The organism is Hyphomicrobiales bacterium (assembly GCA_002869065.1).
In the GTDB taxonomy this organism is placed as follows: Bacteria; Pseudomonadota; Alphaproteobacteria; order Rhizobiales; family Rhodobiaceae; genus Rhodobium.
On the sequence record PKTR01000001.1, the window covers coordinates 1 to 114015 of the forward strand.

The 114015-nt window shown below is 63.9% G+C and carries 115 protein-coding genes and 2 pseudogenes (1 of these 117 only partly in view); 81 read left to right on the forward strand and 36 right to left on the reverse strand.

The features are described 5' to 3' along the window. Positions 1-639 precede the first annotated feature (639 nt). The 10 genes from C0606_00005 to C0606_00050 all read left to right on the forward strand — a co-directional run bounded on the left by C0606_00005 (position 640) and on the right by C0606_00050 (position 12585). Positions 640-1827: a hypothetical protein gene (locus C0606_00005; GenBank protein PLX38972.1), complete on the forward strand. Its 1188-nt coding sequence runs from the start codon at positions 640-642 to the stop codon at positions 1825-1827. A gap of 11 nt (positions 1828-1838) precedes the next feature. Further along, positions 1839-3170 carry a hypothetical protein gene (locus C0606_00010; GenBank protein ID PLX38973.1) on the forward strand — a complete coding sequence of 444 codons (1332 nt, stop codon included), beginning with the start codon at positions 1839-1841 and terminating at the stop codon, positions 3168-3170. 181 nt (positions 3171-3351) lie between these two features. Then, entirely contained in the window at positions 3352-4077 is a 726-nt protein-coding gene (locus C0606_00015) for a DUF1956 domain-containing protein (protein ID PLX38974.1), read from the forward strand. Next, the gene (locus C0606_00020) at positions 4070-5023 is read left to right on the forward strand and encodes an HlyD family secretion protein (protein ID PLX38975.1); all 954 of its coding nucleotides are present in this window, start codon (positions 4070-4072) and stop codon (positions 5021-5023) included. The genes C0606_00015 and C0606_00020 overlap by 8 nt, the downstream gene beginning before the upstream one ends. Continuing rightward, positions 5020-5937, forward strand: coding sequence for a multidrug ABC transporter ATP-binding protein (locus tag C0606_00025; GenBank protein ID PLX38976.1), 918 nt, complete (start codon positions 5020-5022; stop codon positions 5935-5937). The genes C0606_00020 and C0606_00025 overlap by 4 nt, the downstream gene beginning before the upstream one ends. Further along, a complete protein-coding gene (locus C0606_00030; protein PLX38977.1) occupies positions 5934-7070 on the forward strand; it encodes a mannose-1-phosphate guanyltransferase in 1137 nt (378 codons plus the stop codon). The genes C0606_00025 and C0606_00030 overlap by 4 nt, the downstream gene beginning before the upstream one ends. Positions 7071-7232: 162 nt before the next feature. Continuing rightward, positions 7233-8723: a xanthine dehydrogenase small subunit gene (gene xdhA, locus C0606_00035; protein PLX38978.1), complete on the forward strand. Its 1491-nt coding sequence runs from the start codon at positions 7233-7235 to the stop codon at positions 8721-8723. Then, positions 8716-11061 carry a xanthine dehydrogenase molybdopterin binding subunit gene (xdhB, locus tag C0606_00040; protein PLX38979.1) on the forward strand — a complete coding sequence of 782 codons (2346 nt, stop codon included), beginning with the start codon at positions 8716-8718 and terminating at the stop codon, positions 11059-11061. The genes xdhA and xdhB overlap by 8 nt, the downstream gene beginning before the upstream one ends. After that, positions 11061-12065, forward strand: coding sequence for a xanthine dehydrogenase accessory protein XdhC (gene xdhC / locus C0606_00045; GenBank protein ID PLX38980.1), 1005 nt, complete (start codon positions 11061-11063; stop codon positions 12063-12065). Before xdhB ends, xdhC begins: the two co-directional genes overlap by 1 nt. 67 nt (positions 12066-12132) lie before the next feature. Continuing rightward, complete coding sequence (locus C0606_00050; GenBank protein ID PLX39619.1) at positions 12133-12585, forward strand: tRNA-specific adenosine deaminase; 453 nt, start codon at positions 12133-12135, stop codon at positions 12583-12585. A 25-nt stretch (positions 12586-12610) separates the two neighbouring features. On the opposite strand, the gene C0606_00055 is transcribed toward C0606_00050, so the two are convergent. From C0606_00055 to C0606_00085, 7 genes are all read right to left on the reverse strand, one after another. Further along, on the reverse strand, positions 12611-13072 hold the full coding sequence (locus tag C0606_00055; protein ID PLX38981.1) for a hypothetical protein: 462 nt from the start codon (positions 13070-13072) through the stop codon (positions 12611-12613). A 26-nt stretch (positions 13073-13098) separates the two neighbouring features. Next, positions 13099-14304, reverse strand: a complete 1206-nt coding sequence (locus tag C0606_00060) for a multidrug ABC transporter substrate-binding protein (protein PLX38982.1) — start codon at positions 14302-14304, stop codon at positions 13099-13101. Then, complete coding sequence (locus tag C0606_00065; GenBank protein PLX39620.1) at positions 14294-15040, reverse strand: macrolide ABC transporter ATP-binding protein; 747 nt, start codon at positions 15038-15040, stop codon at positions 14294-14296. Before C0606_00065 ends, C0606_00060 begins: the two co-directional genes overlap by 11 nt. A gap of 5 nt (positions 15041-15045) precedes the next feature. Continuing rightward, a complete protein-coding gene (locus C0606_00070; GenBank protein PLX38983.1) occupies positions 15046-16329 on the reverse strand; it encodes an efflux RND transporter periplasmic adaptor subunit in 1284 nt (427 codons plus the stop codon). A 289-nt stretch (positions 16330-16618) separates the two neighbouring features. Then, the gene (locus C0606_00075) at positions 16619-17848 is read right to left on the reverse strand and encodes a secretion protein HlyD (GenBank protein PLX38984.1); all 1230 of its coding nucleotides are present in this window, start codon (positions 17846-17848) and stop codon (positions 16619-16621) included. A gap of 5 nt (positions 17849-17853) precedes the next feature. Then, positions 17854-20217 (reverse strand): peptide ABC transporter permease, encoded by a 2364-nt coding sequence (locus tag C0606_00080; GenBank protein PLX38985.1) that lies wholly within the window; start codon positions 20215-20217, stop codon positions 17854-17856. A 4-nt stretch (positions 20218-20221) separates the two neighbouring features. Further along, positions 20222-20929, reverse strand: a complete 708-nt coding sequence (locus tag C0606_00085; protein PLX38986.1) for an ABC transporter — start codon at positions 20927-20929, stop codon at positions 20222-20224. Positions 20930-21204: 275 nt separating this feature from the next. On the opposite strand from C0606_00085, the gene C0606_00090 reads away from it, so the two are divergent. The 19 genes from C0606_00090 (at position 21205) to C0606_00180 (ending at position 37939) form a co-directional block, all read left to right on the forward strand. Further along, the gene (locus C0606_00090; GenBank protein ID PLX39621.1) at positions 21205-21588 is read left to right on the forward strand and encodes a hypothetical protein; all 384 of its coding nucleotides are present in this window, start codon (positions 21205-21207) and stop codon (positions 21586-21588) included. 406 nt (positions 21589-21994) lie between these two features. Continuing rightward, positions 21995-22441, forward strand: a complete 447-nt coding sequence (locus C0606_00095) for a cation transporter (GenBank protein ID PLX39622.1) — start codon at positions 21995-21997, stop codon at positions 22439-22441. Next, complete coding sequence (locus tag C0606_00100) at positions 22438-22713, forward strand: cation:proton antiporter (GenBank protein ID PLX38987.1); 276 nt, start codon at positions 22438-22440, stop codon at positions 22711-22713. Before C0606_00095 ends, C0606_00100 begins: the two co-directional genes overlap by 4 nt. Next, a complete protein-coding gene (locus C0606_00105) occupies positions 22713-23045 on the forward strand; it encodes a Na+/H+ antiporter subunit G (protein PLX38988.1) in 333 nt (110 codons plus the stop codon). Before C0606_00100 ends, C0606_00105 begins: the two co-directional genes overlap by 1 nt. A gap of 29 nt (positions 23046-23074) precedes the next feature. Next, positions 23075-23302, forward strand: coding sequence for an NADH-quinone oxidoreductase subunit B (locus C0606_00110; protein PLX39623.1), 228 nt, complete (start codon positions 23075-23077; stop codon positions 23300-23302). A 3-nt stretch (positions 23303-23305) separates the two neighbouring features. Then, positions 23306-24004 carry a sodium:proton antiporter gene (locus tag C0606_00115; GenBank protein ID PLX38989.1) on the forward strand — a complete coding sequence of 233 codons (699 nt, stop codon included), beginning with the start codon at positions 23306-23308 and terminating at the stop codon, positions 24002-24004. After that, positions 24001-24492 carry a Na+/H+ antiporter subunit C gene (locus C0606_00120; GenBank protein PLX38990.1) on the forward strand — a complete coding sequence of 164 codons (492 nt, stop codon included), beginning with the start codon at positions 24001-24003 and terminating at the stop codon, positions 24490-24492. Before C0606_00115 ends, C0606_00120 begins: the two co-directional genes overlap by 4 nt. After that, a complete protein-coding gene (locus tag C0606_00125) occupies positions 24489-25946 on the forward strand; it encodes an NADH-quinone oxidoreductase subunit J (protein PLX38991.1) in 1458 nt (485 codons plus the stop codon). The genes C0606_00120 and C0606_00125 overlap by 4 nt, the downstream gene beginning before the upstream one ends. Before the next feature lie 4 nt (positions 25947-25950). Then, complete coding sequence (locus C0606_00130) at positions 25951-27831, forward strand: NADH dehydrogenase subunit (protein ID PLX38992.1); 1881 nt, start codon at positions 25951-25953, stop codon at positions 27829-27831. Positions 27832-27845: 14 nt separating this feature from the next. After that, on the forward strand, positions 27846-28745 hold the full coding sequence (locus tag C0606_00135; GenBank protein ID PLX38993.1) for a formate hydrogenlyase subunit 4: 900 nt from the start codon (positions 27846-27848) through the stop codon (positions 28743-28745). A gap of 12 nt (positions 28746-28757) precedes the next feature. Further along, entirely contained in the window at positions 28758-29507 is a 750-nt protein-coding gene (locus tag C0606_00140; GenBank protein PLX38994.1) for an NADH-quinone oxidoreductase, read from the forward strand. 17 nt (positions 29508-29524) lie between these two features. Beyond that, the gene (locus C0606_00145; GenBank protein PLX39624.1) at positions 29525-30043 is read left to right on the forward strand and encodes an NADH-quinone oxidoreductase subunit C; all 519 of its coding nucleotides are present in this window, start codon (positions 29525-29527) and stop codon (positions 30041-30043) included. Next, positions 30043-31185, forward strand: a complete 1143-nt coding sequence (locus tag C0606_00150; GenBank protein ID PLX38995.1) for an NADH-quinone oxidoreductase subunit NuoD — start codon at positions 30043-30045, stop codon at positions 31183-31185. The genes C0606_00145 and C0606_00150 overlap by 1 nt, the downstream gene beginning before the upstream one ends. Before the next feature lie 12 nt (positions 31186-31197). After that, positions 31198-33030 (forward strand): oxidoreductase, encoded by a 1833-nt coding sequence (locus C0606_00155; protein ID PLX38996.1) that lies wholly within the window; start codon positions 31198-31200, stop codon positions 33028-33030. Then, complete coding sequence (locus C0606_00160; GenBank protein PLX38997.1) at positions 33030-33542, forward strand: rubrerythrin; 513 nt, start codon at positions 33030-33032, stop codon at positions 33540-33542. Before C0606_00155 ends, C0606_00160 begins: the two co-directional genes overlap by 1 nt. Before the next feature lie 470 nt (positions 33543-34012). Next, complete coding sequence (locus C0606_00165; protein PLX38998.1) at positions 34013-34789, forward strand: GntR family transcriptional regulator; 777 nt, start codon at positions 34013-34015, stop codon at positions 34787-34789. Positions 34790-34844: 55 nt separating this feature from the next. Continuing rightward, positions 34845-35879 carry a C4-dicarboxylate ABC transporter gene (locus C0606_00170; protein PLX38999.1) on the forward strand — a complete coding sequence of 345 codons (1035 nt, stop codon included), beginning with the start codon at positions 34845-34847 and terminating at the stop codon, positions 35877-35879. A gap of 222 nt (positions 35880-36101) precedes the next feature. Further along, the gene (locus tag C0606_00175) at positions 36102-36614 is read left to right on the forward strand and encodes a TRAP transporter small permease (protein ID PLX39625.1); all 513 of its coding nucleotides are present in this window, start codon (positions 36102-36104) and stop codon (positions 36612-36614) included. Positions 36615-36616: 2 nt separating this feature from the next. Beyond that, positions 36617-37939: a C4-dicarboxylate ABC transporter permease gene (locus tag C0606_00180; protein ID PLX39000.1), complete on the forward strand. Its 1323-nt coding sequence runs from the start codon at positions 36617-36619 to the stop codon at positions 37937-37939. Between the two features lie 105 nt (positions 37940-38044). On the opposite strand, the gene C0606_00185 is transcribed toward C0606_00180, so the two are convergent. Continuing rightward, a complete protein-coding gene (locus tag C0606_00185) occupies positions 38045-39259 on the reverse strand; it encodes a lytic murein transglycosylase (GenBank protein PLX39001.1) in 1215 nt (404 codons plus the stop codon). A 192-nt stretch (positions 39260-39451) separates the two neighbouring features. Between C0606_00185 and C0606_00190 the strand changes: the two genes are divergently transcribed. Together C0606_00190 and C0606_00195 are read left to right on the forward strand one after the other, a co-directional pair. Next, the gene (locus tag C0606_00190) at positions 39452-40402 is read left to right on the forward strand and encodes an ornithine cyclodeaminase (GenBank protein PLX39002.1); all 951 of its coding nucleotides are present in this window, start codon (positions 39452-39454) and stop codon (positions 40400-40402) included. A gap of 11 nt (positions 40403-40413) precedes the next feature. Further along, positions 40414-41184, forward strand: a complete 771-nt coding sequence (locus C0606_00195; protein PLX39003.1) for a hydroxypyruvate isomerase — start codon at positions 40414-40416, stop codon at positions 41182-41184. 3 nt (positions 41185-41187) lie between these two features. On the opposite strand, the gene C0606_00200 is transcribed toward C0606_00195, so the two are convergent. The 3 genes from C0606_00200 to C0606_00210 all read right to left on the reverse strand — a co-directional run bounded on the left by C0606_00200 (position 41188) and on the right by C0606_00210 (position 43958). Continuing rightward, complete coding sequence (locus C0606_00200; GenBank protein PLX39004.1) at positions 41188-42126, reverse strand: hydroxyacid dehydrogenase; 939 nt, start codon at positions 42124-42126, stop codon at positions 41188-41190. Between the two features lie 39 nt (positions 42127-42165). Beyond that, positions 42166-42609, reverse strand: a complete 444-nt coding sequence (locus C0606_00205) for a hypothetical protein (protein ID PLX39005.1) — start codon at positions 42607-42609, stop codon at positions 42166-42168. Between the two features lie 89 nt (positions 42610-42698). Next, on the reverse strand, positions 42699-43958 hold the full coding sequence (locus C0606_00210) for a hypothetical protein (GenBank protein ID PLX39006.1): 1260 nt from the start codon (positions 43956-43958) through the stop codon (positions 42699-42701). 249 nt (positions 43959-44207) lie between these two features. On the opposite strand from C0606_00210, the gene C0606_00215 reads away from it, so the two are divergent. Continuing rightward, the gene (locus C0606_00215; protein PLX39007.1) at positions 44208-45269 is read left to right on the forward strand and encodes an asparaginase; all 1062 of its coding nucleotides are present in this window, start codon (positions 44208-44210) and stop codon (positions 45267-45269) included. Positions 45270-45298: 29 nt separating this feature from the next. Here C0606_00215 and C0606_00220 read toward each other — a convergent pair whose 3' ends face one another. The 4 genes from C0606_00220 to C0606_00235 all read right to left on the reverse strand — a co-directional run bounded on the left by C0606_00220 (position 45299) and on the right by C0606_00235 (position 48909). Continuing rightward, complete coding sequence (locus tag C0606_00220; GenBank protein ID PLX39008.1) at positions 45299-46663, reverse strand: TIGR03808 family TAT-translocated repetitive protein; 1365 nt, start codon at positions 46661-46663, stop codon at positions 45299-45301. Positions 46664-46761: 98 nt separating this feature from the next. Next, a complete protein-coding gene (locus C0606_00225) occupies positions 46762-47766 on the reverse strand; it encodes a methylmalonyl Co-A mutase-associated GTPase MeaB (protein ID PLX39009.1) in 1005 nt (334 codons plus the stop codon). Positions 47767-47865: 99 nt separating this feature from the next. Then, positions 47866-48510, reverse strand: a complete 645-nt coding sequence (locus C0606_00230; GenBank protein PLX39010.1) for a DUF1131 domain-containing protein — start codon at positions 48508-48510, stop codon at positions 47866-47868. A 78-nt stretch (positions 48511-48588) separates the two neighbouring features. Next, entirely contained in the window at positions 48589-48909 is a 321-nt protein-coding gene (locus C0606_00235) for a hypothetical protein (protein PLX39011.1), read from the reverse strand. Between the two features lie 204 nt (positions 48910-49113). On the opposite strand from C0606_00235, the gene C0606_00240 reads away from it, so the two are divergent. Then, a complete protein-coding gene (locus C0606_00240; GenBank protein ID PLX39012.1) occupies positions 49114-49548 on the forward strand; it encodes a hypothetical protein in 435 nt (144 codons plus the stop codon). Between the two features lie 86 nt (positions 49549-49634). Here the strand turns inward: C0606_00240 and C0606_00245 are convergent, their stop codons facing one another. From C0606_00245 to C0606_00265, 5 genes are all read right to left on the reverse strand, one after another. Further along, positions 49635-51128 (reverse strand): chemotaxis protein, encoded by a 1494-nt coding sequence (locus tag C0606_00245; GenBank protein PLX39013.1) that lies wholly within the window; start codon positions 51126-51128, stop codon positions 49635-49637. Positions 51129-51421: 293 nt separating this feature from the next. After that, positions 51422-53590 (reverse strand): methylmalonyl-CoA mutase, encoded by a 2169-nt coding sequence (locus C0606_00250; GenBank protein PLX39014.1) that lies wholly within the window; start codon positions 53588-53590, stop codon positions 51422-51424. Positions 53591-53622: 32 nt separating this feature from the next. Continuing rightward, positions 53623-55464, reverse strand: coding sequence for a methylmalonyl-CoA mutase (locus C0606_00255; GenBank protein ID PLX39015.1), 1842 nt, complete (start codon positions 55462-55464; stop codon positions 53623-53625). 301 nt (positions 55465-55765) lie between these two features. Continuing rightward, on the reverse strand, positions 55766-56176 hold the full coding sequence (locus C0606_00260) for a DUF4332 domain-containing protein (GenBank protein ID PLX39016.1): 411 nt from the start codon (positions 56174-56176) through the stop codon (positions 55766-55768). Positions 56177-56263: 87 nt separating this feature from the next. Then, complete coding sequence (locus C0606_00265) at positions 56264-56656, reverse strand: hypothetical protein (protein PLX39017.1); 393 nt, start codon at positions 56654-56656, stop codon at positions 56264-56266. A 220-nt stretch (positions 56657-56876) separates the two neighbouring features. Here C0606_00265 and C0606_00270 point away from each other — a divergent pair, with 220 nt between their 5' ends. Both C0606_00270 and C0606_00275 read left to right on the forward strand, forming a co-directional pair. Next, the gene (locus C0606_00270) at positions 56877-58400 is read left to right on the forward strand and encodes an ATP-binding protein (GenBank protein ID PLX39018.1); all 1524 of its coding nucleotides are present in this window, start codon (positions 56877-56879) and stop codon (positions 58398-58400) included. An 85-nt stretch (positions 58401-58485) separates the two neighbouring features. Then, positions 58486-59871, forward strand: coding sequence for a hypothetical protein (locus C0606_00275; protein PLX39019.1), 1386 nt, complete (start codon positions 58486-58488; stop codon positions 59869-59871). Between the two features lie 80 nt (positions 59872-59951). Here C0606_00275 and C0606_00280 read toward each other — a convergent pair whose 3' ends face one another. The 3 genes from C0606_00280 to C0606_00290 all read right to left on the reverse strand — a co-directional run bounded on the left by C0606_00280 (position 59952) and on the right by C0606_00290 (position 61921). Further along, on the reverse strand, positions 59952-60311 hold the full coding sequence (locus tag C0606_00280) for a hypothetical protein (protein PLX39020.1): 360 nt from the start codon (positions 60309-60311) through the stop codon (positions 59952-59954). A gap of 303 nt (positions 60312-60614) precedes the next feature. After that, complete coding sequence (locus C0606_00285; protein PLX39021.1) at positions 60615-61277, reverse strand: haloacid dehalogenase type II; 663 nt, start codon at positions 61275-61277, stop codon at positions 60615-60617. 203 nt (positions 61278-61480) lie between these two features. After that, positions 61481-61921: a glyoxalase gene (locus C0606_00290; protein ID PLX39022.1), complete on the reverse strand. Its 441-nt coding sequence runs from the start codon at positions 61919-61921 to the stop codon at positions 61481-61483. 169 nt (positions 61922-62090) lie between these two features. Between C0606_00290 and C0606_00295 the strand changes: the two genes are divergently transcribed. From C0606_00295 to C0606_00305, 3 genes are all read left to right on the forward strand, one after another. Continuing rightward, entirely contained in the window at positions 62091-62945 is an 855-nt protein-coding gene (locus C0606_00295; GenBank protein ID PLX39023.1) for a branched chain amino acid aminotransferase, read from the forward strand. 235 nt (positions 62946-63180) lie between these two features. After that, positions 63181-63777 (forward strand): superoxide dismutase, encoded by a 597-nt coding sequence (locus tag C0606_00300; protein ID PLX39024.1) that lies wholly within the window; start codon positions 63181-63183, stop codon positions 63775-63777. Positions 63778-63868: 91 nt separating this feature from the next. Further along, positions 63869-64630 carry a hypothetical protein gene (locus tag C0606_00305; GenBank protein PLX39025.1) on the forward strand — a complete coding sequence of 254 codons (762 nt, stop codon included), beginning with the start codon at positions 63869-63871 and terminating at the stop codon, positions 64628-64630. A 33-nt stretch (positions 64631-64663) separates the two neighbouring features. Here C0606_00305 and C0606_00310 read toward each other — a convergent pair whose 3' ends face one another. Together C0606_00310 and C0606_00315 are read right to left on the reverse strand one after the other, a co-directional pair. After that, positions 64664-65020, reverse strand: a complete 357-nt coding sequence (locus C0606_00310) for a hypothetical protein (GenBank protein PLX39026.1) — start codon at positions 65018-65020, stop codon at positions 64664-64666. 91 nt (positions 65021-65111) lie between these two features. Continuing rightward, the gene (locus C0606_00315) at positions 65112-65405 is read right to left on the reverse strand and encodes a hypothetical protein (protein ID PLX39027.1); all 294 of its coding nucleotides are present in this window, start codon (positions 65403-65405) and stop codon (positions 65112-65114) included. Positions 65406-65527: 122 nt separating this feature from the next. On the opposite strand from C0606_00315, the pseudogene C0606_00320 reads away from it, so the two are divergent. Then, positions 65528-66229 (forward strand): annotated as a pseudogene (locus C0606_00320) (Crp/Fnr family transcriptional regulator). Between the two features lie 137 nt (positions 66230-66366). Then, entirely contained in the window at positions 66367-66573 is a 207-nt protein-coding gene (locus tag C0606_00325) for a DUF2892 domain-containing protein (GenBank protein ID PLX39028.1), read from the forward strand. A 107-nt stretch (positions 66574-66680) separates the two neighbouring features. Here C0606_00325 and C0606_00330 read toward each other — a convergent pair whose 3' ends face one another. The 4 genes from C0606_00330 to C0606_00345 form a co-directional block, all read right to left on the reverse strand. Further along, a complete protein-coding gene (locus C0606_00330; protein ID PLX39029.1) occupies positions 66681-68153 on the reverse strand; it encodes a cation:proton antiporter in 1473 nt (490 codons plus the stop codon). Positions 68154-68286: 133 nt separating this feature from the next. Next, positions 68287-69060, reverse strand: a complete 774-nt coding sequence (locus C0606_00335; GenBank protein ID PLX39030.1) for a hypothetical protein — start codon at positions 69058-69060, stop codon at positions 68287-68289. Between the two features lie 74 nt (positions 69061-69134). Next, entirely contained in the window at positions 69135-69482 is a 348-nt protein-coding gene (locus C0606_00340; protein PLX39031.1) for a hypothetical protein, read from the reverse strand. Positions 69483-69677: 195 nt separating this feature from the next. Beyond that, positions 69678-71753 carry a S9 family peptidase gene (locus C0606_00345; GenBank protein PLX39032.1) on the reverse strand — a complete coding sequence of 692 codons (2076 nt, stop codon included), beginning with the start codon at positions 71751-71753 and terminating at the stop codon, positions 69678-69680. A gap of 278 nt (positions 71754-72031) precedes the next feature. Here C0606_00345 and C0606_00350 point away from each other — a divergent pair, with 278 nt between their 5' ends. The 8 genes from C0606_00350 to C0606_00385 all read left to right on the forward strand — a co-directional run bounded on the left by C0606_00350 (position 72032) and on the right by C0606_00385 (position 78731). Continuing rightward, on the forward strand, positions 72032-74431 hold the full coding sequence (locus C0606_00350) for a Na(+)/H(+) antiporter subunit A (GenBank protein ID PLX39033.1): 2400 nt from the start codon (positions 72032-72034) through the stop codon (positions 74429-74431). Continuing rightward, positions 74428-74847, forward strand: a complete 420-nt coding sequence (locus C0606_00355; protein ID PLX39034.1) for a Na(+)/H(+) antiporter subunit B — start codon at positions 74428-74430, stop codon at positions 74845-74847. Before C0606_00350 ends, C0606_00355 begins: the two co-directional genes overlap by 4 nt. After that, complete coding sequence (locus C0606_00360; GenBank protein PLX39035.1) at positions 74847-75224, forward strand: cation:proton antiporter; 378 nt, start codon at positions 74847-74849, stop codon at positions 75222-75224. Before C0606_00355 ends, C0606_00360 begins: the two co-directional genes overlap by 1 nt. A 2-nt stretch (positions 75225-75226) precedes the next feature. Beyond that, positions 75227-76813, forward strand: a complete 1587-nt coding sequence (locus C0606_00365) for a Na+/H+ antiporter subunit D (GenBank protein ID PLX39036.1) — start codon at positions 75227-75229, stop codon at positions 76811-76813. Then, positions 76810-77286, forward strand: a complete 477-nt coding sequence (locus C0606_00370) for a Na+/H+ antiporter subunit E (GenBank protein PLX39037.1) — start codon at positions 76810-76812, stop codon at positions 77284-77286. The genes C0606_00365 and C0606_00370 overlap by 4 nt, the downstream gene beginning before the upstream one ends. Then, complete coding sequence (locus C0606_00375) at positions 77283-77612, forward strand: cation:proton antiporter (GenBank protein ID PLX39038.1); 330 nt, start codon at positions 77283-77285, stop codon at positions 77610-77612. The genes C0606_00370 and C0606_00375 overlap by 4 nt, the downstream gene beginning before the upstream one ends. Continuing rightward, positions 77612-77956, forward strand: a complete 345-nt coding sequence (locus C0606_00380; GenBank protein PLX39039.1) for a Na+/H+ antiporter subunit G — start codon at positions 77612-77614, stop codon at positions 77954-77956. The genes C0606_00375 and C0606_00380 overlap by 1 nt, the downstream gene beginning before the upstream one ends. Before the next feature lie 358 nt (positions 77957-78314). Continuing rightward, the gene (locus C0606_00385) at positions 78315-78731 is read left to right on the forward strand and encodes a MucR family transcriptional regulator (GenBank protein PLX39040.1); all 417 of its coding nucleotides are present in this window, start codon (positions 78315-78317) and stop codon (positions 78729-78731) included. A 163-nt stretch (positions 78732-78894) separates the two neighbouring features. Here the strand turns inward: C0606_00385 and C0606_00390 are convergent, their stop codons facing one another. Next, a complete protein-coding gene (locus C0606_00390; protein PLX39626.1) occupies positions 78895-79098 on the reverse strand; it encodes a hypothetical protein in 204 nt (67 codons plus the stop codon). A gap of 670 nt (positions 79099-79768) precedes the next feature. On the opposite strand from C0606_00390, the gene C0606_00395 reads away from it, so the two are divergent. Beyond that, positions 79769-80125, forward strand: a complete 357-nt coding sequence (locus C0606_00395) for a hypothetical protein (GenBank protein ID PLX39041.1) — start codon at positions 79769-79771, stop codon at positions 80123-80125. After that, positions 80122-81012, forward strand: coding sequence for a hypothetical protein (locus C0606_00400; GenBank protein ID PLX39042.1), 891 nt, complete (start codon positions 80122-80124; stop codon positions 81010-81012). The genes C0606_00395 and C0606_00400 overlap by 4 nt, the downstream gene beginning before the upstream one ends. Before the next feature lie 19 nt (positions 81013-81031). Here the strand turns inward: C0606_00400 and C0606_00405 are convergent, their stop codons facing one another. Both C0606_00405 and C0606_00410 read right to left on the reverse strand, forming a co-directional pair. Further along, positions 81032-81451 carry a cysteine desulfuration protein SufE gene (locus C0606_00405; protein PLX39043.1) on the reverse strand — a complete coding sequence of 140 codons (420 nt, stop codon included), beginning with the start codon at positions 81449-81451 and terminating at the stop codon, positions 81032-81034. Positions 81452-81732: 281 nt separating this feature from the next. Beyond that, positions 81733-82083: a hypothetical protein gene (locus tag C0606_00410; protein PLX39044.1), complete on the reverse strand. Its 351-nt coding sequence runs from the start codon at positions 82081-82083 to the stop codon at positions 81733-81735. Between the two features lie 496 nt (positions 82084-82579). Here C0606_00410 and C0606_00415 point away from each other — a divergent pair, with 496 nt between their 5' ends. Genes C0606_00415 through C0606_00425 form a run of 3 tightly spaced genes read left to right on the forward strand, consistent with a single transcriptional unit; the run spans position 82580 to position 85467 of the window. Continuing rightward, positions 82580-84376: a PAS domain-containing sensor histidine kinase gene (locus tag C0606_00415; GenBank protein ID PLX39045.1), complete on the forward strand. Its 1797-nt coding sequence runs from the start codon at positions 82580-82582 to the stop codon at positions 84374-84376. Between the two features lie 4 nt (positions 84377-84380). Beyond that, entirely contained in the window at positions 84381-85109 is a 729-nt protein-coding gene (locus tag C0606_00420) for a peptidoglycan-binding protein (protein PLX39046.1), read from the forward strand. Positions 85110-85131: 22 nt separating this feature from the next. Further along, positions 85132-85467, forward strand: coding sequence for a DUF1491 domain-containing protein (locus tag C0606_00425; protein PLX39627.1), 336 nt, complete (start codon positions 85132-85134; stop codon positions 85465-85467). A gap of 14 nt (positions 85468-85481) precedes the next feature. Here C0606_00425 and C0606_00430 read toward each other — a convergent pair whose 3' ends face one another. Then, positions 85482-86747: a hypothetical protein gene (locus tag C0606_00430; protein PLX39047.1), complete on the reverse strand. Its 1266-nt coding sequence runs from the start codon at positions 86745-86747 to the stop codon at positions 85482-85484. 326 nt (positions 86748-87073) lie between these two features. Between C0606_00430 and C0606_00435 the strand changes: the two genes are divergently transcribed. After that, positions 87074-87952 (forward strand): hypothetical protein, encoded by an 879-nt coding sequence (locus tag C0606_00435; protein PLX39048.1) that lies wholly within the window; start codon positions 87074-87076, stop codon positions 87950-87952. A 39-nt stretch (positions 87953-87991) separates the two neighbouring features. Here the strand turns inward: C0606_00435 and C0606_00440 are convergent, their stop codons facing one another. The 3 genes from C0606_00440 to C0606_00450 are packed head-to-tail and all read right to left on the reverse strand — an operon-like array spanning position 87992 to position 91319. Further along, entirely contained in the window at positions 87992-88543 is a 552-nt protein-coding gene (locus C0606_00440; GenBank protein ID PLX39049.1) for a hypothetical protein, read from the reverse strand. Then, positions 88540-89115, reverse strand: coding sequence for a hypothetical protein (locus C0606_00445; GenBank protein PLX39050.1), 576 nt, complete (start codon positions 89113-89115; stop codon positions 88540-88542). Before C0606_00445 ends, C0606_00440 begins: the two co-directional genes overlap by 4 nt. Positions 89116-89117: 2 nt before the next feature. Further along, entirely contained in the window at positions 89118-91319 is a 2202-nt protein-coding gene (locus tag C0606_00450) for a penicillin-binding protein (GenBank protein ID PLX39051.1), read from the reverse strand. A gap of 128 nt (positions 91320-91447) precedes the next feature. Here C0606_00450 and C0606_00455 point away from each other — a divergent pair, with 128 nt between their 5' ends. The 27 genes and pseudogenes from C0606_00455 to ccmI all read left to right on the forward strand — a co-directional run. Beyond that, positions 91448-91918 carry a YcgN family cysteine cluster protein gene (locus C0606_00455; GenBank protein PLX39052.1) on the forward strand — a complete coding sequence of 157 codons (471 nt, stop codon included), beginning with the start codon at positions 91448-91450 and terminating at the stop codon, positions 91916-91918. A gap of 228 nt (positions 91919-92146) precedes the next feature. After that, a complete protein-coding gene (locus C0606_00460; protein ID PLX39053.1) occupies positions 92147-92677 on the forward strand; it encodes a hypothetical protein in 531 nt (176 codons plus the stop codon). A 43-nt stretch (positions 92678-92720) separates the two neighbouring features. Next, positions 92721-93965 (forward strand): ATP-binding protein, encoded by a 1245-nt coding sequence (locus C0606_00465; protein PLX39054.1) that lies wholly within the window; start codon positions 92721-92723, stop codon positions 93963-93965. Positions 93966-94019: 54 nt separating this feature from the next. After that, positions 94020-95234, forward strand: coding sequence for a phage portal protein (locus C0606_00470; protein PLX39055.1), 1215 nt, complete (start codon positions 94020-94022; stop codon positions 95232-95234). 8 nt (positions 95235-95242) lie between these two features. Then, positions 95243-95431 carry a hypothetical protein gene (locus C0606_00475; GenBank protein ID PLX39056.1) on the forward strand — a complete coding sequence of 63 codons (189 nt, stop codon included), beginning with the start codon at positions 95243-95245 and terminating at the stop codon, positions 95429-95431. A gap of 215 nt (positions 95432-95646) precedes the next feature. Next, positions 95647-96339: pseudogene (locus C0606_00480) on the forward strand (HK97 family phage prohead protease). A gap of 4 nt (positions 96340-96343) precedes the next feature. Next, on the forward strand, positions 96344-97603 hold the full coding sequence (locus tag C0606_00485; GenBank protein PLX39057.1) for a phage major capsid protein: 1260 nt from the start codon (positions 96344-96346) through the stop codon (positions 97601-97603). Between the two features lie 149 nt (positions 97604-97752). Beyond that, entirely contained in the window at positions 97753-98328 is a 576-nt protein-coding gene (locus tag C0606_00490; protein PLX39058.1) for a hypothetical protein, read from the forward strand. 14 nt (positions 98329-98342) lie between these two features. After that, positions 98343-98657: a head-tail adaptor protein gene (locus C0606_00495; protein PLX39628.1), complete on the forward strand. Its 315-nt coding sequence runs from the start codon at positions 98343-98345 to the stop codon at positions 98655-98657. Next, a complete protein-coding gene (locus tag C0606_00500; GenBank protein ID PLX39059.1) occupies positions 98654-99064 on the forward strand; it encodes a DUF3168 domain-containing protein in 411 nt (136 codons plus the stop codon). Before C0606_00495 ends, C0606_00500 begins: the two co-directional genes overlap by 4 nt. A gap of 31 nt (positions 99065-99095) precedes the next feature. Further along, positions 99096-99509 (forward strand): phage major tail protein, TP901-1 family, encoded by a 414-nt coding sequence (locus tag C0606_00505; protein PLX39060.1) that lies wholly within the window; start codon positions 99096-99098, stop codon positions 99507-99509. Between the two features lie 2 nt (positions 99510-99511). Next, positions 99512-99868: a transfer Agent gene (locus C0606_00510; GenBank protein PLX39061.1), complete on the forward strand. Its 357-nt coding sequence runs from the start codon at positions 99512-99514 to the stop codon at positions 99866-99868. Positions 99869-99903: 35 nt separating this feature from the next. Further along, complete coding sequence (locus C0606_00515; GenBank protein ID PLX39062.1) at positions 99904-100119, forward strand: phage tail assembly chaperone; 216 nt, start codon at positions 99904-99906, stop codon at positions 100117-100119. Then, entirely contained in the window at positions 100103-100726 is a 624-nt protein-coding gene (locus C0606_00520) for a phage tail protein (protein PLX39063.1), read from the forward strand. The genes C0606_00515 and C0606_00520 overlap by 17 nt, the downstream gene beginning before the upstream one ends. A gap of 213 nt (positions 100727-100939) precedes the next feature. Then, positions 100940-101590: a TIGR02217 family protein gene (locus tag C0606_00525; protein ID PLX39064.1), complete on the forward strand. Its 651-nt coding sequence runs from the start codon at positions 100940-100942 to the stop codon at positions 101588-101590. Beyond that, positions 101587-102471 (forward strand): beta tubulin, encoded by an 885-nt coding sequence (locus C0606_00530; protein ID PLX39065.1) that lies wholly within the window; start codon positions 101587-101589, stop codon positions 102469-102471. The genes C0606_00525 and C0606_00530 overlap by 4 nt, the downstream gene beginning before the upstream one ends. Next, a complete protein-coding gene (locus C0606_00535; GenBank protein PLX39066.1) occupies positions 102468-102908 on the forward strand; it encodes a peptidase P60 in 441 nt (146 codons plus the stop codon). The genes C0606_00530 and C0606_00535 overlap by 4 nt, the downstream gene beginning before the upstream one ends. Next, positions 102908-106801 (forward strand): hypothetical protein, encoded by a 3894-nt coding sequence (locus tag C0606_00540; GenBank protein PLX39067.1) that lies wholly within the window; start codon positions 102908-102910, stop codon positions 106799-106801. Before C0606_00535 ends, C0606_00540 begins: the two co-directional genes overlap by 1 nt. Next, the gene (locus C0606_00545) at positions 106794-108221 is read left to right on the forward strand and encodes a hypothetical protein (protein ID PLX39068.1); all 1428 of its coding nucleotides are present in this window, start codon (positions 106794-106796) and stop codon (positions 108219-108221) included. The genes C0606_00540 and C0606_00545 overlap by 8 nt, the downstream gene beginning before the upstream one ends. 2 nt (positions 108222-108223) lie before the next feature. Continuing rightward, on the forward strand, positions 108224-108403 hold the full coding sequence (locus tag C0606_00550; GenBank protein PLX39069.1) for a hypothetical protein: 180 nt from the start codon (positions 108224-108226) through the stop codon (positions 108401-108403). A gap of 124 nt (positions 108404-108527) precedes the next feature. Further along, on the forward strand, positions 108528-108734 hold the full coding sequence (locus C0606_00555; protein PLX39070.1) for a hypothetical protein: 207 nt from the start codon (positions 108528-108530) through the stop codon (positions 108732-108734). 176 nt (positions 108735-108910) lie between these two features. Further along, entirely contained in the window at positions 108911-109219 is a 309-nt protein-coding gene (locus C0606_00560; GenBank protein ID PLX39071.1) for a hypothetical protein, read from the forward strand. A gap of 45 nt (positions 109220-109264) precedes the next feature. Next, positions 109265-109936, forward strand: coding sequence for a DNA-binding response regulator (locus C0606_00565; GenBank protein ID PLX39072.1), 672 nt, complete (start codon positions 109265-109267; stop codon positions 109934-109936). A 73-nt stretch (positions 109937-110009) separates the two neighbouring features. Next, the gene (locus C0606_00570; protein PLX39073.1) at positions 110010-111392 is read left to right on the forward strand and encodes a histidine kinase; all 1383 of its coding nucleotides are present in this window, start codon (positions 110010-110012) and stop codon (positions 111390-111392) included. 142 nt (positions 111393-111534) lie between these two features. Then, a complete protein-coding gene (locus C0606_00575) occupies positions 111535-112002 on the forward strand; it encodes a hypothetical protein (GenBank protein ID PLX39629.1) in 468 nt (155 codons plus the stop codon). Positions 112003-112252: 250 nt separating this feature from the next. Then, entirely contained in the window at positions 112253-113644 is a 1392-nt protein-coding gene (locus C0606_00580) for a hypothetical protein (GenBank protein ID PLX39074.1), read from the forward strand. A gap of 252 nt (positions 113645-113896) precedes the next feature. After that, positions 113897-114015: the 5' end (the start) of a c-type cytochrome biogenesis protein CcmI gene (ccmI, locus tag C0606_00585; GenBank protein PLX39075.1), read on the forward strand. The gene runs 1063 nt beyond the window's last position; the window shows 119 of its 1182 coding nt (coding positions 1-119); it begins with the start codon at positions 113897-113899; the stop codon falls past the right edge of the window.

Sequence of the window (114015 nt, forward strand, 5' to 3'; positions counted from 1 at the left end):
ACGCACCGTCGTCGCGGTTCGCCGGTCCACACGTCGCGTGCCACGCACCGTCGTCGCGGTTCGCCGGTCCATTCGTCGCGTGCCACGCACCGTCGTCGCGGTTCGCCGGTCCACTCGTCGCGTGCAACGCACCGTCGTCGTGGTTCGCCGACCCATACGTCGCGTGCAAGCCACAGGCGTAGCGGTTCTGGACACCACACGTCGCGTGCCAGCCACCGTCGTGCTGGCTCGGCCAATCGGCACAGCTCACGTGCGAGCCACCGCCGTACCGGCTCGGCCAATCGGCACAGCTCGCGTGCGAGCCATCGCCGTACCGGCTCGGCCAATCGGCACAGCTCACGCGCGAGCCACCGTCGTACCGGCTCGGCCAACCGGCACCGCCCGCGTGCGAGCCACAACCGGACCGGATCTGGTTCCAGCAACCAGCAGATCCACCGGCCGAACACGCACCGGTAGCGTGCCAGTCATCGCCGCCGTGGTTCGAATAGCTGATCCGGCGGCGAGCTAACAACGCCGGGCCGGGGGTTTCCCCGGCCCGGTTCCTTTTCAGTGACATCCCTCCCACGGAACCGGCTCGATGCCGGACGAGTCTGCCTCGCGAACCTCTCGGTTCGGGGCAGCGAACTGCAAGTGGCTATCATGCGCGCAAAGAACATGAGCAAGAGGAATTCGGGTTTTGCAGCCAACGGCCGGGGCGCTGTCGCAGTACAGGCGGTGATAACTGGCCTGGCGCTGGCGACAGTCTGGTCGATGCCGGCCGTTGCGTCCGACACCGGCTCAGCCGCGCCGGCACTGCATACCAACCAGGCCTATGTGGAAGAGGTCACCGCGCGCTCCGAGCTGGACATCACCAACACCGATGCGGTTTTCGACTACGCGTTTGCCCAGTTGCCCGATGTGGTGAAAGTCTATCCGACGGAAAACTATTACTATTTCCGCTTCGCCCATAACGGCGTGATCTTCTCGGGCAATTTCCGCTTCGATACGACAGTGCCGAAGGTCGATCGGGTCTATTTTGCCTATTTCGAGACCTTCACGGACTGGCGCCGCGACGAGATCGACCAGTTCAAGGGTTTTTCCGACGCCGACGGCGTCAAGGTCGAGAAGCTGGCGCCGCTGGTCTATTCCGTCACCTCGAAAGGCAAGACCGTCCGCTTCGAGCTGAACGACCTCACGAACGTCAAGCCACCCGAGGGTGTGCTGAACGATGACGAGCGCTATCTCGGTCCGGTGTTCGATGAATCCGGCGTGCAGTTCTATCTGGTCTACAATGCGGGTATCAAAAACTTCCTCTACGTGCTGAACGAGCAGCAGCCCATTCCCGATGAGCTCTACGCCCTTGAGGGATCGGACCGTACGCTGGTCGGCCGGCGGACTGGCTTCGCCTTCTACAAGGACGACAAGCGCGAGCGGAAGATCCTCGTCGGCGTTCACTCTCACAACGTTGAGACGAACACCTATCTCGATGGTCCGTTCGACCAGCTGCCGGACAATTTCATCGTCGGTGATGAGTTGAAGGAAGCCATTCTCGAGGCGGATCCGAGCTACGCCGGCCAGATCGATCGGTTCGGCGTTCTGCCGGGGGGCGAGGAACGCTTCCTCATCGCTCCCTATATGTCCTTCACCTACCAGGACGACCTCCTGGCCGTGCCGCATTGTACTTCCGATCCGCAAGTGCCGGCGTCGGACTACTACAACTGTTTCATCTTCGGCATGGACAACGCGGACGAGGGCTATTCGGACGACAGCGCCATGGAGGGCGTTCCGGCAGACGACGCCGGCGAAGAGCAATCCGACGCGAAAGCGCCGGCCGGAGGCACGCAGTGAGTCGGCGGGCAATGACGGCGGTCGGCTGGCCGAAGCGTTCCGTGCGCGTGCTCGCGCTTGTTGCCGCGATAGCCGGTTTCGGGTCGGTTCCGGCATCGGCCGGGTCCGATCCGTCGTTCGTGACCAACCAGGCCTATGTCGAGGAAGTCACCCGCGACACCGAGCTTGCCGTCGACGATATCGATGCCATGTTCGCCTACGTTCTCACCAACCTCGCGCCTGAGGTCTTCGTCTATCCGACTGAGAATTATCACTATTTCAGTTTCGTGCATGACGGCACGGACTATACCGGCAACGTCCGCCTGTCGGTTGTCGACCGCGACGAGGGTTTCGTCCACTTCAATTTCTACAAGACCTTCACGCGCTGGCGCCGCGATCTCGACTATCGCTACAAGCGCTACGGCCCCGATGACGGGGTCAAGATCGTCAAGAAGGGCGATTTTGTCTACTCGGTCACCTTTCGGGACATCGAGCGGACCTTCCATCTCAACGACAAGCTCGCGCGGGAAATGCCGGAAGGACTGCTGGGGGCGGAGGAAAGCTATATCGGGCCGATTTTCGACGAATCCGGTATCCGCTTCTTCCTCGTCTATGACCGTCCGGCCAAGCTGTTCCATTACATCCTCGACGAGACCGATCCCGTTGCCGACGAGCTCTACAGGTCCGAGTACACCGACGATATCCTGATCGGCCGGCGCACGGGTTTTGCCTTCTACGAGGACAAGAATGTCGACCGCCGCATCCTGATCGGCGTGTTCGAGGAAAATTCCAACACCAACAGCTATCTCGACGGCCCGTTCGATCAGCTCCCCGACAACTACGTCCAGGGCGAGGCTCTGCGCGACGCGCTGATCGACATGGATCCGACCATGAAGGGCGAGATCGATCGGTTCGGATTCTGGAGCAACGATGCCCGCTTCATGATCGGCCCCTACCTCTATTACAAGGAAGAGGCCGATCTGCTGGTCTTCGACGACTGCGCCCGCAGCGAAGAGATGCAGGGCGAGTTCTACTACCGCTGCTTTTATGTCGAACAGCCCGATGAGGGCGCCGACGCCGCCGAAGTTGCGGAAGGCGAGGGGACAGGAGACGACAAGGCCACACCCGAGGCCGCCGAAAAAGCCGCAGCCCCAACGGCACCTGCCGAAGCCGACGCGGCAAAGCCTGAGCCGGAAGCAGAGGGCGTAGCCGAACCGGCAGACGATGCGGTTGACACGCCCGCTCCCACGTCCGACGAGGCAGGCACTCCCGATGACTCTGCCAAGTCCGATGCAGCCAGTAAGTCGGATGAAACCAGCGCGGCTCGGCAGACGAAACCGGAGCCGGCCGCACAGCCTCAATAGGCGGCGGAACGCCCTGCGGCGCCACCTCAGAAACTCCGCAATCAAGTCCGCAACAGCAGCGCCAGAAATTCCCCTGAAAAATTCAATCAATCGATTGATTATATCGTAATTCGGCGTATTGTTCCGATCTGTGCCGTGAACGGCTCGCCGGCCATGGCATCAGTCTGGGGCGCGACGCGCGATGAACGAAGACACCAAGCCGAACAGTAAAGACGTTGAGCCGCGGAGCCTTCGCCGGGGCGAAAAGGCCGGTGCCGCTGCCGCGACCCGTCTGGCATTGCTCGAAGCCGCGCTGACGCTGTTCGGCAGCAAAGGGTACGACGCCACCACGACGCGCGAGATCGCCGCTGCGGCCGGCGCGAACATCGCCTCGATTGCCTACCATTTCGGCGGCAAGGAAGGCCTTCGCCAGGCCTGCGTCGAGTTCATCATGACCACGATGATGCAGGCATCGGGCATGGCGCTCGCCACCGAAAACGTTGAGGGATTTGCCCGCCTCGGTGCTGACGAGGCTCGCGAGCGCCTGATCGCCACCGCCGAACGCTTCGCCGTCTTTCTCCTCGACAATCCCAAGGCGGGTCTCATCGTCCGCTTCATGTCGCGTGAGATCATGGCGCCGTCCGCCGCGCTCGACACAATCTACGCCCGCTTTCTGGGGCCGGCGCACACGAGGGTCTGCGCGTTGTGGGCCGCGGCGACCGGAATGGACGCGGAGTCGGAAGAAACCCGCCTGCTTGTTTTCTCGCTCATCGGACAGGCGGTCTATTTCCGTATCGCCCGTGAAGTGATCATGAGGCGGATGGCGTGGGAGACGATCGGCACCCGCGAGGTCGCGCTCTCCACGAAGGTCCTCCTCGATAATCTGAACACCATGCTCGACAGCCACACGGGAGCCCGTGATGCTTGAATTTCTTTGTGCCGTGCCTTTGGTTGCAGGTCTTTTGTCGGAATGTACGCCTGCCCCGCTGAGTGTCGGTTATGTCGAGGGCGAATACGTCCTGTTGGCGCCGCTCGAAGTCGCCGAGGTGCGGCAGGTCCTGGTGCGCCGTGGCGATCGCGTCGAGGAAGGCGTGCCGTTGGTCAACGTCGAGGACGACGATGCCCGTATCGCCGTCGACAATGCCGCAGCTGCCCTGCGCCAGGCGAAAGCCAATCTCGCTAACCTGAAAGAAGGCAAGCGGCCCGAGGAAATCCGCGTGCTCGAGGCGACGCTGCACTCGGCCGAGGCGCAATCGCAGGAGGCCGAACGGGTTTTCAAGCGCCAGAATGACCTCCTGAAGCGCGGCATCGTGTCGACAGCCAGCTTTGACGAGGCCAAGACCGCCCTCGATATCGCCCGCGCCAAGGTCGATGAGTTGAAGGCCAATCTCACCGTCGCCCGTCTGCCCGCCCGTGAGAATGAGATTGTCGCATCCGAAAAGCAGGTCGAGCAGGCTGCCGCCGCCCTGGAGCGGGCTGAGTGGCTGTTGCAGAAGCGCGTGCTGAAGGCGCCCGCCAAGGGCGAGATCAGCGATGTCATCCGACGTGTCGGCGAGGTCGCCGGCCCGTCGGCGCCGGTGCTGTCATTCCTGCCGGACGGGGCGGTCAAGCTGAAGGTCTACATTCCGCAGACAGCGCTCTCCAGCGTCACGGTCGACAGCGTGCTGAGCGTGCGGTGCGACGGCTGCGACGCCGGGCTGAAGGCGCGCGTAAGCTATGTCGCCCGCTCGCCGGAATTCACCCCGCCGGTGATCTACTCGCTGCAGAACCGGCAGAAGCTCGTCTATCTGGTCGAGGCCCGCCCGCTCGACGGAGCGACCGCGCTGAAGCCCGGCCAGATCGTCGATGTTGAACTGGATGGCATGGACCAATGACAGCGATTGCCGTCGAAGGCCTGACCAAGCGCTATGGCGACCGCACCGTTGTCGACAATGTGACGATGACGGTCGAACGCGGCAGCATCGTCGGCTTCCTCGGTCCCAACGGCTCCGGCAAGACGACGACGATCCGTATGATCTGCGGCCTGCTGACGCCCGATGCCGGCAGCGGTACGGTGCTCGGTCTCGACCTCAATCGCGAAAGCCTGAAGATCAAGAACAAGGTCGGCTACATGACGCAGCGGTTCTCGTTCTACGAGGACCTGACGATTGCCGAGAACCTAACTTTCGTCGCTCGCCTGTATCGCCTGAAAAAGCCCGGCCGGCATGTCGACGAAACGCTGGAGACGCTCGGTCTCACATCGCGCCGCAATCAGCTCGCGGGCACCCTGTCGGGCGGCTGGAAACAGCGTCTGGCGCTGGCCGCCTGCATCATGCACAAACCCGACCTCCTGCTGCTCGACGAACCGACCGCCGGCGTCGACCCTAAGGCACGACGCGATTTCTGGGACGAAATCCATGTGCTGGCCGCAGGCGGCATGACGGTGCTCGTCTCGACCCACTACATGGATGAGGCCGAACGCTGTCACCGGGTCAACTACATCTCCTACGGCAAGCTGATCGCGTCAGGCACGGTTGCCGATGTCGTCAAGCAATCGGGGCTCATCACCTACGTTGTCAGCGGTTCCGATATTGCCGACGTGGCGAAACGGCTCCGCGCCGAGCCGGGCGTTGATCAGGTCGCCCCCTTCGGCGCCGAACTGCACGTCGTCGGTACCGAGCGCGATGCGCTCGAGCGCGCATTGGCACCGCTGCGCGATACGCCGGAGATCGAGATCGAGCAAGGCGAGACCACACTGGAGGACGTGTTCATCCAGTTCATGGGCGACGCCAAGGATAACATGTCATGAGCCGGTTCTTTTCCATCACGCGCCTGATTGCCCTGCTGCAAAAGGAGTTCATCCAGATGCGGCGTGACCGCATCACCTTCGCGATGATGCTCGGCGTGCCGCTGATCCAGCTCCTGCTGTTCGGCTTCGCCATCAACAATGATCCCAAGGGCCTGCCATCGGCGCTCGTGGTGACCAGTTCCGATCACTACAGCCGCGCCATCGTCTCCGCGCTCGAACTGACTGGCTACTATCGCTTCAAACACGTCACCGAGAGCGCGGCGGAAGCCGAGGAACTGCTGGCCGGTGGCAAGGTTGCCTTCGTCGTAACGATCCCCTCCGATTTCGGAACCCGTGTCGACCGCAAGGACAATCCGACCATTCTCGTCGAGGCCGACGCCACCGACCCGGCGGCGGCAAGCGGAGCGATATCGACGCTCGGCACCGTGGCCGCCGAAGCACTCTTGCGCGAGCGCGGCCTGACCGAGGCTGCCAAGCTCGAAAAAGCCGGCGAACTCAACATCATCGTCCAGCGTCGTTACAATCCCGAGGGCATCTCGCAATACAACATCGTGCCCGGCCTGCTCGGCGTCATCCTGCAGATGACCATGGTGATGATGACGTCGATGGCGCTGACCCGCGAAACCGAGCGCGGCACCATGGAGAACCTTCTCGCCATGCCGGCGACGCCGTTCGAGATCATGGTCGGCAAGATCGTGCCCTATCTTGCGGTCGGCGCGGTGCAGGTTGCGGTCGTTCTGTTGGCGGCAAAGCTCCTGTTTTCGGTGCCTTTCGTTGGCTCGATGTCGCTGCTCCTGTTCGCCATTCTTGTCTTCGTGCTGTCGCTGGTTCTGCTCGGCTACACGATCTCGACCTTTGCCCGCACACAGATGCAGGCGATGCAGCTCACCTTCTTCTTCTTCCTGCCGTCGCTGATGCTTTCCGGCTTCATGTTCCCGTTCCGCGGCATGCCGGACTGGGCGCAGATCCTCGGCGAGATCTTTCCGCTTACCCACTTCCTGCGCGTTATTCGCGCGGTGATGCTGAAAGGGGCGGAATGGCCCGCCGTGGCGGCTGAAACCTCGGCCTTGTTCCTGTTCGTCTTGATCTACGCCGGCCTCGCGCTCGTCCGCTTCCGCCGCACGCTCGACTAAATCCTCAGCATGCCAAAATAGAGGGCATTGCCACGGTCGCGGCCGTCGTGTGAGAGTACGAATCTCCCATGTCGGACGGCACTGGGCCTGACGTGGTGCGCTGCCGAATGCGCCGATCGTGGCCTGACCGTCCGACGCCAAGAAACAGAACGAGGGTGCTTGATGGAACAGGCCGGGCACGCGCGCACGCGCGACAGGGTGCGGATCATGATTGGCTGGGAGCCGCGGGAGTTTCCGCTCGGTGACCCGAACCGTACGCTGCTTCAGCTCCTGCGCGAGGATTTCGGCCTTGCCGGCACCAAGGAAGGCTGTGCCGAGGGCGACTGCGGCGCCTGCACCGTCCTCGTTGGCCGGCTCGACGGCGACACGGTCCGTTATCGCGCCGTCAACGCCTGCATTGTCTTTCCCGGAACGCTCGATGGCTGCCAGGTGCTGACGGTGGAACACGTCGCGCTTGACGGGCTGCACCCGGCACAGGCCGCGATGGTCGCCGAGGGTGGCTCGCAATGCGGGTTCTGCACGCCCGGTTTTGTGATGTCGCTTGTCGGTATGCACTTGAACGAAACCGGCACCGAGCGGCGCGCCATCGACGATGCGCTCGCCGGCAATCTCTGTCGTTGCACCGGCTACGGTCCGATTGTCGCCGCCGCCCGCCGCATGGCCGGCGAACCGGCCGGCGCGGCCTGGGAAAAGGCGCTCCTGGCCGCCGAGGCGCAGTTGAAGGCCTGGGCCGCCGATGACAGCGCGCTGATTTGCGAGAGCGCCAGCGGTTTCTTCGCTGCCCCGCGCAGCCGTGCTGATCTCGCCGCCTTGATGGCCGAGCACCCCGACGCGACGCTGATCGCCGGCGCGACCGATGCCGGCCTGTGGGTGACCAAGCAGGGGCGCAAACTCAACAAGCAGATCCATGTCGGATCGGTCACCGAGCTCCACGCCATCACCGATACCGCCGACCAGCTCGAAATCGGCGCTGCCGCGACATATGCGGAAGCCGAAGCCGTTCTCGTCGAAGCGATCCCCGGGCTCGCCGGCGTACTGCGCCGCATCGGCTCGACCCAGGTGCGCAACTCCGGCACCATCGGCGGCAATATTGCCAACGGCTCGCCGATCGGCGACACGCCGCCCGCGCTGATCGCGCTCGGCGCGACGCTGGTGCTGCAAAGCGCTGCCGGCACCCGCGAAATCCCGCTGCAATCCTTCTTCATCGAATATGGCCGACAGGACCGCCAGCCGGGCGAGTTCGTCGCGTCGGTGCGGATCCCGAAGCCGATCCCGGAAAGCTTCCGCTGCTACAAGATCTCCAAGCGCTTCGATCAGGATATCAGTGCCGTGCTCGGCGCCTTCGCCGTCGAAATCGTGGGCGGCACGGTCAAGAGCGCCCGCATCGCCTTCGGCGGCATGGCCGGAACGCCGATGCGCACGACGCACGCAGAGGACGTGCTAACCGGCGCGCCGTGGTCTGCGGCGAGCATCGAGGCCACGATGGCGGCTCTGGCCGAGGATTTCACGCCGATGACCGACATGCGCGCGAGCGCCGCTTACCGCATGGCCGTCGCCCGCAATCTGTTGAAACGCTACTATCTCGATATCAGCGGGGAGGGGCCGGTCGCCGACCTTTCAGAGCGCATGGATGGGGAGGTGGCCCATGTCTGAGACCGGCATTACCAAGGCGCCGAGCGTGCCCGAAAAGATCGTTGGCGGCGTCGCCGAGGCGATGCTGCACGACAGCGCCGTCAAGCACGTCACCGGCCAGGCGATCTATATCGACGATATCCCGGTTCCGGCCGGCAGCCTGCATCTGGTCACCGGCGAGGCGGAGATCGCCCGCGGGCGCGTCGTCTCGATGGACCTCGATGCGGTACGCGCCGCCCCTGGCGTTGTTCTTGTCCTGACGGCGGCCGATATCCCCGGCCACAACGATGTCAGCCCGACCCATTCCGACGACGATCCGGTCCTGTCGGAAGGGGAGATCACCTTTCACGGCCAGCCGTTGTTCGCCGTTGCCGCGACCAGCGAAGCGGCGGCTCGTGCCGCGACGAAGCTCGCCCGGATCACGGTTGAGGAAGAGTCGCCGGTGATCACCATCGCCGATGCTCGCAAGGCCGGCGAGAAGGTCAGCCCGGACTATGCTTTCGGCACAGGCGATGTCGATGCCGCGCTCGCTGCCGCGCCGCGCCGCCTGTCCGGCTCGATGGAAATCGGCGGGCAGGAGCATTTCTATCTCGAAGGCCACATCTCGCTCGTCGTGCCGATGGAGGATGGCGACGTCGTGGTCCATTGCTCGACCCAGCACCCGTCCGAGGTTCAGCACAATGTCGCCAACGTGCTCGGCCGCCCGGCGAGCGCCGTCACGGTCGAGGTGCGCCGCATGGGTGGCGGCTTCGGCGGCAAGGAAAGCCAGGCGACGCAATGGGCCGCGCTTGCCGCGATCGCCGCGATCCGCACCGGAAAGCCGGTGAAATGCCGCCTCGACCGCGATGACGACATGCGATTGACAGGCAAGCGGCACGACTTCGTTGCCGACTGGGAGGTCGGCTTCGACGACAGCGGCCGCATCCTTGCGCTCGACGCGATGCTCGCCGCCCGCTGCGGCGTGTCGAAGGACCTGTCGGACGCCATCGTCGACCGCGCGATGTTCCACATCGACAACACCTATCACCTGCCGGCGTCGCGCATCCGCACCGAACGGCTGCGCACCAACACGGTGTCGGCGACGGCGTTTCGCGGATTTGGCGGTCCGCAGGGCATGCTGGTCGGCGAGCGCATCGTCGAGGCGGTGGCACGCGCCTGCGGCCTCGATCCGCTTGACGTGCGGCAGAAGAATTTCTACGGCGCCGGGACCGGCGCGGAAACGCCTTACGGCCAGAAGGTCGAGGATTTCGTCGCCGACCAGCTTGTCACCGAACTGGCCGAAAGCGCCAGATACCGCGAGCGCCGCGCCGAAATCGAGCGCTTCAACGCGTCGAGCCCGGTGCTCAAGCGCGGCATCGCGCTGACCCCGATCAAGTTCGGCATTTCCTTCACCACGAGCTTCCTCAATCAGGCCGGCGCGCTGGTGCACGTCTATCGCGATGGCAGCATCATGCTGAACCACGGCGGCACCGAGATGGGGCAGGGCCTGTTCATGAAGGTCGCCCAGGTGGTCGCCAACGTGTTCCAGGTCGACGTGGGTACGGTCAAGATCACCGCCACCTCGACCGCCAAGGTGCCGAACACCTCGGCGACCGCGGCCTCGTCGGGCTCCGACCTAAACGGCATGGCGGCGTTCAATGCGGCGACCGCGATCAGGGAACGCCTCGTCGCCTTCCTCGCCGAGACATACAAGGTCGGCGCCGACGACATCGAGTCCCTTCCGAACCACGTCCGCGTCGGCAATACGGTGAAGACCTTCGCCGAAGCCGTCAACGAGGCCTATCTCGGCCGCATCCACCTGTCGTCGGCCGGCTATTATCGCACGCCGAAGATCGGCTTCGACCGCGCCAGCGGCAAGGGCCATCCCTTCTACTATTTCGCCTATGGCGCGGCGCTGTCCGAGGTCGCCATCGACACGCTGACCGGCGAAAGCCGGGTACTCGCCGTCGACATCCTTCACGACGTCGGCGCCTCGCTCAATCCGGCGCTCGATATCGGTCAGATTGAGGGCGGTTTCATCCAGGGCATGGGCTGGCTGACGGCGGAAGAACTGTGGTGGGACGACAAGGGCCGGCTGCGCACCCACGCGCCGTCGACCTACAAGGTGCCGACCTGCGGCGACCGGCCGGAGCATCTCTCCGTGCGCCTGTGGGAGAAGGGGCGCAATGTCGAGCCGACCATCTACCGTTCGAAAGCCGTCGGCGAACCGCCGCTGATGCTGGCGATCTCGGTGCATGCGGCGATCACCGATGCGCTGGCGAGCCTCGCGCCGGACGGCGAGTTACCCGCGCTCGATGCACCGGCGACGCCCGAACGCATCCTGATGATGGCTGAAAAACTGAAGGCGAACGCGGGCTGATGGCCCCGTCGGCCGCCAATGCTGCAACCGGCTCGGCCGGGCTCGGTCCGGTCGACTGGATCGGGCTTGCGCGTGATGCTGCCGCCAACGGCCGGCGCGCGGTGCTGGCGCTGATCGTCGATGCGGCGGGGTCCGCCCCGCGCGGCGAGGGGACATGGCTGCTGGTTGACGCCGATACCACTTACGGCACGCTCGGCGGTGGCGAACTGGAGCGCATCGCGACGCTCGAGGCCCGCGCCATGATCGCTGGTGAGCGTCCATGGACACGCGGCCTGTCCCGCCGTGCGCTCGGTCCCGATCTTGGCCAGTGCTGCGGCGGTGCGGTCGTCTATCTCGCCGAGCCGATCGATTCCACGTCAATGACGTGGCTCGATCCGTTGATGCACAGCATGGCCGACGCCGGCGACGCAGCGATCCGCTTCGCTCTCTCGGACGCGGGCGTTCCGCCGACAATTCTGGATACGGCGGCTCCAGCCCAAACCCGCATCAAGAAGGGCCAGACGCCGGACGAGATCACGCTCGCGCTGCACGATCCGCGCCCGCATCTGGTGATCTGCGGTGCCGGCCATGTCGGACGTACACTCGCAGCCTTCGCGACCTCGTTGCCGCTCAGAACCCACGTCGTTGATGACCGGCCCGAGGCGCTGGCGCTGATCGAGCCCAGTGCCAATTTGACCCCCGTTCTGGCAGACGACCCTGCTGCCTATGTCGCCGGGCTCGCCACGGTCGATGCGGCATTCGTCATGAGCTACAGCCACGACCTCGATTTCGCGCTGGTGCGCGCGCTGATCGCCCGTGCCGATACCCGCTATGTCGGCATGATAGGGTCGGCCTCGAAGGCGGCGCGGGCGTTGAAGCAACTGGATGCCGCCGGTCTCGGCGAACGGGCGCGAGGGCGCTTCGTTTCGCCGATCGGCGCGGAGGGCCCGCCCGGCAAGGAGCCGGGTATCATCGCGCTCGGCGCGCTGTCGGAAGTATTGAGGATCTTGCGGCCTGACGGTTGAAGCCCGCACCCCTGGATCGGAAAAGGACGGAACGGACATGACGAGCGACCAAGACAAGAATCGTTTCATGCAGGAAGCCGTGCGCCTGTCGCAGGAGATGATGGAAGACGGCAAGGGTGGTCCCTTTGGCGCCATCATCGTCAAGGACGGCAAGATCATCGGCCGCGGTTCGAATCAGGTCACCTCGACCAACGATCCGACCGCGCATGCCGAAGTCGTCGCCATCCGAGAAGCCTGCCGGCACGAGAGCTCTTTCAGTCTTGAGGGCGCGGAAATCTATACGAGCTGCGAACCCTGTCCGATGTGCCTGTCGGCGATTTACTGGGCGCGGCTCGACGCGGTCTATTTCGCCAACAACCGCCACGAGGCGGCGGCCATCGGCTTCGACGACGCGCACATCTACAGCGAGATCGCCAAGGAACTCGACCGCCGAGAAATTCCGATGGTCAATCTCGACCTGCCGGAAGCCAAAGAGGCCTTCCAGGCGTGGGCCGAGAAAGACGACAAGACGCCGTACTGATCAGTCAGTCGGTAGGTCGACCGGATTACGGGCAGACGCCGCCGAAACGGCCGAGATAGCGCCCGGACACCCAGCCTTGCGGTGAGGGCTGCCCCCAATAGGGATCCTGGCAGACGCCGCTCATGCAGGTGACATGGTACCAGTTGCCGCGCCGGTCGAAGACCGAAACCAGATCGCCGTTGTAGAGCTCGCCGATCTGACGATACTTGGAACTCGGGCCATTGCGCACGGCAAGGAAGCCCGTTCCCGCATAGTGATCGTAGAAATCGAGCGAGCGCACCCCGACGACCCGCGCCTCGCAGTCGCCGGCGGTGGCGGGCGTGAGCATGGCAGCGCTGGCGGCAGCGGCTGCCGCGGCAATTGAAATGATCGTTTTCCAGGACATGGTCGCCTCCTTGAAAAGGCGTTGCGTATCACGGAGGCAATCATATCCGGTTCGCCGGAGCGGGCCATGACGTGCGTCACACAATGGTGTGATGCGGTTCATCGAGGGACTGTCGGGGGTGTTGGCGTCTATTCGTGGCGCAGCGCGTCGATCGGGTTCATGCGCGCCGCCCGCCGTGCCGGGAAATAGCCGAACACGACGCCGATGAAGGCGGAAAATCCGAACGAGGCGACGACGATCGAATAGTCGACCACATAGGGGATCTTGAGCACTAGCGAGGCGACATAGGCAAGCCCAAGCCCCAGACTGATGCCGATCAGGCCGCCGAGCAGCGACAGCACAACGGCCTCGATGAGGAACTGGAACAGCACCTGGTTTTCCAGTGCGCCGATGGCGAGCCGAATGCCGATTTCGCGGGTCCGCTCCGTCACTGAAACGAGCATGATGTTCATGATGCCGATGCCGCCGACCAGGAGGCTGACGGCGGCGACCGCGCCGAGCAGCCCCGTCATCAGCGATGTGGTGCCGGTCATCGTCTCGGCGAGCTGCTTGGTGTCGCGGACGGTGAAATTGTCGTCCATGCCCGTGCCGATCTTGCGTCGTTCGCGCAACAGCCGTTCGGTGTCGGCCTGCAGCGCCGCGGTCTCGGTATCGTCTTCGGCGGAAATGAGAATGCGCGCGACGTCGCTGTTGCCGGTGATGCGCCGCTGCAGGGTGCGGAGCGGCATCAACACGATGTCGTCCTGGTCGGTGCCGAAGCTCGATTGGCCCTTGGCTTCCAGGAGGCCGATGATCTCGCACGAGACGTTGCCGACGCGGAAACGCTCGCCGATCGGATCGATGCCGCCGAACAGCTCCTCGCGGATCGTGTCGCCGATGATGCAGACGGCGCGCCCGCTACGCAGTTCGCCATCGAGGAATTGCCGGCCGGCAGTCAGCGACCAGGCCTGTGTGATCAGATAGTCGTTGTCGGTCCCCGACACGGTGGTCTTGTGGCTCTCCGAGCCGAAGACGACGGTCGATGAGGATTGGGCAAGGCCCGTCACCGCTTTCACGCCGGTCAACTGCTCGCGCATGATATCGACATCGCGCGAGTTGAACGACGGTGCGCTGGTTGCCGCGCGTCCCGGACCGCCCTGACCGGGATGTACGAACAACAGGTTCGAGCCGAGCCGGCCGATCTGGTCCTGGACCTTCACCGTGGTGCCGTTGCCGATGGTGACCATCGCAATGACCGCGCCGACGCCGATGACGATGCCGAGGATGGTCAGGAATGAGCGCAGCGCGTTGCGCCGGATCGCCTGCAGGGCGAGCTTCAGCGTTTCATACAGCATCGGCGTGCCTCGCATTCTGCTCGTCGCTGGCGATCTTGCCGTCGACGAAGCGAATGATCCGCTTGGCGTGTTCGGCAATGTCCATTTCGTGGGTCACCATGGCGATGGTGATGCCCTGATCGCGGTTGAGGCTCGTCAGCAACTCAATGATTTCGCTGCTGGTGCGTGTGTCGAGGTTGCCGGTCGGTTCGTCGGCGAGAAGAACGGCCGGTTCGGTGACGATGGCGCGCGCGATCGCGACCCGTTGCTGCTGACCGCCCGAGAGCTCGGCGGAGGTGTGGTGCTCGCGGCCCTCAAGGTCGACCTTGGCAAGCGCCTGCATGGCCAGTTGGCGGCGCTCGCGGCCACCCATGCCGCGATAGATGAGGGGTAATTCGACATTCTCCACCGCCGAGGTGCGTGACAGGAGGTTGAAGCCCTGGAACACGAAGCCGAGGAAGTGCCGCCGCAGCAGGGCCCGTTCGTCATGGCCGAGCGCTCCGGCCGAAATGCCGGAAAAAAGGTATTCCCCGGACGTCGGCACGTCGAGGCAGCCGATGATGTTCATAGCCGTCGACTTGCCGGAGCCTGACGGCCCCATGATGGCGACGAACTCGCCCTGTTCGATGATCAGATCGACGCCGGCGAGCGCGTGCACGGCAGCCTCGCCCGAGCCATAGGTCTTTCTGACATCCTTCAGCTGGATCAGCGGTGCGGAACCGCCTCCGTCGCTGGATATGTCGGCGTCGTTCGACATGACGGTCACTTCTTGGCGGTTCGCTGGCTGGTGATGACGCGGTCGCCTTCGGTCAGTTCGCCGCCGACGATTTCGGTGCGCCGTCCGTCGGATGCGCCGACCTCGACCGGCACTGATTCCGGCGCCCCATCACGCAGCACCCAGACTTTGCGCCCGGTTCCATCCGGTTCGGTCTCCTGCTTGCTGGCGCGGCGGAAGCGCGGTGGCCCGGGAAGCATGCGTTCTAGGAAACTGCGGGTGTCCTTCTCCTCGGCAACGGGCGGCGCGTAGCGCAATGCCGTGTTGGGAACGAGAAGGGCGTTCTCGACTTCCTTGACCCGGATTTCGGCCGTTGCCGTCATGCCCGGGCGCAGCAGCAGTGCGGAATTGTCGATGTCGAGGATCGCCTTGTAGGTGACGACGCTCTGCACGACCTCGGAGGCGAAGTAGATCTCGCGGATCTCTGCCGGGAAACGCTGGTCGGGATAGGCATCGACATAAAAGGTGGCCTTCTGGCCGACGGACACCCGGCCGACATCGGCCTCGTCCACGTCGACCTGCAGTTCCATCTTGGTCAGGTCTTCGGCGATCGAGAACAGCACCGGGGCCGACAGCGACGCGGCGATGGTCTGGCCCGGGTCGACGCTGCGTTCGAGGATCACGCCCTTGATCGGCGAATAGATCTTCGACTTGGCCAGATTGGTCTCGTCGAGTTCGAGGCTGGCTTTTGCGATCCCGACATCGGCTTCAGCACTTTTAACCGCGACCACGGCGCGCTCATAGGCGGCCTTGGCGGTGTCGAGATCCTGCTCCGTTCCGACCTTGCGTTCGCTCAATCCCCGTTTACGCGCGTATTCCCGTTCTTTCTCGATGAGCGTGACCTTGGCGTCCGCGACTTTTGCTTCGGCGGCGGCGAGCTTCGCGCGTGAACTGTCGACGGAGGCCTGCAGCTTTTCCGTCGTCAGTTCAGCGAGCAGTTCACCCTGGGCGACGACCGAGTTGTAGTCGACATGCACCGCCTTCACCGTGCCCGACAATTCGCTTGAGACGTCCACCTGGTTGGTCGGTTCGACCGAGCCGGTCGCGGTCACCAACACCGTCATGTTTCCGCTTGTCACCGGGCTGGTGACATAAGTGACCGCACTTTCCTTGCCGCTGTACATCCAGTAGGCGGCGCCGGCGCCGCCCAGGACGATCAGGATCAGCAGCCAGCGCAGGATCCGGCGGAATATCCCGCGACCGGGCTTGCCGCCGCTCGGCAGCACCGCTTCGATCTCGGATTTCAAAGCGTCAGTGTTTTCTGCAGTCATCGTGGTTGCCGATCTGTGCACGGACCGAATGGTCATCTGGCGGGCGCGGACCTGGCTGGCGGATCGTCCACCAAGCTGAAAATGGGCAATGGAAGTTTGCCACATTCACAACCCGTCTGGTGGACCGATTCATTTCCTCGGCCCTTACATAGAGATAGGCGTGGGAGGACGCCTTCACCAGCGACATATTATCCCGCCAAAGCGCCCAGCCGAATTAAATTTATGTAATGCTTTCAAATGTATTCACGTGTTTCTGGCGTTCGCGGAAACCCGCGACGCCGTCGGGCGGCTAACGTGCCGCACCGTTCGATGGCTCGCCGTCACGAATTTCGACTTCCTTGCCCGATGCGATCTGGTCGTTCGGGTGCAGGATCACCGTGTCGCCTTCGGCAAGCCCGTCGACGACTTGCGCGACGGTCAGGTTCCGCTCGCCAAGTGTCACCGTACGCTGAACCGCCTTGCCATCCTCGACCCGGAACACCGCCCAGTCCGTTCCGTCCCGGAACAGCGCCGCAAGCGGTACCGTCACGGCGTCCGGCTGTTCCCAGACGACAATGTGCACGACCACCCGATAGCTGTGGCCGAGCGTGCCCCATTCCTCACGCGGGGTGACGATGTCGAGCACGGTCTTGACCCGCTGTTCCTCGATACCGAGTGCCGAAACCTTGGTGAAGCCGGCCGGCTCGATCCGCTTCACGCGTGCCTCGATATCGCTGTCGCCGCCCCAGCCGTCGATGCGGGCCACGGCGCCGACCTTCACCCGCACCGCGTCTCGCGACAGCAGGTCGACGACGACTTCCAGATTGCCCGGGTCCCCGATCTCGAGAAGCTGTGTGCCGGCCTGCACGACCTGCTCGCTTTCGACGTTGATCGACAGCACTCGCCCGTCGACCGGCGCCGAGACCTGAACGCAGCAGGCCGCCGAGCGCGTGTTGGTATCGCCCGGCTGGATCAGCTTGGCCTTGGCGCTCTCCAGCTCGCTCTTGCGCACATCGAGTGTCGCGCGGGCACTTGCCAGTGTCGCCTCGGCGGTCTCCACGTCGAGCCGGGCCTTTTCCAGCGCGCGTGCCGAAATCGTTTCGCGGGAAGCAAGCTCGCGGGCGCGGATCAGGTCGGAACGGGCGAATGCGAGATTGGCCTGCGCCTGCTGCACATTGGCGTCGGCGAGCTTGACCGCGGCATCGGCGGCGTTGATCGCGGCCTGTGCCATGCGCTCGGAGCGGGCGTCGAGGAAGGTCGGGTCGGTTGGTTCGAGCACCGCGACCAGCGTCTCATTCGCCTTGACCGTATCGCCGACCGTGCGCGGCGAGCGCATCACCTTGCCGGTGATCGGCGCGGAGACCGAATAGACGTCGCGGATGCGGGTCACGCCCTCGTCCTCGACCACCACCGTCATCGCCGCGCGCGAAATGGTGGCCACGTCGACGGCGACCGGACGCGGCCATAGTGCCCACGTCGTGGCAGCGGCGATGGCCGCGAACAGGAGCAGCGTCAGAAGTCTGCGCCACAGGGTTTTCATGCCGGTTACTCCCGTGTCTTCAGCACTTCGATCAGGTCGAGCCGGTCGATGCGCCGGCGCACCACCAGCGCCGAGATGACGCCGGTCGCCAGTACCACCAGGCTGGAGAGCGCATAGGTGGGTGCGTCGAGGACGAATGGAATGCGGTACAGCTCGCTCTCGAAACTGGTCACCATCGCATAGGCAAACAGGTAGCCAAGCAACCAGCCGAGAGGTTGTGCAACCACCACCAGAATCGCCAGTTCGGTGAGAAGGATGGCCGAAACCTCCGCCCGGGTGAAGCCGAGCACCCTGAGGCTGGCCAGTTCGCGCCCGCGCTCCGACAGCGAAATGCGGGCCGAATTGTAGACGACGCCGAATGCGATGATCGCGGCGAGCATCACATAGACCGAGACCATGATGTGGATGTTCTCGCCGATGATGTCGCGGAACTTCTGCGTCGAGACCTTCAACAGCGCGATGAAATTCGCGGCCGGGATCTCCTTGATCTCGCGGAAGAGGGCGTCTTCCTCGGCGCTGTCGTAACTCAGATGAACGCCGGAGATCAGTGCGCCCTCACGCATCATGCGGTTGAGCGTCTCGATCGAGGCATAGGCGTTGAGACCGAAATAGCTCTGGATGATCGCCGTCACCGGCGCTTCGACCGTGCGGCGGGCGCCTTCCATCAGCTCGATCTCGACGATGTCGCCGACCTGCACCTCGAGCAATTTCGCCAGCATGTCGGATACGGTGATCCCGGTTTCCGGCATCGCGACCGGACGCAACTCGGTATCGAGCACGCGGCTGAGCTGTGCGTCAGGCGCCTTGCCGAGAATGCCGACACGGCGCTCGTGGTGGCGGTGGCGGATCTTCACCGAGACCGAGCGATAGGGCTCCGCCGTCAGCACGCCGGGCAGTCGCACCACCTCGTTGAGCGCCGAGATCCGCTTGGCCTCGCCGAAGTTGATCGAGGCGTCCTGCCGCTCGGCGCGATAGAAGGAGACGTCGATCATGAATTCGACCGACGGCAGCGACCAAAGCGAAGCAACGAGCACCGAGGTGCCAAGCGCGATGCCGAGCGTCGCCGAGGCCGTGCGCACCGGGTTGTGCCGCAAGTGACGCAGGATCATGATCGTGACATTGGACGGTGACAACGCGCCCGCGAGCCGACCGCCAAAGAACTGCCGGTAGCGCATCGGGGCAGGGGGCTGCATGGCAACCGCTGGCGGCAGCTTGACAACACCCCACACCGCCTTCACTGCGCCCAGCGTCGCCGCGGCCAGCGTAACACCGGCTGCCAGCACATAATTGGCGGGATCCTTGATGAAAATGAGGAACGGGAAGCGGTAGAAGTCGCCATAGAGCTTGGTCAGGCCGATGCCCAGCCAGGTGCCGCCGATCGCGCCGATGATAATGCCGACGATGGTGATCGCCGTGACGAATTGCAGATAGTGGAGGGCGACGGTCCAGTCGGAATAGCCGAGCGCCTTCAAGAGGCCAATCTGCTCGCGTTCGAGCGCGACGAGCCGGCTCAACGTCATGTTGACCAGAAACGCGGCGACCAGCAGGAAAATCGGCGGCAGGGTCTGCGCCATTGCCTTCAACTGGGTCAGTTCGGCGTCGAGAAAGGCGTGGCTGATCTGGTCCTTGCGACCATAGGCGCCGCTGCCGCCATAGCGCACCAGCAGACTGTCGAGTCGGTCGATGACATCCTGTTCCGACGCGTTGCGCAACAGCTTGACCGAGACGCTGGAAAACGCGCCGTCAAGATCGTAGGCGGCCGCGAGCGCCTTTTCCGACATCCAGATGATCGCGTAGCGGCTGTCGTCGGGCACCAGATCGCCGGGGCCGAGCGCGTAGATGAATTCCGGCGACAGCGCGATGCCGACCACCCGCAACTCGCGCTTGGCACCGTTCAGGATTGCGTGGAAGCGCGAGCCGAGCACGAACTTCTGGGCGTCGGCGAACGCCTCGTTGACGACCACTTCGTGGTCGTCGCCGGCGATCGGCAGCCGTCCCTTGCGCATGAACGCCGTGTTGAGTTTCTGCGGCCCGATGTCGGGCAGTGAAACGAACATGCCCGACGCGGGTTCGCGCATGCCCTCGATGTCGAGGAGGGCGATCTTCTTGATGCGGGTCTCGACGGTCGCCACCCCCGGCAGATCGGCGATAGTCGGCTCAAGCAGTTTCGGCGCCCGGGTCACCGAGGCGAAGACGTCGGCAAAGCGGTTCTGATCGTAATAGGCCGCGCGGGTTTCCATCAACGACTGCTGCGCGCCGAGTGCCAGGATCAATGTCGCGACGCCAGCCGCGATCACGAGCGCAATCGCCAGCGCCTGCGGCCACAGCCGCACCAGATCCCGCAACACCTTTGTCGTCAGCGCACCCATGTCGCTACCACTGAATTTCGAGCGGATCGACCCGCGTTTCGTTTTCCTCGCTTGCCAGAATGCGCCCGTCGCCGAACCGCACCACGCGGTGTGCGATGTCGCGGATCGCCGCGTTATGGGTAATGACGAGCGTCGTCGCGCCGGTCTCGGCGTTGACCTCGGTCAGCGCCTTCAGGATCAGCACGCCGGTCTTGGAATCGAGCGAGCCGGTCGGCTCGTCGCACAACAGAACTTCGGGCTTCTTGGCGATGGCGCGGGCAATCGCCACGCGCTGCTGTTCGCCGCCGGACAATTGCGCGGGAAAGTGATCGAGCCGCTCTTCGAGCCCGACAAGAGCGAGCGCGTCCTCGGCCTTCATCGGCGTGCGGGCGATTTCGGTCACCAGCGCCACGTTCTCGCGCGCCGTCAGGCTCGGCACCAGATTGAAGAACTGGAACACGAAGCCGACATGGTCGCGCCGATAGAGCGTCATCTCCCGCTCGCCGTAGGACGTCAGATCGTGGTCCTTGAACCACGCAGACCCGGCGGTCGGCCGATCAAGCCCGCCGATGATGTTCAGGAAGGTCGACTTGCCCGAGCCCGACGGGCCGAGAAGAACCACGAACTCGGCCGCATCGGCGGTAAAATCCACGCCGCGCAGGGCATGAACCTCGACCTCGCCGGTCTTGTAGACCTTCGTCAGTCCTTCGGTGAGGAATACGGGCGACGGCATGTGACACCTCGTCTGGCGGGTGTTCATTGCGGGACGCGGCCGACGGTACGCGGGAAAAGGCTGAAGAGGAAGTGTCCGGTCAAAAAACCACCGGCATGTGTTAAATGCCGGCCGATTGCCCCGCCCTTGGCTCGGCTTTGTTTCTTCAGATATAATTACGCACCGCGTCCAATGAAAGAACTGCGGACCGGAAACCGGGCACGACACGGCCGAAAATGACGAGAATCAAAAGCACGATCCGGCGCCTTTCCGTTGCAGCGCTCATTGTTTTTGGAATGCTGGTGCCGACAGCGGCGCTTGCTGGCGTTCGCGCTGTCATCGATCTTTCCGAGCAGGAAATGACGGTCTATGTGAACGGTTGGCCCCGCCACACCTGGCCGGTTTCGACCGGGCGGCCCGGCTATCCGACGCCGACGGGATCGTTCCAGCCGATTCGCCTCGAGCGCAAATGGTTCTCGCGTAAGTACGACTGGGCGCCGATGCCCCATTCGGTGTTCTTCCGCGGCGGTTACGCCATTCACGGAACGACCGAAATCCGCCGACTCGGTCACCGCGCCTCACATGGCTGCGTGCGCCTGCATCCCGACAATGCGGCTACGCTTTTCGGTCTGATCGAGCGTTATGGCAAAGCGAATTCGCGCATTGTAATAAGCCGTTAGCCGTCGCGCGCAAATTTGATTTGCAGCGCTGGAGCGGCTGCATAGCATTCGGATTATCCCGTGTGCAAAGGGCTGGGATTCGTCGTCGAAAGCTCGGTTCGGGAGGGTTGGCCAACCGGCCCGTACGTGTTTTTGCGGCGCACAATACATTCGTATTTCAGGAAATGATGGTCTATACTTTCGTATCACCGTCAAACGGCGCGGACCAAGACGCGCCTCATCGCAAACAAGACCGAAGTCGAGAGCCGGGCAAACGGCCCGACGCTGTGGGCAAGGGGGCATCATGACGGATTCTGCTGCGACCGGCGCAGGGCGCCCGTTGCAAGAACGTCCTGCCGGGTCCGGCAAGGACGGCTTTTCCTTTCAGCGATTTGTATTGACCTGGGGCGGTCTCTTCATTGTCTGGATGATGCTGGTTGCCAGCTTCGACGCCGTCGAGATCGCGACCGGCATCGTCGTCGCCGGTTTCGTCGCGGCGCTGTCTGTCGGACATCTCGCGCTGCTTGACGACATCATCCTGACGCCGCTGCTGCCGTTCCATCTGGCACGTTACTTCCTGCTGTTCTTCCGCGAGCTGATCCGGGCAAACCTCGATGTCGCCGCCCGCGTCGTGGCGCCCAGCGTCGACATCACGCCGGAGATCGTCGAGGTGCACACCGAGCTGCACTCCGATCTCGGCAAGTTGTGGCTCGCCAACAGCATCACGCTGACGCCGGGCACGCTGACCATCGACATCGAGGACCAGACCCTCAAGGTGCACTGGATCGACGTCAGCGCCGGTACGGATACGGCCGTGGCGACGCGCGAAATCGCCGCCAGGTTCGAAGCCGCTCTGAAGGAGTTCCTGAAATGAGCGCCGACGTCAGTTTCCTTCAGGTCATTGCCTTCGTGCTGGTCGCCGCCGGCGTGCTGCTCGGCATGCTGCGGCTCGTGCTCGGCCCCACACTGCCTGACCGGGTGGTCGCCGCCGACACGATGGCCGTCATCACAACCGCCGCGCTCGCCTGGGTCGCATTGTGGACCGGCAGCAGCCTTTATCTCGATATCGCTCTAGTCTATGGCGCGCTCGCCTTCATCGGCGTTGTCGCAATCGCCCGGGCGATCGAACGCAAGGAGGGCGAATGATGGAAGCCCTTGGCTCAATCGCCGCCATCGTCGGCGACATCTTTTTGGTCATCGGCGCGGTATTTCTGTTCCTCAGCGCGCTTGGCCTCGTGCGCATGCCTGACGTCTTCAACCGCATCCAGGCCGGCACCAAGGCCGCGACGCTCGGCACCGTCGCGCTGCTTGTCGGTATCGGCTTCCACCATCCCGAATGGTGGTCGAAGCTGGTTCTGATCGCGATGTTCGTGCTGGTGACCTCGCCGGTCGGTTCCTCGACCATCGCCCGCGCAGCCCTCACCGTTCACGTGCCCTTCTGGCACCGCAAGGACAGCGGAAAGGAGACGTCACAGTGATCGTCGCCGTTCATATCGCCGTCATCGTCATGCTGATCGCCGCCGTCGCGGTGGTCGTATTGCGTTCCTATCTCGCCGCCGTCGTCGCCCTGTCGGTCGTCTCGCTTGCCCTGTCGGTGATCTTCGCGCTGTTGCGCGCGCCCGATGTTGCGCTGGCCGAAGCCGCCGTCGGCGCCGGCCTCACCGGCCTTTTGATGGCGCTTGCCGCCCGTCGCGTCGGCCTGTGGCCGAAAGACGACGAAAGCAAGGAGGGCTGAGCCATGCACGGACACGCCCGCGCCGTCACCACGGTCATCTTCCTCGTAGGTATCGGTATCCTTCTCTACGCCATCATGCAGGCGGTTCCGCTCGGCCAGGCGCCGATGCAGGTCGGCCAGGCGATCGCCGCGCGCGCCGCGGAAGAAACCGGCGCCGCCAACATCGTCGCCGCCATCCTGCTCGGCTATCGCGGCTTCGACACGCTCGGCGAAGTGACGATCTTGTTCGTCGCCGCAACCGCCGCCGGTCTTGTGCTCTCGGGCGCCGGTGCCGGTGAGGCGCAGACGCGGCCCTCGGGCTACATCCTGCGCGTCGCCGCCTACATGCTGTTTCCCTTCCTGCTGATGCTTGGCGCCTACATCATCCTGCACGGCCATCTGACGCCGGGCGGTGGTTTCCAGGGCGGCGCGATCCTAGCCGCGGCCTTCTTCGTGCCGTTGCTCGCCAATCCGGCAAGCCCGCTGAACCACACCGTCGCGATGGTGGTCGAAGGTTTCGCCGGCGCGGCCTTCGTCCTCATCGGCATCGTCAGCCTCGGCTGGGGCGAGGCGTTCCTGACGCCGTTCCTCGGTCACGGCACGCTCGGCTCGCTGGCCTCCGCCGGCAGCCTGCCGCTTCTCTACCTCGCAATCGGCCTCAAGGTCGGGTCGGAACTTGCCGGCCTGATCGACCGGGTCGCCGGAAATGGAGCGGTGCAATGACCGGTCTTTTCCCCTCTGACGGCGAACTGCTGCAAATCGCGCTCTATGGCGGCGCGGTCGGCCTGCTGCTGGTCGGCCTCTACGGCATGGTCGCCGAACGCAACCTGATGCGCATCCTGCTCGGGCTGGCGCTGGTCGAAGCCGGCGTCAACATGTTCCTCGTCGCGGTCGGTTTCCGCGCCGAAGCCGTCGCGCCGATCCTGACCGGCGAAACCTCCGGTCCGATGGTCGACCCGCTGCCGCAGGCGCTGGTGCTCACCGCCATCGTCATCGGCGTCGGCGTGCTCGCCTTCGGCCTCGCGCTCGCCATCAAGGCCAAGGCCGTCTGCAACACGCTCGATGTGCAGGAAATGGCTGCAATCATCGCCAAGGACACAGACGACGTGCCGGTGCCGCCGGACTTGTCGCCGGCCAAGCACCCGGTCGAGCCGACCGCACCGGTTCCGGTCGCGGGCCGCACCGTCGCATCCGAGGGAGGCGCGTCATGAGCTTCGGTCCAAACGGCATCGCGCTGGCGATCGCCATCCCGCTTCTCGCTGCCTTCCTGCTGCCGATCGTTGCCCGCCTCGGCGAGGCTGCCGGCCGCATCTGGGGTCTTGCCGCGACCCTCGTCGCGCTCATCATCGCGCTCGGCATTTACGGCGATGCAAGCACTGCGCCGCAGGTCACCGCGCTCGGCGGTTTCGCACCGCCGCTCGGCATCGTGCTTTATGCCGACACGCTGGCGTCCATCTTCCTCGTCGCGCTTGTCATCGGCGTGCTGATGTTCTGGCCGCGCGGTGCGGCCGCCGGAACCCGCGCCTATACGCTGATGCTCGTCCTGCTCGCCGGTGGCAGCGGTCTGGTGCTGTCCGGCGATCTGTTCAACATCTACGTCTTCTACGAGATCGTCGCGGTTGCCTCCTACGGCCTCGTCGCCAGCGGCAATTCGCGGGCCAGCATCGCTGCGGCCGCCCGCTACGTGATCCTCAGCGCAGCCGGTTCGGCGATGGCGCTGCTTGGCATTGCGCTTGTCTATGCCGCAGCCGGCACGCTCAACCTTGCCGACCTTGCGACGCTGTCGAGCGAACGCCTGAGCGGTCCGCTCGGTTTGTCGGCCTTCCTGCTGATCGTCATCGGCTTTGGCGTCAAGGCGGAGCTGTTCCCGGTCAACTCCTGGGTGCCGGAGGTCTACGCGTCCGCCCCGGTGCCGGTGACCGCGCTGCTTGCCGGCGTCGTCTCCAAGCTCGCGATGATCGTCATTCTGCGCCTGCTGGTGCTCGTCTTCAACACGCCCGAGGCGCTCAGCCTCTTGCTGGTGCTCGGTGTGCTCGGCGTCATCGCCGGCGAACTCGCCGCCTATCGCAGCGGCGACCTGAAGCGGGTGTTCGCCTATTCCTCGATCGCCCAGCTCGGGCTGGTCGCGATCGCCTTCTCGATCCCCGGAGAGGCCGGCGTTGTGGCCGGACTTGCGCTTGCTCTTCATCACCTCGTGGTCAAGCCGGCCTTTTTCGCGCTCACGGTGCGCTGGGCGGGACCGATTGCCGGTCTTGCCGGTGCCATCAAGGCCTCGCCGCTCGCCGCCGCCATCTTCTTCCTGATGGCGCTGTCGATCATCGGCGTGCCGCCGCTGCCCGGCTTCTGGGCCAAGTACCTGCTGATCGGCGGCGCCATTGCCACCGGTAGCGCGGCCTACGGTCTGGCTATCGCGGTGGTGCTGATCGCCACCGTGATCGAGGCGGCCTATCTGTTCCGCATCGCGCTGGTTCTCTATCGCAAGCCGGCCGAGACGGTCGCGCCGCGCTTCAAATTCGCCGAACTGGCGCCCGGTCTTCTGCTCGGCGCCGTGGTGATCATCGCGGCTGTCGCCGTGATCCCGCTCGGCGATGGTCTGATGGCCGCGGCGAATGAGGCGGCCGATGCCAGCCTCTACGTCACGCGCACTCTCGGCGGAGGACAATGACGCCATGAGCCTTCTCGACATCCTCCTCGTATTCATGGCGATTTCGACGGTCGTCCTCTATCTCGGCGGCAATCGACGCGGCATGGGCGTGCTCGCGACCGCGGTTTACGCCGCGGCGGTCGTCCTGGTGGCGATGATCGGCACGCAGATCTCAGGCGCCGATGTGAGCGTGCCGTCCGCGCTTGCCTTCACCGTCTTCGGCGCGCCGCTTGGCTGGGCAATCGATGGCCTTGGCTGGTTCTTTGCGCTGCTGACCACCGGTGCGGCCTTCTTCTCCGCCTTCTACATGACCGGTCCGTGGGGCGCGGCACAGAAGCATCCCGGCTTCCAGCGTGGCACGCTGGCGCTCAACGTGCTGGTCATGCTGCTGCTCGTTTCCAGCGCCGACCTCCTCAGCCTCTTCATCGGCTGGGAATTCGTCAGCTGGTCGGCCTATCTGATGATGACGCAGCTCGGCGGCGCGGCCGCCCGCGCGGCGCTGCGCTACCTGCTCTATGCAATGGCCGGCGCGATGGCGCTGTTCGCCGCGATCATGATCGTCCACGCCGAGACCGGCAGCTTCGCCTATGCCGACCTGCAGGCGGCGGTTATGGCCATGCCGACTGCGACGCTGTGGTTGCTCGCGGCGCTCTTTGCCTTCGGCTTCGGCGTCAAGATGGCGCTCGTTCCGACCCATCTGTGGCAGGCGCCGGCCTATTCCGAGACGCCGGGCGCTTCGTCTGCCTTCCTCAACGCGGTGTCGGCTCGCATGGGCCTGTTCGCGCTGATCGTTACCCTGGTCAAGCTGCTCGGCTTTGCCGCACTGTCGAGCCTCGTCGTGCCGGTCGCCGGCTTCGACATGCGCGACATCCTGTTGTGGATCGCCGCCATCACCATGGTGGTGCCGACCTATATCGCCCTGCAGCAGACCGATGCGCGCATGCTGTTGACCTGGCACGGCATCGGCCAGGGCGGCTACATGTTGCTCGGCATTCTCGTCGCGACCCCGCTTGGTGTCTCCGGCGGTCTCTTGCATGTCTTCAACTACGCCACCTATCAGGCGGCGCTGTTCCTGACCGTGACGGCGGTGATCTACCGCACCGGCACGTCGGACCTCGACCGTCTCGGCGGCCTTATCAATCGCATGCCGTTCTCCTACGTCACGCTGCTGATGGGCATCATCGGCCTTGCCGGCCTGCCGCCGATGAACGGCTTCGTGTCGAAATGGATGATCTACAAGTCGCTGATCGTCGAACAGCAGCCGCTCCTGTCGATCGCCGCCTTCGTCGCCACGCTCGGCACCATCCTCAGCGTCTACAAGCTGATCCACAACATCTTCCTCGGCCAGCTGCGCAAGGAGCACTGGGAGGTCAAGGAAGCGCCGTGGCAGATGGTGGTTCCCATGCTGGCGCTCGGCGGTATCGGGTTCATCACCGGCTGGATGCCGGGACTGGCGCTCGACCTTGTCGACAAGGCCCAGGCCGCGATTGGCGTCGCCCCGCTCGCCCACCATCTCGGCGGGGTCGAGCTTGCCAACGGCTCGCTCAACATGCTGTGGGTGGTTAGCGTCCTGCTCGGCGCCATCGGCGTCGGCGCGGTGATCTTCTACTTCCTCGGCAATCGCCACATTGGCGTGCACCAGTACGACAACTACGCCGGCGGCCACTTCCTGTCGTCGGATATCCGCTACCACTACAGCCATGAATTCTATCCCGGCCTCAACCGGGTGATCGGCCCGTGGTATCGCGGCACGGTGGTCAAGGCCGAACGCAGCCTCGAGACGTTGCTGCAGTTCCTCGCCTCGGCCTGGCGCGGTTTCTACCAGACCGCCTACACGCCGCTTTATCTCGTCATCGTCGTGGCGCTCGGCCTTGCATGGGCCAGCTTCACCGGAATTCAGGGCTGAGGAGGGCAGGACTCATGGAACTCGTTGCAGATCTCGTCCTGATGCCGCTGGTGGCCTTCGTGGTCGGCCTCGGGCTCGTGCTGATGGCCCGCCGCGTGCGCGCCAAGATCGAACGCCGCGTCGGCCCGCCGGTGCTGCAGCCGATCTACGACATCGTCAAGCTCTACGCCAAGAAGACGCAGATCAGTCACGGCGTGATGCACGATCTCGCCATCGTGCTCCTGCTCGGCGGCTTCATCACCGCGGAAATCTTCCTGCCGGTGCCGGGCATGGATGGCCTTGCCGCGCAGGGCGATCTCATCACGCTCGTCTATCTGATGATGGTGCCGATGCTCGGCATGGCACTCGGCGTCGGTGCCTGCGCCAACCCGAACGGTTCGATCGGCATTTCCCGCGCGCTGACCGCCATGCTGGCCTATGACGTGCCCTACGTGGTCGCTGTCGTCGGCGCGTGCATTCTCTACCGCTCGACCAATCTCGCCGATATCGTCGCCATCCAGCAGGCCGGCGGCGTCGCGACCTGGGGCCTGTTCACGATGCCGCTTCTGGCCGTCGCCGGACTGCTCGCCATGCACGCCATGCTCGGCAAGGAGCCGTTCGAGATCTACGTCGCGCCGGCTGAAATCGCCACCGGCCCGATGGTCGAGATGAGCGGCAAATACATGGGCGCGCTGTTCGTCATGCAGTGCTTCCAGTTTTACACGGTGGGCGTGCTCTACACGACGCTGTTCCTCGGCGGCGGTGAGAACTGGCTCACCTTCCTCGCCAAGGTGTTCGGCGTGATCTTCATCTCGGTTGCCGTGACCAACGTTTATGGCCGCTACAAGACCGAGGACATGATCCGCTGGCAGTGGAAATGGCCGACCGGCATCGCCCTTGTCGGGCTGGCGCTGGTCATGACCAGCATCAATTAGGGAGAGACAGGAATGACCGAACGGCTTCCCACGCTTGCCCCCGGTTCGGATGGCTGTCCGACCATCGACGCCGAGGAGAAATCCGTCTGGCGCACGGTCATGGATCGCTTCGCCGACCATTGCCGCTCACGCTCCCTGTTCGTGCTGCACTACTGCACCGGCTGCGGCGCAATCGAACTGCCGCCGACGATCACCTCGCGCTTCGACATGGAGCGGGTCGGCGTGTCGCCGATGGTCACGCCGCGTCAGGCCGACATCCTGCTGATCACCGGCTATCTGTCGATCAAGACGCTGAAGCGCGTGATCCTGTCCTACGAGCAGATGCAATCGCCGAAATACGTGCTCGGCTTCGGTTCGTGCACCATCAATGGCGGCATGTACTGGAACTCCTATGCGACCGTGAAGCAGCTCAACCAGTACATCCCGGTTGACGGCTTCATCGCCGGCTGCATGCCGCGCCCGGAAGCTGTGCAGCAGGTCTTTTTCGACCTGATGAAGCGGATCGACGCCGGCGAGGCCAATGCCTGGCAGGATTACTACCGCAACTACGACCACTATCTCGGCAACCAGATGGCGCTGTTCGGCGAGGACTGGCACACCCCGACCGACGTGCTCGGCGAGGCCGAACACTACGGCTATCTCGGCGAGAACTCGCGCGGCCAGCACACCGCGATCCTCGAAAAACGCGCCGACTGGGCGGTCGACAGCGTGCCCGAGATCTATCCCGAGCATGGCGACAACGAGAAGAAGCTGATCCGATGAATAGCGCCGCATCCAGCATGCCGGCCCATCTGGCCGACGTAATCCGCGAGACCCCCGGCGTCACCATGAAGCCGCAGGGCCCGCGCCGTAGCCGCGTCGACGTCAAGCCCGAGGCGCTGTCGAGCGTCCTCAATCTGCTCAAAGGGCAGGGCGGTTTCCTGCACCTGTCGTCGATCTCCTGCGTCGACTGGCCCCAGACCGAGGAATTCGAGCTCGTCTATCACCTGTGGTCCTACGAGCTGAAGACGCTGGTTTCGGCCCATGTCTTCATCCCGAAAGAACCCGGCCGCTTCATTTCGGTCTACGATATCCACGCGCCGGCCGGCTTCTTCGAGCGCGACATCCACGAGATGTTCGGCATCCATTTCGAAGGCGCGCCGAACCTCAACAAGTTCATTCTGACGAGCTGGGGCGGTCCGCCGCCGATGCTGAAATCCTTCGATACGCGTGGCTATGTCGAGGAGACCTACACCTGGGTCGACTACCGGCCCGACTGGCTGAAGGACGTCGAGGCCAAGGGAGGCGGAGTGGAATAATGCGCCCCGAAAACTACCGCCCGGTCGAACACCCCGCGAGCCATGAATACGAGCTCTATTTCGGGCCGAATCATCCCGGTATCGAAGGCAACTACGCTATTCGCGTGCGCCTGATGGGTGACGTGATCCAGGAGGCCGTCGCCGACGGCGGCTATCTGCACCGCGGCTTCGAGAAAATCATGGAAGAGCGGCTGTGGATCCAGAACGTCGCGCTGGTGCCGCGCATCTGCGTGCCGGATCCGGTGCCGATGGAAGAGACCTATTCGCGCGCCGTTGAAATGCTCGGCGGGCTTGAAGTGCCCATCCGCGCCCAGTGGATCCGCGTCATGATGCTGGAGATGTCGCGCATCTGCGCTCACCTCTTCACCTTTGGCGGCAACGCGGCGACCATCGGCCTCTACACCAATATGTTCTGGGGCATCTCGACCCGTGACCTGTTCCTCGACCTGTTCGAGGAAATCACCGGCGCGCGCGTCTACCACATGTACATCACTCCGGGCGGTGTGCGCCGCGATCTGCCCGATGGCATCCTTGATAAATTGTCCGACCTGCTCGATCTGGTCGAAGGTCGCGCGCCGGAATTCGACGACCTGTTCTTCGATTCCTCCGTCGTCATCAACCGCGCCACAAATTGCGGCTATATCAGCCAGGAAAACGCGCTGGCGTGGGGCGTTACGGGACCGAACCTGCGTGCCTCCGGCCTGCCGTTCGACGTGCGCCGCGATGACCCGTACCTGACCTACGACGAGATCGAGTTCGACGTGCCGACCGAGACCGGCGGCGACGCGCTCGCCCGCATGCAGGTGCGCCGGGCGGAGATGTTCCAGTCGATCCGTATCCTTCGACAGGTGATCGAGAAATTGCGTTCGGTGAGGGGCCCGATCCGGTGTCCGCTGCCCAATCCGCTCGCCTGGAACGTGCCGACGGGCGACGCCTATGCCCGCGTCGAATCCTCGAAGGGCGAACTGGGCTTTTTCGTTGTGTCCAATGGCGGCGACAAGCCGTGGCGGGTGCATGTGCGCGGCCCCTCGCAGATGCATGCGGTCCAGGTTTTGGAACGCACGCTTCAGGGGGCCCGGCTGGAAGACATCGCGCAGATCATGTTCTCGCTCGATGCCTGTCCGCCGGAAGTGGATCGCTGAGGAGGGTTAGCGATGGGTGATATCAATCCAAAGCCGAAGGGCAGCTTCCTGAAGCCGCTCAAGTCGCTGTCTTTCCTGTTCAAGCCGCCGATCACGCTGCCGATGGAGCCGCGTCCGGCCGCCGAGAACTATCGCGGCTTTCATTTGAACGATTGGGAGAAATGCATCGGTTGCGGCACGTGCCAGGAAATCTGCGACAACGCCGCCATCCGCATGATCTCGATCCCCGACCTGCCGTCGGATCCGGTAAAGGGCGTCAAGCCGCGCCGTCCGGCGATCGATTACGGTCGCTGCTGCTGGTGCGCGCTGTGCGTCGACATCTGTCCGACCGGCTCTCTGTCACTGTCGCGCGAATACATCCATGTCAGCGCCGATCTCGACACCTTCTTCATCCTGCCGGACGAGAAGGGGATGCACGGCCTCGGCTTCCCGAAAGGCTGGGCAAAGAGCGACCACTCCGACCTGCTTGACCTCGAGCGCCAGGAAATGCCGGAACTGCCGGCTGAAAGCCGCTCCGACAATTTCGACGAGATCGCCGGTGGATACGACGAACAGACGGCGCTGTTCGAGGCCTCGCGCTGCATCCAGTGCGGCATGTGCCACGATGCCTGCCCGGCCAACATGCATGCGCCGGAATACATCCGCGCCATCTGGAAGGGCGACAAGACCGAAGCCGTCGAACAGATCTACCGCACCAACCCGTTCCCGAGCGTGTGCGGCCGCATCTGTACCCACCGCTGCGAAACGGCCTGCTCGATCGGCCGCCGCGGCGATCCGGTCGCGATCCAATGGCTGAAGCGCTACGTCATGGATGCGGTTGACCACGAGATGGTCAAGAAGATCGCGACGAAGGACGTGGCAAAGAACAAGACCGGCAAGAAGGTCGCCATTATCGGCTCCGGCCCGGCCGGGCTGACCGCAGCCTTCGATCTCGCCAAGCTCGGTCACGAGGTGACGGTTTACGAGTCGAAGCCGGAAGCCGGCGGCATGATGCGCTACGGCATCCCGGAATATCGGCTGCCCTATGACCGGCTCGACGACGACATCAACGTCATCAAGGCGGCTGGTGTTGAGATCAAATGCAACGCGGGCATTGGCGACAAGCTGCCGATGACCAAGCTGCGCTCCGACAACGACGCGGTGCTCGTTGCGACCGGCCTCGGTATGGGCCGCTCAACCCGGGTGCCCGGCACCGACCATGAAAAGGTCGCGTCCGCCGTCGATCTCTTGGAAAAGATCACCCGCAACCAGCGCTTCGCCGTGCCGAAAAAGGCCGTCGTCATCGGTGGCGGCAACGTCGCCTTCGACATCGCCCGTTCGCTTGCCCGCCTGCAGGCGCAGAAGAAGGACGGCGTCATCGACGTCACCCTCGTTGCGCTCGAAGCCCGCGATGGCATGCTGGCCGACGAGGTCGAGGTGATCGAGTCCGCTGAAGAAGGACTGACCCTTTACAACAGCCGCGGTCCGAAGCAGGTCGTCGTCGAGAACGGCAAGCTGAAGGGGCTCGAAACGGTCAAATGCCTGTCGATCTTCGACGACGAAGGCCGCTTCCACCCGCAATATGACGAAGACGATCTCGTGCTGCACGAGGCGGATTTGGTCGTCGAGGCCATCGGTCAGGCGTCGGACACGGCGTTCCTCGGTGAGGAGCTGGTCGAAAAGCTCGAATGGCAGCGCGGCCGGTTGAAGATCGACGAAGTCGGCAGGACGTCGGAACCGGGCCTGTGGGCCGCCGGCGACATGGTTCAGGGACCGGACGTTATCCACGCAATCGCAGCCGGTCATCGCACGGCGGCGAGCATCCACGCCTTCGTGATGGGCGAGGCAGAGGCGGAGAAGGCGTAATGAGCGAACACGGCGAAGGCCATATCAGCGGCCGCGAAAAACTGCAGCGCGCGAAGACGGTCGAAGAGATCCTCGACACTGCAATGGGCTTCGAGAAGACCGCCGAGACCTTCTATGCGGGTCTGAAGGATCGGGTGAACAAGCCGATCCGCGAACTGGTCGTCGAACTTGCCGAGGAAGAGGCCGAACACTACGAGCTGTTCGCGCGGGTGCGCGATCACGCTGATACCGTCGCACATCTGAAGGACCTGATCGCGACACCGCCGAACGACCACAAGTTCGCCGACTACGTCATGATGCCCGATCTCGGCGAGAACCCGGACGATCAGGCGATCCTGCAATATGCGCTGGCCCGCGAACACGCGGCCTACGAGCAGTATTCGGCGCTGGCCGAAACGGCGCCCGAGGGCGCCTTGCGCGATCTGTTCCAGTTCCTCGCCGACGAGGAATTGCGCCACAAGGGCGAGCTGGAAAAGCGCTACTACGAGATCGTCCATTCCGGCGGTGTCTGAACCGCCCGCACCGCCGTTTTCTTTGACGTGATGCGCATGACGCAGGCGTACTCCTGCGGCTTGGCGTTGCGCCGTGCGCGATCCTTTTCGGTTGACGCACATTTCGCGCTCTGTATACAGTCCCCTCAACAAACAAATGCCGACCGGCGTCAATCGTGCTTCTGATGGCAAACTCCAGGCACGGTGAAAATGACGAAACGGGGCGGCAAGGGGACGTGAGGGCGAACTTTTGGCTGCTGCATACGGGCAGAAAAGTCCAATAGAATTAGGATTTTCTCACGCCTTCGCCGGCTCTCGGCGAAACGGCGTCCGTATGTTGTTCATTTCTGGATGGCCGGTGGAGCGCCTCCGCCCGGCAATCTCCGCGATTTGGCGCTGTTTCGGCGCGTTTCAGACTTTCATGTATACACAGATGCGACATTCCTTCACTCGCGGCCTTCGTGCCGGCCACCACACGGGGGCCGCGCTCAATGCTTAAGGGCAACGGCGATCCGGTTCTGTCCTCGCAATCTCTGAAGGCGCTGCTCGGCATTCGCGAGCTCGTCTACAACGGTACCATGCGCCCCGGCGAGCGCATGTCGGAACTCGCGCTGGTCGATCGCCTCGGCCTGTCGCGCACGCCGGTGCGTGCCGCGCTTGCCCGTCTTGAACTCGAAGGTCTGCTCGAAGCGCTGCCGTCCGGCGGCTATGCCGTGCGCGCGTTTTCCGATGCCGATGTCAGCGATGCGATCGAACTGCGCGGCGTGCTGGAGGGGACGGCCGCGCGCCTCGCCGCCGAACGCGGTGTGGCCCCGAGCGTGATGCGCGAGGCCCAGGATCTGCTGGCGCAGCTCGCGAACACCCTCGACGGCAAGGGCGGCCTGCAGCAGTTCGAGACCTACATGCGGCTCAACGAAGATTTCCACGAATTGCTGGCCAAGATGTCAGGCAGCGTGATGCTGCAGCGCGAGCTGGAACGCCTCGCCGTTCTGCCCTTTGCTTCGCCGAGTGCGTTTGTCGATGCCCACGCCGCGATGCCCGGCTTCGAGGACGTGCTGGCCGTTGCGCACAATCATCACCGTGCGCTCATCGAGGCAATCGAAAATCGTGAAGGCGCCCGCGCCGAAGCCCTGGGACGGGAACATGCCCGGCTGGCGCGCCGTACCCTGGATCGTGTGCTCGAAAGCGCAGAACTGCGCAGCCGCGTACCGGGTCTTGCCCTGTTGGCCGATGATGGACAGCGGGACAATGAGGGAACTGAGGACTGAACTGGAATAGGGACGCAATTGCGTCCCCGAAACTGCAACTGGGAGGAGCAGGAATATGAAAAGAAGGACCTTCATGCTGGGGTCGCTTATGGCGGCCACCCTCATGACCGTGACCCCGGCCGCGGCACAGGAAGTCACCATGCGGCTGCATCAGCTGCTGCCGCCGCAGGCGTCGGTGCCGAAAATGGCCATCACGCCGTGGATCGAGACGATCGAGAAGGCCTCCAACGGCCGCATCAAGATCGAGCACTATCCGGCCATGCAGCTCGGCGGCAAGCCGCCCTCGCTGTTCGACCAGGCCAAGGATGGTGTCGTCGACATCATCTGGACCGTTCTCGGCTACACCCCGGGCCGTTTCCCGCGCACCGAGGCTTTCGAACTGCCGTTCATGGTCACCAACGCGACCGCGACCTCGCTGGCGTTCCAGGAATACGTCGAAAAGAACGCCATGGACGAGTTCAAGGACGTTCATCCGATCGTCTTCCACACTCATGGTCCGGGCCTCATCCATGCCAAGGGCAGCGGCGTCACCAAGCTTGAGGACATGCAGGGCCTGAAGCTGCGCGGTCCGACCCGCATCGTCACCAAGATGCTTGAGAAGCTCGGCGCCACCGCCGTCGGCATGCCGGTCCCGGCTGTGCCGGAATCGCTGTCGAAGGGCGTCATCGACGGCGCGGTCATTCCCTGGGAAGTCACCCCGGCGCTCAAGATCACCGAGCTGACCAACACCCACACCGGCTTCAGCGGTGACCATGGCCTCTACACCGCGACCTTCGCGATGGTGATGAACAAGGACACCTACAACAATCTGCCGGACGATCTGAAGAAGATCATCGACGACAATTCCGGCATGGCTGCTGCCAAGCTGTTCGGTGGCGCCATGGACAAGGGTGACGTCATCGGCCTCGGCATCGCCGAGAAGTCCGGCAACACCATCCTGACCCTCGACGATGCCGAAACGGCGCGCTGGAAAGAAGTCGCCGCGTCGGTCGAAGCCGAGTGGATCGAGGAAATGAAGGGCAAGGGTATCGACGCGGCCAGCCTCGTTGCTCAGGCCAAGGAACTGGTCGCGAAGTACACCGCCCAGTAACGAACATGGAGCCGGCCGCCTCGTGGCCGGCTCCCTCTCACGCGGCCGGATACAGCGAAAGCCGTATCCGGCTCACTCTTGCGGCGCATATGCGCGGCCAGTCCAGATCATGAAGTCGAAATTTCTGGGGCGGAGTTTACGGTGATCGAACGGATCGACAGGGCAGTCCACAAGATTGCTTACCTGACGGCATTGCTCGGCGGGCTGGTGCTCTCCGCGCTCATGCTGATGACGACAATAAGCATCATTGGCCGCGAACTCGGCGCCATGGGGCATCGTCTCTTGCGGACGGAAAGCGGTTTCCTGCATTCCCTCGGCGAGGCGATCAATTCCGTGGGCTTCGCGCCGCTGCCCGGCGACTTCGAGCTTGTCAGCGTCGGAATGGCGTTCTGCATCTTCGCCTTTCTGCCCTGGTGCCAGATCCGGCGCGGCCATGTCACTGTCGATATCTTTCTCTCCAAGGTCGGCACGCGCACCAACTATCTGATCGACGTTATCGCCAATGCGCTGATGACTGCCGCCATCGCCGTCGTGTCCTGGGGCATATACGCCGGCATGCTCGACAAGATGGCTTACAACGAGACGTCGTTCATTCTGCAGTTTCCGATCTGGTGGGCTTTCGCGGCTTGCCTGGTTGGTTCCATCATCTTCACTCTGATCTGCCTGTACACGGTCTGGCGGAGCCTGCGCGAGTATCGCTCCGGCCGTCATGTCGTGCTCTCCGGGGGGCGTTAATCGTGACCAATCTCGAACTGGGCATCTGGTCGTTCCCCGTCCTGATGGCATTGATCTTTCTGCGCGTGCCGATCGGCCTCGCAATGCTTCTGGCCGGTTTCGTCGGCTCGGGCCTCGTGCTCGGCCGCTGGTCGCCGGTGCTGGCGCAGATGAAGGGCCTGACCTACGACACCTTCTCGAATTACTCGCTGTCGATCGTGCCGCTGTTCCTCTTGATGGGGCAGTTCGCGACGCTGGGCGGCATGTCGAAATCGCTGTTCAACGCGGCCGAAACCTGGCTCGGGCACCGCAAGGGCGGCGTCGCCATGGCAGCCGTCGGCGCCTGCGGCGGCTTTGGCGCGATCTGCGGCTCCTCGCTCGCGACCGCCGCCACCATGGGGCAGGTCGCGCTGCCGGAACTGCGCCGCTTCGGCTATTCCAATGCGCTTGCGACCGGATGTCTCGCCGCCGGCGGAACGCTCGGTATTCTGATCCCGCCCTCGGTGGTGCTGGTCATCTATGCCATCCTGACCGAGCAGAACATCGCCAAGCTGTTCGTCGCCGCCTTCATTCCGGGCTTCCTGGCCGCGCTCGGCTACATCATCACCATCTCGATCTATGTCCGCCTCAATCCCGGCTCGGCCGGCATGCGCGAGCGCGCGCCCTATAGCGAGCGATTCAAGGCGCTGGCAGAGGTCTGGCCGGTTCTGGTGATCTTCCTCGTCGTCATTGGCGGCATCTATGGCGGCTTCTTCACGCCGACCGAGGCCGCCGCCGTCGGTGCGGCCGGTACCGGCCTCGTTGCGTTCGTCAATGGCGGTTTGTCCCGCAAGACCTTCATCGATGCGATCCTGTCGACCGCGGTCTCGACCGGCATGATCTTCCTGATCGTGCTTGGCGCCAGCTCCTACAACAGCTTCCTCGCCTTCTCGCGCCTGCCGCAGGAAGCCGCGCTCTTCGTCACCGAGCAGGGCTTCAACCCCTGGCTCGTGATGGCGATCATCCTGCTGTGCTACCTGGTCTTCGGCTGCATCATGGACTCGCTGTCGATGATCCTTTTGACGATCCCGATCTTCTTCCCGGTCGTCATGGCGCTCGATTACGGCCTGCAGCCGGAAGAACTTGCACTGTGGTTCGGTATCATCGTCCTGATCGTCGTGGAGGTGGGGCTGATAACGCCACCAGTGGGCATGAATCTGTTCGTCATCAACTCGATGTCGAATGGCGCGCCGATATCACAGACCTTCCGCGGTGCCATGCCGTTCGTCGCAAGCGATCTCGTCCGCGTTGTCATCCTGACCGCGTTCCCCGGCATCACGCTGCTCCTGGTCCGTCTGCTGTACTGATTTGTACTGATCGGCTTGGCAGTCCACAGAGAGCCAAAAGAAACGGGGCGTGGATCGTTGTGATCCACGCCCCGCTTTTTTCGCAGGTTCCCGTCGACCGGCGGCTTACATCCGGCGCAGCCGGGCGAGGAAATCGCCGGTCGGGAAAGCGTCCTGCGGCAGCCCCATCTGCGCCTGTACGGCCTTCACCGCCGCGCGGCTCTTTTCGCCGAGCGTTCCGTCGACGCCGCCGACGTCATAGCCCTTCTTGGTCAACAACCGCTGCATCTCCTTGATCTGGTTGAAAGAGAGCGCGTCGATCGACTTGACGCCATTGCGGTTGAGCGGCGGTGCGCCCGCCAGACGGGTTGCGAAATAGGCCGCCGTCAGCGAATAGGTCAGTGAGTTGTTCCAGTTGATGTAGGCGTTGCGGAAATTGTTGTAGGCGAGGAAGGCGGGTCCTTTGTGGCCCATCGGCAGCAGCAGCGACGCCGGAAGCTGGCTGTTCGACAGTGCCGACCCATCGGCCCGGCGCACGCCCCATTGCGCCCATTGTGCCTGCGGGTGGGTGATCGCGAGATCGGCTTCCTGCCAGGCGAGGTTATTGGGAACACGAACCTCGACGATCCAGGGTTCGCCGGCGCGCCAGCCATATTTCTGCAAAAGCCGGGCGCCCGAGGCGAGTGCATCGGGAACGCTTTTGACCAGATTGCGGTGCCCGTCGCCGTCGTAGTCGACCGCCGTCTCGAAATAGTCGGTCATCAGGAATTGCGTATGGCCGAGCTCACCGGCCCAGGCGCCGACCATCTCGGATGCCTTCAGGTCGCCATTGTCGATCAGCTTCAGGCCGGCGACGAGTTCTTCTGTGAACATCTCCGGGCGTCGACAGTCATAGGCAAGCGTCGCCAGCGAGCGCAGCGTCTGGAAATCGCCCATGAAGCCGCCGAAATCGGTCTCAAGGCCCCAGAAGGCGGCCAGCACCGGACCGGGTACGCCGTAATCGCGCTCGATGCGGGCGAACAGCTTGGCGTGCTGTTTCAGCTTCTTGCGGCCGCCGTTGATGCGGCCCTTCGAAACCAGGCGATCGACGAATTCGACATAGGTGAGCGAGAACAGGCTCTGCGCCCGGTCGCGTTTGATGACGCGCGGATCGAGCGTGATGCCACGCAATGCGCTGTCGACGGTGCGCTGCGATACCCCCTCGGCGACGGCGTGTTTCTTGAAGCCGGCCATCCAGGCGTCGAAGCTTCCCGTGTTCTTGCAAGCCGCGGCGGCAGGCCCGGCAAGGATGGCGGTGACGGCGACCGCGCCGGCGATACGTACAATTTCCCTGCGCAACATCGTGTGCGAATCCTCCCTTGTGCCCCGGCGCGATTTGAGCGGTTGCCGTTGGGTCGCGTCAAGCGCCGACTGTGGAGCGCGCGAATAGATCATGCGAATTTGACAAGTGTGCGGTGGCGGGCTCTACCGGGAGGAGGCGGTTCGCTATGTGGCCGTCGCCGGACCGAAACACCCACGCAGAGGGAGCCGATCATGCGAATGATGAGTGCCGAAGAAACCCGCGCCGCCCTTGCCTGGCGTCCGCTCGTCGAAGCACTGCGCGCGATGTTCGCGTCCGGCTGCGACATGCCGGTGCGCCATCACCATGATTTCACCGTGCCTGGCGAGCCGGATGGCACCCTGCTCTTGATGCCGGCCTGGCAGGTCGGCGAGCATCTCGGCGTCAAGATCGTCAATGTTGTGCCGGGCAACGCCGATCGCGGCATGGCGGCGATTTCCGCCGTCTATTTGCTGAGCGACGCAAAGACCGGCGTCATGCAGGCGATGGTCGATGGCGGCGAACTGACGGCGCGGCGCACGGCGGCGGCCTCGGCGCTTGCCGCCGATTACCTCGCCCGCAAGGACGCCAAACGCCTGCTCGTGGTCGGCACCGGCCGCCTCTCGGTCAATCTGGTGGAGGCGCACGCCTCGGTGCGCGACATTGACGAGGTCGTCATCTGGGGCCGCAACGCCGACAAGGCCGCGGCGATAGCCGAGAGCGTCGCCAAGCTCGGCTTCCGGGCCGAAGCCGCAAGCGATCTCGCCGAGGCGGTGGCGGGCGCCGATATCGTCAGCGCGGCGACGCTGTCGACCGAGCCGCTGGTCATGGGCGAATGGCTGACGCCGGGCACACACGTCGATCTGGTCGGTGGTTTCAAGCCGACAATGCGCGAGGCCGATGACGAGGCGGTCCGCCGCGCCCGCGTGTTCGTCGACACCCGCGCCGGCGCCACCAAGGAGGCCGGCGATATCGTCGTGCCGCTTCAGACCGGCGCGCTCGCGATGGAGGACATCGCCGCCGACCTCTACGATTTGACGCGCGGGAAACATGCGGGCCGCGCGAGCGACGACGAGATCACGCTCTTCAAGTCGGTCGGTGCCGCGCTGGAGGATCTCGCCGGCGCCGTGCTCGCCTACAGGACCGCAACGGGCGAAGCCGAATAGGGACAACGACCATGCCGCGTTTTGCCGCCAATCTATCGATGATGTTTACCGAGCGCCCGTTCATGGAGCGCTTCGCCGCCGCAGCCGAGGCAGGCTTCGAGGCGGTCGAGTATCTCTTTCCCTACGAGCACGATGCCGCCGCGATCCGCGCCGAGCTGGACAGCAACGGGCTCACCCAGGCGCTGTTCAACCTGCCGCCGGGCAATTGGGATGAAGGTGAGCGGGGGCTCGCCGCACTGCCGGGTCGGGAAGGGCAGTTCGCAGCCTCGCTCGATACCGCGCTTGCCTATGCCGAGGTGATCGGCGTGCCGCGCCTGCACGCGATGGCGGGCATTGCCTCGGGCGAAGACGCCCGCGCGGCCTACATCGCCAATCTCAAACTCGCTGCCGAGAAAGCCGCCGAGCGCGGTCTGACGCTGCTGATCGAGCCGATCAACACCCGTGACATGCCGGGCTATCATCTCTCGCGGACCGACGACGCACTTGCGGTCATCGACGCGGTCGGCGCGGCCAATCTGCGGCTCCAGCTCGACCTCTATCACTGCCAGATCATGGAGGGCGACCTCGCCCGCCATATCGAGCGGCTGCTGCCCTTCGTCGATCATATCCAGATCGCCGGCGTGCCGGATCGCCATGAGCCGGATCTCGGCGAGGTGAACTATCCGTACCTTTTCGACCGGCTTGATGAGCTCGGCTATGACGGCTGGATCGGCTGCGAATATCGCCCGCGCGACCGCACGGAAAACGGCCTCGGCTGGTTCGGCTCCTATCGGGCGCGCTGACCCTTAGACCAGCGGTGTCGGCAGGTCCTTGCCGGCGAAATGAGCGACGAGATTCTCGACCACCAGTTCGGCCATCGCCTGGCGGGTCTTTTCCGTCGCGCTGCCCTGATGCGGCGACAGCACCACATTGTCCATCGCGAACAGGGCCTCCGGCACGTTCGGCTCATCGGCAAAGACGTCGAGCGCTGCGCCACCGAGGCGGCCCTCTTTCAGCGCGGCGACGAGGGCGTCTTCATCGACCAGCGTGCCGCGCGCCACATTGACCAGCATGCCCTCAGGCCCGAGCGCGTCGATCACCTCGGCCGAGATCAGCTTTGCTGTCGACGCAGTGCCCGGCGCGATCACCACCAGCCAGTCGACGTCGCGCGCCATCTCGACGAGATCGCCATAGTAGCGGTAAGGCTGGTCCGGCTGTTCGCTACGGCCGTGATAGGCGATCTCCATCTTCAACGCAGCGCAGCGCGTGGCGATCTCCTTGCCGATCCGCCCGAGCCCGACAATGCCGGCCCTGGCGCCGGCGATCTGGCCGGTGAGGGGATAGCCGCCGTTGAGCCAGCCACCAGCCCGCACGAACTGGTCGGCCCGCACCACGTCGCGCGCCAACGCCATCATCAGTGCGATGGCCAGCTCCGCCGTCGCGTCGTTGAGCACATCCGGCGTCGTCGTCACGCGCAGCCCGCGTTTCCTCGCTTCCTCGACATCGATGCTGTCGTAGCCGACGCCGCAACTGCCGACGATCTCGAGATTGGGCAGGCGGTCCATCAGCGCGGCCGAGCAGCCGTGCAGGGCATCGGTGCCGATCGCCCGGATCGCCGCGCCATGCTCGGCAAAGAAGGCGTCCTTGTCGGCAATGTCCTCATAGCGGTGCACGGTGAAATTCTCCCGCAGATTATCCATCACCCGCAGCAGCATTTTGCCCATGACGAGAATGTCGGCGCTCATGGCGTCTCCCTGACTTGAAAGTGTTCTGATTTCTGGCCGCTATTCGCCCTGCGGGGTGATGCCGAACTTGGCCAGCACCTCGGCTTCGGTCAGCCGCGGTGCGTCGTCAGCAAAGGCGTAACGCGACGGCTGCTGATCGACATAGATGTGCTGCTTCAGTTCGAGGTCGTCCTTGTCGTCAAAGGCTTCCGCCGAGACAGCCAGCATCCCTTCCGGCGAATTGGACAGACGGTAGAACAGGCTCGTGCCGCAGCGGCTGCAAAAACCGCGCTCCGCCCAGGCCGAGCTCTCATACCAGCCGACCGGCTCGGGATCGGCGAACTCGAGGTCCGTCTTGCAGTGCACGGCCATGAACGGCCCGGCGCTCCAGCGCCGGCACATGCTGCAATGACAGATCGAGAATTTCGCCCGCGGCACACTGACCGAAAACGAAACGGCGCCACACAGGCACCGTCCCGAACGGCGGGTTGCGGAATCGCTCATGGAGTTACCTCTCGCCGAATGCGTTTCGGCGAGTGTGCGTCGAATGAGCCGGTTGGTGCAAGGCTGTCGAGATTGACCGCCGCGCCCCGTCAGAGCGACGCGGCGACGTTACGGTGAAGCTTGATCGGCGCCGGCCGGGTCGGCTGCGGTTGCGAGCTCTTGCCCGAAGCCGCATGAGGCCGGTCGTCGAGCGCATCCATGCCGGCGCTCTGCGCAAAGCGGGTCAGCCTGTGTCCCGCATCCATCAGCTTGGGAGAGTCCTTGATGCGCTTTTTCGCCCGTACCTTGGCCGTCTCCACGGATGCCGCCAACCAGCCGCGCCCGGTCATCGCCTTGGCGCTATAGGTCAACTCCGTCTTGCGGTCGCAGATTTCGAGCTTGTAGCCCTCATCGCCGAGCGAGAAGTCGAACACCTTGAGCCCCAGGCCGATCGCCTCAGCCATCATCCGGTGGACGAGGATGCGGCCGGGCGAGTAGCGGGAATATTCGTTGTTGGCATAGGCGGTCTGGTAGACGGTGAAGGCGTCGTTATCGACGAGCACGATACCGCCGGCGAGCAGCTCGCAATCCAGTTCGAGCGCATAGATGCGCAGAAGTTCCGGCGCTTCGCTCAGCAGACGTCCGAAGAACGGTTCGAGCGGCGCGCCGCGGAATGGATTGAACCGGCCCCGCGCCCGCACTTGGTCGATCTTCCATGCGACGAGCTTGTCGATCGCCGCACAGGCCTGGTCGAAATCTTCCAGCTGACGGAAGACGAGATCGCCGCACTGGCCGAGCTTGCGCTCCTTCTCGTTCATGCGCCGCCGTGTCTTGGAGCTGCGCAACTGGCCGTAGAAGGTTTCCCAGTCGTCGCCGAGACCGAGCGCATAGGCGTGCGTCGCCGCTTCCTCGCTTTCGAAGGTCGCGAACGGGTTTTCGCGCTCGCCGAGCGTCTCGGGCTGCTTTTCAAAATGCACATAGTCGACGGAGCCAACCGCTTCGGCCGCCGCGCCACGAATGCGGGCAATGTCGCCCGGTTCCAGCTTTGCATAGAGTTCGGGTGCGATCAGCGGGCCGCCATAATCCGACCAGTCGATGCCGAGCCAGGAGAGGGTGGAGGCGCCGAGCGTACGGCTCAAGGCGAGCGGCAACAGGACCTGCGGTTTGCCGCCGACCGTGCCAACGACGATGCGCGGTTCGACCGAAGCCGGATCTTCCAGCATCTCGTATTCGGCCTTCAGCCACTCGTAGCGCTGGAAAACCGTTCTGACGGCTGTGCTCTGGAAGTCGCGCCAAAGGTCGGCGCAGCTTTCCAGGTCGTCATGGACGGTCCAGACGAGATCGAGAGTGTTGCGGCTCTCAGTGCGCATCGTTTATCCGCTCCGGCATGGCAGAAAAGGTGGCCGGATCGCTCCGGCAATTCGACCCCCAGTAAAGCAGAGCGGCGTTACGGTGGCCTTTATGCTCACGCTTTTCGGGGCTTAGCTCGATTTATCGTAAAGTTTTCGTTGAATGGCCGGGCCCGATAGCGGGTGCTTTCGAACGAAAACCATTTGCCGGATCGGTCCAACAGCGACTAGCTTTACGCGCTGGTCATGTAAAGGCAGAGGAATTCGCAAGTGGGCATCAATCCCGTCCTGGTCGACGTCATTCGCGGGGAAACCGTCGAAAGCCGCCATCGCGGTGCTATCGCCTTTGCCGGGCATGGCCTGAAGGAAGGTGCGGCGCTCGGCGATGTCGACAGGCCGGTTTTCCCCCGCTCGGCGATCAAGGCACTGCAGGCGCTTGCGCTTGTCGAGACCGGCGCGGCCGACGCCGCCGCCGTGACCGATGCCGAACTGGCGCTCGCCTGCGCTTCGCACAATGGCGAAGAAGCCCATGTGGCCGGTGCCCGCGCCATGCTGGAAAAGGCGGGTCTCGGTGAAACCGCGCTCGAATGCGGTTCGCACTGGCCGCGTCTCGATGCCGACATCGCCCGCCTGCACAAGGCCGGCGAGGAACCGACCGCGATCCACAACAACTGTTCGGGAAAGCACGCCGGATTTCTGGTGCTCGCAAATCATCTCGGCATCGACCCGAAGGGCTACGTCAACGCCGACCATCCGCTGCAGCAGAAGATCCGCGGCATTCTCGAGGAGATGATGGGGGCGGCACACGCGGTCGATGCCTGCGGGATCGATGGCTGCTCAATCCCCACCTACGCGGTGCCGCTGACGGTAATCGCCAAGGGCTTCGCTCACATCGCCGACCCGGAGGGCCTTGCGCTGGAACGGGCCGACGCCTGTCGTCGTCTCTACACGGCCTGTGTCAGCCATCCGCACATGGTGGCTGGTACCAAGCGTTTCTGCACCGACGTAATGGAGCTGTTCAAGGGCAGGGTCTTCGTTAAGGTCGGTGCCGAAGGGGTCTATACCGCGGCAATCCCCGAACTGAGCCTTGGCGTCGCGTTGAAATGCGACGATGGCGCCATTCGCGGTGCGGAAGTGATGATGGCCGCCGTGATCAATGCGCTGGTGCCGATGTCGCGCGAGGAGCGCGATGCGTTCGGCGCGTTCCTGCAGCCGAAACTGACCAACTGGAACGGCATCGAGGTCGGCTCGCTGCGTCCGAGCGAGGATTTCGCCCGCCTGCTGCGCGCGGTGCTCATCACCAATGGCTGGGAAGGCGACATCGTCACCTGATCGCGCCGCGACCTGTATCAAAGACCGCTCTACAGCGCGCTGTTTCCCGTCAGCGTCAGATGCGGGAAGACGGATGCGTCGCCGTCCGCCAGATCGTCGCTCGCGCGCTCGGCCCAGCGGAAACCGACAATCGCGCCATCCCGACTCTCGGTGATCACATTGTTGGAGATCACCGTCTTGCCCGCGCCTTCGACCACCGAGACCGCGATGCCGACGCCGCAGGCGCGGATCACATTGCCGGTCGCGGCCACATTGCGCAGATAGGGCCCCCAGCCGATGCCGATGCCATAGGTCGGCGCGCCTTCGATCGTGTTGCCGGTGACAACCGTATCTGCCTCGACCGCGATCCCCCAGCCGAAACCCGGCGGGTTGGATTCGTATGGGCCGGTGGTGACGAGATTACGCACGATATTGCCTGAGCACACCGCAAGCCGGCCGCCCTCGCGGAAATTGGCAATCGAGATACCCTTCGCCGCTCCGTCGACCAGATTGTTGGCGATCACCGCACCCTGGAAAGCGAATTCGGAATAGACCGCGGTCTCGCCCGAGCGCAGGCAGGTGTTACCGACCATCTGCACGTTCGAGCCGCCATTGGCGCGGATCGCCGAGAACGAGCAGTCGGCAATGTGGTTGTTAGCGATCATCACGTCGTGGGCGCGGAAGACGTTGATCCCGTTGCCATTCTGGCCCGTGCCGCCATCGCGCGCCGAAATCGAGCGGATGCGGTTGCCGAGGATCTGCGTGCCGTCGGAACCCTCGCTCCAGCGGTGCACGAGGATGCCGCCATTGCCACAGTTCTCGACGATGTTGTTGCGGATCGCGAGGTCGGTGGCTTCCATCGAGCGCAGCGCCGCGTCGCCGGCGCCGGCCAGCGTGCTGCGTTCGACCCGGCCGCCGCAGCGGTCGAGCGCCAGCCCGTTCTTGCTGCTGCCGAGGATCTCGCATTCGTCGACGATGACGGTCTTGACCTCGGCAAGATGGATGAGGCCGGGCGCGTAATCGGCGAGATGCCGGTTGGCACCGTCGATGATCAGGCCGGACAGCGTGATGCGTTCGGCCTTTTCCGCGATCATGCAATGGCCGCCGCCACGATATTCGATGCGCGTCTCGCCGGCGATACCGACGATCTGGCAGCGGTCGGGCAGCGCCAGATTGCTGACAAGATAGCGGCCCGGCGGCAGGAACAGCGGACGGCCTTCGATGGTTGCCTTGTCGATCGCCTTCTGCAGGACGTCGCTCTGGTCGTCGCCGGCACCCGGCCGCGCGCCGAGCTTCGTCGCGTCGATCGAGCCGCGCAGATCGGCAACCTTGAACGGCCGGTTCGCGGCAAGAGCCGGACCGGTGCTGGCAGCAAGCGCTGCGGAAGCCATGAGAAAATCGCGCCGGGTGACGATGATGGAACACTCCTGCTGTTGTCACAGCAGGAGAGCAAGAGGCGTGCCGCCCAGAATTGTGCCGTTTCGGGACGTTGTCGGGCGAAGGAGCGGCCGCCTCAGTCGAGGCCGATCAGCTTGGCGATCTTTTCCACCGCAAACGAGGCGCTGAGCTGTCCGGAGCGGACATCGCCCTCGATCGTCGGCAGTTGGCCGGCAAGCGACGGGTTTTCCTTCAGCGAGGTCATTAGCCGGTCCGTCAGCATCGCCCACATCCAGTTGACCTGCTGGCGCCGCCGCTTTTCTTCGTATTCGCCGGATGCCGTGAGCGCTTCACGGTGGTTCAGGATCTCCTGCCACAGCCGGTCGAGCCCCTCATTGGCGCGGCCGGAAATGGTTATCACCGGCGGCGACCAGGTCAGGCTGCGCGGCGCGAGGATGTTGAGCGCGCCGCGGTATTCCGAGGCCGCGGCCTGCGCGCGGGTAAGCCCGTCGCCATCGGCCTTGTTGACCGCAATCATGTCCGCGATCTCGAGCACGCCCTTCTTGATGCCCTGCAATTCGTCGCCGGCGCCCGGCAGCATCAGAACGAGGAAGAAGTCGACCATCTCCGCGACCGTCGTTTCCGACTGGCCGATGCCGACCGTCTCGACGAGGATGACGTCGAAGCCGGCGGCTTCGCACAGGAGCATCGTCTCGCGGGTCTTCGCCGCGACGCCGCCGAGCGTGCCGGCCGACGGGGAGGGACGAATGAAGGCGTTGGGGTCGGTGGCAAGCTGGGCCATCCGCGTCTTGTCGCCGAGGATCGAGCCGCCGGTCACCGTCGACGACGGATCGACCGCGAGCACCGCGACCTTGTGGCCGGCAGCGGTCAGATTGGCGCCGAGCATGTCGATGGTGGTCGATTTGCCGACGCCCGGCACGCCGGTAATGCCGATACGGTGGGCATGCCCCGTTTCCGGTAGGAGAAGCTGCAGCAGCTCGCGCGCCTTGGCGCGGTGGTCGGGCTTCTTCGATTCAACCAGCGTGATGGCGCGGGCCAGCGTGGCGCGGTCGCCGCTGCGGATCTTTTCCGCCATTTCGCTGATAGTTGGCTGCTGGGGTCGGCGTGTCTCGGTCGTCATGTTCCCTCGCATAGCCCAACGCGCCGGGAAATTCATCCGCGACCAATGGTCAAAATGCCGGAAATGCCGGTTTTGCGCTTAGCCCGCGGTCAGCATCGCTCAGCGCGGCTTCCAGACCATGCGCTGCAGTGTAGCGTCGCCGATCATCTTTTCGCTCGGCATCTGCGTGAACGGTCCGCGATAGCCGGGAAGGGCGAACACGAGCTGAACGTTCGAGGCCTTGCGCGACGGGCACACCGCCATGCCGCGCCACAGATTGCGGCCGACCCGGCAATCGGAGCGTTTCATGCCGGCGCGCCGGAAGGTCATGCCGACCTGCTCGCCCGCCGGTCCGCCGACGATGCCGCTGACTGCGTGCACCTCGCGGGCGCGGCCGTCGGAGCCCTTGAAGAGCTGCAGCACCTGCTGCCCATCCTTCAGCACCGCAAGCGTCGGATAGACCTTGTCTTCAAGTGCCGTTTCCGCCGTCACGGTCTCATAGCCAGGCATGCGGCTTTTCACTTCCGCCGACGAATAGGCCGGCGTCGACCCGAGCGGCCCGGCGGCTTCGGCGCTCATCACGAACGCGATTTCCGGCAGCGGCAATTCGTAGTCGGCGCCGGTGTAGGGCGAATCGGGCGAGAACGGATTGCCGGAGATGGTGTTGTCGATACCGGAGAATTTGTCACCCGTGCCGCTGCTGCAAGCCGTTGCAGCAGAAAGCAGAAAGGCTATGGCAAATCCGCGGGCAGTCTTGATGCGCATGTTTGGCCACCGTTGGTGTTGGCTCTGTTGGTTGGCTTTCGGATAGTCGACTTTACCGCTGGCGGCAAGGTTGCCGGCTCAATCGACGATGACGGCGGTTCCCGACGCCGACACCATCAGCATCGAACCGTTGGCGCCGATGGTCTCGTAGTCGATGTCGATGCCGATGACCGCGTTGGCGCCAAGCGCCTGCGCCTTGGCACACATCTCGTCGATCGCGATCTCGCGCGCCCGAGACAGCTCCTTCTCGTAGGCCGCCGAACGGCCGCCGACGATATCGCGGATGCTGGCGAAGAAATCCTTGAAGATGTTCGCGCCGAGAATGGCTTCGCCCATGACGAGGCCACGATAGTCGCGCACCGGGTGTCCTTCGAGCGTATTGGTCGTGGTCGTAAGAATGGCTTCTCTCCGTAAAGGCTGGTGGGGGGAGTGATCCTTGAATGGATGACTGCGTCAGCGGCCAAAGCGCCAGCATCTTGGTGAATGTAGTGGAACCAGGATCGTGTCAATTTTACGAAAACGCGAGAGGTTTCCTTAGCTGGGTGGTGAAATGTCTTGGGTATTGTTCTCGTGAGAGAAACTCTGTCACAAGAGGACAATGCCATGGTTGATCAGGTCGCCGGCTCCGCCGGACAAACCAACGTTCGCCCGCCGGGTGTAGAGGCCGACAAGGCGGCGCTCGAGCGGCGTCAGGCTGCGCAGGAACAGGCCGAGAAAGGTCCGGAACCGCAAACGGCCGAGGTCGGATCGCCGGCTGCGATCGTCCAGAACGCCAGCAGCGTTGCGAACCGACCCGAAGCAGCTGGCGATGCTGACCCGGTGACACGTCTCGTCAGCACCATCGCCAAGGGGGCCGAGGAACTCGGTATCGACCCCGCTGTGCTGATCGGAACGCTCGCCAGCGAGTCGATCGACACCGGCCGCGCGTTGCTCACCGCAATCGAGGAAGGCAACGGGGAAGGGGCGACAAAGATCCTCAATTCGGCGTCCCCGCGTCCGACCCGCGAATATGGCAATCTGATTGATATGCGGGTCTGATCCCGGTTCCGCGTTATTGCGAGAGACAAAAAAGGGCGGCTCCCGGAGCCGCCCTTTTGTTTGTTCTCGATCTCTTGCCGCTGCGGTCAGGCGCGGTAGGCGAGGCGCACGCCGCCCCAATGGCGCCCATTGACGAGGATCGGTGCGGAAACGTCCTTCATCAGCGCGAAGGTGCCGCCGCCCATATCGCGGCGATAGGTCTGCAGCAGGAAGCGCTTGGTATTCTGCCCGGCGGCGAGCCCGACGCGGTCGTCGAAGATGCGCCGGTTACGGCAATTGCCGGCATTCCAGACCGGGTCGCTCGACTGCGGCTTGGAGAATTTCAGATTGTGGGTCGGCAGATAGCCCTTGGTGTCGACGCAGGCGCAGAACACGATACGCTCGTCGGACGCCGCGACCGCTTCCTGATACTCCGGCAGCAGACGGTCAGTCAGTTCGGTATACTTCGCCATCACCTGCTCGGGGTTGCTGCCCGGGATCGGCGTGTAGGTGGTGTCGAACAGGTCGGCCATCGTGATGTCACCGCGTGCGACGGCTTCGGTGAACACCGCGCTGACCTTTTCGGCGGTTTCGACAACCTTTTCGATCAAATTGGTGTCTTCGGTGACGATGCCACTGGTCGCGACCGTGCCGACCATCTCGTCGGTGCTCGAAACCGCGTCCATCATCGTGTCGCGGCAGCCGATCAGATCGTCGACCGTCTCGCCGATGCCGTTCTGAACGCTCGAAAGATGTTCCGCGAAGGTGCTGAGATGTTGGTCGTTTTCCTGCACCCGCCCGTCGATGACGGTGCTCGAATCCTGGATGCGGCGGATCGCGTCGGTCAGAAGCGAGATCGCCTCGCCGAGCGAGGTCGCGCTATCGCGCACATCGCCGGTGTGGCCGACGGCTTCGGTGCCGAGATGCACCAGCTTGTCGGCTTCGGAGTCGAGGTCCGACAGGGTGCGGCCGATCTTTTCCGTCGCGTCGCTGGTTTCCTTGGCGAGCATCTTCACTTCGCTCGCCACCACGGCAAAGCCCTTGCCGCTTTCGCCGGCGCGCGCCGCTTCGATGGTCGCGTTGAGGGCGAGGAGATTGGTCTGGCGGGCGATGGAATCGATCGAACCGGCGACTTCGCGCACACTGTTGAGCGCGGTCTGCAACTCCTGAAGCTGTTCGCTGATCTCGGACACGGCCGAAATCAGCCCGCCGATATGGCCGACCGCGTCGTCGAGCGTACGTTGGGATTCGTTGACCGCTTCGCCGGCGGCTTCCGTGACCGTGATGGTTTCTTCCGCCGATTCCGCGATCGCCCGGTTGGCGTGGTGGATTGCGTCGACGGACTGGACAAGTTCGCCGAAGGTCTGTGCAAACGCCAGCGAGCGTCCGGCGCTCTGCTCGACCTTGCCGGACGTTTCCGCGATGACGTTGCCGAGGGTCCCAAGGTTGCCGGCCAGCGACTGAAGGACATCGCCACCGGCGACGGCACTGGCGGTCTCGGTTTCGGGGCTTTCGCCGTGGTCGCCTTCCTTTGCGTCAGGCGTGGGAGCCACAAGATGGTCCCGCACCGGCGCGGAAGCTTTTCTCAGGCGCATCAGCATATTCCAAAAGCCCTGTTCTGTTCGGGAGTTTTTGTTTGTTCCCTAAAGCTGTACCAGAGTCCTTAAGAAACCGTTTTGCGTAATGTAGAAGTTCCGCCATTTAGAGAATTCGAATAGAAACGGCCGAGGTAAAACTATTCAGATTCCGTAAGGTCGCAAAAGGCGCCGAGTGTCCCGCAAATAACGCCGGGCTTGAAGGCGCGCAGGAGGGGCCTTGCGGGCACGGCTGGCCGGATACGAAAACGGCCCCGCCGAAGCCGGGGCCGCTGATGCTCAAAACGGTGCGCGAAAGCCTATTCGGCAGCCTGCTGCGGCTCGTAGCCCAGCGCCGCGTTCAGCTTCTGTAAGAGATCCACCGCCGCTTCGGCAATGACCGTGCCCGGCGGGAAGATCGCCGTCGCGCCGGCCTCGTAGAGTGCGTCGTAGTCCTGCGGCGGCACAACACCACCGACGACGATCATGATGTCGGGCCGGCCCTGTTCGGCGAGCGCCGCTTTCAGCGCGGGAACCAGAGTCAGGTGACCTGCGGCGAGCGACGATACGCCGACGATATGGACGTCGTTCTCAATGGCCTGGCGCGCCGCTTCGTCGGGTGTGGCAAACAGCGGGCCGATATCGACGTCGAAGCCGAGATCGGCGAAGGCCGACGCGATCACCTTCTGACCACGGTCGTGGCCGTCCTGGCCCATCTTGGCGACCAGCAGACGCGGCCGGCGGCCGTCATTGTCCTCAAATTCGGAAACCAGCTTTTGAACCCTTTCGACCGCCGCATTCATGGTTCCGACCTCCCGCTTGTAGACGCCCGAGATCGATTTGATTTCGGCGGTGTGGCGCCCGAACACCTTCTCCATGGCGAGCGTGATCTCGCCGACGGTTGCCTTGGCGCGGGCCGCCTTGACCGACAGGTCGAGCAGATTGCCCGTGCCGTTGGCCGCCGCCTCCGTCAGCGCGTCGAGCGCGGCTTCGACATCGGCGTCGTTGCGTTCCGCCTTCAGCCGCTGCAGCTTGTCGATCTGCGCTGCACGCACCGCCGAATTGTCGACCTTCAGAACGTCGATCTCTTCTTCGCGGTCCGGGCGGAACTTGTTGACGCCGACGACCGTCTGGCGGCCGGAGTCGATGCGCGCCTGGGTCTTGGCGGCTGCTTCCTCGATGCGCAGCTTCGGGATGCCCTTTTCAATGGCTTTTGCCATACCGCCGAGGCTTTCGACTTCCTCGATATGGGCGAGCGCCTTGGCGGCCAGGTCATGCGTCAGCCGCTCGACGTAGAACGAACCGCCCCATGGATCGATGACCTTGGTGGTTCCCGATTCCTGCTGCAGGAAGAGCTGGGTGTTGCGCGCGATGCGGGCAGAGAAGTCGGTCGGCAGCGCCAGCGCCTCGTCGAGCGCGTTGGTGTGCAGCGACTGGGTGTGGCCCTGCGTGGCGGCCATTGCCTCGACAGCGGTGCGGATCGCGTTGTTGAACACGTCCTGCGCCGTCAGCGACCAGCCCGAGGTCTGCGAATGGGTGCGCAGCGACAGCGACTTCGGGTTCTTTGGTTGGAAATTCGCCTGCATCAGCTTCGCCCAAAGGAGGCGCGCCGCGCGCATCTTGGCGACTTCCATGAAGAAGTTCATGCCGATCGCCCAGAAGAAGGAGAGGCGAGGGGCAAAGGCATCGATATCGAGCCCGGCGGCGACGCCCGCGCGGGCATACTCGATGCCGTCGGCGAGCGTGTAGGCGAGTTCGAGATCCGCCGTCGCACCCGCTTCCTGCATGTGATAGCCGGAAATCGAGATCGAATTGAACTTCGGCATGTGCTCCGACGTATAGGCGAAGATGTCTGAGATGATCCGCATCGACGGCGTCGGCGGGTAGATATAGGTGTTGCGGACCATGAACTCCTTCAGAATGTCGTTCTGAATGGTCCCCGACAGCTTGTCGTGGGCAACACCCTGTTCTTCCGCCGCCACGATGTAGAGCGCCATGACCGGCAGCACCGCGCCGTTCATGGTCATCGACACGCTCATCTTGTCGAGCGGGATCCCCGAGAACAGCGTGCGCATGTCGTAGATCGAGTCGATCGCAACACCGGCCATACCGACGTCACCCGACACGCGCGGATGATCGGAATCGTAACCGCGGTGGGTTGCAAGGTCGAAGGCGACCGACAGGCCCTTCTGGCCGGCGGCGAGATTGCGCCGGTAAAAGGCGTTGGAATCTTCCGCCGTCGAGAAGCCCGCATATTGCCGGACGGTCCAGGGCTGCTGGACATACATCGTCGGGTAGGGGCCGCGCACGAAGGGCGCGAGACCCGGGAAGCCGGTGGTCGAGGCGAGCCCCTCGGCGTCCTTCGCCGTGTAGAGCGGCTGGACCGGGATGTCCTCGGGCGTCAGCCAGGGCTCGGCGGCAGCGCCGGCCTCGGACGCCTGCGGCGCGCTGGCGAAGGGGATGGTGGAAAAATTCGGGATGCGGGTCATGTCCGGTATCCGTCTGTCTTGAGCAGCGGCGATCAGCGCTGAAGCGCGATCGCCTGCACCTCGGTCAGGAAGTCTAGCACATTGCAGCCAACGTAAAGGAAGCCGTCGACGCCGGCGGCTTTGAGCGCGGCTTCGAGATCGCCCGGCCGGCCCGCGAGCGAGATATGAGCGGCGCCCGCGTCCTTGACGGCTTTTGCCGCCGTTTCGGCAAGATCGGCGTAGACCGCATCCGACGAGCACAGGCAGCAGATCCGCGCACCGCTGTCGGCGAAGGCTTTCGCGGCGGTGTCCGCATCGGCGGCACCCTCGCCGATGATTGCCTCGATACCGGCGGCCTCGAAGAAGTTCTTGGCGAACGTCGCCCGCGCCGTGAAGTCGGCGATGCGGCCGAGCGTGGCAAGGAACACCGCCGGACGCTTGCCGGTCTCGGCGAGAAAGGCGTCCGCCTGATCGCGCAACGCTTCATACACGGCGCCGAGCCGGATCGGAGCGAGCGCACCGTCTCCGGAGACCGGTGCATCGAACGCGGTCACCTCAAGCGCCTTGACCGGTGCTTCGTGGATGTTCGGGAACTCGCTGGTGCCGGTGATCGCAACCTTGCGCTTGGCGATGTCGCGGTCGCGCGCGGCACGTACGGTGGTGATCTTTTCCTGCAGATCGCCGGAGGCGAGGGCGGCCGAAAGCCCGCCGGCAGCCTCGATTTCCTGGAACAGCGCCCAGGCCGCCTGCGCGAGCTGGTCGGTCATGGTCTCGACATAGCCGGAACCGGCCGCCGGGTCGGCGACGCGGTAGAGGTTCGATTCTTCCAGCAGCACCGACTGGGTGTTGCGGGCAACGCGGCGGGCAAAGCCGTCGGCAAGCCCCAGCGCGGCTGTAAACGGCAGCACCGTCAGCGACGTCGCGCCGCCAACGCCGGCGGCAAATCCGGCAATGGTCGTGCGCAGCATGTTCACCCACGGGTCGCGGCGCGTCATCATCCGCCAGGCGGTTTCGGTGTGAACGGTGAGGGTGGTCGGGGCAACGCCGCAGGCCTCGCAGACCTGCCGCCAGAGGCGGCGCAGGGCGCGGATCTTGGCGATGCCGAGGAACTGCTCGGCGTCGACCGACACGACGGCTTCGATCGCCGCAACCGCATCTTCCAGCGCCATGCCGGTGGCTTCGAGCGCGCGCAGATAGCCGACCGCAGCGGCGAGCACGGCCGCAATCTCCTGCGCTTCCGACGCGCCGGCGGCGTGGAACGGACGGCCATCGGCGGCAAGGAACGGACCGGCGAAGCCGTTAGCCTTCAGCGCGACGGCAGCAGCAGCAGCCTTGGCCACCGCATCGGCATCAGCAGTGCCTGAGGCGGCCTGTGCGCCGAGCGGATCGATGCCGAAGGAAACCGACACGGAGGCGGGTGCCGTGCCGGAGGCCTTGATATGCGCGGCAAGCGCTGCAGCGGCGGCAACCCCGTCGGCGCCGGCATTGAGCCGGATACGGATCGCATCGAGCAGCACGTCGTCGAGAAGTGTTACGAAAGTGGCGGCGTCAGTGAGGCCGTCGATGCCAAACCCGAACGCATTCGGCGCGCCACGACCGACAATGTCGAGGCCTGCGGCGCCGCCTGCGAGATCGTCAAGCGCAATGGCGTTCGCCGCCTTCGCATCCGGATGATCGGCGCGCTGCAGCGCGGCCCAGGGGGCGGCATCGGCCCGCCCCGGCTCGGCCACCGCGTTGGCGGCCTGCGGGTAGAGCGGCTCGATCGCAAGCCCGTCATCGGTCTTGCTGCGCAGCTTGTCGAAAGCGGCACCCTTCAGCGCCTTTTCAACGGCGGCGAGCCAGGTTGTTTCGTTGGCGCCGGCAAAATCGTCCGACAGCAGGGAAATGGAAGCCATGGCGCGTTCCCGAATTGGTTCGGCCCGGCGCAATCACATGCCGGGCAGGCCTTCAAAGTTTGCCCGTCCTTATACGGATTTCACAAGGGCCGGGGCAAGTTAGGCAAAGGGCGAGGGCGACGCTCACCCGCGATCTCGATCGGCATGTCGTGTTCGCAGCAGAATGCCGTCCGGAAGCGTAACGCGCAAAGAAAAAGGGAGCACCGTCGATGCCCCCTTTCCAAATCGCACAAACCACCGTGGCGCGACCGGGCGGTGCGCCGCGCGCCGGTGTGAACCGGCCTGCCGATGGGATCGGCTCTTAGTAGGTCATCATCGGCGGCAGCGACTTGGCCTGCTCAACCCATTTGGCGACGGCCTTTTCGCTCGGCAGCAGCCGGACGAGTTTCTTCTCGGCGTTGACCTCGGCCATCTTGGCTGTGAGGTTGTCGGCGCGACGGTGCTTCAGTTCCTTCACCGTGTCGACGCCGGCCGCTTCCAGAAGCTCTGAATACTCTTCCGCAACGCCCTTGATCCGCATCAGGTCGGCCATGTTGGCCCACTTGAGGATGCGGGCATCGTCGATGCCGCTTTCCTCAGCGACCGCCTTGCGGCCCTTCGGATCCTTGGCGCGCTCAAGCAGCTTGCCCGTGGTGCGAATACCGATGGCCTTCAGCTTTTCGGCATAGGTGGGGCCGATGCCTTCAATGTCGATAATGGAATAGGATGACATGCCCGTGTGCTCCTCCTGTGTGCAGGTGTTCCGTCTCTAACATCCGGGACTTTGTCCCGGCTCGCGGCCCCTTGCTGTTCCCCGGTGTCAGGAAATGAACTGCCCCAGACCCGGAATTGAACCGATCACCTCGTCGACGACATCCGGACCGGCCTTTTCGCGCGCCATGCCGACGACTTCGTCGGTCACGCCCTTGACCTGATCCATGTCGAGACCGGCGTCTGTGAGCTGATTGAGGGCGCCCATGGCACCAAGACCGCCGCCCAGCGAACCGAGAGCGCCGAGCAGTCCGCCGCTCTTCTTTTCGCCCGCCTGCGCGTCTATCAGTTCCTGCGCGCCGGGAATGGCCTTGATCATTTCAGCCACGGTCCCTTCCGAACCTTCCTTGGTCAGGAAGTTCAGGATGATGCCGACGGCTTTTTTTGCCAGCTCCTCGTCGATGCCGACATTGGCGACAATGCGGCTGATCAACTCCTCCATCGGATGCCTCCAGATTGATACATTTGCCGCAGATGTGACAACAGGCGTGCCGCAAAGACAAGTGATTCCTTGTGATTTCGGCAATTTTCCGGGGATATTTGCCGCTTTGTCGCAACCCCTGGCAGATGAGGCCAGGCCGCCGCTACGGCATGTTTCGCGCGCTTGTCGGCGCACGGACCGGATTCTATAACCGACGACGAGTCATATGGGGGAAACAGCGATGCTCATCGACGGCAAGGTCTATCTCGGCACCAGCGACAAGCCGGAATATCTCGATCTTGCCTATGCCAACCGGCACGGGCTGATCACGGGCGCGACCGGCACAGGCAAGACCGTGTCGCTGCAGATTTTGGCAGAGGGCTTTTCCGCCGCCGGAGTTCCGGTCTTCTGCGCCGACATCAAGGGCGACCTGTCGGGCATCGCGACGGCGGGCGAGACGAAGGACTTCCTCGAGAAGCGCGCAAAGACGATCGGCTTCGACGACTACCGTTACGAAGCCTTTCCGACCGTGTTCTGGGACCTGTTCGGCGAGCAGGGCCACCCGATCCGCACCACGATCAGCGAGATGGGCCCGCTTCTGCTGTCGCGCTTGCTCGGCCTGACCGATGTGCAGGAAGGTGTGCTTAACGTCGCCTTCCGCCTGGCCGACGACGAGGGCCTGTTGCTGCTCGATCTGAAGGACCTGCGCGCGCTGCTCGTCAACGTCGACGGTCGCCGCGACGAGATCTCGGCCAGCTACGGCCGCGTTTCGACCGCTTCGATCGGTGCGATCCAGCGCCGCCTGCTGGTGCTGGAAGAGCAGGGCGGCGACAATTTCTTTGGCGAGCCGGCTCTGCGCATCGCCGATATCATGCGCACCGATGTCGACGGGCGCGGCATCGTCAATGTGCTCGCCGCCGACAAGTTGATGCCGAACCCACATCTCTACGCCACCTTCCTCTTGTGGCTGATGTCGGAGCTGTTCGAGGAACTGCCGGAAGTCGGCGATCCCGACAAGCCGCGCCTCGTCTTCTTCTTCGACGAAGCGCACCTGCTGTTCGACGAGGCGCCGAAGGTGCTGCTCGACAAGGTCGAGCAGGTGGTCCGGCTGATCCGCTCCAAGGGCGTCGGTGTCTTCTTCGTCACCCAGAACCCGCTCGACGTGCCCGACGAGGTGCTCGGCCAGCTCGGAAACAGGGTGCAGCATGCGCTGCGCGCCTTTACCCCGCGCGATCAACGTGCCGTGCGTGCTGCCGCCCAGACTTTCCGTCAGAACCCGGACCTCGACACCGAAGAGGTGATCATGGAACTCGGGGTCGGCGAGGCGCTGGTTTCGACGCTGGAGAAGAAGGGCATTCCCTCCATCGTCCAGCGCACGCTGATCCGTCCGCCGTCATCCCGGCTTGGTCCGCTGACGCCGGCCGAGCGCCGCCAGATCGTCGCGACAAGCTCCATGGCTGGCTACTATGACCGCGAGATCGACCGCGAGTCCGCCTACGAAGTGCTGCAGGAGCGGGCCGAGGCCGAAGCCCGCCGCGAGGAAGAACAGCGCCTGGCCGAAGAGCGCGAGAAGGAACGCGAGCGCATCGAAAAGGCGCGGGAACGCGACGCGCGGTCGAGCCGGTCCTCGTCGCGCTCATCGAGCCGCTCGCGCAACGATACGGTCACCGAAGCCGCGATCAAATCCGTTGTCCGCAGCGTTTCGACGACGCTTGGCCGCGAAATCGTGCGCGGCATCCTTGGTAGCCTGAAACGCGGCTTCTGACCTCCGCGCACTCCCGGCGCGGCCGTCATCTTTCGTCGTCCATCCGTGGTCCCGCATCGGGCGGAACCCGAACCGGAGTCATGCCATGTCGTTGGAAAAGGTGCTGGCACGCATTGATGCCGATCTCGATCAGAGCCTCGAACGGCTGTTCGATCTGATGCGCGTGAAGTCGATTTCCGCAGACCCTGCCTACAAGGCCGACTGCCAGGCCGCGGCCGAATGGTGCTCGAACGAGCTGACCGGCCTCGGTTTCGAGTCTTCCGTGCGTCCGACGCCGGGTCACCCCATGGTCGTCGCCCATCGCCGCGACGACGGCGCGACGGGGCCGAATGTCTTGTTCTACGGCCACTATGACGTGCAGCCGGTCGATCCGATCGAGCTGTGGGAGATGGACCCGTTCGACCCGCGCATCGTGACGCGTGACGACGGTTCTAAAATGATCGTTGGACGCGGCAGTGACGATGATAAGGGGCAGTTGCTGACCTTCGTGGAGGCGGCGCGCGCCTGGATCGCCGAAACCGGTAGTTTGCCGGTTCCCGTCTCGATCCTGTTCGAGGGTGAGGAGGAATCCGGCAGCCCGTCACTCGCCGGCTTCCTCGCCGAAAATGCCGAGGAGCTGAGCCTCGATCTCGCGCTCGTTTGCGACACCGGTATGTGGGATCGCAACACGCCGGCCATCACCACCATGCTGCGGGGGTTGATGGAAGATGAAATCGTCATCACTGCCGCCGACCGGGACCTGCATTCCGGCAGCTTCGGCAGCGCGGCCCGCAATCCGATCCACCTTCTGGCAAGCATCATCGCCGATCTGCACGATGAGAACGGAAGTGTGGCCGTGCCCGGCTTCTATGATGACGTTGCCGACCTGCCGGCCGAGATCAAGGCGATGTGGGATGGCCTGGGCTTCGACGAGGCCGCCTTCCTCGGGCAGATCGGCCTGTCGGTTCCGGCTGGCGAAGCTGATCGCTCGGTGCTCGAACAGATCTGGTCGCGGCCGACCTGCGAGATCAACGGCATCATCGGCGGCTATACGGGCGAGGGCTTCAAGACCGTGATCCCGTCGAAGGCGTCGGCGAAGATTTCCTGCCGGCTGGTCGGCGGTCAGGATCCCGAAAAGGTGCGCACCGCATTCCGCGACTTCGTTCGCGCGCGCATGCCGGCCGATTGCACCGTCGAGTTCCTCTCGCATGGCGGAAGCCCCGGCTTTACCGTGCCGATCGACAGCCCGGCGCTCAATCAGGGGCGCGCCGCGCTCGACGCCGAATGGGAGAACCCAGCCGTACTGATGGCCATGGGGGGATCGATCCCCATCGTCGGCGATTTCAAGCACAAGCTCGGCATGGAGACGCTGATGATCGGTTTCGGCCTCGACGATGACCGCATCCACTCGCCGAACGAGAAGTACGAGCTCAAGAGCTTCCACAAAGGTATCCGCTCCTGGGCGCGGGTGCTGGCCGAACTCGCCGGCTGATCAAGGCGAGTGCTCAAAAAGAAAACGCCCGGGGGAAGACCCGGGCGTTTTGCGTTCAGTACAGCTGGCGCGAAGGAGCGTTAGCGCGTCCAGGTCTCGGAATCGCACATCGACTTGCCGATGGCGCAGCCCTTAACCGACAGCTGGTTGCCGCTCAGCTTCACGGTGCCGTTGAAAGTCATCCAGCTGCCCATCTTCGGGTGCCACATGTCGCCGGCCCAGGTGTTTGCACCGGTCTTCGGGATGCCCTTGAACATCTTGAAGCCGGATTTCTTGCCGCTGGTCACGACGCCGCACATCTTGCCGCCGCAATCGCTCACCTTGGCGGTCGAGCCGTCCGGGCGCTTCCAGGTGCCGAACGGCGAAGCCGCGCTGGCGGTGACGGTGAAGGCGAGCAGGCCGGCAATGGCCACGCTGCTGCGAAGCAGAGAAATCTTCATTCGATTGGTCCCTCCCAGAAGACCCGTTTTCGGGTCTTTTCTTTCCGTTTTGGTTCCACGCCTCAATTTCGAATGCGCGGAAAGCTGTCTTATGCCAAACCAGCCCAGGCTGGTGCGGCCCGCTGCAGCTTCTTGTTTTTATGTCGAAATTCGACGCGAGCGCCGTTCCCCTCGGAACATCCGACGCGACACGTTATCACATGCGAATATGAATACCTATGGGATTGCACGCCGGGACAGGTGAAAATTCCTGGCGTCGAAAGCCGCCGCGACGAGATGGCCAGGCGTGCCTGTCCGTAGCGGTCAAGCGAGGGTTTCGAGCCCGCTCAGCGACGACAGGATCGCGCTCGGCGGCAGGTCGGAATACTCGTCCGGCTGGCCTGTGCGGTTGATCCAGACCGGGCGGAAGCCGAAGGCGGCAGCCCCCGCGATATCCCAGCGGTTGGACGACTGGAAGGAAACGGCCTCCGGGAACACCCGGAAATGGGTCGTCACCATCTCGTAGACCCGCTCGTCGGTCTTGTAGGTCCGCAACTCGTCGACGGAGATGGACGCATCGACGACATTGTCGATCCCGGCGGAGGACACCGCGCTCGCGAGCATCTCCGGCGAACCGTTCGACAGGATCGCCACCCGCGCGCCGCTATCCTTCAATGCCCGCAAGACGCCGGGCACCTCCGGGTAGGCATCGAGATGGCGGTAGGCATCGAGCAGCATCGGACGCACCGAGGTGTCGGCTGACGGCACCATGCGAAACGCATAATCGAGCGCCTGTTCGGTCAAGAGCCAGAAATCCTGATAGCGGCCCATCAGGGCGCGCACCCACGAGTATTCAAGCTGCTTGGCGCGCCAGATCTCCGACAGCCTCTGCCCGTCCGGACCAACCGCTTCGGCATGCCGGCGTACCGCGGCATGAACGTCGAACAAGGTGCCGTAGGCGTCGAAAACATAGACCGAAGGTGCCATTGCGCCTGCCTCTTTCCTTGAATCTCGAGCGCGCCGCCGGGCTCCATTGACTGACTGCCGTTCGCCGCTTTGCGGTCTGTTCTGCGGTCGCTTCCTCGCCGGCGCCGCGCGCCGCCGCGTTTCCCGCTGCAAGACAATCGCGTTCATCCCTTCCGGTCAAGCCGCAAAGACCGCGTCGGCTTTCCTTCGCCTGTCCACGCGCGCTACGCCCCAGCCGGTGGCGGCAGCACCATCTTGCCGCTTTCATCCAGCAGGAAGATCGGGTTGAAGGCGATTTCCAGAAGGTGTCCGCCGGGGATGCGGACATAGCCGGAATAGCCGCCCCAGAACACCTCCTGCGGCGTCTTCACCGGCTCGCCGCCGGCTGCAACCGCACGGGCGAATGCTTCGTCGACGGCCTCCTTGCTGACGCCGTTCCAGGCAATCGAGACAGCGTGGTAGCTGCCGCCGTCGTCTTCGACCTCGGCATCCTCTGCCAGTGCCTTGCGCCCGAACAGCCCGAGTGACGTGGTTCCGGTGTCATAGAATGCGACCTGATCGCTCTCGAACGCGGCCGGTTTCCACCCCAGACCGTCTTCTAAGAACCGCCGCGCGGCAGCAAGATCGTCTAAGCCGAGTGTCACCATGGTGAGTCGCTGGTCCATCGTTCTCTCCCTTTCGACGCCAATCCCTTCGAGTTTTTCCGAAATGCGGAGTTTTGTCCAGAACAAAAACAGAACATGCGTGCGCGAATGAAAAGACCCGGTTTTTTTGCCCCAAGGAGTTGACGGCGGCCCGTGTGGTGCGTTCGATTTGCCAAACGGAGGACGCGTTATGGCGGAATGGTCGAAAACCTGGACCTGGATCGACGGCGAGTGGCTGGAAGGCAATCCGCCGATTATGGGACCGCGAACCCATTCGAGCTGGCTGGGCTCGAGCGTCTTCGACGGTGCGCGCGGATTTGAGGGCGTAATGCCTGACCTCGACCGGCACTGTCAGCGGGTCAATCATTCGGCCCGCGCCCTCGGCCTCGATCCGACCATGGAGGCCGGCGCCATCGAGGAACTCGCCAGGGAAGGCTACGCCAAATTCGGCGATGACGCGGCCGTCTATATCCGGCCGATGTACTGGGCGGAGGAGGGCGGCTTCATGGCCGTCGCTCCCGATCCGGACAGCACCAAATTTTGCTTGTGCATCTACGAGACGCCGATGCCGCAGCCGACCGGCTTCTCCGTCGGGCTGTCGCCGTTCCGCCGGCCGACCATCGAGTGCATGCCGACCAACGCCAAGGCCGGCTGCCTCTATCCCAACAACGCCCGTGCCCTGCAGCGCGCACGCGATACCGGCTTCGACAACACGCTCGTCCTCGACATGCTCGGCAATGTCGCGGAACTGGCAACCGCGAACGTGTTCCTGGTGCGCGACGACCGTGTCTTCACGCCGGTGCCGAATGGGACCTTCCTCAATGGCATAACCCGCCAGCGCATCATCGCGCTGCTGCGCGAGGCCGGCTACGGCGTGTTCGAGACCTCGCTGCGCTACGAGGATTTCTACGCGGCGGACGAAATCTTCTCGACCGGCAACTATTCCAAGGTCAGCCCGGTCAACCGGATCGGCGATCGCGCGATCGAACCGGGGCCGGTGGCTGCCAAGGCGCGCGAGCTCTACTGGGAGTGGGCGCACGCCTGATATTGTCACACCAGTCGGCAGGCGGCGAAAATCCGGACAGCCGGCAAATTTCCGTTGATTTTCGACCGCGGGAATTTTTCGTTTTTTCGCATGTTTTCCCACGCCGCCGATTGCCGACGCGCGGGTCGCGACCTATGTTCCGAAACATAAGTTCCCACCGCGGCAAAATGCCCCCAATTGCTCCGGTCGGTCGGCCTCGACCTGCACCGGGCGACAAACTCATGAGGAGATCGCAATGGCTTTCGAATTGACGGTTCTGCCCTATGCCGCCGATGCGCTGCAGCCGTATATGTCGGCCGAGACGCTCGAATTCCACCACGGCAAGCACCACGCCACCTATGTCACCAACGCCAACAAGCTGATCGAAGGCTCGGGCCTCGAAGGCAAGTCGCTGGAAGACGTGATCATCGGCTCGCGCGGCTCCAATGTCGGCCTGTTCAACAACGCCGCCCAGACCTTTAACCACGACTTCTACTGGCGTGGCATGAAGCCGAATGGCGGCGGCAGCCTGCCGGGCGCCATTGCTTCCAAGATCGACTCTGATCTCGGCGGCCTTGCGAAGTTCAAGGAAGACTTCCTCAACGCTGGCGTCACCCAGTTCGGTTCCGGCTGGGCCTGGCTCGTCCTGCGCGACGGCAAGCTCGCCATCGAGAAGACGGCGAATGCGGAAAACCCGCTCGGCACCGGCGCGACCCCGCTGCTCGTCTGCGACGTGTGGGAGCACGCCTATTACATCGACTACCGCAACGCGCGTCCGAAGTTCCTCGAAGCCTGGTTCGACAATCTCGTCAACTGGGACTTCGTGCTCGAGCAGTTCGAAGCGGCGAAGTAAGGGCTTTCCGGCGTAGAACGCCGGTCGAAAACCTGAACGCGAGTTCGAAACGGCGGGGCATGTCCCCGCCGTTTTGCTTTCGAAATCCTGAATGCGCGTGCATCGTTCGCAACGTTCCGATGAAGGGAATATTTACGCCCACCCTCTATGCTTGTCGAAAATCGAGTATCAGGGTTCCCCGGGGCGCGTTATGCATAATCAGGTGGCCGACGAATTGGCATCGAAGCGACTGCTCATCGTCGATGACAGCCGAACCTTTGTCAGCCTGCTGCGTTCGATTATCCGCGATATGGGCATTCGCGAGATCGCGGACGCGCTCGATCCGTTCGTCGGTCTCGAATTTCTTGAAACCAATCCGGTCGATTGCATCACCTTGGACTACGTCATGCCGGGATTGGATGGCGTCGCTTTCGTCGAGAAGTTGCGCGCAAGCACAACCTCGGTGAATCGCCTGACGCCGGTGATCCTGATCACCGGTCACGCCGACCGGCGCCTGATCCAGAACGCGGTGAGTGCCGGCATCGACGAGGTGCTCGTCAAACCGCTTCGCCCCAACGTATTCATGCAGCGCCTGCGGACCACATTGATGCGCCCGCGCGATTGCGTGGCCACCGCGTCGGGTTATGTCGGTCCCGACCGGCGGCGCAATCCCCGTCCGGATTTCCCCGGCGAAGACCGTCGACATAGCGAGGCTCACGCCGTCATTGCCCGCACAAGGCCCGGCGCGACCGGTGAAATTCGGGTGTTGAAGCCAGTCGAAAACGCACCGCCGCCCGCACCTTCCAAAGCACCGGCGCGTGCCAAGCCGGCAGCAGCGCCGGATCCCGACAACGAGATCATCCTTCTCGAGTAGCGTTCGGAGTATCTGCCGGGGACGTCTGGCGGATCAGCGTACGCCGCGTTTGCAGCTGAACTGAATGATATGGCCATGCACCTTGCTGTCCCAATAGGAGAGCCAGGTGTTGCATTCCGTCTTGGTCGGGAAGCAGGCAACCCGCGAAACCTGCCGTACCCGCGGACCATCGCCGAGGATGATCCGGCCTGAAAACCGCCCCTGCCAGAGTCGGTCGGGATCGTGGGTCTTCGTTGCGATGCTGCAGTCATATTGCGAGCCGTAGACGCTCGGAAGCGGGTCGTCGGTGGTGAACGGCAGGTTCGGGTCGGCAGCAAAAAGCCCGTAGGCAATGCCGAAGCCGGCGCGCAGAACTTCCATCATGATTGGACCCTCCGAAAGGTCGGGCATGTGCGCATCGCACGGGCCGCAGTACAAATATCTTCAATGGCGGCGGGCAGGGCCGGGTGGCCATGCCGCCTGATGCCGCCGGGCAACGTCATTACCCACCATAGCCTTTGTCGCAGCGATTGATCCACCACCGTTCGGGGTAGTCGGTCCGCATCCAGTAAAGCCAGTCGTTGCATTCACGCTCGGTTAGGAAGCAGGCCCATTCGGAACGGTTTTCCGTTCGGTCGAAAAAGCCGATCTTGCGCCCTGAAAAGCGTCCCCACCAGAGCGTTTCCGCGCCATGCTGCAGGGCCATTTTCTCGCAGTCGCCCGGCGCCGGGCGCGGCTTGACCGTCTGCGCTTCTGCCGCAAACCCGGTCGCGGCAAGGAGCGCTGAAGCGACCAAGAGGGTGGCAATAGCTGCGGTAAAACGGGAAGGATGTCGCATCGCTCGACTCCGGTGTTTGCTTCAACGCAGAGCCCACCATAACAATATGGCCGAATTACCGGTTTCCTGAATGAGTCGTCATGTCGCCAGCCAGCACTCCGCAAACTTCCTGGATCGACGCCTTCGAAGGTCTCTCCGGCCTTGAAGACGGCGCGCGTCAGGAATTGCTGGCCCGCGCGGTTCGCATGCGCCTGCCGGCTGGCGCGCGGGTCTTTTCGCCAGGCGAGAGCTGCGCCAACTGGCTGCTCGTCGTATCCGGATCGGTGCGCGTGCAGATGATCGCCGATACGGGGCGCGAAGTTGTGCTCTACAGGGTCCGCAACGGCGAGGCCTGCCTGCTGACGACCGCCTGCCTGCTAGGCGAGGAGGCCTATGGCGCGGAAGGTGTCGTCTAGATCGAAACCGACGGCGTCGCTGTTCCGTATCCCGTGTTCCGCCGCTTGCTCGACATCTCGCCGCGTTTCCGCGCGCTGGTCTTTGCAGGCTTCGGACAGCGGATCACCGACATTTTGACCAAACTCGAGGACGTCGCGTTCCATCGCCTTGATGCGAGGCTTGCCCGGTTGCTGTTACGCCGCGCGCAAGGAGGCATCGTGGATGCGACCCATCAGGACATCGCCGCCGATCTTGGCTCGGCCCGTGAGGTCGTCAGCCGGCAACTCAAGACCTTCGAAAAGCAGGGCATGGTCTCGCTGGAACGCGGCCGCATCACTCTTGCCGACCGGGACGCGCTGAACCGCCTCGCCGAGCTTTCCGGCGGCAGCGGCGAGGGGACTGCCTGACGTTTATGTCGATGAAGTCAAAATCCGGTCGCTGAAATGTGACTTTGTCACGGACGACGCATCCCCTAGTGGATTAGGAATGACCCGAAGGCGCCTCGAGGAGGAGGGGCCGGTGTCGTTTTTCAAGGAGACTGACCATGGGTTCGCTCGTTAACGTCGGTGGCGTCGATCGCATTCTTCGTATCGTTGTCGGTATCGCTCTTATCGCTTTCGCGCTGTTCGGCCCGGCCGAAATCGCCTGGAAGTGGGTTGGCTGGATCGGCGTTGTGCCGCTGGTGACCGGTGCGCTGGCCTGGTGCCCGGCTTACACGCTGTTCGGCATCAAGACCTGCCCGATGAAGTAAGCCGTATTTCCCGTTGCGGGTCTAAGCCGGTCTGATGCCGGCGGGCCCGATGGGTAGACAGAAAGCGGGCAGGGATCGGCATCGAGCCGGTCTCTGCCCGTTTTCTTTCAGGCGGCGCTGCCACCTTCATCGGATGGCGCCTTGCCAGCACCGGCGAAGGCCTCATCCGCTTTCTTCAGACGCATCGCGGCCCGTGTCGCGGCATCCGCTGCTGCCGTTTCCTCGTCGGTCGCAGTCTCGGCCGGCATTGCGGCCTTTGCCGCAGCGGCTCGCCGCTCGCGCCTGCGTTCCATCATCCCGCGGATGGCCTTGCGCCGCCGCCAGGCTTCGATCCTGGCCCGCCGATAGCCGCGTCCGAGCGGCTCGACCTCGGCATAATAGGTCTCGGCAAGGGCGGCGCGGAAGTCGGTAAGGCCTTCCTCGGCGATATCGTGGAACTGACGGATCACCGACATCCACAATGGGCTGACAAGCAGCGACAGCGCGATCACGGCGACCGCGAGCCGGTAGCCGTCGCCGCCGATGGCGCCGTTGGCAATGCCGACTGCGGCAAGCACGAAGGAAAACTCGCCGATCTGCGCCATGATGAGGCCGCTCGGGAAAGCGCGTTCCCACGGTTCGCCAACCGCGCGCAGCAGCGCCACATTGACGATGGATTTCGCCGTCAGCACCACGAAAACGAACAGCAGCACCGTGCCGATATTTGCGAGGATGTAGTTGAGGTCAATCAGCAGCCCGATCGACAGGAAGAAGATCACCACTAGCACACTCTGGATCGGATGGGTGACGGAGATGGCTTCCTGGCGCAGTGTCGAATTCGCGATGACGAGACCGGCGACAAAGGCACCGAAAGCGGCCGACAGCCCTGCAAGGGCGGACAGCGCGCCAGCCGCAAAGCAGTAGGCGATGGCCGCGACCGCGACGAGATCCTCGCGGCCCGACAGAGCCTCCGTAAACGGCAGGTTCAGCTTGTTCGAGCGCGCCAGGAAACGGAACAGAAGGGTCAGGAACAGCCCGGCGCCGACCATCTTCAGGACCAGCAGGACAGGGTGGTTGATCTCGCCCGACAGCGAATCGACCAGAATGATCATCGGAACGATGGCGATGTCCTGAGCAATCAGAACGCCGACCGTCATCCGGCCCGTCGCGGTTCGCAACTCGCCGATGGCATCGAGCATGGTCATGGCAACGGCGGTCGACGACACAGCCATGATGAAACCGATCAACAGCGATTGTTGCGGTGGCCAGCCGAGAAACGTGCCGATAGCAAAGCTGACCAGAAGTGCGAAGCTGGTCTGTCCAGCCATGGTGATCACGGCGGGTTTGAGCACCCGCGCAAAGGCCTTCAGACTGATCTCCATGCCGATCAGGAAGAGCAGCAACACCACGCCGAGCTCGGCCAGAAGCGAAATCGACTCGGTTGCGGTAACGAGCCCGACGCCGGTCGGGCCGAGCACCACGCCGCCGAGGATATAGCCGACTACGGGAGGCTGTTTCAGGCGAAGAAACAGGATACCGACGAGCGCCGAAACCGACAGGACAACAGCAATACCGACAAGATCACCTGTGTGGCCTTCCAACGCGCTCTCCTCAGAAGTCGGGAATCGATCTCCACTTTAACGTCTTGAAACGAAAAGAGCGATTGGCGGAACGGCGCATCCGGGCGAGAGGCGCCCAGCCGGCGAAAATGGGCCGCCGGCCGGGCAGCTTGGGTCAGCTCGCCGGCCTGTTCGCCGGGCGGCAACGCTGCAGGTCTTCGAGCACCTGCGCCATCATCGCGAAATAGAGGTCAATGCCCGCCGTCTGGCCGAACGCCTCTATCTTCGCTGCCGCGGCTGGGCAGTTGGGAGCTTCGAGATTGAACCGCCAGGCGAGATAGAGAATGTCGGATTCCGGCACATGCACCGGTGCGCCGTGTGGGGCATCGAGCGCGTCGCGCATCGACTTCTCAAGTGCCGCGAGCCGCTTCTTCAGCACGATCTCATTGTCGAGGATGCGGTCGCCGCCATCGGGATAGACCCGCACCAGATTGGACGCGATGCGGCTGACAGCGAGCTTGGCGAGCCGCGGGTCGAGCCAGAACCGCATATCGTGCCGCCCGCTCGGACGGTCGGCATTGCCGGCCTCGGACATGCTGATCAGCGGCGTGGTCGCCGACAGCGTCAGGCTCTTGAAGCCGATCGAGGCATCGAGCGTGCGGATGCCAGCAAGCGCCTGCTCGTATTCCGGCCCGGCCCAGATCACCATTTCGGCGGCTTCGATCGCGGCAAGCGCGTCGGCATCGGGGACGGGATCCGACAGGGCATCCTTGTTGGAGAACAGGAGGGCAGGGGTACCGACGCCCTCGAGCAGGGTCGCGACGAGGGAGTGCAACGCCGGAGTGCTGACGACGACCTTGTCGCCGGCGGCTGCCGGGCTTTGCGTGGAAAAGAGCGTGACAAGCGCGGCGAACAGCGCCCCGCAAACGGAAAAGACGGATTTCGACATGGAATGGTCCTCATGTGACACAGGCCGCGCGCACTGCTGGCGGGACGGGTTTCATTCTTGGTTCTTGGGCTGTGTCAGGCCGAGGGTGGTCCGCGCGTCGTGCCGGCGCGGCGATGCTGTTCGGCGAGTTCGAAATCCGCCGAGGGCGGTACGAGAACCGTCAGGCAGGTCGGAGCGGGGTCCGCGAGGGCCGGCGCATTGCCGGCATCGAGAGCGCCCGAGACGGCGGCGCTGGCGCACAACACGCAAGGCGCATTGTCATCGTCGGGCGCATGTCGATCGTTGTCCCCGTCAAGCGAAACGATGCCGTCGGCGGTACAGATCTGCAGGAAACCGATAGGGGTGCCGGTCGGTCCGCCGATACCGGCGGCGACGGCCATGGCGGATGCGTGCTCGGCGGCGAAAACCACCTGCAGCAGCATGGCCCAGAACGCAAGCCATGCGGTCAGTCCGCTCCGTCGGCCGTTTCGGCCGTTCCGTCGCATCAAAGGCCCCACCCCCGTGGCATCCGGTACGATGCAATTGGGGAAGGATACGGGCAAACGGCGTCGGGTCAATGGGAGCAGATTGACGCGGTGCCGCTTCGGAGTGGTTGGAAAGCTGCCCCCTGAGCCGCTCTAGCCGAGCTTGCCGGTGACTTTCAGTGCGAAAGCCCAGTTGAACGCGACTTCTTCGAGGCGGGCGAAACGGCCGCTCGCCCCGGCATGGCCGGCATCCATATTGGTCTTCAGCAAAAGCAGATTTTCGTCGGTCCGGGTCGCGCGCAGCTTCGCCACCCATTTCGCCGGTTCCCAGTAGGTGACGCGCGGATCGGTCAGCCCGCCCTCGGCGAGGATCGGCGGATAGGCCTTCGCCTCGACATTGTCATAGGGGCTGTAGCTGCGGATGAAGTCGAACGCCGTCTTGTCGGCGATCGGATTGCCCCATTCCGGCCATTCCGGCGGCGTCAGCGGCAGCGTGTCGTCGAGCATGGTGTTGAGCACGTCGACGAAGGGCACCTCGGCGATGATGCCGGCGAACAGCTCCGGCGCCATGTTGGCGACCGCGCCCATCAGCATGCCGCCCGCCGATCCGCCCTGCGCGACGATGTGGCCCTCGGCGGTGATGCCTTCGGCGATCAGATGCCGTCCGGCGGCGATGAAGTCGGAGAAGGTGTTGGTCTTGTGCTCGCGCCGGCCCTGCTTGTACCAGCGATAGCCCTTGTCCTTGCCGCCGCGGATGTGGGCGATGGCGTAGACGAAGCCGCGGTCGACCAGCGACAGTGCATTGGTCGAGAACGAGGCGGGGATCGAAATACCGTAGGAGCCGTAGCCATAGAGCAGGCACGGGGCGGAGCCGTCGAGCGGCGTGTCCTTGGCATAGAAAAGCGACACCGGCACCGTCTCGCCGTCCGCGGTCGGCGCCAGCAGCCGGCGGGTGACGTAGCGCTCGGGATCGTGGCCGCTCGGAACTTCCTGTTCCTTGCGCAACACGCGCTCGCGGCTCTCCATGTCGTAGTCGAAGACCCGCGCCGGCGTGGTCATCGACGAATAGGTGAAGCGCAGCGTCGTCGTGTCGAACTCGTAGCCGTCGGATACGCCGAGCGAATAGGCTTCTTCATCGAAGGCGATGGCGTGCTCGTCGCCGTCGGCAAGGCGGCGGATGACGATGCGCGGCAAACCGTCCTTGCGCTCCAGCCGGACGACATGGCCGGCATAGGTGGTGAGCGAAAGGATCAGCCGTCCCGCTTCATGGGGGACCAGATCGCTCCAATGTTCGCGGCCCGGCGTTGCAACGGGCGCGGTGACGATCTTGAAGTCCTCCGCGTCGTCGGCATTGGTCAGGATGTAGAGCCGGTCGCCATGATGCTCGACACCGTATTCGTGCGCGGTCTCGCGGGCCGCGACCAGAACTGCTCTGCTTTCCGGCGCATCCGCGTCGATGAGGCGGACCTCGGAGGTCTCGTGGTCATGGCAGTCGATGAGGATGTACTTGCCCGACTGCGTCTTGCCGACGCCGACGAAGAAACCGGAATCCGCTTCCTCGTAGACGAGCGCATCGTCTTTCGGGGACGTGCCGACAATATGGCGCATGACTTTGGTCGGCCGGTGATTGGCGTCGAGCACGACATAGAACAGCGTTTTTCCGTCATTCGCCCACACCGCGCCGCCCGATGTATCGGCGATCAAATCGTCGAGGTCGGCGCCGGTCGCCGCGTCGCGGACCCGCAGCGTGTAATACTCCGAGCCCTTGTCGTCGGCGGCCCAGGCGACCAGTCTGTGGTCCGGGCTGTGATCGACGCCGCCGAGGCGGAAATAGGCCTTGCCCTCGGCAAGCACATTGCCGTCGACCAGCACGGTGTCGTCGCCGCCGTCGCGCGGCGTGCGCACGAACATCGGGTGTTCCGCGCCTTCCGTATATTTCACCGCATAGGCGTAGTCGCCGTCAGCGGCGGGCACGCTCGAATCGTCCTGCTTGATGCGACCTTTCAACTCGGCGAACAGCGCCTCGCGCAAGGCGTCCGTGTCGGCCATTGCCTCGGTCATGTAGGCGTTCTCGGCCTCCAGATAGGCGCGGATATCGTCCGCCAGCACGCTCGGGTCGTGCATCACCTCCTGCCAGTTATCGGCGCGCAGCCAGGCATAGTCGTCGGTCAGCTCGACACCATGCTGGTTTGACGTAACGGGGCGTTTTTCGGCAATCGGCGGCTGCACGGCGAAGTCCTTGTGTCGGGTCCGGGAAAAAATGCCAACGCTGAAAACCGTGGTTGACGGTCATTGTGCGCCGGCTCGGCTGAACTATGTTTCCATCACCTAAGCATTCGTGTGCCAAGGTCAACGGGCGGACTATGGGGTTCTCCGAATTGACGGGATGTTAATCACATTATGCTGCCTTGTCCTCGACTTGGCAGAACGGTATGCCAAACTGATTTTGCGGGCGAATCACTCGTTTTCCGCGTGGTACGGGTGGACCTCCGGTTCTGGAGAATTGCATGGCGCTGACGGGATCTGACGGAACTTTCCTGGCCATTCTGGCGCCGTTTGTCGCCGCAGCCATTGCTCCTTTTGTTCACCGCATCGCCGGCCAGGCCGCCGGATGGCTTCTGGCGATTATTCCCGCCGCGGTTTTCGTTCACCTTTTCAGCTATGTCGGCGCCATCGGTCACGGCGAGCGCTTCGTCATCGGCGTCGACTGGGTGCCGAGCTTCGGCGTGCGCTATTCCTTCTTCATCGACGGCCTGTCGCTGCTCTTCGCGCTGCTGATTTCCGGCATCGGTACCTTCATCATCCTCTATTCGGGGGGGTATCTGAAGGGCCACAAGCAGCAGGGGCGGTTCTACTCGTTCATGTTCCTGTTCATGGGCGCGATGCTCGGCCTCGTGCTCGCCGACAATCTGATGACGCTGTTCATCTACTGGGAGCTGACCTCGATCACGTCGTTCCTGCTGATCGGCTTCGACAACACCCGCGAGGCCTCGCGCCGCGCCGCGCTGCAGGCGCTGCTGGTCACCGGCGGCGGCGGGCTGTCGCTGCTCGCCGGCTTCCTGCTGATCGCCTCGGCAACAGGGATCGGCGAAATGTCGGAGCTGCTGGCGATGCCTGGCGGGCTGCAGGGCAACGCGCTCTATCTGCCGATCTTCCTGCTGATCCTCGGCGGCGCCTTCACCAAGTCGGCGCAGTTCCCGATGCATTTCTGGTTGCCGAACGCAATGGAGGCGCCGACGCCGGTGTCGGCCTATCTGCACTCCGCCACCATGGTGAAGGCCGGCGTCTATCTGCTGATGCGCGTCAACCCGCTGCTTGGCGGCACCGAACTTTGGACGACCGTGCTGCCGCTGTTCGGCGGCGCCACGCTGCTGATCGGCACGCTGCTGGCCGTGCGCCAGACCGATTTGAAGCTGATGCTGGCCTATACGACCGTCGCTTCGCTCGGCCTGCTGGTCATGCTGACCGGCTTCGGCTCGGACAAGGCGATCGAGGGCGCGGTGCTCTATCTCTTCGCCCACTCCCTGTTCAAGGGCGGCCTCTTCATGGTCGCCGGCACCATCGATCACGAGGCCGGCACCCGCGACATCACCAGGCTCGGCGGGCTGCGTGGCGCGATGCCGATCACCTTCGCCGCCGCTGCTCTTGCCGCGCTATCGATGTCCGGCCTGCCACCCTTCATCGGCTTCATCGCAAAGGAAGTGCTCTACGAAGGCATCTGGGCGTCCTACGGCGCCGGTCTCGCGGTCACGATGACAGCGGTTGCCGGCAATGCGCTGATGCTGGTGATCGCGGCCGCTGTCGCGCTGCGCCCGTTCTTTGGCGAGAAGGTCGAGACCCCGAAACACGCTCATGAAGGCCCGGCGCTGCTCTGGCTCGGGCCCGTTACGCTGTCACTCGTCGGCCTTGGCTCGGCGCTGTTCGCGCACGCAACCGGCGAGTTCCTCATTGGTCCGATGGCGACCAGCGTACTCGGCAAGGCATCCGCCGTCGAGTTGCACCTCATACCCGCCCATATCGGCGCGCCGCTGATCCTCTCGGTCATCACGGTCGCGCTCGGCATTATCGTCTATCTCAATCTCGACCGCGCGCGCGCGGCCATCGCGCGTGTCCTGGAGATCATCGGCTGGGGTCCGGACAAGGGCTTCGACCAATTCGTCCGCCTGATCCTGACTATCGCCGTTCGCCTCGCCCGCGTGCTGCAGCCGGGCAAGATGAGCTACTACATGGGCGCGACGTTCCTGATCACCGCCGCGACCCTGCTGGTGCCGCCAATCGTCTTTGACCAGTTGCCGGCCTGGCCTGAAATGCCGGACGTCACACTCGGCACGTTCTACGAATGGTCGATCATCATCATCGCGCTGTTCGGCCTGGCGACGGTTCTGCTCGCCGAGACACGGCTCGTTGCCATCGTCTCGCTCGGTATCCAGGGCTTCGCCGTTGCCTTGCTTTTCATGCTGTTCGGCGCACCGGACCTGTCGTTCACCCAGTTCATGGTCGAGACGCTGTCGGTCGTCATCCTTGCCCTCGTCATGACGCGGCTCGATCTCGGACCCTCGAAGCACCGTCCGGTCGGCGCGATGGTCAAGGATGTGGCCCTGTCCGTTGCCGTCGGCGTCGGCTTCGGTCTGCTGCTGCTGTCCGTCGTCCAGATGCCGTTCGATGCGACGCTGTCCGAATTCTTCGCCGAAAACAGCCGCGTCATCGCGCACGGGCGCAACATCGTCAACGTCATCATCGTTGACTTCCGCGGCCTTGATACGCTGGGCGAAATCGGCGTGGTGATGGTGACCGGCCTCGCGGTTCTGGCGTTGATCCGAATCCGCACGCGGCCAAAAGCCGAGGACGATGGCGACCTGCCTGCGCAGGCGCTGTCGGCAACCGAAGCTGGGAGGATTGACCAGTGAGTACCGTCATCTTCCGCACCATCGCGCCCTATCTGAGCAGCATCATGGTGCTGTTCTCGATTTTCGTGCTGCTGCGCGGCCACAACGAACCGGGCGGCGGTTTCATCGGCGGGCTGATCGCGGCGTCGGCCTTTGCGATTTACGGCATTGCGTGCGGTGTCCAGCCGGTGCGGCGCGCGTTGTTCTTCCACCCGATGAGCCTGGCAGCCTTCGGCCTCGTGCTGGCAGCACTTGCCGGCATGCCCTCGCTGCTCGCCGGCGTGCCGTTCCTTACCGGTTTGTGGGCGACGCCGAACGTGCTCGGCATCGAGATCACCGTCTCGACGCCGATGGTTTTCGATATCGGGGTCTATTTCGTCGTCGTCGGCGCGATCACCACGATCGCGCTCGCGCTTGAAGAAAGGGAGCGGGACTGATGGAAGTAGCGCTTACCTTTCTCGTCACGATCTATTTCATCGCCAGCATCTACCTGATGCTGTCGACCCACATCATCCGCATTCTGCTCGGCGTTGCGCTGATCTCCAACGCGGTGAACATGTTGATCTTCACCGCCGGACGGCTTGCCCGCGAGGTGCCGCCGATCATCGCGCCGGATCGCATGGTGCCCGAAACCGTGACGGCCAATCCGCTGCCGCAGGCGCTGATCCTGACGGCGATCGTGATTTCGTTCTCGTTCTTCGCTTTCCTGCTCGTGCTCGCCTTCCGCGCCTACCAGGCGCTTGGTACCGATGACGTCGATGAAATGCGCGTCGCCGAGCCGGAGGTCGAGCCGCCGCTACCGATGGGATATTGACCATGGCCGCTGAAAGCCACGCCGTCGATGTATCGCACGCCATGGTCACCGAGGCCGTGGCGCTTGGCGATTGGCTGGTCATCCTGCCGATGGTGATCTGCATCCTCGGCGGCGCCGTAACGCTGATGCTGCGCAAGAAGACGTCGTTTCAGCCCTGGCTCGCGATTTTCCTGTTGACCCTGCTCGTTGCCGTTGATGTGGGGCTTCTCCTGCGCGTCCTCGAGAAGGGCCCGGTGACGATGGTGATGGGGCGCTGGCTGCCGCCATTCGGCATCGCGTTCACGGTCGATACGGTTGGCGCGCTGCTGGCGCTGACATCGGCCGTCATCGGCCTGGTTGCCGCCATCTATGCCCGCGCCGACATCGGCACATTGAGCCGCCGCTACGGGTTCTATCCGCTGCTGCTGTTGTTGCTCGCGGGCGTCTCGGGCTCGTTCCTGACCGGGGATATCTTCAATCTCTATGTCTGGTTCGAGCTGATGCTGATCTCGTCCTTCGGGCTGTTGATCCTCGGCAGCTCGCGCATGCAGCTCGACGGTGCGGTCAAATATGCGGTCCTGAATCTGATCGCCACCACCCTGTTCCTGATCGCGACCGGTTATCTCTATGGCTTGTTGGGTACCCTCAACATGGCCGATATCACGGTCAAGCTGCGGAGCCTTCCCGACGGCGCCCCGATCGGCACCATCGCAACGCTTTACTGCGTCGCCTTTGCCATGAAAGCTGCCGCGTTCCCAACGAATTTCTGGCTTCCGGCCTCCTATCACACGCCACGGATCGTGGTTTCGGCGATCTTCGGCGGTCTGCTGACCAAGGTCGGCGTCTACGCCCTGCTGCGCACACTCGTCATGCTGATGCCGGAAAGTCGCGTCGACCTTGCCGGCCTGCTGGTGTGGATCGCAGCGCTCACCATGTTGAGCGCGGTGCTCGCTGCGCTGGCCCAGTCGGATGTCCGCCGCACGCTCGGCTATCTGGTGATCTCGGGTATCGGCTCGATGCTGGTCGGCATTGCACTCGGAACTCCCGAGGCCATTGGCGGCACGATCTTTTATGCCATTCATTCCATGCTGGTCATGACCGGGCTCTACCTCGTCATCGGCATCGTGATCCGCGTCGGCGGCGCGCATGATCTGGCCGGCCTCGGCGGGCTCTATGGCAACCGGCCGTACCTCGCGGCCCTGTTCCTCATTCTCGCTTTCGCGATCGCTGGCCTTCCGCCGTTCTCCGGTTTCTGGCCGAAAGTCATCCTGGTGCGCGCGTCGCTCGACACGGGCCACACCTGGCTGGCAACCGCCATCCTCGTCACGGGCTTCCTGACCTCGCTTGCCGTCGGTCGCCTCTGGCTGCACGTATTCTGGCGCGGCGGACCGCTCGGCACGCCGGACGGCGCGCAGTCCACCATGACGATGTCTATGGCGGGAACGGGCACCAAGCTTTCGGTTTATGTCCCGGTGACAGTATTTGTCGCCGCTGCGGTCGTGATCGGCCTGATGCCTGAGCCGGTCATGAAAATGGCGATGGACGGGGCCGCCGTCTTCGTCGATCCCACGGCCTATATCGGTTCGGTCTTCCCGGGAGGCGCCCAATGACGACGCTCTATCTCGTCAATATCATTCTCGCGATCACCTGGGCGGCGATCACAGCGAATTTCTCGCTGCTCAACCTGGTCTTCGGCTTTCTCCTCGGCTCGTTCGCCCTCTACATCATCCGCGAGCAGGTGGGCACCAGCGGCTACTTCCGCCGTTCCTACCGCCTCGTCAGCCTTGGCGTGCTGTTCTTCTATGAACTCGTGCTCTCCGCGGTTCGCGTCGCCCGGATCGTGCTGACCCCGAAAATCGACCTGCATCCCGGTATCATTGCCTATCCGCTGACGGTCGACCGCGATTTCGAGATCACGTTGCTCGCCAACTTGATCACCCTGACGCCGGGGACGCTCAGCGTCGACGTCTCGGATGATCGCAAGACGCTTTACGTCCACTGCATCGACGTCCCCGACGTGGAGGCCGAAATCACCGGCATCCGCAACGGCTTCGAGCGCAAGATCCTGGAGGCCTTCCGATGACTGCCGCTGCGTTCCTCCAGGCCTGCGTGCTGTTTTCGCTCGCCGTTCTGGCACTGTCCTTCGTGCTGATCGTGGTACGGATCTTCCGTGGCCCAACCCTGCCGGATCGCATTCTCGCGCTCGATATGCTGGTTGCCGTCGGTATCGGCTTCATCGCGGTGATCGGTGTGAAGACCGGCTATTTCCTCTATCTCGATATCGCCATTGCCCTCGGTCTTGTCGGATTCCTGGCGACTGTCGCGTTTGCCCGTTTCGTCCTCAATCGCGGACGAGCCGGTGAGGACGGCACAGCGGATGCGGCGCCGGCCAAGGCGGAGGAAGCGTAATGGAAGCGTTCATCCAGATTATCGTCGGCGTCATGATCGTGGTCGGCGCGTTCTTCGCGCTCGTCGCATCCATCGGCCTGTTGCGGCTGGAAGACGTTTACATGCGCATGCACGCCGCCAGTAAGGCCGGAACCCTCGGCTCCGGTGTTATGCTTCTCGCACTTGCGCTCTATGCGCAGGAACTCGATGTCGTCTCCCGCGCCATTGCCGGCGTGGTGTTTTTCCTGCTGACGACACCGGTTTCGACGCATCTGCTGGCGCGCGCCGCCTACATGGTCGGCTACAAGCCTTCCGAGAACACGCGCATCGATGCGCTAAAAGACACCCTTGAGAAGACGAATTAGTCCGCTTGGCAGATCGCCTGTCGGCGGGTTGAATCGTCGCTGCACGCGGTGTTCGATGCCGGATGCCTCATGCAACCTTCCCAAAGGTGACAGTTCCCGACATATTGTCGCATAGAAAAAAGTCAAAACTGCTCGTTTTTTCCTCATCCCGATAGTTTTAACCTATTTGCTTGAAGAAAGCGGCATCTTCACTTGTGTTCTTTTATTTTTCGAATATACATTGACCCAAGCCGAGAGTGGGTCCTTGCAGAGCGTTTAGTTCGCGTTTCCATACTTGTGAGCTCGGCAGAATCCGACGGTCTGTCCGTCACATTCAACAATTGATATCTGCGTAGATAACGCAAAGAATGGAAGAAAGATGAGTGAAGAAGCTATTGGAGCCAACCTTATCGACCTGACGGCGGACATTATTTCTGCATATGTCAGCAACAATACGGTTGCAGCTTCCGAGGTGCCGGGCATGATTTCGGAAGTTTACTCGGCGCTCCAGAAAACGCGGGACGGGATGGCTGAGCCGGAGCCGGAACCGCTTCGTCCTGCTGTTGCGATCAAGAAGTCCGTTACGCCGGACTACATCATCTGCTTGGAAGACGGCAAGAAGTTCAAATCGCTGAAGCGTCACCTGCGGACCCATTACGATATGACGCCCGAGGAATACCGGGAAAAGTGGGGTTTGCCGGCCGATTATCCGATGGTGGCGCCGAGCTATGCGGCTGCCCGTTCCGACCTGGCCAAGAAAATGGGCCTCGGCCAGCAGCGTCGCCGCTCCAAGTAATAGTCCGCTAGAAACAGTAATCCTGTTTGATGCGCCGCGGGGGTCTCTTGGCCTCCGCGGCGCTTCTGTTTCCGGTTGCATATCATTGGAAACAGGTATTTAGAAGGTGGGAAAAGGGGGGCGGTTTCTCCCTCCTTATGGATCGCGCCGGTCCAAAGGGCGCTCACCCGCCTGCCAGCGTGTCGTACTCCGCGGCGTAGGCCTGCTGAAGCGCGATATGCCGGGTTAGGCTGTAGCTCCAGTGCCCTTCAGAGCCGCGCTTTCGCTCCGCCAGCAGTGCGGCCGCAATGCGTCGGACGATGGTTTCCGTCGTCTCCGCCGAAAAATCCCGCAATTCATAGTCGGTTACCTGAACGATGCCAGGCAGATGCCGGGCCCTGCGATAGGATGTGACCGTTTTGCCAGGCGCTAACGCACGCGCCGTAGCGGCCAGCTCTTCGAGGCGGGTTCCCATATTCTCCTACGTCATCTCGTCTCCTCCGCTCACGAGAATACCGCCGGTGGGACGCGCGGGGATTTGACCCGCCTTGCCACGCATCGCGATTCCGCTGGCGGCGCCGGGAACGGGGAGGGGCGACTCGCGTTCGGAAAATGCGCGCCGGGCTCAAAACGGCATCCAATTGAACCCTTTTTGAGTGGCCAACGGGCTGGTTGCGCGTCTCGCTGACGCCGGCGTGTCTCGGCGGGCGGCCCCACTGGCGACACGGATGGCGATGGTTTGAAAATCGGTTCGCTGGAGCCGCGCACAGCGAAGTTACCATCGATGCGTATTTCGTAATCCCCGCCAGACCGGCTGCGTTGGCACATTTCTAAGGCTGCGAATGGCCCGGTTCGCTGGAAAGTCGGGTGCCGGTTTCATTGTGACGCAGGGGCATTTTTATCCCCGCCATGGTTGTAACGCGTATTTCTGGAATAGGAAAGAAAACCTAAAACGGTGAATTTCGCGTTTGCAACGACAAAAAAAAGGGGCGTCCCACATGCAATGCCACAGCAGTTCGCCGGTCCCGCCGGGGCCGGTTTCAGACAAAGCAATCCGGATGGGGTTCGAGGCCGACGAACTTGATCGGGCAGCTGGGTGTCAGTTTCTCATCGCGACCATTGCCATGGTGTTTCATGTTTCGGTCGCAGAGTTGCAGGGACCGACGCGAGGGCGTGCTGCCGTCGCATTTGCCCGTCAGGTTGCGATGTATACGGCCCATGTGGCACTTGGGCTTTCGCTGACTGATGTCGGCCGCCAGTTCGGGCGCGATCGCACCACCGCCGCCCACGCGTGCCGCATCATCGAGGATTGCCGCGACGATCCGCGCGTCGACCGGGCGCTGTCGGCAATCGAGACATCCCTGTCGGTCTGGCGTGACGACACGATCCGCGAACTCGGGCGGTGCCTGGGATGAGCGGCCGGGAAACACACAAGGCGGATGCCGCGGAGGCTGCGAGGCTTCGCATTCGTGTCGGGCGCTTTCTCGCCTGCGGAGCAGCGCGTTGCGATGCCGGAGATACGCGGGACCTGAAGGTTCTTGTGCCTGAAGAGGGGATCTCGCGTCGATCGCTCCGCGTTGCGGCCGCCGCCATCAAACGCATGCAGGCGGACGGGATCGTTGCCGTATCCCGAATCGCCGAAGCCGGTCCGCATGACAAAGCGCCGACCGGCAGTGAGATTGTCTCGCTGACACGGGAAGGTCGCGCCTGGCTCCGCCGTACCCTTTCTGCCGGCGACGATGCCTTCCGCCGGCAGCACGGCTCCATTGCCGAAAGGCGTATTGAGCTTGGTGACGGCACGGCGGACACCTGTCTGGTCGATGATGCGGAAAGTCCGCTCGCCTGGCTTTACCGGCGGCGCAGCCGCGACGGCAGGAAATTGTTGGATGATGCGCAGTTCAATGCCGGTGAGCGTTTGCGGCATGACTTCACCCGCGGCCAGCTGATGCCGCGCATCACCGCGAACTGGAATGCCGACATCAATCAGGGGCGTCGGCGGTCGGGCGAGGCCGGCGGGTCGTCGGATCTCACCGATGCCGCGTTGGCCGCGCGTGTGCATGTGGAAAAGGCACTCGATGCGGTCGGGCCGGAACTGTCCGGTGTGTTGATCGATGTCTGCTGTTTTTTGAAAGGACTGGCCGAGGTCGAAAAGGAACGCCAGTGGCCGGCAAGGTCGGCCAAGGTCATTCTCGTCCTCGGGCTGACGCGCCTCGCCCGGCATTATGGTTATGGCGGCGACTTTGCGAACCGAAAAGGGTCGGTTCGTCATTGGGGCGCGACGGACTACCGTCCGACTCTTTAAGAGGGAGAGGAACAGCGCTCTAAGCAGCGCGCGCCCGCTCCGCATCTGCGCGAACCCGCTGGATCATCGCCTTCAGCCCGTTCGCGCGCTGCGGCGTGAGATGATCCTCAAGGCCGAGGGTGCGGAACGTGCCTTCCAGGTCGAGCGCGCGCAGCTCGGCTGCCGTCTTTCCCGAGCACATCGCGATGAGGATCGCCAGAAGTCCGCGCACGATATGCGCATCGCTGTCGCCAATGAAGGTCAGAGTGGCCGAGTCGCCGCTGCCGTCGATCGACGTCGAAAGCCAGACCTGACTGACGCAGCCAAGCACCTTGTTGGTGTCGGTGCGCTCGGTTTCCGGCAACGGTTCGATGTCCCGGCCCAGCTCGACGAGATAGCGGTAGCGGTCGTCCCATTCCTCGAGGAAAGAAAAATTGTCGAGAATCTCGTCGATATCCATCACGCGTCCCGCTTCATGCTCGTTGTTCACGGGCAGATATAGTTCGATCGGTGCACGAGGGAAACCGCAGGGACTGTGCGGCGAAAAGAAAAAACGCCGCGAACGAAAAGGGCAGTATTCGTTCGCGGCGCCGATGGATCAGTGTCCATCGAAAAGTGGTCAGGCTCTCGAAACCGCGTTCAGCGATTGTTGGCGACGCGTGGCATGAGCGTGGTGCTCATTGCTTCGCAGGGTGGCGATACGGACGCGTCGGGCAGACGTCCGTTCGCCGGAAACAGGGGTCAGACCGGCTGGGCCGGATTTGTCGGGGCGGGCGAGACTTTGCCAGCGGGTTCGGTGGATGCCGGCACCGGCGCCGGTGCGGCAGTTTCGTCGTCGTTCAGATACTCGTAGAGCGCCTTGGCGCTTGCCTTGGCCTTGTTGGAGAAGGCGTTCGCCGCGCTCTGGCCGGTTTCGCAGGTCGCCGGATTGCGCTCGCAGAAGCCGGAAATGTCAGAATAGATCGATTGCGCCGCGCCGATTGCTTCCCACGTCGAGATGTCGGTCTGGGCGGTGTTGTCGCTGGTATCCGGTTCGATCGGAAGTACCGCGATCAGAAGGCAAAGCCAAAAAGCCGTGCGAATAAGAGACATAGTTCTGCCCTTTCTCTTAGAAGATCGACTACTTGTTTTGTTTTTGCGTCGACTGGGGATGTTCTAACAAACAGGACTGAAAAAATATTTGGGAATACCGCCGTGATTTTCCGAAAATTCTGAGAAAGATCGAATTTAACTTGAAGAAAATTTGCCGAAAAAACGATTCAAATTTTCATCAAATTCTATCGGCCGGAGAGAAGTTGCGGCTTTCTATGCACTTCTCGGAATCTCGCGATTCGCCGCGCGCCGCCATTCGGTGCCGCCCGACGCCCTTTCGCGGGTTCATGTGGGTAAAAACGCAAGGTGCCATTAACCACGATTGGAAAAAGGCCCTATCGGGGACCCGAAAAGACCATTCCCAGGCCCCGATCGCGACAGTCGTACCCGCCGATTTTAGCGTTCCTTAAGTCCCCGGTGGGACGATCATCCAACTCATAAGGACAGGGGCGGCGTGCCGGGAGCACGTCGGATCGGTAAGTTGTCGCGTAACCCAATGTTTGGCCAGATCGGGCGCTTCGTGGATGGGCTGGTCCATCCCTCGGTGGCCGATGATGCTCTCGTTGCCGCTCGGCACCGGGCCTTTATCGCGGCCAATCTGCTTGGTGGGCTTTGCGCGCTGGCGATCCTCCCGCTCTATCTTGCCTGGATCGGTACGATCAACGGCCACGCGGTCGTTTCGTTCGCATTTCTCGCCGCGCAGGCGCCGATCGGACTTTTCCTCTCTCGCACAGGGCGATTTGAAGCCGCATCGCTCGCTGGTTCGGTTGCCTTCGCCGGGCTTATCGCCTGGGTGGCGATGCTGACTGGCGGTCTGACCTCTCCGGCACTGCTTTGGCTGGTTCTGGTTCCCGTCGAGGGGGCATTGTCGGGTTCGCGCCGCGTGATCTTCGGTTCGATGCTCGTCGCGGCGGCCGGGCTGACCGGCGTTGCGGTCTCACAAGCGAGTGGGTTGATGCCGGGCGCCTTCTGGCTGATGCAGCCGATCTGGGTCGCTCAGTTCTGCATCGTTCTTGCCGGACTTCTTTATGGCGGGCTCGTCGCGTTGCGTTCCGACAGCTTCTTTCAGACCTCGTTGAAGGCTCTCGAGGACAGGGAAGCGCGCTATCGAGTCGTCGGCGAGAACATGACCGACGTCGTCAGCCTGCACTCGGCCAATGGCGATACCGTGTTCATTTCGCCGGCCGTGACCAAACTGTTCGGCATCGAGCACGGCGATGCAATCGGCGCCGGGCTGTTCCATCGCGTTCACGTTGCCGACCGTCCTGCCTATCTCAAGACCCTGTCCGACGCGCTCGCCAACGGCGAACCCGGCTCGGTCGAGTTCCGCGGCCTGCGTTCGGTAGGGGGCGGGGTCCCTGCCAGCTATATCTGGCTGGAAATGCGCTGCCAGCCGCTCTCCATGCCCGATCCGGTCAACGGCAATGCCGAAGTGGTCGCCGTCATTCGCGATATCACCGCGCGCAAACAGCAGGAAGACGAGCTTCGCCACGCGCGGACCGCAGCCGAAGAAGCGAGCAACACCAAGACCCGTTTCCTTGCCAATGTCAGTCATGAGCTGCGCACGCCACTGAATGCGATCATCGGTTTCTCGGAAATCCTCAGCGAGGGTATCGCTTTCCCCGACCAGGCTGCGCGCACCAAGGAATACGCCAAGCTGATCCACGACTCCGGTCATCACCTGCTGCAGGTGGTCAACGACATTCTCGACATGTCGAAGATCGAGTCGGGCAATTTCGAGATCGTTGCCGAGCCGTTCGACCTGACCGCCTTGCTCGACAATTGCAGCCGGCTGATGGAACACCAGGCCGCGGAGCGCGGTGTGTCCATCGTCACCCAGTGCGATGGCAGCCTGCCCGAGATCGTAGCCGACCGCCGGGCCTGCAAGCAGATCCTGTTGAACCTGCTTTCGAACTCGGTGAAGTTCACCAATCCGGGCGGCCGTATCGTGCTCGGTTGCCGGCGCGAGGGAACGCGCGTTGCGATCATTGTTGCCGACGACGGCATCGGCATCGCAGAGCAGGATATCCCGAACCTCGGCAATCCCTTTTTCCAGGCGGATTCCGGCTACGACCGTCGCCACGACGGAACCGGGCTGGGCCTCTCCGTCGTCAACGGTCTCGTCAAGCTGCATGGTGGTTCGGTCAATATCTCGAGCCAGCTCGGCAAGGGGACCGACGTCACGATCTGGCTGCCGATCAACTGCGAAGCGGCCGCCGAACCGATCAATGCACGCGCCAAGCCGAAGATGGATCACGGCGTCACCGCCGAAGTGAAGCGACTTGCAGGGTAGGGGAATGAGAGACAAGGATCTCGACGATCTTATGGACGGGCCGCGCCCCGGTTCGGTGCCGATTCGTCTGCTGGGACGTTTGACCAGAGACCCGGTGACGTCCGGCGGCATGCTGGTCACAGCTGCCGTCATGATCGCAATCGTCACCAATGCAGCCTTCATGCAGAAGGAGCGGCACCCCGCGCCGCTGTTCGAGACCAGGCCTTTCGATCAGCCCGCACCGGGCAGTTCGCGGGCGGTGCGGACCCAGCGCCTGCTCAATGCACCTTCGGCCGCGCTGGTGCGCGATATTCAGACCGGACTTGCCGAACGTGGCTTTTATCAGGGTCCGATCGACGGCGTGGTCGGCCCGGTCACCGGTGATGCGATTCGCGGCTTCGAACGGGCTGCCGGACTGCTGACGACGGGCGAGCCGAGCGAGCGTCTGCTCGCGCAGATCCAGCTCTCGACCATTGCGCCGTCCGGATCCACGGCCACTGTGGCACCGACACCGATTCCCGCCGATCGCGACGCGCCCGCTGCGCCGATGGATGAGGCACGCCGCGAGATCGCCTCGATCCAGACGCTTCTCAACAAGCTCGGCTACGGCCCTCTGACAGTCGACGGATATATGGGATCGGCAACCTCGACCGCTATCAGCCGGTTCGAGAAGGATCAGGGCCTCCCGGTCACGGGCGCGCTGAGTGCCAAGGTGATCCGCGATCTGCAACTCTTCGCTGGAAACACCCGATAGCCTATAAGCTTCGGCTATGAGCATTCGAGTCACGTCCGATCTGTGGGTGTCGGCCCATGTCCGCCGCTGTTTTTCGGCCGGTGCGATGGCGCTTGTCGCCCGTCGCGGAGCAACCGAGGCCGGCGCGATCTTCCTCAAAATCAATCGTCTGTACGGGCGCTTCGACCTGTACGGTCCGGCGCCGCAGACCGACTTCGATGAAGACCGGCCACGCGACCGCCTGTTTGAGCGGGTGCTTGAGGAATGCCCGGAAAGCGAAATCGACGAGCGGTTGACGCGCGAGGCGCGCTTCGACAGCGACCTGTGGATCGTTGAAATTGAGGACCGTGAGGGTCGCGCTTTTCTCGACGGGCTTTGAGCGAAGCTCTACCGCTACGCTGCATCCACTTTTTTCGGGGATTTGCCGCGATCGTTGTCGGCGTCGCCGGTTGGCTGCGTGACCTGCGCCTTGAGCCGGCGCTGGCTCTCTGCTGCGGCCAGCTTGTGCACCGGCGATACCAGATGCGGCGGCACGCGCATGGCGGGCTGGTCGGAAATCCGCCACTGGTCGATCAGATAGAGCGCGGCTTTCACCGACAGGCGGTCGAAGAACCGGGTCAGAGACCGCACTTTGTCGCTCGACTGGGCCAGCGTCGGAATGATGTCCGAGAAGGCGGCAATCGCCCGATCGGTCGGAATCCCGGAGGCCTTCAGCAAGACCGCGATGGGTTCCCCGGTGGCATCGTCGAGAATACGCTCGACGAGTGTCCGCCGCAGGTCGAATTCCTGCGCGAGCAGTGAGAGCAGCAGCTCGCGGTCGCGCGAGTAGATTGCCTTGTAGAGCGGATAATGACCATTGCCGGAAACCTTCGTGGTCACCGGTATGGGCTTGCGGCCGACGGAGGCGCCGAGGAGCTTGTGCTCGACGGCCGCGACAACCCGTTCACGCCCCGCGCGCCCGAGATCGAGGAAAATCTCGACAAGGCGCTCGCCGGCAATGTCCGGGCGCAAGGCGAGTTGATCGCCGAGCCTGTGGTTGCGGGTAACCGCCTGCAGCAGTTTCTCGAACGGTACCGGCTCCAGCGACACCGAGCGATTGCCGATCAACGCTCCGATCGCGCCAAGGTCGTCGGCCATTACGATTGCCTGCAAGGCAAGCAGCGGCAGGTCCGGACGCTCGGCGAGCGTTTGCAGATGCGCGCCGCCGAGGTTGGCGATCCGCAACATCTCCAGCTCGTCGAGTTGCGGCGAGCGCAGGATCACCTGACGGGCGATGTCGATCGGTTCCCGATAGAGCAGGCGAAGCACCGGCTTCGGCGTTTCGGGATGAGCGGCCACCAGATCCGCCAGCACACGTTTTCCGTCACTGCCGCAGGTGCCGAATAGATCGTAGACGATGCTCTGGAACAGTCGCCGCTCGCGCTCTGTATGTTTGTCCTCGCTCGCATAGAGTTCCGCGCAGGCACGCAGCAATGCGGCGCTACGGTCGGGGCCGGCGTTGCGGGCGAGTTTCTCGAAATCTGCAATCGAAAACGACATGGCGGCGACCTCGGGTGCGGGCGCGACGCCTTTCGAAAATCGTGCGCGGGCGTCGCGGCAAGACCAGTCCTTGTGCAGGGCGCCGGAACGCACCGCGCCTTTGCCCCAACTCTCGCCCATTGTCGCCGAAAATTCGTTAGCAGACTGTTAACCTTGATAATGTCTTAATGCGCCCAGCATTTCCTCGGGGCTGTCTGCAGGGGGGCACCCGCTTAGCGCCACGGAAAGGCCAGGGAGAACGGTATGGGTACTGTTCTGGAATTCGCGCTGCCCGAAAATTCGCAACCGCGTCCGCGTCGATCCTCCGTGGACGCTGGTGAGCCCCGCATCGTAATATTTCCCGGGATTCGCATTGAACGCGTCCGGGATGCGGCCCGCGCGCCGGACGAGTCACCAGCCTTCGCCATGCCAGGCGAGGAAGGGCCGCTCAAACGGCGTTGAGGATAATGAGCACAGGGCAGGGCGACGGGTACGCAATCGATCGGGCATTGGCTCGCAAGCGCAAGGCGACGGTGGTGTTTGCCGCCGTTGCGCTGTGTGCGGCGGCGCTTGCCGGCTGTGGTCGTCCTGAAGGGGATTTCGGCCGCGCCAAGCCGTCCGTCGTCCATGACAATGTGATGCCGGCAATCGGCACACGGATGACCAATGTGCGCCGCGCGGCCCGCGGCAATGGCGTTTATGCGCCGGTTTCCAAGTTCAATCTCACCGACGGTGAGAAGGAATTGCGCAATCGCGCCTACGCAATCGTCCGCCCGCCCCACACGGCCGACTGGATCGCCGCGTCGCTGGTCGAAGGGCAGCGCACCGGCATTCTCGAGCCGATCGACACCAAACTCGATCCGACGAAATATTACGAGTTGCTGCGCAAGGACGCGTTCCGCTCCAGCGAAAGCCGTTACGACCGACTGATGTCGGACATGAATGCGGATGCCGAGCTGGTCGGTCCGTTCTACGAGCTGGCGCGCCAGGTCACCGCCGTCGACGAGGAACGGCTGCGGGTCGCGCAGGTGTCGCCGGATCTGACCGATGCGCAACGCCAGGACGCCAAGACGCGTGTTGCCGAAAACGTTGCGGTCATTCACTGGGTCTGGCGCGCGCTGCGCTTCCGTCTCGCCGCCTATCGCCACGCCATCGATCGGCTCGAGGTCGAGACCCCCTCACAGCGGCTTTACGAAGCGAACGTCGCCTGGCGGCGACTTGCCGCGGCAATCGCCGAGGCAGAGGCCGGTCAGCTCGATTCCGAGCGTCTTGAAGCCGGTCCCGTCCGCCCATCGCGTCTGATGCGGCCATGGGCGAGCGACGCCGACGCCGGCATTGTCAAATAGCAGGGCGGGTTCCGGCAGAACGCTTTCGCGCTGGCTGTTTTACAGGCCGGTCTGCAGTTCGCAGCGGGCCTCGTTCATGGCCACTGATATCGAGCCTTCCATCGACGGATCGGGCACGAAGGCCCTGAGCAGCACAAAACCTCTGTCATCCGCGGATTCGATGATCAGCATCTGATCGAGGTCGTCGGGAGGGTTTTCGCGCAACTGCGCCAGCTGGTCCACGGTGAGAACGAGCATGTCGAGGCTCGTTGAACCGACAGAGTCGTTGTTGATGCTGTAGACGTTCTCGCCGCCACTGTTGAACAACGCAACCGACCAGAAATCGCCGGGTATGGTTGCCCGCACACGGATCGGTGCAGCCTCGATCGAGAAACGGCACACCGCGTGGCGCATCAGCGGGTCGAGCATCGGAACCGCATCGCTTTCGCCGGTTTCGTAACGCAGCACGGTGAAGCGCTCGCGTTCGGTCAGGTCGTTGATGCGGGTCCACGCGTCGGCGGGCGCATAACCCGGCACCAGCAACACCACGACGATGTGAATGATACCGCCCAACACGAGGCCGCCAAGCGCAAACAGAAGAGTCCGGGTCATCGGCAGTCCTCCCGCTTGATCTCGGGAAGGGTCGGGCGTGCGAGGTTTTCCCCACTGGCCAGCGGCGTATCATAGAGACGCAGCACCAGCCGGAAGGCGCCAGGATCGCGCAGGCTAAGCCAGTTGCCGCTCCGTGCTGTCGTCGACACGGTGATGGTGACATCCCCGCCGCGGTCACGCAGCACTTCCTGGCTGTGCAGACCCCGGTGGAAGCCGTTCCCGGTCGCGACCAACCCGTTGGCATCAACGGCTGTCAGGGTCCACAGTCGGGCCGCCGGCATGCTTCCCGCTATCGCGTAGCTGCACGCACCGTTCAGCTCCCGTCCGCCACTGTCATTGACGGCGATAAAGGCGAGGCCTTCGCCGGGACCCAGCGCGATTTCGCCGGTGCGGGCAAAGGCGGCCGCCGAATAGGGGTCGGCATGGGGCGTTCCGGCGCGCGGCGAAGCAACCCATGGCCCGATGCGGGTGGCATCGACCCGGGCGCCATTCTCGACAGCGTATTTGGCCGATCCAAGGCCGACGACAAGACCTATCGCTGAGGCCAGCAGGAGATCGAATACGAAACGCACGACTACTGTTCCGCCGTGGTTGGGGTGCCGGTTGCAGCGCTGTCGGCTGCGACGGCGAGTTGGCCCGCGACCGGCAGGGCGGGAGCGCGCAGGGCGGCCTCGTTCCGTCCGCCGGCGAGCATACGCTCGATCTTGCCGAGAACCGCGCGCGACTTCGCCGAAAGCGCAAAGATTTGGGCCGGCTGCGTCGCGTCGCCGGTTCCTTCCGCGGCAACTTTCAAGGCGCTGCTCCCCGGGCCGCCATCGACCCCTTCAAAGCCCGCGATTGGTTTCAGTTTCACGTTGGAATGGGCAAAGGTCATGTAGTTCTGCCATGTCATGGCCGGCAGGCTGCCGCCCGTCATGCGCCGGGTTCCGGAAAAGTTGTCGTTGCCGAACCACACGGCAGTGGAGAAATTTCCGGTGAACCCGACGAACCAGGCATCGCGATAGGCTTGCGTCGTGCCGGTCTTCCCGGCAGCGCGGATGCCGTCCAGCCGCGCGCGCCGTCCAGTGCCAGCCTCGACGACCTGATTGAGAATCTTGTTTATCTCCACGACTTTGTCCGGCGGCAGGATCTGCTGCGGCTTGGGTCCGTCGCGGGAGCGCTTCCAGATCAGATCGCCGTCCGAGCTGTAGATCTCCGTCGCGGCGTAGGGCAGGGCAAGGCGACCGCCATTCGCAAAAGCGGCATATGCAGCCGCCATGTCGATGACACGGACTTCCGACGTGCCGAGCGGCAGCGATTTGTCGTTGCGCAGCTCGGAGCGGATGCCCATTCGGTAGGCCGTGTCGATGATCTTGTCGCGGCCGATCTTCAGCGAAAGCTTCACCGGGATGGTGTTGATGGATCGCACCAGGGCAGTTGTCAGGGTGACGCGGCCCCTGTAGCTGCGGCCGTAGTTCCGCGGCGACCATCGACCGATTCTGACCGGCCCGTCGACGATGACACTGTCGGCGCTGAAGCCGTTCATGAAGGCGGTCATATAGACGAACGGTTTGAACGACGATCCGGGCTGGCGCAACGCATCCGTGGCGCGGTTGAACTGGCTGGCACCGTAATCGAGCCCGCCGACCATTGCGCGCAGCGCGCCATCGGTTTCGACGGACGCCATGGCGGCTTGTCGGACGGCATAGTCACGGCCGTATTGCCGCAGCGAGGATTCGACCGCTTCCTCCGCCTTGCGCTGCAGATCCATGTCGATGGTGGTCTTCACCGTCAGCACGTGATCGGGGCCCGGCGCGATCTTCTGGACCTCTTCGAACGCCCAGTCGAGGAAGTAGTCCGGCAGCTCCTGCTTGCTGCGGTCGACGACGACGGCCGGATTGCGCCGCGCGCCGATGACCTGGCCTTCGGTCAGGAAGCCGGCCTCGACCATGTTGCTCAGCACTTCGTTTGCCCGCGCGCGCGCCGCCGGCAGATCGACATGCGGCGCGTATTTCGTCGGCGCCTTGAACAGGCCGGCGAGCATCGCAGCCTCGGCAAGCGACAGTTCCTTGACCGATTTGCCGAAATAGAACTCGGAAGCCGCACCGACGCCGAACGCGCCGCCGCCCATATAGGCGCGGTCGAGATAGAGCTTCAAAATCTCGCGCTTGGTCATGTTGGCTTCGAGCCAGATCGCGAGGAAGGCTTCCTTGATCTTGCGCTGAAGGGTTCGTTCGTTCGACAGGAACAGGTTCTTGGCAAGCTGCTGGGTGATCGACGAGCCACCCTGCACGACGGTGCGGGCGCGGACGTTCTCGACCATGGCGCGCGCCGTGCCGATGAAGTCGATGCCGAAATGCTCGAAGAAGCGTCGGTCTTCGGTCGCCAGCGCGGCCTTCACCAGATAGTCCGGCAATTCCTCGAGCGGCACCGAATCGTCGAGGTTCATGCCGCGCTTGCCGATCTCCTTGCCGTTGCGGTCCAGGAACGTGACCGAATAGTCGGAGGTCGCCTGCCAGCCGTCGCGCGTCTCCTCGAACGCCGGCAGGGCGAAGGTCAGCATGACAACAGCACCGACCGCACCCAGCGTGAAGCTCTCCGAGCCGACTTCCGCCAGCATCTTGCGGAAACCGGTCACCCGGAAACGGCGCATGAATGTGCCGTAGATTTCGAAGAAGCGAGACAGTACAACGCCGAGACGCCAGACCGAGGTATCGATCCAGGCATCCAGGGCCAGCAAACGGGACGCTATGCGATCGCGCCAGCGTTTTTTGGGTCGCGGGTTGGGCTCTGACACTTGTCTTCCGTCCGGTCCTCGGCCCCCCTAGGCCGCAATGACTGCGCCTGGCGATTGTCCAATGGGATCGTTTACGTTACGTCCGCTCAGAAAAGAACGGCAAAACAAAGCCACAGGTCAATGCAAATATGAACGGCAATGCAGCCTTCTGGAAAGATAAGCCATTAGAGGCCCTGACGAAAGAGGAATGGGAATCCCTTTGCGACGGGTGCGCCCGTTGCTGCCTCAACAAGCTTGAGGACTGGGATACCGGCGAAATCGCCTGGACCAACATTGCCTGTTCGTTGCTCGATGACGCCTCCTGCCGCTGCCGCGACTACGAAACCCGCACCGAGACCGTGCCGGATTGCGTGCCCCTCGATGCCGCGACCGTGCGCCGCCTGACCTGGCTGCCGCCGACCTGCGCCTATCGTCTGCTTGCCGAGGGGCAGGATTTGCCCTGGTGGCATCCGCTGATCTCGGGATCGGCAGAGACGGTCCACACCGCTGGCGTCTCCGTGCGTGGCCGAACGGTCAGTGAGGACGGTATCGAAATCGAGGAGTACGAGGACTTTCTGGTCGCTTGGCCCGGCGAGGTTCCCGAAAGGAGCCGGGGATAGGCAAAAAAGATCGCGCGCGCGGGGCTTGTGGCGCCTCGAATTTGGCAGCACTTTCTCCGGGGAAATAGGAAAAAAGAGAAAAAAATAGGAATAAATGCATTGACAGCGCAACGCTGGTTCGGTAGGGTTTTGTCATCGTCGGACAGTTGCGCCCAAGAGGCGGCGCCCGACAAACAGAGACATTGCAGTCTGAACGGAACGCCGGAGCGAAAGCTGCCGGCTTTTTTTATGGCCGAATCGAAAGCATCGAAAAACGACCCGTCGGGTGCCACCGACTGGGCGTCGTTGCGTGTTGCCTATGAGGGCGGCGCGGAACCGGTCGCGGCACTGTGCCGCCGGTTCGGCGTCTCGGCAGGACGTCTCTATCGGCGTGCCAGAAAGGAAGACTGGCAACGCCGGTCGACACGCAAAGCCGATGAAACAACGGCTTCGGTTGTGGTGCCTGCCGTCCCCGACAGGTTGCCGCCGCTTGGAGCTGCCGAACGCCGGAACCTGATCGAACGGCTCTATCGCGCTTGCGAAGTGCAGATCGCGGAAGTCGAGAGCCGCTTCCTTGCAGAGGGAACCGAAGGACGCCCGCGCGAAGCCGATGCCAAGCATCTCGGTGCACTTGTCCAGACCTTGTCGAAGCTGACCGACCTCGACGCAGCCAACAGAGAGACCTGTGAAGCCGAGACCGAACCGACCGTCGACCTCGACGAACTCAGGGCGGAGCTTGCGCGCCGCCTGGATCGACTGTGCGCGAAGGACAGCGGGTGAGGGGCTGACCGCCGACTGGCTGGCGGGGTTGACGGCGGCGCAAATGACAGCGCTCGGCCACGACTGGTCGTTCTGGGCGCGCGAAGACCAGTGGGTGCCGGATGGCGACTGGACCGTCTGGCTGCTGATCGGCGGGCGCGGATCCGGCAAGACCCGCGCCGGCGCCGAATGGGTTCGCGGCATGGCACTCGGCAAGCCGCCTTTCGCGACGTCGCCGACCGGACGGATCGCGTTGGTTGGCGAGACCTATGCCGATGTGCGCGACGTCATGGTCGAGGGCGTATCGGGTCTTTTGTCGATCCACCCGCGCGACGAGCGGCCCGACTTGCAACCCTCGCGGCGCCGTTTGGTCTGGCCGAACGGCGCGGTGGCACAGATCTTTTCCGCCGAAGATCCTGAGGGGCTTCGCGGACCGCAATTCGAGGCCGCATGGGCCGACGAGCTCGGCAAATGGCGCTACGCGGAGGCAACCTGGGACATGCTGCAATTCGCGCTGCGTCTTGGCGAGAGACCACGCCAGGTGGTGACCACAACGCCGCGCCCGATCCCGCTGCTGAAACGGCTGATCGAGGACGAGAAATCCGCCGTATCGCGTGCCGCGACACGGGAAAACATCGCCAATCTGGCACCCGGTTTCCTCGAGCGCATCGTTGGCCGCTACGAGGGAACACGGCTTGGCCGCCAAGAACTTGACGGCGAAATGATCGAGGATCGCGAGGACGCGCTCTGGCAGCGCACCATGCTCGACGCGCTACGTGTGGCGAAAGCGCCACCGCTCGGCCGCATCGTCGTCGCCATCGACCCGCCCGCGTCGTCGAAGGCCGGTGCCGATGCCTGCGGTCTCGTCGTTGCCGGCACCGGGCTCTCGGGCGACGATCTCGCCTATGTGCTGCACGATGCGTCGGCGCAGGGGCTGCGCCCGGCGGAATGGGCGGCAAAGGCGGTGGCGCTCTACCGCCGCTTCGACGCCGACACGCTGGTCGCCGAAGTCAATCAGGGCGGCGAAATGGTCGCCCAGGTGATTCGCGAGGTGGATCCGAGCGTGCCGATCATCTCGGTGCGCGCGACCCGCGGAAAGTGGCTGCGAGCGGAACCGGTCGCCGCGCTCTATGAGCGGGGCAGGGTGCGCCATGTCGGCGCGCTGCCGGAACTTGAAGACGAACTTTGCGATTTCGGGCCGGGCGGCTTGTCCACCGGCCGTTCGCCCGACCGGCTGGACGCGCTGGTCTGGGCGCTGACCGCCCTGATGCTCGGCGAGCGCGGGGCGCCTCGCGTCCGCAGCCTTTGACCGGTTGATACGGCCTCGCGCCATCCCTGTTCTCTGATCTGAACTGGAAAGCTCATGACACTGTTCTCGTGGCTTCGCGGGAAGCCTTTCGCGCGCTCCGCCTCGCTGACGGAAACCAAGGCCTCGCGCACCGGCCCTTATGTCGCGTTGAGCACCGCCGGGCACCCGGTCTGGACGCCGCGCGACTACGCTGCCCTCGTGCGCGAGGGCTATACCCGTAACGCCATCGTCTACCGATCTGTGCGCATGATCGCCGAGGCCGCCGGCTCCGTCCCCTGGCTGCTCTATGAGGACAGCCGTGAACTCGACAGCCACCCGCTGCTTTCCCTGCTCGAACGCCCGAACGGCCGACAGGCGGGTGGCGATTTCCTCGAAGCGCTCTATGGACATCTGCTCGTCTCCGGTAACGCCTATATCGAAGCCGTCGCGCTTGGTCGCGATGTGCGTGAGCTGCATGCCCTGCGTCCGGACCGGATGAAGGTCGTTCCCGGCACCGACGGTTGGCCGGCGGCGTTCGAATACACCGTCAACGGTCGCAGCGTGCGTTTCGATCAGGATGCGGATCCGCTGCCGCCGATCCTGCATCTGACGTTGTTCCATCCGGCGAACGACCACTACGGCTTCGCCCCGATCGAGGCCGCGCAGGTCGGCCTCGACGTGCACAACGCCGCCGGCGCGTGGTCGAAGGCGCTGCTCGACAATTCCGCCCGACCGTCCGGCGCGCTGGTCTACCAGACCGACAGCGGCGGCAACCTGTCGGACGAGCAGTTCGAGCGGCTGAAGAAGGAGCTCGAAGAGGGCTTTCAGGGCGCGTCGAACGCCGGCCGACCGCTGCTGCTCGAAGGTGGGCTCGACTGGAAGCAGATCAGCCTCGGGCCCCGCGACATGGATTTCATCGAGGCGAAGAACCAGGCAGCACGGGAGATCGCGCTCGCCTTCGGTGTGCCACCCATGTTGCTCGGCATCCCTGGCGACAACACCTATTCGAACTATCAGGAGGCCAACAGAGCCTTCTGGCGCCAGACCGTGCTGCCGCTCGTGCAGCGCACCGCCAAGGCGCTCGCCCACTGGCTTGCGCCGGTCTACGGCGAGAGCCTGCGCCTGTGGTTCGACGTCGATGCCATCGAGGCCCTGTCGAGCGAGCGCGAGGCGCTGTGGCGGCGGGTGAGGGAGGCCGACTTCCTGACGGTCAACGAGAAGCGCGCGGCGATCGGCTACGAGCCCGTCAAGGGCGGTGACGGCCCGCCGCCCGCCATTGGCGCGGAGTAGCGCTTGCCGTGGATGACATCGCACGCACCTTCGCAAATCGCGGCGACCTCGCCCACCTCGCGCTCTTTTTGTGGGCCTCGGGGGCGAGCGCGCTGGCGCTGTGGACGCTTCGCGAGCTGGCGGCCTCGAACCGCCGGTTCTCCGACTTCGTCAACGAGATCGCCCGCTTGAATCATCTCTTTAAGGAGCGAGAATGACCATGAATGTCTTCACGCAAGCGATTCAGATGACTCACGCTTTGCCCGTTCGCCGCAAAGTTCAAGTGAATCATCACCTTATCTTCGCCGAGTTCGCCGAGGAGCTCGCCCGCATGTTGCGTCCGCGCCGCCACGAGGCGCGCATCCGCAGCCTGCCGGTCGCCTGACCGGGCACGCCGGCTCGCATCCAACCCGACAACTGACGGACCCAATCCATGCTCGATTTCGCGACCGTGCTCGATCGCGAGGTGAAGTTCGCGCCTACGGATTTGACCTCGGTGGAAGAGGACGGAACCTTCACCGGCTACGCCAGCCTGTTCGGCATCGAGGACCTCGGCCGCGATGTGGTCGAGCCCGGAGCCTTCAATGCAAGCCTCGCCCGGCGCGGCGTGCGCGGCGTCAAGATGCTGTTCCAGCATGATCCTGCTGAACCGATCGGCGCCTGGCTGGATATTGCCGAAGACGCCCGCGGCCTGCGCGTTCGCGGCCGGCTGATGCCGGAGGTGGCCCGTGCCCGCGAGGTGCTGTCGCTGATGCGCGAAGGCGTGCTCGACGGGCTCTCCATCGGTTTTCGAACCGTCAAGGGCCGCACCGATCCGCAGACCGGCGCGCGCCATCTGACCGAAATCGATCTCTGGGAAATCTCGGTCGTGACCTTCCCGATGCTGCCCGGCGCACGGGTGGCGAAGGTCAAGACCGTCGACGGGCCGCCGGTTCCGAGCCGGCGCGCCTTCGAGCGCTAGCTCACGCGGGATGCTGGGCTGACGCGCAAACAGGCCCGCATTCTGATGCGGTCCGGCTACGACGCCCTGAGCCGCAAGCAGGACGCTGCCGTGAGGGACCCCGACCTCGTCCGGTTGCGGGCGACGATTGCCCGCGCCACCGACATTCTCAAAACTGCAAGGTGATCCCATGACCACGCTTCCCGCGACCCCGCGTGCCGATGCCGGCACCGTGGCCCTCGATATGGCCGAGGCCTTCGAGGACTTCATGACGGCCTTCGAGTCGTTCAAGGAAACCAATGACCGTCGTCTGGCCGATCTCGAACGTCAGCGCACCAGCGACCCGCTGACCGAGGAAAAGCTCGTCCGCATCAACCAGACGCTCGACGATCAGCGCAAGGCGCTCGACGGCTTCCTGATCAAGTCGCGCCGGCCGGGCCTGTCGAGCGGGCAGGGTGCCCGCTTCTCCACCGCCGCGATTGAGCACAAGGGCGCCTTCAACGCCTATGTGCGCCATGGCCGTGAGGACGGTCTCTCCCGACTGGAGGAAAAGGCGCTTTCCATCGGCTCCGATCCGGATGGCGGCTACCTCGTGCCGGACGAGACGGAAACCGAGATCATGCGCCGGCTGGCGCAGGTGTCGCCGATCCGCTCCATCGCCGGCATCCGCCAAGTGTCATCGGCGACCTACAAGAAGCCATTCTCGATCAGCGGTCCGGCCGTCGGTTGGGTCGGTGAGACCGCCGCGCGGCCTGAAACCGCATCGCCGACGCTGGCCGAGCTGACCTTCCCGACCATGGAACTCTACGCCATGCCGGCCGCCACCGCCTCGCTGCTCGACGACAGCGCCGTCGACATCGACACCTGGCTCGCCGAAGAGGTCGAGACAGCTTTCGCTGAACAGGAAGGCGCTGCCTTCGTTGCCGGTGACGGCGTCAACAAGCCGCGCGGTTTCCTCGACTATTCGACGGTCGACGAGTCCTCCTGGAGCTGGGGCAATCTCGGTTACGTGGTCACCGGCGCGGCTGGCGCCTTCCCGTCGTCCGACGCCTCCGACGTGCTGGTCGACATGGTCTACGCGCTGAAGGCGGGCTACCGGCAGAACGCCAACTGGGTCATGAACCGCCGCACCCAGGCCGAGATCCGCAAGCTGAAGGACGCCGACGGCAACTACATCTGGCAGCCGCCGGCGACCGCCGATGGCGCGGCGACGCTGATGAACTTCGCCGTCACGGAAGCCGAGGACATGCCGGACATCGCCGCTGATGCGACCGCGATTGCCTTCGGCGACTTCCGCCGCGGCTACCTGATCGTCGACCGCCTCGGCGTCCGCATCCTGCGCGACCCGTACTCCTCCAAGCCCTACGTGCTGTTCTACACGACCAAGCGCGTCGGCGGCGGGGTGCAGGATTTCGAAGCCATCAAGTTCCTCAAATTCGGCACGGCGTAACCCTTAAGGCGGCTGCGCGCTCCCCCCGTTGCGCGCGGCTCCGATTGTGGTGCCTCACTGAGGGTTCCCCTCCCGCCCTCATGCCGTGACCGGAGCGGCCCCGTCGAGCGATCGGCGGGGCCGTTGCGTTCAAACCTCAAGGATTTTCCATGACCGCCGCCCTGATCACGCCGCCGGCGAGCGAGCCGGTTAGTCTGGCCGAAGCGAAGGCGCATCTGCGCATCGACGCGAGCGACGAAGACGATCTGATCGCCTCGCTGATTGCTGCCGCCCGCCGCCATGTCGAACTCGAAACCCGCCGCGTGCTGATCACGCAAGGGTGGCGCGTCTATTTCGATGGCTGGGCCAGCACCGCGCAGCTTGCGCTGCCGCTTGCGCCGCTCGTCTCGGTCGATGCCGTCACGATATATGACCGCGATGGTGCGCCGTTCGTGCTCGATCCGTCCGCCTATCAGGTCGACACGGTGTCGTCGCCGGCCCGTCTTGCGCTCGTCGCCGGCGCGGCGGTGACCCAGCCGGGTCAGGCGCTCAACGGCATCGAGATCGACGTCACCGCCGGCTATGGCGAGGCCGCCGATGTGCCCGCGCCGTTACGTCAGGCGATCCTGATGTTGGTCGCCCATTGGTATGAACACCGCGAAGCCGCCTCGGCCGATGCCGGCGCATCGGTTGCGCCGCTCGCCGCGATGGCGCTCATCGCCAACTACCGGACCCGCAAGCTGTGAGCGCGAACCCCTCAATCGGCCGGCTGCGGCACCGCGTGACGGTGGAACAGCCGGTCACCACAGACGATGGCGGTGGCGGCGCGACGACGAACTGGTCGCCGGTCGCGACGCTCTGGGGGGCGATCGAACCCGCTAGTGCGGCGGAGATCGACGCCTATGACCGGCTCGAAGGCCGCATCACCCACCGCGTCGTCATTCGTCACCGCAGCGACGTCGCGGGCGGCATGCGGCTCACCCATGAGGGCCGCGTGTTTCGCATCCTCGTCGTTCACGACCCGGACGAAACCGGCCGCTGGAGCGAAACCCTCGCCGAGGAGGAAGGCCGATGACCCATCCGAGCTGGGCCTTGCAGAAGGCCGTCTATGAGACGCTTTCCGGCGATCCGACGCTGATCGCGCTGCTCGGCGGCGTGCGCATCCACGACGGCGCACCGCGCGGTGCGCAGCTGCCCTTCGTAGCGCTCGATCCGGTCGTGACGACGGATGGCGATGGCGACGAACTGGCCAGCCGCGAACACCGCCTCAGCCTCGTCGTGTGGACCCGCGAGGGTGGCAAACGCCAGGCGCTTGCCGTCCTCGAAAGGCTGAACGAGCTGCTGCACGACGCCGATCTGACCCTCGACGCCCATCGGCTGATCAATCTGCGGCGTGATCGCGAAGAGGTCCGTCAGAACAACGACCGGCGCAGCTGGCGCGGCGAATTGCGGCTGCGCGCCGTAACCGAGCCGCTCGCCTGATCCATTTCTCACCACACCGAGGAGACCTCGCATGAGTGCTCAAAAGGGCAAGGATCTTCTGCTGAAGATCGACACGACCGGCAGCGGCAACTTCACCACCGTCGCCGGTCTGCGCGCCAAACGGCTCGCCTTCAACGCCGAAACGGTCGACGCCACCGATTCCGGTTCGACCGGGCGCTGGCGCGAACTGCTGGCCGGTGCCGGTATCCGCCGCGCCAGCGTCAGCGGGTCGGGCATCTTCAAGGATGCGACTTCTGACACCACGGCGCGCCAGCTGTTCTTCGACGGCGAAATCCGCGACTGGCAGGTGATCGTGCCGGACTTCGGCACCCTCGAAGGTCCGTTCCAGCTCACCGCGCTCGAATATGCCGGCGAGCACAATGGCGAGGTGACCTATGAGCTGGCGCTTGAATCCGCCGGCGCCCTCGGCTTCACGGCGGCCTAGCCATGGTCAATCGCTATCGCGGAGAAATCGAAGCCGTTCTCGACGGCAAAAGCCGCATCCTGTGTCTCACTTTGGGCGCGCTGGCGGAGCTCGAATCTGCCTTCGGCGTCGATGATCTGGCCGCCCTGACCGAGCGCTTTTCGTCGGGCCGACTGTCGGCGCGCGATCTTATCCGCATCGTCGGAGCCGGCCTGCGTGGTGGCGGCGAGGCCGTCACCGACGATGAGGTCGCATCGATGACCGCTGAAGGTGCCGCCGCCGGGTTCGCGGCGATTGCCGCCGACCTGCTGCGGGCCACGTTCGGAGCCGGCGGGGAGGGGCGGGGAGACGCTACAAACCCTCCGCCGCCGCGGGGGTAACGAAGCCGCCCGCGGCCTTTCCCTGGCGCGATGTCATGGCTTTCGGCCTTGGCGTTGCGCGGCTTTCGCCGACAGCCTTCTGGGCCTTGTCCGTGCCCGAGCTGGTCGCGATGACCGGTGCGGGGCCGCGCTCCGCTTTGCCTCCCGACCGCGCTGATCTCGCGCGCCTGATGGCCAGCTTCCCCGACAGGGGACAGGCCTCCCGCATGGATCCTTTCGAAGGAGAAAATCACCATGGCCGAAGACCTTGACCGCGAAAGTCTCGATGATCTCGAACGTGCCGCCGATACTCTTCGCGCGACGCTGGCCGATCTGCAGAGCCAGTCGCGCGGTTTCGCGACCGATATCACCGGCGGGCTCAAAAGCGCGGTACTGGAGGCCAAACGCCTGGATACCGCGTTCAAGGATATCGCCCTGTCGATGTCCGGCCGGCTTCTCGACAGCGCGCTGAAGCCGCTGGAGGACTCGCTCACCAAGTTGTTCGAGGTGTTGTTCTCGGGCCTGACGGGGGCGTCTTCGGGTTCGCTCGGCAGCGGTCTGGGCGGCTCGCTGCTCGGTTCGCTCGTGCCCTCGATCAGTGGGCTCTTCGGCTTTGCCAAGGGCGGCGTCGTGTCGTCGCCGGTCGCCTTTCCCTTCGGTCAGAATGCAATCGGCATGGCGGGTGAAGCGGGCGCGGAAGCGATCCTGCCGCTGGCGCGCGGCGCCGACGGACGCCTCGGCGTGCGCGGTCCGGGCAGCGGCGCGGTCAACGTGACTTTCAATGTGACGGCAAGCGATGCGGAGAGTTTCCGGCGATCGGAAACACAGGTCACAACGATGTTAGCCCGCGCCGTCGGACGGGGACGACGCGGGCTATGACACCGGGCCTGACGAGGAGGGGCTCAGACGCCGGCGTATCGAAGCAGCCAAAGCCGCACCGATCAGGGACGGCTACGGAGACCCTCATCGACCTCACTCAGGTCGCAGGCGGCAACTGAGCCGCATCCCCATCAGCTTTGGCGGTCATGCTGTTCGTAACGCAACTGATGCGCCTTGAGGCAGATCAAAATAACATTCAGGAGTCTGAATTTCATGTCGGAAACGGCGTCCTTCCATGAGGTGCGCTTCCCCGTCGACGTCGCTTTCGGCTCGATCGGTGGCCCCGAACGGGTCACCGAGATCGTCGAACTGGCGTCCGGCGTGGAAAAGCGCAACAGCCGATGGGCCGATTCGAGGCGTCGCTATGATGCCGGTTACGGCATTCGCACCCTCGACGATCTCTACGAGGTCATAGCCTTCTTCGAGCAGCGGCGAGGGCGGTTGCATGGCTTCCGTTTCCGCGATCCGCTCGACTGGAAATCATGCAAGCCGAGCCTCGACCCCTCACCGCTCGATCAGGTGATCGCCACCGGCGACGGATCGACCTGGGACTTCCAGCTGACCAAGGCCTATGGCGGCGGCGGCTCACGTTACACCCGCCCGATTACCAAGCCCGTGGCCGGCACGGTCGTTGTCGCGGTGGCGGGCAATATCCGTGAGGAAGGCACCGACTTCACCGTCGATACGGCGACCGGGATCATCACCTTCCTTGCTGGCAGCCGTCCGGCGGATGGCACAACCATCACCGCCGGTTACGAATTCGACGTCCCGGTGCGCTTCGACATCGACCGTCTGCAGATCAACCTCGCCGCCTTCCAGGCCGGTAATCTTCCGGCTGTCCCGATGGTCGAGGTGCGGCTGTGAGGACGGTTTCGCAGGCTCTCGGCGAGCATCTTTCCCGCGAGGCGACGACGCTTTGCCGCTGCTGGCGGATCGTGCGCACCGACGGCGCCGAATACGGTTTCACCGATCACGACCGCGAACTCGGCTTTGCCGACATCGCCTTTTCCCCCGCGGTCGGGCTCAGTGCCAGCGAGACGACGGCCGGGTCCGGCCTTGCCGTCGGCGGTCACGAGGTCGCTGGCGCCTTCGCCTTGAACGGGTTTTCCGACGCCGACCTGAAGGCCGGGCTGTGGGACAACGCCGAGGTCACCGTCTGGCTGGTCAACTGGAACATGGTCAGCGAGCGGCTGGTGATCGGACGCGGCAATCTTGGCGAGATCACGCAGGAAGACGACGCCTTTCGCGCCGAGATCCGCAGCCTGTCGCATCAGCTCGATCAGCCGCGCGGCCGGCTATTTTCGCGCCATTGCGACGCGACGCTCGGCGATGCCCGATGTGGCGTCGATAACGACGACAGCGCCTATATGACCGACGGCGCCGTGACCGGCGGCGACGGCCGCCGGCGCATCACCGTCAGCGGTCTCGCCGGCTTTGAAGACGGTTGGTTCTCGCGCGGCCTTCTCGAATGGACGACGGGCGCAAATGCCGGTGCCCGCGCCGAGATCAAGGCGCACACGCGCGCCGCGACCATCACGCTTTCGCTGTGGCAGGCAACGGCCGAGCCGATCGAAGCGGGCGACGCATTCATCGTCCGGGCCGGCTGCGACAAGTGCTTCGAAACCTGCATTGCGAAATTCGCCAATACCGAGAATTTCCGCGGCTTCCCGCACATGCCGGGCAACGACTTCGTGCTCTCCTATCCCGAAATCGGCGAGGACAGCGACGGCGAGGCTCTGCTGTGAGCGCGCTCTCCAGCGAACGGATCGTTGCCGAAGCGAGAAGCTGGATCGGCACGCCATACCGGCACCAGGCCTCACTCAAGGGTGTCGGTTGTGATTGTCTCGGACTGGTGCGCGGCGTGTGGCGTGGTCTGCTTGGTCCCGAACCGGAAAAGGCGCCGTCCTACAGCGCCGACTGGGCCGAGGCCGCCGGACGCGATCAGCTTCTCGAAGCCGCTCGGCGCCATCTGGTCGAGATTCCGGTTGAAGACCTCGGCCCGGGCTCGGTCGTTCTGTTTCGCTGGCGGCAGCATCTGCCGGCAAAGCACGCGGCAATCGTCGCCACCCCGACCACCATCGTCCACGCCTATGAAGCCGCTGCCGTCGCCGAAACCCACCTCGGCGAGTGGTGGCAACGGCATCTCTTTCACGCATTCCGTTTTCCCGGAGCAATCGACTGATGGCCACACTCGTTCTTCAGGTCGCCGGCCAGGCGCTCGGCGCCTCGATTGCCGGCAGCTTCGGCGGCATGCTCGGCCGCGCCGCCGGGGCGCTCGCCGGCTACGCGGTCGACCGTGCGCTGTTCACCGCCGATCAGGTCACCGAGGGACCGCGCCTCGACGATCTCTCCGTCCAGACGTCGACGGAAGGCTCGCCGATCCCGCGCATCTACGGCCGCACCCGCATCGCCGGTCAGGTGATCTGGGCGACCGACTACGAGGAGGTCGTCAATGAGGAAGAACAGGGCGGCAAGGGGGGCGGCGCGACCGTCCGCACCTACGAGTACTACGCCAACTTCGCCGTCGCGCTTTGCGAGGGGCCGATTACCCGCATCGGCCGCATCTGGGCCGACGGCAAGCCGCTCGACCAAAGCCTCTACACCTATCGGGTCTATCGCGGCACCGAGACGCAAGAGGCCGACGCGCTGATCGCCGCCAAGCAGGAAACCGACGATGTCCCTACCTATCGCGGTACGGTCTATGTCGTGTTCGAGCGTATGGCGCTGGAGGCCTTTGGCAATCGCATCCCGCAGCTCACCTTCGAGGTCGCACGGAGGCTCGACCAGCTGGAACCGATGATCCGGGCTGTCACCGTCATCCCCGGCAGCACCGAGTTCGGCTATCTCGACCGGCTGGTTACCCGCGTCGACTGGGACGAGTCCACCGTCGCCGACAATCGCCACACCGGCAGCGCCGACACCGACTGGCTCGCCTCCATCGACGATCTGGTCGCGACATGCCCGAACCTTGAGAGCGTCGCGCTCGTCGTCGCGTGGTTTGGCAATGATTTGCGCTGCGGCGACTGCGCGATCATGCCCGGCGTCGAGATGCGCGACCGCAACACGGACGGCGCGACCTGGAGCGTCGCCGGCCTCGGCCGTGAGTCCGCGCATCTCGTTTCCTGGGTCGACGAGCGCCCGGCCTTTGGTGGCTCGCCGTCCGACGAAGCGGTCGTCGCTGCGATCGCCGACCTCAAACGGCGCGGGCTGCGCGTCGTCCTCTATCCCTTCATCATGATGGACGTGCCGAAGTCGAACAGCCTGCCGGACCCCTATGGAGGGACGCAGCAGGCGACCTATCCCTGGCGAGGGCGGATCACCTGCCATGCTGCGCCGGGCGAGACCGGCACGGTCGATCAGACAGCAGTGGCAGCCGCGCAGGTCGCGGCCTTCGTCGGAAACGCGGCGCCCGGCGACTTCTTCATCAGCGGGGGAGGGGTGCACTACACCGGTGCGGAATGGTCCTACCGCCGCATGATCCTTCACTACGCCAACCTCGCGGTGGTCGCCGGCGGCGTCGATGGCTTCCTCATTGGCTCCGAAATGCGTGGCCTCACCACGGTTCGCTCCAACGCATCGACCTATCCCTTTGTCGACGCGCTCGTCGATCTCGCCGCAGACGTCAAATCAGTGCTCGGGGCGGGGAGCAAGGTCACTTATGCCGCAGACTGGTCGGAGTATTTCGGCCACCAACCGGGCGACGGCAGCGGCGACGTCTATTTCCACCTCGACCCGCTCTGGGCGAGCTCGGGTATCGACGCCGTCGGCATCGACAATTACATGCCGCTCGCCGACTGGCGCGACGGCGACCATGCCGACACCGCGATCGCCCCCTCGGTCTACGACCTCGACTATCTGCGCGGCAACGTCGCCGCTGGCGAGGGGTTCGACTGGTATTACGCAAGTTCGTCCGACCGCGAACTCGGTATCCGCACGGCGGTCACCGATGGCGCATACGGCAAGCCCTGGGTCTTTCGCTACAAGGACCTCAAGGCCTGGTGGGGCGAGCCGCATTACGATCGTCCGGGCGGCGTCGAGTCCGCGACGAAGACCGCCTGGGTGCCGCAATCGAAACCGATCTGGTTCACCGAGATCGGCTGCCCCGCCGTCGACCGCGGCGCCAACCAACCGAACGTCTTCTACGATCCCAAATCCTCGGAGTCCTTCTTTCCCTATTTCTCGAGCGGTGTGCGCGACGACTTCATGCAGCGCCGGTTTCTCGAGGCGGTGCTGAGTTACTGGGATCACGATCACGAGGCCTTCACTGCCGGCGCCAACCCGCTCTCCTCGGTCTATGGCGGCCGCATGGTCGATCTCGACAATACCTTTTTGTGGACCTGGGACGCACGGCCCTATCCGGCGTTTCCAACGCTCACCGACGTGTGGTCCGACGGCACCAACTGGCAATACGGCCACTGGCTCACAGGGCGTCTCGGTGGATTGTCCCTTGAGGCGCTCATCAAGGCCCTGCTCGACTACTACGACGTGTCGGGGGCTGACATCGGCCGCATCGAGGGCGTCATCGACGGCTACGTGCTTGACCGGCCGGTTTCGGCACGCGCGGCGATCGATCCGCTCGCCGAAGCCTTCCGCTTCACCGCTGTCGACACCGGTACGCGGATGCGCTTCGAGGGGAGGGTGAAGGCAACCGAAGCGGTAATCGAAGACGCCGATATCGCTGTCGCCGACAAGGATGCCGCGCGCATCAGTGTCACCCGCGCCCAGGAAACCGAATTGCCGCAGGAAGTGCGGATCGGCTTCCTCGACAGCGGCCGTGACTACGAGCACGCAACAGCCGGAACGCGCCATCTGCTCGGGTCGAGCGCACGCTTTTCCTCGACCGAGATGGCGCTGGTCGCGCCGATGGCGACCGCGCAGGCCGCGACCGAGGTCCAGCTTCACGATATCTGGGCAAGTCGCGAACGCTTCACCTTTTCGATCTCGCCGGAACGCGCCGAGATCGAGGTCGGCGACCTCGTTGAACTGAATGCCGGCGGGCGCGATCAGGCCGTGCTTGTCGAACGCATAGAAGATGCCGGATTGCGGCGCATCGAGGCCCGCTCGATCGATCCCGATGCGTTCCGCCCGACGGGGTCGAGCGATGACACCCGCGCCACCAGACCGGTTACGGTCTTCGGCAAGCCCGTGGCGGTTTTCCTCGATCTTCCGAGATTGAACGACGACGACAATGCGCGCGCCCCCTATCTCGCGGTTCACGCGCGACCCTGGTATGGCACGGCCGCGGTCTGGCGTTCCGAAACGGGCGACAGTTTCCGCCTGCACGACAGTGTTTCGCGGCGCGCCGTCATCGGCGAGACGCTGACCGCGCTGCAGCCCGGTCCGGTCGGGGTGTGGGATCGCCGCAATACGCTTTCGGTACGCCTCTACAATGCAGGCTTTTCGTCGCGCGAGGAGATCCGCGTTCTCAACGGCGCCAACGCGATTGCCGTGGAGACGACGGACGGCGGGTGGGAAGTCCTGCAATTCGTCAATGCCGAACTCACCGCGTCGCGAACCTACACGCTGTCGCGACTGTTGCGCGCGCAACTCGGGACCGAGGATGCGATGGCCGCCGGCAGCGCTGTGGGCGCCCGCGTGGTCCTGCTCAACGACGCGTTGGTCAATCTCTCGATCCGCCGAAGCGAGATCGGTCTCCCGTTGATCTATCGCGTTGGTCCGGGCCGGCGAAACGTCGCGGACCAGGCCTTCCGTGAAATCAGCTTTACTGCCGGCGGTCGGGGCTTGCGCCCTTACAGTCCGGTTCATATCCGCGCGCGACGCGACGCAGCATCCGGCGATCTGGCCCTGAGCTGGATCCGGCGGACGCGCACCGACGGGGATTCCTGGGAAGGCCGCGATGTGCCGCTCGGTGAAAGCGAGCAGCTCTATCAGGTCGAGATTCTCGATGGCGGCACAATTGTCCGCAGTGTCGAGACCGATACCCCACGAGCCACCTACAGCGCCGCGCAGCAGATCGCAGATTTCGGCGTCCTTCCGTCAACGATCACGCTCCGTGTCGCGCAACTCAACGACTTCGGCGCCGGCATTCCTCGCGAGGTAACACTCAATGTCTGACACTACCCACCTGACACTCCCCTACATCCTGGCCTCGCAGGCACAGAAGCACGTTACCCATAACGAGGCCTTGCTGCTTCTCGACGCGTTGGTGCAGCTCTCTGTCGTCGACAAGAACCGCACCGAACCGCCATCCTCCCCGCAAGAGGGGGATCGCCATATCATTGCCACGTCGGCGACTGGCGACTGGGCCGGGCACGACAATTCCGTCGCCATCTACGATGACGGCGTATGGACAATCCGCGCACCCAACCCCGGCTGGTTCGCCTGGGTGGAGGCGGACGGCGAATTTGCCGTATGGCGCGGCGACGCGTGGATCGCGGTGGACACCTATGTCCCCGACGATCCGGTCTTCGACAGCCTTGGTGTCAACACCGCGCCGGACGCCACCAACAAGCTCGCGGTGAAATCGAATGCGGTTCTGTTCGCGCCGGTCGAGGCCGGTGATGGCGGTACGGGCGACGTTCGTTTCGTCGTCGACAAGGAGGCAGCAGGGGACACCGCTTCTCTCCTCTTCCAGACCGGCTGGTCGGGGAGGGCGGAACTCGGGATTGAAGGCGACGATACGTTCCGTTTGAAAGTGAGCGCCGACGGAACGAGTTGGGTCGAAGCGCTGGAGGCCGATGCCGCCACCGGCGTCGTGCGCATGGCGGCGGGAGCAGAGGTCGCCGCCATCAATGGCGGGCCGCTCGCCGGTTTCCGAAACTACCTCATCAACGGCGATTTCCGCATCAACCAGCGGACCTTTGCCGGCGGCGCTCTGGCGGCCGGCGAATATGGTCACGACCGCTGGAGGGCGTCGGCCGGCGGGGCGTCTCTTTCGGTTTCCGGGGGCGTGGTAACGCTGACATCGGGCGCAATCGAGCAGGTGATCGAAGCGCCCGGCCTTGCCGGCGCGACAATTACGGTCTCGGTCGAAAACCCCACGGCCGCCATCGCCGTCGACGTCGATGGCGTGACCGGCACCATCGCGGCCGGTAGCGGCCGTCGCGGCGTGACGCTGACTGTGCCGACCGGTTCAACGGGCGACGTCACGCTCAAGCTGTCGGTATCTGCGGAAACGATGTTTGCCCGCGCCCAGTTTGAGCGTGGCCCACACGCGACGCCGTTTGAGTGGCGCCCCGAGGCGATCGAGTGGCCGCTGGTGCAGCGCTACTACGTCCAGGGCCTGCCATTTGGTGAAGCGGGATACGCGGCTGAGGCCGGAGCAACCTATTGCGTCCTGACCTCGGTGGTTTACCCCAGTCGCATGCGTGTTGCGCCGGCCATTTCCCTCGACTTGGCCTTTTCGGCGGGTATCGACGGATCGACGCTAGAGGCCCACGTGATTTACGCGGGGGGCTGTTTCATCCGCGCCGCGGCAACGGCTGCAGGCCGGACGTATGTCCGCGGTGCCATCACAGCAGATGCGGAGTTGTGAGCATGATCATCACGAATGCACAGTATATCGAGTCCGGCGCCGTCGCGCGCGTCGAGATCGATGGTCAGCCGGTTTTCGTTCCCGTCGGATCCGATAGCGCCGCCGGTCGGGCTCTCGCCGAATGGGTCGCTGCCGGCAATCAAATCGCCGACGCGACACCCGATGAGAGCGGCGACATCTGATCCAATCCGCGTCCGCACCCGTTTTCTCGTCTCACAATTCCGACGTTGATGCCTCGGCCGGTCGCTTCAATTCGGCCGGCTTAGCCTTTTCAGCGCTCATTTCCAAAAGCCACAGGAGCCTTCCATGAACGCGATCAAACCCTGGTACCGCTCGAAAACCGTCTGGGCTGCCGCCGTCACCATTGCCGCCAGTGTCGCCGGCCTGTTCGGTTTCACCGTCAGTGCTGCCGAACAGGCACAGCTCGTCGACGTCGCGCTTGCGGCGACAACGTCCGTGTCCGGCGCGGTCGCCCTGATCGGGCGGGTGACGGCGAAGTCCCGTATTCGCTGACCGTTCTCGATCTGCCCGGCGCGATGTTGAGTGACGTCTGAATTTGCGGCACTCTCACGCGCCGGCGCATTGTCGGCGATCCAAGCCGAGCGCAGGTTGCACGCGCTTCCTGCAGTCGCACACCCGCATGATCCCATTCATCGCTCGTTCAGCGATGATGCCCTAAACCGCGTGACATGATGCTCAAACGCGCATTCCGCAGCTATTTTGTTGTTCCGCTGGTCGCGATCTTTCTGACTCTGTCAGTTGGTGGCGCCGCGTCGGCTGCCTGCCTGAGCAAAGGCGAAATGCGCGCCCTGATAAATTCGGGAGCGGTCGTTCGCCTCGCTGCCGTTCGCAACAAGATTCGCGGGGAGATCGTGAACGTTCGCCTGTGCGAACGTGGCGGTACCCTTTTCTATCGCGTCACCGTTCTCAAGGGGAACGGCAATGTCATTCGTGTCCGCTTCAACGCGCGCAGCGGCGCCCGTATGGGACGGAACTGACGCACCTCCATTTGAACGAAACGCGCCTTGTCGAAGGGGAAGCCAGTGCGCATTTTGCTCGTAGAAGACGATCCGGACCTCAACCGGCAGATGCGTGCGGCTTTGACCGACGCCGGCTACGCGGTCGATGTCGCGTTTGACGGTGAGGAAGGACATTTCCTCGGCGACACCGAGCCGTACGACACCGTCGTGCTCGATATCGGCTTGCCAAAGATGGATGGGATCAGCGTCCTCGAACAGTGGCGGCGCGACGGGCGCACCATGCCTGTTCTCATTCTGACTGCGCGCGACCGGTGGAGCGACAAGGTCGCCGGCATCGACGCCGGCGCCGACGACTATGTCGCAAAGCCCTTTCACATTGAGGAAGTGCTCGCCCGGATCCGCGCGCTGGTGCGTCGTGCGGCGGGGCACGCATCGGCCGAAATCGAGTGCGGGCCTGTCCGTCTCGACACCCGCACCGGCCGCGTGGCGGTTGACGGCAACCCGCTGAAACTGACCTCCCACGAATACCGGCTGCTTGCCTATCTCATGCATCATCGCGGCCGCGTGGTCTCACGCACCGAACTTGTCGAGCATCTCTACGACCAGGATTTCGATCGGGATTCCAACACCATTGAAGTGTTCATCGGTCGCCTGCGCAAGAAGCTCGGCGTCGACGTTATCGAGACCATTCGCGGTCTCGGCTATCGGCTGGTGACGCCGGAAGAGCAGGCGTGAGGAACGCCATGGCGCCGACATCGTTTCTTGCGGGCACGCTGCCGGCTTCCGGACGGTTCCGTCGGGGAGTGTGATGTCCGGTCAGCCCCAATCGCTTGCTTTCCGTCTGCTGTTCACGGCCGTGCTCTGGAGCGCGGTGACGCTGGTGCTCGCCGGTCTCTTTATCACGACACTTTATCAACGCTCGGTAGAACGCGCGTTCGACGAGCGTCTCGGTGTGTATTTGAAGGTTCTGATCGGCGAACTGACTTTTGACGCCGATACGTCCGCGGAACTCCCCGATCCCGGCAATCTCGGCGAGCCGCGCTTCGCGCTGCCCTTGTCGGGCTGGTATTGGCTGATATCGCGCGCCGATACCGCTGCCATCGTACTGACGTCGGAGTCTCTGGCCGGCGACACGCTGGCACTCCCGGCACCGAGCGAAGCGGCTGCGACAGGGTCCCGCCCCTGGAAGGGCTATGGCATCGGACCGGGCGGGACCGAATTGCGCATCTTGTCCCGCCGCATCACTTTCCCTGACAACACCGCCTATCTCGTTACGGTTGCCGGCAATGCCGATGATATTCGAAACGAGATTTCGGGCTTCCGCTACAGCGTGGCTGGTGCTCTCGCGCTGCTCGGTATCGGGCTGGTGATCGGCATCATCCTGCAGGTCCGTATCGGCCTGCGGCCGCTCGGGCGGATGCGCGAGGCGCTTGCGGCGATCCGCACCGGATCGAAGGACCGCCTCGATGGGGAATATCCCCGCGATATTGCGCCGCTCGCGAATGAACTGAACGCTCTCATCGAATCCAATCGTCAGGTGGTGGAGCGCGCCCGCACCCATGTCGGCAATCTTGCGCATGCGCTGAAAACGCCATTGAGCGTGATCCTCAACGAATCTCGTGCGCAGAGCGGTCCGCTCGCGAACAAGGTCGTCGAGCAGTCGGAACAGATGCAGGACCAGATCGCACATCATCTTGAACGCGCGCGAATGGCCGCACAGCGGCGTATTATCGGCGCAGTTACTTCCGTCGGGCCGGTCGCGACCCGTCTGGTGCGCGCGATGCAGCGGATTTACGAAACCCGCGGGCTCGATATCCGCATGATTGGCGACGAGAGCCTGCGTTTTGCCGGCGAGCAGCAGGATCTTGAAGAAATGCTCGGCAACCTCCTCGACAATGCCTGCAAATGGGCAAAAGGGGAGGTTGTGGTGTCGCTCCGCGGCGTGACTGAGCGCATCGGCGGCGATCGCGCGATGCTACGCATCGAGGTTGCCGACGATGGTGCCGGACTGACACCCGAACAGCGCCGCGAAGCACTCAAGCGCGGCAAGCGCCTGGACGAAACCGTGCCGGGCTCCGGCCTTGGATTGTCGATCGTTGCCGAACTTGCCGGACTCTATGGCGGGCGGCTGTCGCTCGAGCAGTCCGAACTGGGAGGATTGGGGGCGGTGCTCGAATTGCCGTCCGTATGAAACTGCGAATTTTGACCCAATTCGGCCACGAATCTGTGCGACCGGGTTGGTGAAACCTGTGGGGTGGGATGCAGTAGGGTTTCCTTCACGTTTCGAGGCTTTTATCGAAGCATGGCGTCCCCGAAAGTGAGGTATTATGGAGATGAAACTCGCGAGGGTTCTGGCTATCGCTGTGGTTGGCGTCGGCCTCGTTGGATGTAACGAAGTCGGCCCCAAGCAGGGAATCGGCACGGTGGCTGGCGCAGTCGCTGGCGGCGTGATCGGCCACCAGTTTGGCGGCGGCACCGGAAAGGCGGTCGCAACTGCCGCAGGTGCTGTGATCGGCGGCCTGATCGGTTCCGAGATTGGCAAGGCGCTGGACGATGCAGATCGTCGCGCTGCCTATGAAGCCGAGATGCGTGCGCTCGAATTCAACCGTTCGGGAACCCCGGTGAACTGGCGCAATCCCGACAGCGGCAATTATGGTGAGGTGGTGCCGGGTCCGGCCTATCGTATCAACAGCCGTCAGTGTCGCGATTACACCCATACAGTGTACATCGCCGGCCGGCCTGAGGTCGTCCGCGGCACCGCCTGCCGGACGCCCGATGGAACGTGGCGGCAGATCTCCTGATCGAACCGCGCAAAGACCTGAAATTCCAGCGGGAAGGGGGCGATCGTTCGCCCCCTTTCTTTTTGCCTGTATTGTCGCACTGCGAAAAACCCGAATGCGCGGGTGCCCGGCAACGGCTGGAACTTAAATGGGAAATCAGCGCTGCGGGGCGTTGCGCTAATTGAATGTTAAGTGCTTTTCGATTTGATGGCCGGGAATCCTGCGCGTCATCGGATGCGGGGCCGTTCACCCGGGTACTTGTTTATCGGTCATGTCGAAGAAACTGCAGACATTCATCGAGGAATTGTCGCCGCAGGCGAGACATATGCTCGTGGCCAGCGTCGAGGCCGCGAAAAATCGTGGCGAAAGCCAGCCGCAATTCGACATGATTCTGTCCTTTGCGCGCCCGCTGGTGCGAAAAAACGGCGTTGAAAAACCGCGCCGCGATCATCTCATGCGGTCGTTCTTCGACCCATTCACCCAGTTTCTCTTCGACGGTTCCAGCGGTCTGAAGTTTCCCGGCAGAATTGCCCGTAGCTCGCTCAAACCGATCTGGATCTGGATAACCCGCGATGTTGTGCCGGGTCGTGTCGACCAGTTGATGCACGAGTTCAATCTGAAATCGGGAAATTTCGAGGAGTCGGACATCGCCGCATGCGGTGAAAAGCTGCGTGGTGAAGTACTGCCGACAGTCCGCGCGCATCTCAAGGAACTGCGGGAAGTCCCGCGAGGTTACGCGCGGCTTGCGTCGCAACTCGGCGGCATGTCGGTCATCAAGGATCTTGAGGATCTGCTCGCGATCGATGCCCGCTACCCGGTGCTTGCCGCTGTCCTCGAACAGATGCCGGACGTGATCACGGCGCACGACATCGAAAAGGATAGTCCGGTAACGAACCGCATTCGCCGCTTCCTGACCGAATCGTCCGGTGACGGCGACTGGCTGGCGGTCGCACTGTTGGCGAGGCTGGACCACCCCGCGCTGCTGGTCCCGCTTGCAGTGGTTCTTGGCGGCACCGACAACGGCAAGGCGCTGGCATCGACGCCGTTCTCGGTCTTCGTGCGCCTCGCGCTTCACCAGCTCGAATACGCCGTCGCCAAGGTCCAGCATGACCTCCACGTGCGCGTGCCGACGGACCAATTGCTCGAATCGCTGCGCGCCTACCACCTGGTCCAGCGCAAGCTCGCGGTCGAAATAGATCTAGACTCGGCGCCCGACTGGTTTGCGATCGTAGCCAGCGCCCGGCGCGATATCTCCGAAGCGATCAAAGCCCAGATCGAACCGGTCGCCGGGATGGTCAACCGGACACTGCGGCACAATCCTGCAAACGAAGCCAGCGCGCGTTTCGACGACTACGAGGCCGAGGATGCCGAGCGTGGCCTCGCAATCCTCGCCGAGGTTCGCCGTTGCCGGGAGAGCTTTGCCCTCAACGAAGTGCTGACGGTGACCTGGCGGCGTGTCGAGCAGGCGCTCGAGCTGTTATCGGCAGCGCTGCTCGAAACGTTGCGCAAGTCGACCGGCCATGCAGCGGAAGTCGTCGACAGGAAACTCGCCTCCGCGCTGCATTTCTCGTCGATGGTCTTTGGCGAGGAGTACACCAAGACGATGCGGCGCAGTCGCGCCAACGCGCTGCAGGCTTCGTCGAAAAAGGCCTCAAACGGCTAGGTTTTCAAGCCCTTCGATAATCGCAGAAGCGGAAATGCCGCGACCTTTTGGCACTTTCTTGCCCGTTGCTGTTGCCCACCGGCCTAAGCCGAACTACCTCTTCCCCGACAACTCGCGAACCGGCAAGCGCAGTCCTACGGATTGAGCCGCGCTCGCGGATATGCCATTGGCTGCGCGAACAGGGGCCATTGTCGACCATTGTCGGCATGGTTGCCTGAAGTGTTGTTTGGAAGTTGGAAAGCGCCGGTGACGATGACGTTTTGGGCTATCTTGGCCGCATTGACGGTGATTGCGATTGCGGCGGTCCTGGTGCCGCTGCTGCGCGCGCGGGTTTCGGTTGCCTCGAAGTCCGAACACGATGTGGCCGTCTA

Bases quoted from the DNA above. Each gene is read 5' to 3' on its own strand.
- C0606_00005 (PLX38972.1), top strand. From the start codon at position 640: ATGCGCGCAAAGAACATGAGCAAGAGGAATTCGGGTTTTGCAGCCAAC.
- C0606_00010 (PLX38973.1), top strand. From the start codon at position 1,839: ATGACGGCGGTCGGCTGGCCGAAGCGTTCCGTGCGCGTGCTCGCGCTT.
- C0606_00015 (PLX38974.1), top strand. From the start codon at position 3,352: ATGAACGAAGACACCAAGCCGAACAGTAAAGACGTTGAGCCGCGGAGC.
- C0606_00020 (PLX38975.1), top strand. From the start codon at position 4,070: ATGCTTGAATTTCTTTGTGCCGTGCCTTTGGTTGCAGGTCTTTTGTCG.
- C0606_00025 (PLX38976.1), top strand. From the start codon at position 5,020: ATGACAGCGATTGCCGTCGAAGGCCTGACCAAGCGCTATGGCGACCGC.
- C0606_00030 (PLX38977.1), top strand. From the start codon at position 5,934: ATGAGCCGGTTCTTTTCCATCACGCGCCTGATTGCCCTGCTGCAAAAG.
- xdhA (PLX38978.1), top strand. From the start codon at position 7,233: ATGGAACAGGCCGGGCACGCGCGCACGCGCGACAGGGTGCGGATCATG.
- xdhB (PLX38979.1), top strand. From the start codon at position 8,716: ATGTCTGAGACCGGCATTACCAAGGCGCCGAGCGTGCCCGAAAAGATC.
- xdhC (PLX38980.1), top strand. From the start codon at position 11,061: ATGGCCCCGTCGGCCGCCAATGCTGCAACCGGCTCGGCCGGGCTCGGT.
- C0606_00050 (PLX39619.1), top strand. From the start codon at position 12,133: ATGCAGGAAGCCGTGCGCCTGTCGCAGGAGATGATGGAAGACGGCAAG.
- C0606_00055 (PLX38981.1), bottom strand. From the start codon at position 13,072: ATGAACCGCATCACACCATTGTGTGACGCACGTCATGGCCCGCTCCGG.
- C0606_00060 (PLX38982.1), bottom strand. From the start codon at position 14,304: ATGCTGTATGAAACGCTGAAGCTCGCCCTGCAGGCGATCCGGCGCAAC.
- C0606_00065 (PLX39620.1), bottom strand. From the start codon at position 15,040: ATGTCGAACGACGCCGACATATCCAGCGACGGAGGCGGTTCCGCACCG.
- C0606_00070 (PLX38983.1), bottom strand. From the start codon at position 16,329: ATGACTGCAGAAAACACTGACGCTTTGAAATCCGAGATCGAAGCGGTG.
- C0606_00075 (PLX38984.1), bottom strand. From the start codon at position 17,848: ATGAAAACCCTGTGGCGCAGACTTCTGACGCTGCTCCTGTTCGCGGCC.
- C0606_00080 (PLX38985.1), bottom strand. From the start codon at position 20,217: ATGGGTGCGCTGACGACAAAGGTGTTGCGGGATCTGGTGCGGCTGTGG.
- C0606_00085 (PLX38986.1), bottom strand. From the start codon at position 20,929: ATGCCGTCGCCCGTATTCCTCACCGAAGGACTGACGAAGGTCTACAAG.
- C0606_00090 (PLX39621.1), top strand. From the start codon at position 21,205: ATGCTGGTGCCGACAGCGGCGCTTGCTGGCGTTCGCGCTGTCATCGAT.
- C0606_00095 (PLX39622.1), top strand. From the start codon at position 21,995: ATGATGCTGGTTGCCAGCTTCGACGCCGTCGAGATCGCGACCGGCATC.
- C0606_00100 (PLX38987.1), top strand. From the start codon at position 22,438: ATGAGCGCCGACGTCAGTTTCCTTCAGGTCATTGCCTTCGTGCTGGTC.
- C0606_00105 (PLX38988.1), top strand. From the start codon at position 22,713: ATGGAAGCCCTTGGCTCAATCGCCGCCATCGTCGGCGACATCTTTTTG.
- C0606_00110 (PLX39623.1), top strand. From the start codon at position 23,075: ATGCTGATCGCCGCCGTCGCGGTGGTCGTATTGCGTTCCTATCTCGCC.
- C0606_00115 (PLX38989.1), top strand. From the start codon at position 23,306: ATGCACGGACACGCCCGCGCCGTCACCACGGTCATCTTCCTCGTAGGT.
- C0606_00120 (PLX38990.1), top strand. From the start codon at position 24,001: ATGACCGGTCTTTTCCCCTCTGACGGCGAACTGCTGCAAATCGCGCTC.
- C0606_00125 (PLX38991.1), top strand. From the start codon at position 24,489: ATGAGCTTCGGTCCAAACGGCATCGCGCTGGCGATCGCCATCCCGCTT.
- C0606_00130 (PLX38992.1), top strand. From the start codon at position 25,951: ATGAGCCTTCTCGACATCCTCCTCGTATTCATGGCGATTTCGACGGTC.
- C0606_00135 (PLX38993.1), top strand. From the start codon at position 27,846: ATGGAACTCGTTGCAGATCTCGTCCTGATGCCGCTGGTGGCCTTCGTG.
- C0606_00140 (PLX38994.1), top strand. From the start codon at position 28,758: ATGACCGAACGGCTTCCCACGCTTGCCCCCGGTTCGGATGGCTGTCCG.
- C0606_00145 (PLX39624.1), top strand. From the start codon at position 29,525: ATGCCGGCCCATCTGGCCGACGTAATCCGCGAGACCCCCGGCGTCACC.
- C0606_00150 (PLX38995.1), top strand. From the start codon at position 30,043: ATGCGCCCCGAAAACTACCGCCCGGTCGAACACCCCGCGAGCCATGAA.
- C0606_00155 (PLX38996.1), top strand. From the start codon at position 31,198: ATGGGTGATATCAATCCAAAGCCGAAGGGCAGCTTCCTGAAGCCGCTC.
- C0606_00160 (PLX38997.1), top strand. From the start codon at position 33,030: ATGAGCGAACACGGCGAAGGCCATATCAGCGGCCGCGAAAAACTGCAG.
- C0606_00165 (PLX38998.1), top strand. From the start codon at position 34,013: ATGCTTAAGGGCAACGGCGATCCGGTTCTGTCCTCGCAATCTCTGAAG.
- C0606_00170 (PLX38999.1), top strand. From the start codon at position 34,845: ATGAAAAGAAGGACCTTCATGCTGGGGTCGCTTATGGCGGCCACCCTC.
- C0606_00175 (PLX39625.1), top strand. From the start codon at position 36,102: ATGCTGATGACGACAATAAGCATCATTGGCCGCGAACTCGGCGCCATG.
- C0606_00185 (PLX39001.1), bottom strand. From the start codon at position 39,259: ATGTTGCGCAGGGAAATTGTACGTATCGCCGGCGCGGTCGCCGTCACC.
- C0606_00190 (PLX39002.1), top strand. From the start codon at position 39,452: ATGCGAATGATGAGTGCCGAAGAAACCCGCGCCGCCCTTGCCTGGCGT.
- C0606_00195 (PLX39003.1), top strand. From the start codon at position 40,414: ATGCCGCGTTTTGCCGCCAATCTATCGATGATGTTTACCGAGCGCCCG.
- C0606_00200 (PLX39004.1), bottom strand. From the start codon at position 42,126: ATGAGCGCCGACATTCTCGTCATGGGCAAAATGCTGCTGCGGGTGATG.
- C0606_00205 (PLX39005.1), bottom strand. From the start codon at position 42,609: ATGAGCGATTCCGCAACCCGCCGTTCGGGACGGTGCCTGTGTGGCGCC.
- C0606_00210 (PLX39006.1), bottom strand. From the start codon at position 43,958: ATGCGCACTGAGAGCCGCAACACTCTCGATCTCGTCTGGACCGTCCAT.
- C0606_00225 (PLX39009.1), bottom strand. From the start codon at position 47,766: ATGACGACCGAGACACGCCGACCCCAGCAGCCAACTATCAGCGAAATG.
- C0606_00230 (PLX39010.1), bottom strand. From the start codon at position 48,510: ATGCGCATCAAGACTGCCCGCGGATTTGCCATAGCCTTTCTGCTTTCT.
- C0606_00240 (PLX39012.1), top strand. From the start codon at position 49,114: ATGGTTGATCAGGTCGCCGGCTCCGCCGGACAAACCAACGTTCGCCCG.
- C0606_00245 (PLX39013.1), bottom strand. From the start codon at position 51,128: ATGCTGATGCGCCTGAGAAAAGCTTCCGCGCCGGTGCGGGACCATCTT.
- C0606_00250 (PLX39014.1), bottom strand. From the start codon at position 53,590: ATGACCCGCATCCCGAATTTTTCCACCATCCCCTTCGCCAGCGCGCCG.
- C0606_00255 (PLX39015.1), bottom strand. From the start codon at position 55,464: ATGGCTTCCATTTCCCTGCTGTCGGACGATTTTGCCGGCGCCAACGAA.
- C0606_00260 (PLX39016.1), bottom strand. From the start codon at position 56,176: ATGTCATCCTATTCCATTATCGACATTGAAGGCATCGGCCCCACCTAT.
- C0606_00265 (PLX39017.1), bottom strand. From the start codon at position 56,656: ATGGAGGAGTTGATCAGCCGCATTGTCGCCAATGTCGGCATCGACGAG.
- C0606_00270 (PLX39018.1), top strand. From the start codon at position 56,877: ATGCTCATCGACGGCAAGGTCTATCTCGGCACCAGCGACAAGCCGGAA.
- C0606_00275 (PLX39019.1), top strand. From the start codon at position 58,486: ATGTCGTTGGAAAAGGTGCTGGCACGCATTGATGCCGATCTCGATCAG.
- C0606_00280 (PLX39020.1), bottom strand. From the start codon at position 60,311: ATGAAGATTTCTCTGCTTCGCAGCAGCGTGGCCATTGCCGGCCTGCTC.
- C0606_00285 (PLX39021.1), bottom strand. From the start codon at position 61,277: ATGGCACCTTCGGTCTATGTTTTCGACGCCTACGGCACCTTGTTCGAC.
- C0606_00290 (PLX39022.1), bottom strand. From the start codon at position 61,921: ATGGACCAGCGACTCACCATGGTGACACTCGGCTTAGACGATCTTGCT.
- C0606_00295 (PLX39023.1), top strand. From the start codon at position 62,091: ATGGCGGAATGGTCGAAAACCTGGACCTGGATCGACGGCGAGTGGCTG.
- C0606_00300 (PLX39024.1), top strand. From the start codon at position 63,181: ATGGCTTTCGAATTGACGGTTCTGCCCTATGCCGCCGATGCGCTGCAG.
- C0606_00305 (PLX39025.1), top strand. From the start codon at position 63,869: ATGCGCGTGCATCGTTCGCAACGTTCCGATGAAGGGAATATTTACGCC.
- C0606_00310 (PLX39026.1), bottom strand. From the start codon at position 65,020: ATGCCCGACCTTTCGGAGGGTCCAATCATGATGGAAGTTCTGCGCGCC.
- C0606_00325 (PLX39028.1), top strand. From the start codon at position 66,367: ATGGGTTCGCTCGTTAACGTCGGTGGCGTCGATCGCATTCTTCGTATC.
- C0606_00335 (PLX39030.1), bottom strand. From the start codon at position 69,060: ATGTCGAAATCCGTCTTTTCCGTTTGCGGGGCGCTGTTCGCCGCGCTT.
- C0606_00340 (PLX39031.1), bottom strand. From the start codon at position 69,482: ATGCTGCTGCAGGTGGTTTTCGCCGCCGAGCACGCATCCGCCATGGCC.
- C0606_00350 (PLX39033.1), top strand. From the start codon at position 72,032: ATGGCGCTGACGGGATCTGACGGAACTTTCCTGGCCATTCTGGCGCCG.
- C0606_00360 (PLX39035.1), top strand. From the start codon at position 74,847: ATGGAAGTAGCGCTTACCTTTCTCGTCACGATCTATTTCATCGCCAGC.
- C0606_00365 (PLX39036.1), top strand. From the start codon at position 75,227: ATGGCCGCTGAAAGCCACGCCGTCGATGTATCGCACGCCATGGTCACC.
- C0606_00370 (PLX39037.1), top strand. From the start codon at position 76,810: ATGACGACGCTCTATCTCGTCAATATCATTCTCGCGATCACCTGGGCG.
- C0606_00375 (PLX39038.1), top strand. From the start codon at position 77,283: ATGACTGCCGCTGCGTTCCTCCAGGCCTGCGTGCTGTTTTCGCTCGCC.
- C0606_00380 (PLX39039.1), top strand. From the start codon at position 77,612: ATGGAAGCGTTCATCCAGATTATCGTCGGCGTCATGATCGTGGTCGGC.
- C0606_00385 (PLX39040.1), top strand. From the start codon at position 78,315: ATGAGTGAAGAAGCTATTGGAGCCAACCTTATCGACCTGACGGCGGAC.
- C0606_00395 (PLX39041.1), top strand. From the start codon at position 79,769: ATGGGGTTCGAGGCCGACGAACTTGATCGGGCAGCTGGGTGTCAGTTT.
- C0606_00400 (PLX39042.1), top strand. From the start codon at position 80,122: ATGAGCGGCCGGGAAACACACAAGGCGGATGCCGCGGAGGCTGCGAGG.
- C0606_00405 (PLX39043.1), bottom strand. From the start codon at position 81,451: ATGGATATCGACGAGATTCTCGACAATTTTTCTTTCCTCGAGGAATGG.
- C0606_00410 (PLX39044.1), bottom strand. From the start codon at position 82,083: ATGTCTCTTATTCGCACGGCTTTTTGGCTTTGCCTTCTGATCGCGGTA.
- C0606_00415 (PLX39045.1), top strand. From the start codon at position 82,580: ATGTTTGGCCAGATCGGGCGCTTCGTGGATGGGCTGGTCCATCCCTCG.
- C0606_00420 (PLX39046.1), top strand. From the start codon at position 84,381: ATGAGAGACAAGGATCTCGACGATCTTATGGACGGGCCGCGCCCCGGT.
- C0606_00430 (PLX39047.1), bottom strand. From the start codon at position 86,747: ATGGGCGAGAGTTGGGGCAAAGGCGCGGTGCGTTCCGGCGCCCTGCAC.
- C0606_00435 (PLX39048.1), top strand. From the start codon at position 87,074: ATGAGCACAGGGCAGGGCGACGGGTACGCAATCGATCGGGCATTGGCT.
- C0606_00440 (PLX39049.1), bottom strand. From the start codon at position 88,543: ATGACCCGGACTCTTCTGTTTGCGCTTGGCGGCCTCGTGTTGGGCGGT.
- C0606_00455 (PLX39052.1), top strand. From the start codon at position 91,448: ATGAACGGCAATGCAGCCTTCTGGAAAGATAAGCCATTAGAGGCCCTG.
- C0606_00460 (PLX39053.1), top strand. From the start codon at position 92,147: ATGGCCGAATCGAAAGCATCGAAAAACGACCCGTCGGGTGCCACCGAC.
- C0606_00465 (PLX39054.1), top strand. From the start codon at position 92,721: ATGACAGCGCTCGGCCACGACTGGTCGTTCTGGGCGCGCGAAGACCAG.
- C0606_00470 (PLX39055.1), top strand. From the start codon at position 94,020: ATGACACTGTTCTCGTGGCTTCGCGGGAAGCCTTTCGCGCGCTCCGCC.
- C0606_00485 (PLX39057.1), top strand. From the start codon at position 96,344: ATGACCACGCTTCCCGCGACCCCGCGTGCCGATGCCGGCACCGTGGCC.
- C0606_00490 (PLX39058.1), top strand. From the start codon at position 97,753: ATGACCGCCGCCCTGATCACGCCGCCGGCGAGCGAGCCGGTTAGTCTG.
- C0606_00500 (PLX39059.1), top strand. From the start codon at position 98,654: ATGACCCATCCGAGCTGGGCCTTGCAGAAGGCCGTCTATGAGACGCTT.
- C0606_00505 (PLX39060.1), top strand. From the start codon at position 99,096: ATGAGTGCTCAAAAGGGCAAGGATCTTCTGCTGAAGATCGACACGACC.
- C0606_00510 (PLX39061.1), top strand. From the start codon at position 99,512: ATGGTCAATCGCTATCGCGGAGAAATCGAAGCCGTTCTCGACGGCAAA.
- C0606_00515 (PLX39062.1), top strand. From the start codon at position 99,904: ATGGCTTTCGGCCTTGGCGTTGCGCGGCTTTCGCCGACAGCCTTCTGG.
- C0606_00520 (PLX39063.1), top strand. From the start codon at position 100,103: ATGGCCGAAGACCTTGACCGCGAAAGTCTCGATGATCTCGAACGTGCC.
- C0606_00525 (PLX39064.1), top strand. From the start codon at position 100,940: ATGTCGGAAACGGCGTCCTTCCATGAGGTGCGCTTCCCCGTCGACGTC.
- C0606_00540 (PLX39067.1), top strand. From the start codon at position 102,908: ATGGCCACACTCGTTCTTCAGGTCGCCGGCCAGGCGCTCGGCGCCTCG.
- C0606_00545 (PLX39068.1), top strand. From the start codon at position 106,794: ATGTCTGACACTACCCACCTGACACTCCCCTACATCCTGGCCTCGCAG.
- C0606_00550 (PLX39069.1), top strand. From the start codon at position 108,224: ATGATCATCACGAATGCACAGTATATCGAGTCCGGCGCCGTCGCGCGC.
- C0606_00555 (PLX39070.1), top strand. From the start codon at position 108,528: ATGAACGCGATCAAACCCTGGTACCGCTCGAAAACCGTCTGGGCTGCC.
- C0606_00560 (PLX39071.1), top strand. From the start codon at position 108,911: ATGATGCTCAAACGCGCATTCCGCAGCTATTTTGTTGTTCCGCTGGTC.
- C0606_00570 (PLX39073.1), top strand. From the start codon at position 110,010: ATGTCCGGTCAGCCCCAATCGCTTGCTTTCCGTCTGCTGTTCACGGCC.
- C0606_00575 (PLX39629.1), top strand. From the start codon at position 111,535: ATGAAACTCGCGAGGGTTCTGGCTATCGCTGTGGTTGGCGTCGGCCTC.
- C0606_00580 (PLX39074.1), top strand. From the start codon at position 112,253: ATGTCGAAGAAACTGCAGACATTCATCGAGGAATTGTCGCCGCAGGCG.